This window comes from Pseudomonas sp. PDM04 (genome assembly GCF_014851765.1).
Lineage (GTDB): Bacteria > Pseudomonadota > Gammaproteobacteria > Pseudomonadales > Pseudomonadaceae > Aquipseudomonas.
Window position 1 is genome coordinate 690582 of record NZ_JACVAI010000001.1, and the last position, 115343, is coordinate 805924.

The 115343-nt window shown below is 60.8% G+C and carries 115 protein-coding genes (2 of these 115 cut by a window edge); 22 read left to right on the forward strand and 93 right to left on the reverse strand.

The window, feature by feature from the left end; all coding sequences use genetic code 11:
* The 4 genes from IB249_RS03165 to IB249_RS03180 all read right to left on the reverse strand — a co-directional run.
* Positions 1-73, reverse strand: the 5' portion of a protein-coding gene (locus tag IB249_RS03165; RefSeq protein WP_192302052.1) for a C40 family peptidase. Its footprint begins 557 nt before the window's first position; the window shows 73 of its 630 coding nt (coding positions 1-73); it begins with the start codon at positions 71-73; the stop codon falls past the left edge of the window.
* Positions 74-286: 213 nt separating this feature from the next.
* Positions 287-991, reverse strand: a complete 705-nt coding sequence (gene hda / locus IB249_RS03170) for a DnaA regulatory inactivator Hda (protein WP_192302053.1) — start codon at positions 989-991, stop codon at positions 287-289.
* Positions 992-1222: 231 nt separating this feature from the next.
* A complete protein-coding gene (locus tag IB249_RS03175; protein WP_192302054.1) occupies positions 1223-2296 on the reverse strand; it encodes an AI-2E family transporter in 1074 nt (357 codons plus the stop codon).
* 38 nt (positions 2297-2334) lie between these two features.
* Positions 2335-3399 (reverse strand): DUF2066 domain-containing protein, encoded by a 1065-nt coding sequence (locus tag IB249_RS03180; protein WP_192302055.1) that lies wholly within the window; start codon positions 3397-3399, stop codon positions 2335-2337.
* A 370-nt stretch (positions 3400-3769) separates the two neighbouring features.
* On the opposite strand from IB249_RS03180, the gene purM reads away from it, so the two are divergent.
* The 3 genes from purM to IB249_RS03195 are packed head-to-tail and all read left to right on the forward strand — an operon-like array spanning position 3770 to position 6200.
* Entirely contained in the window at positions 3770-4828 is a 1059-nt protein-coding gene (gene purM / locus IB249_RS03185; RefSeq protein ID WP_192302056.1) for a phosphoribosylformylglycinamidine cyclo-ligase, read from the forward strand.
* Complete coding sequence (gene purN / locus IB249_RS03190; RefSeq protein WP_192302057.1) at positions 4828-5478, forward strand: phosphoribosylglycinamide formyltransferase; 651 nt, start codon at positions 4828-4830, stop codon at positions 5476-5478. The genes purM and purN overlap by 1 nt, the downstream gene beginning before the upstream one ends.
* A gap of 8 nt (positions 5479-5486) precedes the next feature.
* Positions 5487-6200 (forward strand): DUF3108 domain-containing protein, encoded by a 714-nt coding sequence (locus tag IB249_RS03195; RefSeq protein WP_192302058.1) that lies wholly within the window; start codon positions 5487-5489, stop codon positions 6198-6200.
* Positions 6201-6294: 94 nt separating this feature from the next.
* Here IB249_RS03195 and IB249_RS03200 read toward each other — a convergent pair whose 3' ends face one another.
* Positions 6295-7464 carry a hypothetical protein gene (locus tag IB249_RS03200; protein WP_192302059.1) on the reverse strand — a complete coding sequence of 390 codons (1170 nt, stop codon included), beginning with the start codon at positions 7462-7464 and terminating at the stop codon, positions 6295-6297.
* Between the two features lie 218 nt (positions 7465-7682).
* Complete coding sequence (locus IB249_RS03205) at positions 7683-8663, reverse strand: amidohydrolase family protein (RefSeq protein ID WP_192302830.1); 981 nt, start codon at positions 8661-8663, stop codon at positions 7683-7685.
* Positions 8664-8841: 178 nt separating this feature from the next.
* Between IB249_RS03205 and IB249_RS03210 the strand changes: the two genes are divergently transcribed.
* Both IB249_RS03210 and IB249_RS03215 read left to right on the forward strand, forming a co-directional pair.
* Positions 8842-9258, forward strand: coding sequence for an OsmC family protein (locus IB249_RS03210; RefSeq protein ID WP_192302060.1), 417 nt, complete (start codon positions 8842-8844; stop codon positions 9256-9258).
* 61 nt (positions 9259-9319) lie between these two features.
* A complete protein-coding gene (locus tag IB249_RS03215; protein WP_192302061.1) occupies positions 9320-10180 on the forward strand; it encodes a pirin family protein in 861 nt (286 codons plus the stop codon).
* Positions 10181-10293: 113 nt separating this feature from the next.
* Here IB249_RS03215 and htpG read toward each other — a convergent pair whose 3' ends face one another.
* The 3 genes from htpG to IB249_RS03230 all read right to left on the reverse strand — a co-directional run bounded on the left by htpG (position 10294) and on the right by IB249_RS03230 (position 13204).
* Positions 10294-12198 carry a molecular chaperone HtpG gene (gene htpG / locus IB249_RS03220; protein ID WP_192302062.1) on the reverse strand — a complete coding sequence of 635 codons (1905 nt, stop codon included), beginning with the start codon at positions 12196-12198 and terminating at the stop codon, positions 10294-10296.
* Between the two features lie 74 nt (positions 12199-12272).
* Positions 12273-12731, reverse strand: a complete 459-nt coding sequence (locus tag IB249_RS03225) for a PaaI family thioesterase (protein WP_192302063.1) — start codon at positions 12729-12731, stop codon at positions 12273-12275.
* The gene (locus IB249_RS03230) at positions 12728-13204 is read right to left on the reverse strand and encodes a PaaI family thioesterase (protein WP_192302064.1); all 477 of its coding nucleotides are present in this window, start codon (positions 13202-13204) and stop codon (positions 12728-12730) included. The genes IB249_RS03225 and IB249_RS03230 overlap by 4 nt, the downstream gene beginning before the upstream one ends.
* 159 nt (positions 13205-13363) lie before the next feature.
* Between IB249_RS03230 and IB249_RS03235 the strand changes: the two genes are divergently transcribed.
* Positions 13364-13597, forward strand: a complete 234-nt coding sequence (locus IB249_RS03235; protein ID WP_192302065.1) for a hypothetical protein — start codon at positions 13364-13366, stop codon at positions 13595-13597.
* A gap of 66 nt (positions 13598-13663) precedes the next feature.
* Here IB249_RS03235 and IB249_RS03240 read toward each other — a convergent pair whose 3' ends face one another.
* From IB249_RS03240 to sdhC, 12 genes are all read right to left on the reverse strand, one after another.
* Entirely contained in the window at positions 13664-14065 is a 402-nt protein-coding gene (locus tag IB249_RS03240; protein WP_192302066.1) for an MAPEG family protein, read from the reverse strand.
* Positions 14065-14802 (reverse strand): DUF599 domain-containing protein, encoded by a 738-nt coding sequence (locus IB249_RS03245; protein WP_192302067.1) that lies wholly within the window; start codon positions 14800-14802, stop codon positions 14065-14067. The genes IB249_RS03240 and IB249_RS03245 overlap by 1 nt, the downstream gene beginning before the upstream one ends.
* Before the next feature lie 230 nt (positions 14803-15032).
* Entirely contained in the window at positions 15033-16346 is a 1314-nt protein-coding gene (brnQ, locus tag IB249_RS03250; protein ID WP_192302068.1) for a branched-chain amino acid transport system II carrier protein, read from the reverse strand.
* A gap of 371 nt (positions 16347-16717) precedes the next feature.
* A complete protein-coding gene (gene sucD / locus IB249_RS03255; RefSeq protein WP_068587916.1) occupies positions 16718-17599 on the reverse strand; it encodes a succinate--CoA ligase subunit alpha in 882 nt (293 codons plus the stop codon).
* The gene (gene sucC / locus IB249_RS03260; RefSeq protein ID WP_003223015.1) at positions 17599-18765 is read right to left on the reverse strand and encodes an ADP-forming succinate--CoA ligase subunit beta; all 1167 of its coding nucleotides are present in this window, start codon (positions 18763-18765) and stop codon (positions 17599-17601) included. The genes sucD and sucC overlap by 1 nt, the downstream gene beginning before the upstream one ends.
* Before the next feature lie 320 nt (positions 18766-19085).
* Positions 19086-20522 carry a dihydrolipoyl dehydrogenase gene (gene lpdA, locus IB249_RS03265; protein ID WP_192302069.1) on the reverse strand — a complete coding sequence of 479 codons (1437 nt, stop codon included), beginning with the start codon at positions 20520-20522 and terminating at the stop codon, positions 19086-19088.
* A gap of 97 nt (positions 20523-20619) precedes the next feature.
* Positions 20620-21843, reverse strand: coding sequence for a 2-oxoglutarate dehydrogenase complex dihydrolipoyllysine-residue succinyltransferase (odhB, locus tag IB249_RS03270; RefSeq protein WP_192302070.1), 1224 nt, complete (start codon positions 21841-21843; stop codon positions 20620-20622).
* Between the two features lie 42 nt (positions 21844-21885).
* Positions 21886-24717, reverse strand: coding sequence for a 2-oxoglutarate dehydrogenase E1 component (locus IB249_RS03275; protein WP_192302071.1), 2832 nt, complete (start codon positions 24715-24717; stop codon positions 21886-21888).
* A 262-nt stretch (positions 24718-24979) separates the two neighbouring features.
* Positions 24980-25684: a succinate dehydrogenase iron-sulfur subunit gene (locus tag IB249_RS03280; protein WP_192302072.1), complete on the reverse strand. Its 705-nt coding sequence runs from the start codon at positions 25682-25684 to the stop codon at positions 24980-24982.
* Between the two features lie 11 nt (positions 25685-25695).
* Positions 25696-27468, reverse strand: coding sequence for a succinate dehydrogenase flavoprotein subunit (gene sdhA / locus IB249_RS03285; protein WP_192302073.1), 1773 nt, complete (start codon positions 27466-27468; stop codon positions 25696-25698).
* Positions 27469-27471: 3 nt separating this feature from the next.
* Positions 27472-27840, reverse strand: a complete 369-nt coding sequence (gene sdhD, locus IB249_RS03290; RefSeq protein ID WP_027922414.1) for a succinate dehydrogenase, hydrophobic membrane anchor protein — start codon at positions 27838-27840, stop codon at positions 27472-27474.
* On the reverse strand, positions 27834-28208 hold the full coding sequence (gene sdhC, locus IB249_RS03295) for a succinate dehydrogenase, cytochrome b556 subunit (protein ID WP_016773673.1): 375 nt from the start codon (positions 28206-28208) through the stop codon (positions 27834-27836). Before sdhC ends, sdhD begins: the two co-directional genes overlap by 7 nt.
* A gap of 363 nt (positions 28209-28571) precedes the next feature.
* Between sdhC and gltA the strand changes: the two genes are divergently transcribed.
* The gene (gltA, locus tag IB249_RS03300) at positions 28572-29861 is read left to right on the forward strand and encodes a citrate synthase (RefSeq protein ID WP_192302074.1); all 1290 of its coding nucleotides are present in this window, start codon (positions 28572-28574) and stop codon (positions 29859-29861) included.
* Between the two features lie 339 nt (positions 29862-30200).
* Here gltA and IB249_RS03305 read toward each other — a convergent pair whose 3' ends face one another.
* The 3 genes from IB249_RS03305 to IB249_RS03315 form a co-directional block, all read right to left on the reverse strand.
* Positions 30201-31859, reverse strand: a complete 1659-nt coding sequence (locus IB249_RS03305) for a cation acetate symporter (RefSeq protein WP_192302075.1) — start codon at positions 31857-31859, stop codon at positions 30201-30203.
* Positions 31856-32167, reverse strand: a complete 312-nt coding sequence (locus IB249_RS03310) for a DUF485 domain-containing protein (protein ID WP_192302076.1) — start codon at positions 32165-32167, stop codon at positions 31856-31858. The genes IB249_RS03305 and IB249_RS03310 overlap by 4 nt, the downstream gene beginning before the upstream one ends.
* 239 nt (positions 32168-32406) lie before the next feature.
* A complete protein-coding gene (locus tag IB249_RS03315; RefSeq protein WP_192302077.1) occupies positions 32407-33258 on the reverse strand; it encodes a glycine betaine ABC transporter substrate-binding protein in 852 nt (283 codons plus the stop codon).
* Between the two features lie 286 nt (positions 33259-33544).
* On the opposite strand from IB249_RS03315, the gene IB249_RS03320 reads away from it, so the two are divergent.
* On the forward strand, positions 33545-35140 hold the full coding sequence (locus IB249_RS03320; protein WP_192302078.1) for a beta (1-6) glucans synthase: 1596 nt from the start codon (positions 33545-33547) through the stop codon (positions 35138-35140).
* On the opposite strand, the gene IB249_RS03325 is transcribed toward IB249_RS03320, so the two are convergent.
* Positions 35137-35505 (reverse strand): hypothetical protein, encoded by a 369-nt coding sequence (locus tag IB249_RS03325; protein ID WP_192302079.1) that lies wholly within the window; start codon positions 35503-35505, stop codon positions 35137-35139. The two genes, IB249_RS03320 and IB249_RS03325, sit on opposite strands and share 4 nt — an antisense overlap.
* Before the next feature lie 224 nt (positions 35506-35729).
* On the opposite strand from IB249_RS03325, the gene IB249_RS03330 reads away from it, so the two are divergent.
* Positions 35730-37028: a serine/threonine protein kinase gene (locus IB249_RS03330; protein ID WP_192302080.1), complete on the forward strand. Its 1299-nt coding sequence runs from the start codon at positions 35730-35732 to the stop codon at positions 37026-37028.
* Entirely contained in the window at positions 37021-37809 is a 789-nt protein-coding gene (locus tag IB249_RS03335; RefSeq protein WP_192302081.1) for a VacJ family lipoprotein, read from the forward strand. The genes IB249_RS03330 and IB249_RS03335 overlap by 8 nt, the downstream gene beginning before the upstream one ends.
* Positions 37810-37880: 71 nt before the next feature.
* Here the strand turns inward: IB249_RS03335 and IB249_RS03340 are convergent, their stop codons facing one another.
* Positions 37881-38795 carry a DUF808 domain-containing protein gene (locus IB249_RS03340; RefSeq protein WP_192302082.1) on the reverse strand — a complete coding sequence of 305 codons (915 nt, stop codon included), beginning with the start codon at positions 38793-38795 and terminating at the stop codon, positions 37881-37883.
* A 135-nt stretch (positions 38796-38930) separates the two neighbouring features.
* Between IB249_RS03340 and IB249_RS03345 the strand changes: the two genes are divergently transcribed.
* Complete coding sequence (locus IB249_RS03345) at positions 38931-39536, forward strand: TetR/AcrR family transcriptional regulator (protein ID WP_192302083.1); 606 nt, start codon at positions 38931-38933, stop codon at positions 39534-39536.
* A gap of 114 nt (positions 39537-39650) precedes the next feature.
* On the opposite strand, the gene IB249_RS03350 is transcribed toward IB249_RS03345, so the two are convergent.
* Complete coding sequence (locus tag IB249_RS03350; RefSeq protein WP_192302084.1) at positions 39651-40091, reverse strand: GlcG/HbpS family heme-binding protein; 441 nt, start codon at positions 40089-40091, stop codon at positions 39651-39653.
* A 277-nt stretch (positions 40092-40368) separates the two neighbouring features.
* On the opposite strand from IB249_RS03350, the gene gcl reads away from it, so the two are divergent.
* From gcl to IB249_RS03395, 9 genes are all read left to right on the forward strand, one after another.
* Positions 40369-42144: a glyoxylate carboligase gene (gene gcl, locus IB249_RS03355; protein ID WP_192302085.1), complete on the forward strand. Its 1776-nt coding sequence runs from the start codon at positions 40369-40371 to the stop codon at positions 42142-42144.
* A 137-nt stretch (positions 42145-42281) separates the two neighbouring features.
* Positions 42282-43064 (forward strand): hydroxypyruvate isomerase, encoded by a 783-nt coding sequence (hyi, locus tag IB249_RS03360; RefSeq protein WP_192302086.1) that lies wholly within the window; start codon positions 42282-42284, stop codon positions 43062-43064.
* A gap of 154 nt (positions 43065-43218) precedes the next feature.
* A complete protein-coding gene (locus tag IB249_RS03365) occupies positions 43219-44109 on the forward strand; it encodes a 2-hydroxy-3-oxopropionate reductase (RefSeq protein ID WP_192302087.1) in 891 nt (296 codons plus the stop codon).
* A gap of 91 nt (positions 44110-44200) precedes the next feature.
* The gene (locus IB249_RS03370) at positions 44201-45484 is read left to right on the forward strand and encodes a glycerate kinase (RefSeq protein ID WP_192302088.1); all 1284 of its coding nucleotides are present in this window, start codon (positions 44201-44203) and stop codon (positions 45482-45484) included.
* A complete protein-coding gene (gene pyk, locus IB249_RS03375) occupies positions 45471-46886 on the forward strand; it encodes a pyruvate kinase (RefSeq protein WP_192302089.1) in 1416 nt (471 codons plus the stop codon). Before IB249_RS03370 ends, pyk begins: the two co-directional genes overlap by 14 nt.
* A 108-nt stretch (positions 46887-46994) precedes the next feature.
* Positions 46995-47903: an urea transporter gene (locus IB249_RS03380; protein ID WP_192302090.1), complete on the forward strand. Its 909-nt coding sequence runs from the start codon at positions 46995-46997 to the stop codon at positions 47901-47903.
* Positions 47904-47924: 21 nt separating this feature from the next.
* Positions 47925-48749: an ion transporter gene (locus IB249_RS03385; protein WP_192302091.1), complete on the forward strand. Its 825-nt coding sequence runs from the start codon at positions 47925-47927 to the stop codon at positions 48747-48749.
* Between the two features lie 93 nt (positions 48750-48842).
* Complete coding sequence (locus IB249_RS03390) at positions 48843-49838, forward strand: sulfate ABC transporter substrate-binding protein (protein WP_192302092.1); 996 nt, start codon at positions 48843-48845, stop codon at positions 49836-49838.
* A 158-nt stretch (positions 49839-49996) separates the two neighbouring features.
* Complete coding sequence (locus tag IB249_RS03395; RefSeq protein ID WP_192302093.1) at positions 49997-51202, forward strand: MFS transporter; 1206 nt, start codon at positions 49997-49999, stop codon at positions 51200-51202.
* 158 nt (positions 51203-51360) lie between these two features.
* Here the strand turns inward: IB249_RS03395 and IB249_RS03400 are convergent, their stop codons facing one another.
* The 10 genes from IB249_RS03400 to ccmA all read right to left on the reverse strand — a co-directional run bounded on the left by IB249_RS03400 (position 51361) and on the right by ccmA (position 58732).
* The gene (locus IB249_RS03400; RefSeq protein WP_192302094.1) at positions 51361-51765 is read right to left on the reverse strand and encodes a hypothetical protein; all 405 of its coding nucleotides are present in this window, start codon (positions 51763-51765) and stop codon (positions 51361-51363) included.
* 13 nt (positions 51766-51778) lie between these two features.
* Positions 51779-52981, reverse strand: a complete 1203-nt coding sequence (gene ccmI, locus IB249_RS03405; protein ID WP_192302095.1) for a c-type cytochrome biogenesis protein CcmI — start codon at positions 52979-52981, stop codon at positions 51779-51781.
* A complete protein-coding gene (locus tag IB249_RS03410; protein WP_192302096.1) occupies positions 52978-53451 on the reverse strand; it encodes a cytochrome c-type biogenesis protein in 474 nt (157 codons plus the stop codon). The genes ccmI and IB249_RS03410 overlap by 4 nt, the downstream gene beginning before the upstream one ends.
* The gene (locus IB249_RS03415; protein ID WP_192302097.1) at positions 53448-53984 is read right to left on the reverse strand and encodes a DsbE family thiol:disulfide interchange protein; all 537 of its coding nucleotides are present in this window, start codon (positions 53982-53984) and stop codon (positions 53448-53450) included. The genes IB249_RS03410 and IB249_RS03415 overlap by 4 nt, the downstream gene beginning before the upstream one ends.
* The gene (locus tag IB249_RS03420) at positions 53981-55969 is read right to left on the reverse strand and encodes a heme lyase CcmF/NrfE family subunit (protein ID WP_192302098.1); all 1989 of its coding nucleotides are present in this window, start codon (positions 55967-55969) and stop codon (positions 53981-53983) included. Before IB249_RS03420 ends, IB249_RS03415 begins: the two co-directional genes overlap by 4 nt.
* Before the next feature lie 3 nt (positions 55970-55972).
* Positions 55973-56428 carry a cytochrome c maturation protein CcmE gene (gene ccmE / locus IB249_RS03425; RefSeq protein ID WP_192302099.1) on the reverse strand — a complete coding sequence of 152 codons (456 nt, stop codon included), beginning with the start codon at positions 56426-56428 and terminating at the stop codon, positions 55973-55975.
* Positions 56425-56601, reverse strand: coding sequence for a heme exporter protein CcmD (ccmD, locus tag IB249_RS03430; RefSeq protein WP_064679077.1), 177 nt, complete (start codon positions 56599-56601; stop codon positions 56425-56427). Before ccmD ends, ccmE begins: the two co-directional genes overlap by 4 nt.
* A complete protein-coding gene (locus IB249_RS03435) occupies positions 56598-57353 on the reverse strand; it encodes a heme ABC transporter permease (protein WP_192302100.1) in 756 nt (251 codons plus the stop codon). Before IB249_RS03435 ends, ccmD begins: the two co-directional genes overlap by 4 nt.
* A gap of 78 nt (positions 57354-57431) precedes the next feature.
* A complete protein-coding gene (gene ccmB / locus IB249_RS03440; RefSeq protein ID WP_192302101.1) occupies positions 57432-58100 on the reverse strand; it encodes a heme exporter protein CcmB in 669 nt (222 codons plus the stop codon).
* The gene (gene ccmA, locus IB249_RS03445; RefSeq protein WP_192302102.1) at positions 58097-58732 is read right to left on the reverse strand and encodes a cytochrome c biogenesis heme-transporting ATPase CcmA; all 636 of its coding nucleotides are present in this window, start codon (positions 58730-58732) and stop codon (positions 58097-58099) included. Before ccmA ends, ccmB begins: the two co-directional genes overlap by 4 nt.
* A 196-nt stretch (positions 58733-58928) precedes the next feature.
* Between ccmA and IB249_RS03450 the strand changes: the two genes are divergently transcribed.
* Positions 58929-60503 (forward strand): flagellar hook-length control protein FliK, encoded by a 1575-nt coding sequence (locus tag IB249_RS03450; protein ID WP_192302103.1) that lies wholly within the window; start codon positions 58929-58931, stop codon positions 60501-60503.
* Positions 60500-60829: an EscU/YscU/HrcU family type III secretion system export apparatus switch protein gene (locus IB249_RS03455; protein ID WP_192302104.1), complete on the forward strand. Its 330-nt coding sequence runs from the start codon at positions 60500-60502 to the stop codon at positions 60827-60829. The genes IB249_RS03450 and IB249_RS03455 overlap by 4 nt, the downstream gene beginning before the upstream one ends.
* A 48-nt stretch (positions 60830-60877) precedes the next feature.
* Here the strand turns inward: IB249_RS03455 and IB249_RS03460 are convergent, their stop codons facing one another.
* The 56 genes from IB249_RS03460 to IB249_RS03735 form a co-directional block, all read right to left on the reverse strand.
* Positions 60878-61270, reverse strand: a complete 393-nt coding sequence (locus IB249_RS03460) for a DUF2802 domain-containing protein (protein WP_192302105.1) — start codon at positions 61268-61270, stop codon at positions 60878-60880.
* Complete coding sequence (locus IB249_RS03465) at positions 61271-61756, reverse strand: chemotaxis protein CheW (protein ID WP_192302106.1); 486 nt, start codon at positions 61754-61756, stop codon at positions 61271-61273.
* A 74-nt stretch (positions 61757-61830) separates the two neighbouring features.
* A complete protein-coding gene (locus tag IB249_RS03470; protein ID WP_192302107.1) occupies positions 61831-62709 on the reverse strand; it encodes a CheW domain-containing protein in 879 nt (292 codons plus the stop codon).
* A 1-nt stretch (position 62710) separates the two neighbouring features.
* Entirely contained in the window at positions 62711-63499 is a 789-nt protein-coding gene (locus IB249_RS03475) for a ParA family protein (RefSeq protein ID WP_192302108.1), read from the reverse strand.
* Between the two features lie 43 nt (positions 63500-63542).
* Positions 63543-64433, reverse strand: coding sequence for a flagellar motor protein MotD (motD, locus tag IB249_RS03480; protein WP_192302109.1), 891 nt, complete (start codon positions 64431-64433; stop codon positions 63543-63545).
* A gap of 15 nt (positions 64434-64448) precedes the next feature.
* Positions 64449-65189: a flagellar motor protein gene (locus IB249_RS03485; protein WP_192302110.1), complete on the reverse strand. Its 741-nt coding sequence runs from the start codon at positions 65187-65189 to the stop codon at positions 64449-64451.
* Positions 65189-66325, reverse strand: a complete 1137-nt coding sequence (locus IB249_RS03490) for a protein-glutamate methylesterase/protein-glutamine glutaminase (protein WP_192302111.1) — start codon at positions 66323-66325, stop codon at positions 65189-65191. Before IB249_RS03490 ends, IB249_RS03485 begins: the two co-directional genes overlap by 1 nt.
* A 50-nt stretch (positions 66326-66375) precedes the next feature.
* Positions 66376-68631, reverse strand: a complete 2256-nt coding sequence (locus IB249_RS03495) for a chemotaxis protein CheA (protein WP_192302112.1) — start codon at positions 68629-68631, stop codon at positions 66376-66378.
* Between the two features lie 53 nt (positions 68632-68684).
* Positions 68685-69473, reverse strand: a complete 789-nt coding sequence (locus IB249_RS03500) for a protein phosphatase CheZ (protein WP_192302113.1) — start codon at positions 69471-69473, stop codon at positions 68685-68687.
* A 22-nt stretch (positions 69474-69495) separates the two neighbouring features.
* Positions 69496-69867 carry a chemotaxis response regulator CheY gene (locus tag IB249_RS03505; protein WP_003183998.1) on the reverse strand — a complete coding sequence of 124 codons (372 nt, stop codon included), beginning with the start codon at positions 69865-69867 and terminating at the stop codon, positions 69496-69498.
* Between the two features lie 167 nt (positions 69868-70034).
* Positions 70035-70775, reverse strand: a complete 741-nt coding sequence (gene fliA / locus IB249_RS03510) for an RNA polymerase sigma factor FliA (RefSeq protein WP_007894214.1) — start codon at positions 70773-70775, stop codon at positions 70035-70037.
* Positions 70772-71602 (reverse strand): flagellar synthesis regulator FleN, encoded by an 831-nt coding sequence (gene fleN / locus IB249_RS03515; protein WP_008001746.1) that lies wholly within the window; start codon positions 71600-71602, stop codon positions 70772-70774. The genes fliA and fleN overlap by 4 nt, the downstream gene beginning before the upstream one ends.
* Before the next feature lie 113 nt (positions 71603-71715).
* A complete protein-coding gene (gene flhF, locus IB249_RS03520) occupies positions 71716-73044 on the reverse strand; it encodes a flagellar biosynthesis protein FlhF (protein ID WP_192302114.1) in 1329 nt (442 codons plus the stop codon).
* An 11-nt stretch (positions 73045-73055) separates the two neighbouring features.
* On the reverse strand, positions 73056-75185 hold the full coding sequence (flhA, locus tag IB249_RS03525) for a flagellar biosynthesis protein FlhA (protein WP_192302115.1): 2130 nt from the start codon (positions 75183-75185) through the stop codon (positions 73056-73058).
* A gap of 234 nt (positions 75186-75419) precedes the next feature.
* A complete protein-coding gene (gene flhB / locus IB249_RS03530) occupies positions 75420-76559 on the reverse strand; it encodes a flagellar biosynthesis protein FlhB (RefSeq protein ID WP_192302116.1) in 1140 nt (379 codons plus the stop codon).
* 3 nt (positions 76560-76562) lie between these two features.
* Positions 76563-77348, reverse strand: coding sequence for a flagellar biosynthetic protein FliR (gene fliR, locus IB249_RS03535; protein ID WP_192302117.1), 786 nt, complete (start codon positions 77346-77348; stop codon positions 76563-76565).
* Between the two features lie 3 nt (positions 77349-77351).
* The gene (gene fliQ, locus IB249_RS03540) at positions 77352-77621 is read right to left on the reverse strand and encodes a flagellar biosynthesis protein FliQ (RefSeq protein ID WP_192302118.1); all 270 of its coding nucleotides are present in this window, start codon (positions 77619-77621) and stop codon (positions 77352-77354) included.
* Positions 77618-78376 (reverse strand): flagellar type III secretion system pore protein FliP, encoded by a 759-nt coding sequence (gene fliP / locus IB249_RS03545; RefSeq protein WP_053156624.1) that lies wholly within the window; start codon positions 78374-78376, stop codon positions 77618-77620. Before fliP ends, fliQ begins: the two co-directional genes overlap by 4 nt.
* Positions 78376-78819, reverse strand: a complete 444-nt coding sequence (gene fliO / locus IB249_RS03550; RefSeq protein WP_192302119.1) for a flagellar biosynthetic protein FliO — start codon at positions 78817-78819, stop codon at positions 78376-78378. Before fliO ends, fliP begins: the two co-directional genes overlap by 1 nt.
* Entirely contained in the window at positions 78820-79278 is a 459-nt protein-coding gene (gene fliN / locus IB249_RS03555; protein WP_192302120.1) for a flagellar motor switch protein FliN, read from the reverse strand. It lies immediately after the preceding gene.
* Between the two features lie 69 nt (positions 79279-79347).
* The gene (gene fliM / locus IB249_RS03560) at positions 79348-80316 is read right to left on the reverse strand and encodes a flagellar motor switch protein FliM (protein ID WP_192302121.1); all 969 of its coding nucleotides are present in this window, start codon (positions 80314-80316) and stop codon (positions 79348-79350) included.
* Between the two features lie 9 nt (positions 80317-80325).
* Entirely contained in the window at positions 80326-80829 is a 504-nt protein-coding gene (gene fliL / locus IB249_RS03565; protein ID WP_192302122.1) for a flagellar basal body-associated protein FliL, read from the reverse strand.
* Between the two features lie 192 nt (positions 80830-81021).
* Positions 81022-82398 (reverse strand): flagellar hook-length control protein FliK, encoded by a 1377-nt coding sequence (locus tag IB249_RS03570; protein ID WP_192302123.1) that lies wholly within the window; start codon positions 82396-82398, stop codon positions 81022-81024.
* 82 nt (positions 82399-82480) lie between these two features.
* On the reverse strand, positions 82481-82849 hold the full coding sequence (locus IB249_RS03575; RefSeq protein ID WP_192302124.1) for an Hpt domain-containing protein: 369 nt from the start codon (positions 82847-82849) through the stop codon (positions 82481-82483).
* Positions 82850-82879: 30 nt separating this feature from the next.
* Complete coding sequence (locus IB249_RS03580; RefSeq protein WP_318653490.1) at positions 82880-84586, reverse strand: SpoIIE family protein phosphatase; 1707 nt, start codon at positions 84584-84586, stop codon at positions 82880-82882.
* A gap of 5 nt (positions 84587-84591) precedes the next feature.
* Positions 84592-84897 (reverse strand): STAS domain-containing protein, encoded by a 306-nt coding sequence (locus IB249_RS03585; protein ID WP_192302126.1) that lies wholly within the window; start codon positions 84895-84897, stop codon positions 84592-84594.
* Positions 84898-85038: 141 nt separating this feature from the next.
* A complete protein-coding gene (gene fliJ, locus IB249_RS03590) occupies positions 85039-85488 on the reverse strand; it encodes a flagellar export protein FliJ (protein ID WP_192302127.1) in 450 nt (149 codons plus the stop codon).
* A 6-nt stretch (positions 85489-85494) separates the two neighbouring features.
* Positions 85495-86853, reverse strand: a complete 1359-nt coding sequence (gene fliI / locus IB249_RS03595) for a flagellar protein export ATPase FliI (RefSeq protein WP_192302128.1) — start codon at positions 86851-86853, stop codon at positions 85495-85497.
* On the reverse strand, positions 86843-87643 hold the full coding sequence (gene fliH, locus IB249_RS03600; RefSeq protein WP_192302129.1) for a flagellar assembly protein FliH: 801 nt from the start codon (positions 87641-87643) through the stop codon (positions 86843-86845). The genes fliI and fliH overlap by 11 nt, the downstream gene beginning before the upstream one ends.
* 7 nt (positions 87644-87650) lie before the next feature.
* Entirely contained in the window at positions 87651-88670 is a 1020-nt protein-coding gene (fliG, locus tag IB249_RS03605; RefSeq protein ID WP_192302130.1) for a flagellar motor switch protein FliG, read from the reverse strand.
* Positions 88663-90450, reverse strand: coding sequence for a flagellar basal-body MS-ring/collar protein FliF (gene fliF / locus IB249_RS03610; RefSeq protein ID WP_192302131.1), 1788 nt, complete (start codon positions 90448-90450; stop codon positions 88663-88665). Before fliF ends, fliG begins: the two co-directional genes overlap by 8 nt.
* 15 nt (positions 90451-90465) lie before the next feature.
* Entirely contained in the window at positions 90466-90795 is a 330-nt protein-coding gene (gene fliE, locus IB249_RS03615) for a flagellar hook-basal body complex protein FliE (RefSeq protein ID WP_192302132.1), read from the reverse strand.
* 211 nt (positions 90796-91006) lie between these two features.
* Entirely contained in the window at positions 91007-92392 is a 1386-nt protein-coding gene (locus IB249_RS03620; RefSeq protein ID WP_192302133.1) for a sigma-54-dependent transcriptional regulator, read from the reverse strand.
* 5 nt (positions 92393-92397) lie between these two features.
* On the reverse strand, positions 92398-93603 hold the full coding sequence (locus IB249_RS03625) for a sensor histidine kinase (protein WP_192302134.1): 1206 nt from the start codon (positions 93601-93603) through the stop codon (positions 92398-92400).
* A gap of 128 nt (positions 93604-93731) precedes the next feature.
* The gene (locus IB249_RS03630; protein ID WP_192302135.1) at positions 93732-95207 is read right to left on the reverse strand and encodes a sigma-54 dependent transcriptional regulator; all 1476 of its coding nucleotides are present in this window, start codon (positions 95205-95207) and stop codon (positions 93732-93734) included.
* A gap of 171 nt (positions 95208-95378) precedes the next feature.
* Positions 95379-95675, reverse strand: coding sequence for a flagellar protein FliT (locus IB249_RS03635; RefSeq protein ID WP_192302136.1), 297 nt, complete (start codon positions 95673-95675; stop codon positions 95379-95381).
* Between the two features lie 11 nt (positions 95676-95686).
* Positions 95687-96082, reverse strand: coding sequence for a flagellar export chaperone FliS (gene fliS / locus IB249_RS03640; RefSeq protein ID WP_192302137.1), 396 nt, complete (start codon positions 96080-96082; stop codon positions 95687-95689).
* Between the two features lie 131 nt (positions 96083-96213).
* Positions 96214-97641, reverse strand: a complete 1428-nt coding sequence (fliD, locus tag IB249_RS03645) for a flagellar filament capping protein FliD (protein ID WP_192302138.1) — start codon at positions 97639-97641, stop codon at positions 96214-96216.
* An 82-nt stretch (positions 97642-97723) separates the two neighbouring features.
* On the reverse strand, positions 97724-98089 hold the full coding sequence (locus IB249_RS03650; RefSeq protein ID WP_192302139.1) for a flagellar protein FlaG: 366 nt from the start codon (positions 98087-98089) through the stop codon (positions 97724-97726).
* A 73-nt stretch (positions 98090-98162) separates the two neighbouring features.
* Positions 98163-99014 (reverse strand): flagellin domain-containing protein, encoded by an 852-nt coding sequence (locus IB249_RS03655; RefSeq protein WP_192302140.1) that lies wholly within the window; start codon positions 99012-99014, stop codon positions 98163-98165.
* A 242-nt stretch (positions 99015-99256) separates the two neighbouring features.
* The gene (locus IB249_RS03660) at positions 99257-99526 is read right to left on the reverse strand and encodes a hypothetical protein (RefSeq protein WP_192302141.1); all 270 of its coding nucleotides are present in this window, start codon (positions 99524-99526) and stop codon (positions 99257-99259) included.
* The gene (locus IB249_RS03665) at positions 99523-100815 is read right to left on the reverse strand and encodes a motility associated factor glycosyltransferase family protein (protein ID WP_192302142.1); all 1293 of its coding nucleotides are present in this window, start codon (positions 100813-100815) and stop codon (positions 99523-99525) included. The genes IB249_RS03660 and IB249_RS03665 overlap by 4 nt, the downstream gene beginning before the upstream one ends.
* Positions 100816-100897: 82 nt before the next feature.
* Positions 100898-101824, reverse strand: coding sequence for a ketoacyl-ACP synthase III (locus IB249_RS03670; protein ID WP_192302143.1), 927 nt, complete (start codon positions 101822-101824; stop codon positions 100898-100900).
* Positions 101825-102035: 211 nt separating this feature from the next.
* A complete protein-coding gene (locus IB249_RS03675; RefSeq protein WP_192302144.1) occupies positions 102036-102731 on the reverse strand; it encodes an HAD family hydrolase in 696 nt (231 codons plus the stop codon).
* Positions 102715-103701 carry an ATP-grasp domain-containing protein gene (locus tag IB249_RS03680; protein WP_412547984.1) on the reverse strand — a complete coding sequence of 329 codons (987 nt, stop codon included), beginning with the start codon at positions 103699-103701 and terminating at the stop codon, positions 102715-102717. Before IB249_RS03680 ends, IB249_RS03675 begins: the two co-directional genes overlap by 17 nt.
* The gene (locus IB249_RS03685; protein ID WP_192302146.1) at positions 103698-104288 is read right to left on the reverse strand and encodes a GNAT family N-acetyltransferase; all 591 of its coding nucleotides are present in this window, start codon (positions 104286-104288) and stop codon (positions 103698-103700) included. The genes IB249_RS03680 and IB249_RS03685 overlap by 4 nt, the downstream gene beginning before the upstream one ends.
* Positions 104285-105037 (reverse strand): crotonobetainyl-CoA--carnitine CoA-transferase, encoded by a 753-nt coding sequence (locus IB249_RS03690; RefSeq protein WP_192302147.1) that lies wholly within the window; start codon positions 105035-105037, stop codon positions 104285-104287. Before IB249_RS03690 ends, IB249_RS03685 begins: the two co-directional genes overlap by 4 nt.
* 11 nt (positions 105038-105048) lie before the next feature.
* Positions 105049-105936: a class I SAM-dependent methyltransferase gene (locus IB249_RS03695; RefSeq protein ID WP_192302148.1), complete on the reverse strand. Its 888-nt coding sequence runs from the start codon at positions 105934-105936 to the stop codon at positions 105049-105051.
* The gene (pseF, locus tag IB249_RS03700; protein WP_192302149.1) at positions 105933-106634 is read right to left on the reverse strand and encodes a pseudaminic acid cytidylyltransferase; all 702 of its coding nucleotides are present in this window, start codon (positions 106632-106634) and stop codon (positions 105933-105935) included. The genes IB249_RS03695 and pseF overlap by 4 nt, the downstream gene beginning before the upstream one ends.
* Positions 106631-107764, reverse strand: a complete 1134-nt coding sequence (gene pseI / locus IB249_RS03705; RefSeq protein WP_192302150.1) for a pseudaminic acid synthase — start codon at positions 107762-107764, stop codon at positions 106631-106633. Before pseI ends, pseF begins: the two co-directional genes overlap by 4 nt.
* A gap of 68 nt (positions 107765-107832) precedes the next feature.
* Complete coding sequence (pseC, locus tag IB249_RS03710; RefSeq protein ID WP_192302839.1) at positions 107833-109008, reverse strand: UDP-4-amino-4,6-dideoxy-N-acetyl-beta-L-altrosamine transaminase; 1176 nt, start codon at positions 109006-109008, stop codon at positions 107833-107835.
* A gap of 94 nt (positions 109009-109102) precedes the next feature.
* A complete protein-coding gene (locus tag IB249_RS03715) occupies positions 109103-112048 on the reverse strand; it encodes a TIGR00180 family glycosyltransferase (RefSeq protein WP_192302151.1) in 2946 nt (981 codons plus the stop codon).
* Between the two features lie 54 nt (positions 112049-112102).
* A complete protein-coding gene (locus IB249_RS03720; RefSeq protein WP_192302152.1) occupies positions 112103-112831 on the reverse strand; it encodes a cephalosporin hydroxylase family protein in 729 nt (242 codons plus the stop codon).
* Between the two features lie 28 nt (positions 112832-112859).
* Complete coding sequence (locus IB249_RS03725; RefSeq protein ID WP_192302153.1) at positions 112860-113525, reverse strand: acetyltransferase; 666 nt, start codon at positions 113523-113525, stop codon at positions 112860-112862.
* A complete protein-coding gene (locus IB249_RS03730) occupies positions 113522-114643 on the reverse strand; it encodes a DegT/DnrJ/EryC1/StrS family aminotransferase (protein WP_192302154.1) in 1122 nt (373 codons plus the stop codon). Before IB249_RS03730 ends, IB249_RS03725 begins: the two co-directional genes overlap by 4 nt.
* Positions 114640-115343 carry the 3' portion of a class I SAM-dependent methyltransferase gene (locus tag IB249_RS03735; RefSeq protein WP_192302155.1) on the reverse strand. It continues 523 nt past the right edge of the window, so the window shows 704 of its 1227 coding nt (coding positions 524-1227); its start codon lies beyond the right edge, outside the window; its stop codon occupies positions 114640-114642. Before IB249_RS03735 ends, IB249_RS03730 begins: the two co-directional genes overlap by 4 nt.

Below are 115343 nucleotides of genomic sequence, written 5' to 3' on the forward strand. Positions count from 1 at the left end.
GAGAGTGAGCAGCGCAACCGAACAGCAGGGTAACGAGTGCGAGAGGCACGAGGGGTGCGAAGCGCTTTAGCATGGGCACGACCGTGGCTGATAGTTGTAAAGAAGCCGAGACTATGCCCGCTATCAACCTCATTTGCAAATTCAATCGAAACTTTTGTGACTTTTCGTTTTCCCGTTAACATCTAAGCGCTTAAGCCCCATTTAGACGCTTGCGCAGCCTGTACCCCATAGGAATGCGGGTTTACTGGCGCCTGAAATATGCCGAAAGTCGCGGAAAACGGGGGTCTTACCAGCCCAGCGTCTCTTTCAGGAACGGGATGGTCAGCTTGCGCTGGGCTTGAAGGGAGGCTTGATCGAGCTGCTCGAGAAGGTCAAACAACGCACTCATGCTGCGAGTACCGCGGGTCAGGATGAAATGCCCGACTTCGTCGGTCAGGTGCAGGCCGCGGCGGGAAGCGCGCAACTGCAAGGCGCGCAATTTGTCTTCGTCAGACAGGGGGCGCATCTGGAAGATCAGGGCCAGGGTCAGGCGCGACTTGAGGTCGGCCAGCTTCACCGGCAACTCACGTGGAGAGGTCGATGCCGCGATCAGCAGCCGCCGTCCACTGTCACGCAGACGGTTGAACAGATGAAACAGCGCTTCTTCCCAATCCGCACGCCCGGCAACTGCCTGCAGATCGTCCAGACAGACCAGTTCGTATTGTTCGAGGTTGTCGAGGATTTCGACGCCGCGATCCAGCAGCTCGGCCAACGGCAGGTACACCGCCGGCTCCCCCATCTGTTCGAAGCGCAGGCAGGCCGCCTGCAACAGATGCGTGCGCCCTACCCCATGCTTGCCCCAAAGGTAAATCAGGCTTTCGGTCCAGCCGGCGTCGGCTTCGCAAAGTCGCTCGACATAGCCGAGTGCAGCGGCATTAGCGCCTGGGTAGTAGTTGATAAAGGTGGCGTCATCACGCAGACGCACACCTAGGGGCAGCTGAATCGGTTTCATGCTGACTGAACAGTTCCAAATGAACCGTTAGTGGCCTCTGTGTAAAGTTTGCGAAGTTTATACCCGTGACGCTGGCCGCACAATGCGACAGACCATAAGCAAAATCAAAGGTTTGCGTAATTGCGCCGCTTTGATGAACGCGTCGATGGCGGCGCATGTGACCGCAGCGCAGGGGATGGGGCCCCAGCCCGGCTGCGCACCGGGCCACCCCCAACCGATCATTGAAGGACGCTAGAGTTCAGGATCATCGACACCGCTGTACATATCCGAATCCTTGTACAAATCATGCACGTGGCGCACCAGCACCATGATCACGGCGGCCACCGGCAGCGCCAGCAGCACCCCGGTGAACCCGAACAGCTCGCCGCCAGCCAGGATGGCGAAGATCACCGCCACCGGGTGCAGGCCAATGCGATCCCCCACCAGCAACGGCGTGAGCACCATGCCCTCAAGCGCCTGCCCGACCATGAACACCGCGACGATGCCGATCATGGGATACAAATCGCCGCCAAACTGAAACAGGCCGGCAATTAGCGCCGCACCAATCCCGATGACAAACCCCATGTACGGCACAATGGCCGCCAGGCCGGCGATCAGCCCGATCAACAGCCCCAGCTCCAGCCCGACCAGCATCAGGCCGGCGGCATAGATCACCCCCAGCGCCACCATCACCAGCAACTGCCCGCGCACGAACGCACCCAGCACTTCATGGCATTCGCCCGCCAGGCTGACGACGCGCTCTTCGCGATCACGCGGCAACAGGCTGCGGATCTTGGCCATCATCAGGTCCCAGTCACGCAGCAGGTAGAAACTCACCACCGGGATCAGCACCAGGTTGGCCAGCCAACCGATCAACGCCAGGCTGGAAGCGGTCGCCTGGCTCAAGACCACGCCAACGATGTCGGTGGTCTGCCCCATGTGTTCGCTGATGGCGGACTTCACCTTGTCGAATTTCCAGAAGCCGTCCGACAGCCCGAACTTCGATTGCGCCCACGGCAGCGCGGTGTGCTGCAACCAGTCGAGCATCTGCGGTGCCAGCTCGTACAAGCGAAACAACTGCTTGGCGAGCATGGGCACCAGCACCAGCAGCAACGTGGTGAAGATCAGCGTAAACAGCGCAAACACCGCCACCACGCCCCAGGTTCGGGACAACCCGGCCTTTTCCAGCCGATCCACCAGCGGGTCGAACAGGTACGCCAGCAGCAGCGCCACCAGGAATGGCGTCAAAATCGGATGCAACAGCCAGATAAACGCGCAGAGCAGAACCACTCCACCCAACCAGAACCAACGCCGCGTATCGGCCATGTACCACTCCATCTGCATTTATATAAAGAAAGAAAACCTTACCAACGGAAACGCAACTGCGGCACCGGGGCCGGCGCAGGCGCCACGACAGGCGTCGCACCTTCGGCCGCAGGTTGCACAGGCGTCACCGGAGCCGGCGCAGGCGCCTCACCCGCCGCGACCTCCTGCAACTTCGCCAGTGACAACTGCGAGCGCAATTGCTCTGCACTGCCATTGACCCGGTACAGAATCCGGTCAGCATCGACATTCACCAGGCGCGCACCAAAGGGCTCCAGCAAACGCCCCAGCGTCGCGTAACGTTCCAGGCTCATGCCCTGCACTTCCAGCAACTGCTCGCCCGAAGCCCCCGGCTTGACCACAAACCGCGGCGCCAGCCGCTGATTGACCGCCAGCATCACCGCATCCGCCAAGACGGCCTGATCCGCGCCCTGGACACTGCCCGCCTCCTTCTGATCGCCCAGCCACAGGTGCCACTTGGCTTGCCACTGCCCACCCTCTTCACGGGCATGCACTGCCAGCAGGGCATCGGCGTTGTAACGATCCGATGCCTCGCGCAACGGGGCAGCATCCGTTCCTTCGAGATTCGGTGCTGTGGCGACCAGTTGCTCGCTCAGGTCCGCCAGCGGCAGACGCAGCGGCAACCCCCGGTGCTGAGCGGCACGCCGCAGCGGCTCGGCACTGGCCTGGCCATCGCCCACCAGGCTCGAACCTTCGGTTGAGTCATTCAACCACCAGGTCAGGATCGACGGCCGATTCGCCCCCCACAACGACAGCCCGGCGCGGCGCAGTGCCTGCCCGGTGCTGGCCGGGTCGAAATCGACCTTCAAGACTTCCGGTGGGCCGGCTTCGAAACCGTACTGACTGATGATCTGTTGCGGGTCTTTGCGGATGTCGGCCAGACCGGGACTCTGCACGGCCTTTGCATCGCCGGTCAGACGCAACACCAGGGTGTCGAGCGCGCGCTGGGTAGCCTGATCACGCTCATCGGGTGATTGGCTGGTTACGGGCTCGCGCACCTGATAAAGGCTTTTGACCGTTTCGGCATGACTCGCCAGGCTGACCAGGGACAGACAACCCACAAACAATGATCTGAAAAAACGCATGGAGGATTCCTGACGACGAGAGCGGCTGGAACTGGCCGCATGAAGACAATCGAGCAAAGCTGTGACCATCGCCCGACGCAAAACATTCACCCGTTGCGGTGATGTTTTTCGTACACCCAATACGATAGACGGTTAACAGCCCTACCTTATATAGCCAAGGACACGGGTATAGCGGTTTTTTTGTATCGATAGGCCCCTGCTGTCGGCCTGAGGATGGCCGCTGCTGCTCAAGCCTGATAAAATCGCGCGCCTTCGCAGACCGGCAACAGCCGGACCCCTGAAATCCGCGCAGGGCACATGCCCTTCGTTTTTTCGGCGGTCCCGTTGGACTCGGTCGTTACCCCCTGAATCCCCCCTAAAGGCCTGGATCATGAGCAAGCAACCCTCCCTGAGCTACAAGGACGCCGGTGTAGACATCGACGCCGGTGAAGCATTGGTCGAACGCATCAAGAGCGTCGCCAAGCGCACTGCGCGCCCGGAAGTCATGGGCGGCCTGGGCGGTTTTGGCGCCCTCTGCGAAATCCCGGCCGGCTACAGGCAGCCCGTGCTGGTTTCCGGCACCGACGGCGTGGGCACCAAGCTGCGCCTGGCACTGAACCTGAACAAGCACGACAGCATCGGCATCGACCTGGTCGCCATGTGCGTCAATGACCTGGTGGTCTGTGGTGCCGAGCCGCTGTTCTTCCTCGACTACTACGCCACCGGCAAACTGAACGTCGACACCGCCGCTCAGGTCGTGACCGGCATCGGCGCGGGCTGCGAACTGTCCGGCTGCTCCCTGGTCGGCGGCGAAACCGCTGAAATGCCTGGCATGTACGAAGGCGAAGACTACGACCTGGCCGGTTTCTGTGTCGGCGTCGTGGAAAAATCCGAAATCATCGACGGCTCCAAAGTGGCGGCTGGCGACGCCCTGCTCGCTCTGCCATCCTCCGGACCGCACTCCAACGGCTACTCGCTGATCCGCAAGATCATCGAAGTGTCCGGTGCCGAGATCGAAAACATCCAGCTCGACGGCAAACCGCTGACCGACCTGCTGATGGCGCCGACCCGCATCTACGTCAAGCCGCTGTTGAAGCTGATCAAGGAAACCGGCGCGGTCAAGGCCATGGCCCATATCACCGGCGGCGGCCTGCTGGACAACATCCCGCGCGTGCTGCCAAAAGGTGCTCAAGCCGTGGTCGACGTCGCGAGCTGGACCCGCCCAGCCGTCTTCGACTGGCTGCAGGAAAAAGGCAACGTCGACGAAAACGAAATGCACCGCGTGCTCAACTGCGGCGTCGGCATGGTGATCTGCGTTGCGCAGGAGCACGTTGAAAGCGCATTGAACGTACTGCGCGAAGCCGGCGAACAGCCATGGGTCATCGGCCAGATCTCCACCGCTGCCGAAGGCGCGGCTCAGGTTGAACTGAAGAACCTCAAGGCTCACTGATGTCCCAGACCTGTGATGTCGTGGTGCTGTTGTCCGGCACCGGCAGTAACTTGCAGGCCCTGATCGACAGCACGCGGACCGGCGACAGCCCGGTCCGCATCGCTGCGGTGATTTCCAACCGCGCCGACGCCTACGGCCTGCAACGCGCCAGGGACGCGGGTATCGCCACCCGCTCCCTGGATCACAAGGCATTCGACGGCCGCGAGGCCTTCGATGCCGCCCTGATCGAACTGATCGACGCCTTCAACCCCAAACTGGTCGTCCTGGCCGGTTTCATGCGCATCCTCAGTGCCGGTTTTGTCCGCCACTACACGGGCCGCCTGCTCAACATCCATCCCTCGCTGCTGCCCAAATACAAAGGGTTACACACCCATCAGCGCGCGCTGGAGGCCGGCGACACGGTGCACGGCTGTTCCGTGCACTTCGTCACCGAGGAACTCGATGGCGGACCACTGGTCGTACAGGCAGTAATACCGGTAGAGTTGCACGATTCGCCGCACAGTCTGGCGCAGCGAGTTCACACCCAGGAACACCTGGTCTACCCGATGGCCGTACGCTGGTTTGCCGAAGGTCGTTTATCGCTCGGTGAACAAGGTGCTTTACTGGACGGCCAGTTACTCGCGGCCAGCGGCCACTTGATTCAAACCTAGGAGATTTTATGCGTCGTGCCCTGCTGTTCGCCTGCGCCCTGCTCGCCCTGCCTTTCGCACAGGCCGCAGAGCTCCAACCTTTCTCCGCCAGCTACACCGCCGACTGGAAGCAACTGCCCATGAGCGGCACCGCCGAGCGCAGCCTGACCAAGGAAGCCAACGGTGTCTGGAAACTCAGTTTCAAGGCGTCGATGATGATCGCCAGCCTGTCCGAGGAAAGTACCCTGACCCTGGACAAGGACACCCTGCTGCCGCAGTCCTACCACTTTGAACGCGGCGGCCTGGGTAAAGCCAAGAAAGCCGACCTGGACTTCGACTGGACCGCCAAGAAGGTCACCGGCACCGACCGCGGCGATGCGGTCAACATCCCGCTCAACCGCGGCATGGTCGACAAATCCACCTACCAGCTGGCATTGCAGCATGACGTGGCCGCCGGCAAGAAAAGCATGAGTTATCAGGTGGTCGATGATGGCGAAGTCGATACCTATGACTTCCGCGTCCTGGGCTCGGAAAAGGTCGACACCAAGGCCGGCCAGATCGACGCGATCAAGGTCGAGCGCGTGCGCGACCCGACACAAAGCAAGCGCATCACCGTGTTGTGGTTCGCCAAGGATTGGGATTACCTGCTGGTTCGCCTGCAACAGGTCGAGACCGACGGCAAGGAGTACAACATCATGCTCCTCGACGGGAAGGTCAACGGCAAGACCGTCAAAGGCAACTGAGCCGCTCCACATGAAAAGCCCCGCCAATGCGGGGCTTTTTTTCGCCTCCTATCTCGCTCCTTCCCTGGAGAAAGCCTGACCCACAGACGCTGCATCAAGGCTGGGTGGCGATCCCGTATAACCACGCCGAGGGCGCGTCGGCGTGATACGCGGTAGTGATCCAACGTCCTCCTGACTGAAGAACGCTGTCCGCCGGGCCACCTGGGTGATACATGAAACCGGACCAACCGTAGCTGGCGTCTATGGTGCCATCGACAGTGAAACGTGTAGAGACCTGCTCCAGGTCCGGGCGCCCCGAATGGCCAGCAACGAGCAGCTTGCTATCGGCTTGTTCAGAAACGCAAACCCACCTGCCCAACAACTCAGGGGTCTCAACAGGCTGCCCGCCGTTAAATGCCTGATCCGGCTGTCCGTTCTGGTCGAGGCCAACGACCAAGGCACCGGCGTCGCCTGTACCACCAACGCAGCGCACGCTTCCATCCCCGCGCAGCAACATGTCACTGAACGAATAGGTAGCCCCTGGTCGGCCAGAGAAGGAAAAGCCCTGCTCACCATAACTCGTGTCCAGGTCGCCATTCTGGTTGATCCCGGCGACATAACCCTGGTTTGCCACGTCCCCGGCAACGAGTATGCGGCCTTGGCTCTGCACAGCCACTTGTGACACGTACAGCCTGCCGTAGGGATGAAACAACTGTGCGACACCCTCGACCCCGAAGCTTGAATCCAGATTGCCATCGGGCAGTAACCTGATCAGCAGCGTTCCGTTTCCGGTGCGCGAGGAGTACCCGCCGCACAGGAGTATCTTGCCGTCCGCCTGCAAACAACCCCGAATGCGCGTGATGCCGATCTGTGACTCGGGGAACACCTGGAGAACCCTGCGGCCGAATACCAGATCCGGGCTTCCACCCGGATTCAAACGCGTCACGGCAGGCTGGCCGACCTGTGAAGAATAGGAGGCCCCGATGACCACAATCTTCTTGTCAGCCTGAAGCAAGAGGCGCCAGACGCTTGACCCTCCCCCATCGTCGAACGTCCATTTCAGCCAGCCCTGATTGGCGAAGCTGCTGTCCAGGACGCCGTTCGCATCCACCCTGCACAGGCAAAACTCCATGCCCGCGTTCATTGCCACCGTCAACGAGTGGGTATCGGCAATCAGCGCAACGGCCTCGCCGGTAGAAGTGGGTACTTCGAATCGGCCGCCGAGTGCAAAGGAAGGATCCAGCTCACCGGCCACGTTGAGGCCTGCATCATGTTCACTCGCCATCGCTTCTCTCCTGTAAACCGGAAAAAAGAACAACTTCGCGCAGGCAAGTGCAGAGCAATGAAGGGAAAGACGCTTGGCCTGGAAAAGACTGCGTTCATGAGTTGCGATTCAATCACACCTCAAGTCGCATCACTACTGTCACAAATGACAGTCTAACCATGAGCATCGTCTTGCGCGCGTGCACCTGGCGTTACAGCGAGCGTGACGTTGGAGCACGTTCACTTCGCTGCATGGCGCGGCAGGATCGCGAGGAAATTGTCCCTCGCAACCTTTCTGGCCACGTCCTCAGGCAAGGCATCGAGAAACGGATCAAAGCCGTGTATCTCATTGCCGAGCTTGTTGAAGCGCCCGACCACATCCGAACCGATCATGAAACGCTCAGGAAAGCGCTCCACCAGCGCCAGCCACTCGGGCCGGGGCTTGCCCTGTTCATCCAGCAGATAGGGCGTCAGCAGGCTCCAGGACAGGTCGATAAACAGATTGGGATAGGCCTCCAGCATCCGCGTCAGGGTCGGCAGCAGGAAATCCAGCCGGGTCTGGTGCCGATGAATCTCCGCGCTGGTGCCCGCATGCGCCCAGATGAAACGGGTATGCGGATGGTTACGCAGCGGTTCTTCGATTTCCGGCAAGTACAACGGGTTTCGCTCACGCTTGGAGGTGATGTTCGAATGCACCATCACCGGCAGATCGTTTTCGGCGGCGAGGTGATAAATGCGTGTCATCGCCTCGTTGTTGGCCCGCGGTGTATCGCCGGAAGTCAACGCGGTCAGGTCGTCATGGCGGGTGAAGACTTCACCGATGCCCTGCCACAGGCCCGGGTTGAGATCGAGCATGCGCTGGATATGAGCGGCAGAGTTTTTGTCGTTGGGGTTGAAGCCCGAGAGGAACGGGTGGAAATACTGACGCTGCGGCGCGGGCAGTGAATTGACCGCCGCCGCGACAAGGGTGTCGGTCGCGCTGTACCAATAGGCGTCGGCGTCGTCGCCCGCGTAGTACCGAGGGCGCTTCGGCTCGTCCTCATGCCATTTCTTGGCCACCGGAATGCCGGAAATCATCACATGCTCGATGCGATTGTCCGCCATGGCCTTGAGCAATTTCGGCATGCCCGCCGTTTCCTGGAAAAAATCCACGTAATGCAGGTGCGCATCGCTGTAGGTATATTCGCGAGCTTCCGCGCACGCACTGCAAAACACCCACATCCAGGCGAGGCTCAAGCGGTTCAGGGGCACGGGCGATCTCCGAAGTCATGAACAGCGTAGACCCCGGCACGCGGCCCGGGGTTCACCAGCAAGAAAGTGGAACGCGTGACAGTGGGAATGCTCTATAACTGCAAGGTCTTTTTTTATCGAACGACTTTTCCTACCTGCGAGGTATTCCATGACTGTCACCGTCAATACCGTTTCCGCTGAAGGTTTTCGCCATAGCGTAGACATCGATGAGCACGAACTCTTTGCCGATGTACCGACCTCCGCCGGCGGAGAAGGCTCGGCGCCCGAGCCCCATGACTACTTCGACGCCGCGCTGGGCGCCTGCAAGGCCCTGACCCTGAAATTGTACGCAAAGAAAAAGGACATCCCGCTCACGGGGGTCACGGTCGAGGTCAAGCGTGACAACAGCGAGGAACTCAAAGGCCAGTACGCGCTGCACGTCAAACTGACCCTCAAGGGTGTCCTCACCGACGCCCAGCGTGACGAACTGCACCGCGTGGCCGATCGTTGCCCGATCCACAAACTGATGACCACCACCGACGTCAGCATCGAAACCCACCTGTCCGAAGGTGCGTTCAGCCAATAGCGGCAACCGCCGGGCAAGCGGGTTATGCTCCACGCGTCACCCGCTCAGCCTGGAACGCACCATGAACACTCCGCTCGTGATCCGCCCCCGTGCCGAAGATGTCGAAGGGCAACCGATTCTTCGCCCTTTGCCGTCAGCCAAATGCCGCAATGTCGGACCTTTCGTGTTTTTCGACCACATGCTCGAAACCCGCTATCCCGCCGGTAAAGGCATGAACATCCGTCAACATCCGCACATTGGCCTGTCGACCCTCACCTACCTGTTCGAAGGGGAAATCCAGCACAAGGACAGCCTCGGCTCCGACCAGGTGGTGCAAGCCGGTGATGTCAGCTGGATGACGGCCGGTAGCGCCATCGCCCATGTCGAACGTACGCCCGAGACCCTGAAAGCCCGCGGTTTCACCTTGCACGGCCTGCAGATCTGGCTGGCGTCCCCCAGGAATCATGAGCAGGGCCCCGGGCACTACAGCCATCACCCGGCCGCCACCCTGCCGGTCAGCGATAACCTTGGGGTGAAGATCCGCATGATCGCCGGCTCGGGCTTTTGCCTGGAGTCTCCGGTCCCGGTGCTTTCTCCTACGCTGTATGCCGAATTGAACCTGCAAACCTCAACGACTTTGTTGATTCCTACGGAACATGAAGAGCGAGCGCTGTATGTGCTCGATGGCGACGTGCAGCTTGATGACGAACCGGTAGAACCCCACTCGCTGGTGGTGTTGCCGCCGGGCAAGGAAATGACGCTGTTCGCCGAGAGCGACTGCCATGCGGTGCTGTTTGGCGGAGCGCCGCTGGATGGGCCGCGACGGATCAACTGGAATTTCGTGGCCAGCGATCCGGCGGCCATCGACGAAGCACGCCGGCGCTGGGCGGCCGGGGACTGGCCGACGGTGCCGGGGGAAGTCGAGCGGATCGAATTGCCCTGAGCTTTGTGCCGTCAGGCTCGCTCCCACGGTTGAATGCGCTCACCGTGAGAGCCAGCCTGCTCACGAAGGGGCATAAAAAAACCCGCCGAAGCGGGTTTTTTTGTACAACTCGATTAAGCCGTGAGTTCCATCAGCAGCTTGTTCAGACGGCGCACATACGCCGCTGGGTCCTCGAGGCTCTCGCCGCCGGCCAGAGCCGCCTGGTCGAACAGAATGCGCGACAGGTCGCCGAAGCGTTCGTCACTCTGCTCGTTGTCGAGCTTCTCGATCAGCGGGTGAGTCGGGTTGAATTCGAAGATCGGCTTGGAATCCGGAACCTTCTGCCCGCTGGCTTCGAGAATCTGGCGCATTTGCAGACCCAGGTCCTGCTCGCCGATGGCCAGGATCGCCGGGGAGTCGGTCAGGCGATGGGAAACCCGCACTTCGGCGACGGCATCGCCCAATGCAGTTTTCAGGCGCTCGACCAGACCTTCTTTGGACTTGGCGACTTCTTCCGCGGCTTTCTTGTCCTCTTCCGAGTCCAGGTTACCCAGATCAAGGTCACCGCGTGCCACGTCGACGAAGCTCTTGCCGTCGAAATCGCTGAGGTAGCTCATCAGCCACTCGTCGATGCGATCGGTCAGCAGCAGCACTTCGATGCCTTTCTTGGTGAAGACCTCCAGGTGCGAGCTGTCCTTGATGGTGCTGTAGGACTTGCCGGTCAGGTAGTAAATCTTGTCCTGACCTTCCTTGGCGCGGGCCAGGTAGTCGGCCAGGGACACGGTCTGTTCCTCGTTGCCGCTCTCGGTGGAGGCGAAACGCAGCAGGCCGGCGATTTTCTCCTTGTTGGCGAAATCTTCCGCCGGGCCTTCCTTCATGACCTGGCCGAAGTTCTTCCAGAAGCCCTTGTATTGCTCAGGCTCGTTCTTCGCCAGTTTTTCCAGCATGTCCAGTACGCGCTTGGTCAGCGCCGACTTCATCGAGTCGATGATCGGGTCTTTCTGCAGGATTTCTCGCGACACGTTCAGCGACAGGTCGTTGGAGTCGACCACGCCCTTGATGAAGCGCAGGTACAGCGGCAGGAACGACTCGGCCTGATCCATGACGAACACGCGCTGCACGTACAGCTTCAGGCCTTTCGGCGCTTCGCGCTGGTACAGGTCGAACGGCGCACGGGCCGGTACGTAAAGCAGCGAGCTGTACTCGAGCTTGCCTTCGACCTTGTTGTGGCTCCAGCTCAACGGATTTTCGTAATCGTGAGCGATGTGCTTGTAGAACTCCTGGTATTCCTCGTCCTTGATCTCGGTACGAGGACGGGTCCACAGGGCACTGGCGCGGTTGACGGTTTCCCATTCGACGGCCGGTTGCTCCTCGCCTTCGGTGGCGGCCACTTCTTTCGGCAGCTCGATCGGCAAGGCAATGTGGTCGGAGTACTTCTTGATAATGTTGCGCAGGCGCCAGCCGTCGGCGAACTCGTCTTCCCCGGACTTCAGGTGCAACACGATACGGGTGCCGCGCTCGGCCTTCTCGACGGTGGCGACTTCGAACTCGCCTTCGCCTTTCGACGACCAGTGCACGCCTTCACTGGCGGGCGCGCCGGCACGACGGCTGAACACGTCGACCTTATCGGCGACGATGAACGCCGAGTAGAAACCGACACCGAACTGACCGATCAGGTGCGAATCCTTTTTCTGGTCGCCCGACAGGTTTTTCATGAAATCGGCGGTGCCGGATTTGGCGATGGTCCCCAGGTGGGTGATCACATCGTCACGGCTCATGCCGATACCGTTGTCTTCGAGGGTGACGGTTTTCGCGTCCTTGTCGAAGCTCACGCGGATTTTCAGCTCGGCGCCACCTTCCAGCAACTCGGGCTTGGACAGGGCTTCGAAACGTAATTTGTCGACAGCGTCAGAGGCGTTCGAGATCAATTCGCGAAGGAAGATTTCCTTGTTGGAATACAACGAATGGATCATGAGGTGCAGCAGCTGCTTCACCTCGGTCTGGAAGCCCAGGGTTTCCTTTTGAGTTTCCACACTCATGGTCATCAAACTCCAATCAGATGGCAGTGGCCGCGACCCGGAGGGCCGGCGGCGGGTTGTCATCAAGGTGGGGGCTACGATGAGGATTTCAAGGGCTCGTCGACTTTGAAATGGGCGCGGGCCGTGGCGATGGGTTCGGCTTCGGTGCTTTGCCAGGCGGTCACGGCCACGTTGGCCACACGACGCCCCTGCCGGCAGACCTGGCAGCGGGCCCAGGTGTCGCGAAACTGCCCGGCACGCAGGTAATCCAGCGAAAAGTCGATGATTTTCGGGACCTCCGGCGAGCCCGTCAGAATCAGCAAATGCAAGGCCGCCGACAGCTCCATGAACCCGGCAATCACCCCGCCATGGATCGCCGGCAATAAAGGGTTACCAATGTTGTCCTTGTTCGCCGGCAGACGAAACAACAGGTCATCACCGACCCGCGAGCACTCGACACCGATCAATTGGGCGTAGGGAATCAGTTGCAGCAGTGCGGCGTATTCCCCTCTCTCATGGGCCTGTTGCAGGTGTTCCCGGAGATTCTCGATCATTTCCCGGCTCCCGCGATGGTGCCGCCCAGTCCCTTGGCGCCCTTGACGCCCTTGCCCATGCGCATGAACGTACCCACGACGTGGGCGATGGGCTGCTCGGGATCGTCCTGATAGGCAAACCCGCGGGCGAAGATCACATCCGTGGTCACCCGATAGCATTGGGCGAAGCCGTAGACATCTTTATGCGGCTCGGCGGCGTGCATGTAGTCGATGCGCAGGTCCAGGGTCGGGCACACCTCGAATTCAGGCAGCACGCAGAGTGTGGACATGCCGCAGGCAGTGTCCATCAACGACGTCAGTGCCCCGCCGTGGATGACGCCGGTCTGCGGATTTCCGACGATCTGCGGACTGTACGGCAGAATCACGGTGAGTCCTTCATTGCTGGCATTGTGCACACGCAGCCCAAGCACCTGACAGTGTCGCAGCGCCGACAGGAATCGCGTTGCACGCTCAAAAACGGGGCTTTCGGCCATATCGCAAGAACTCTTCTTAATAAGCAGACATTGCACTGGACGTGTACGGTAAAAGTTCCCCGCAACGACAAACTTATATATCTGAACACTTTGAGGAACTTAAGCAGGATGGCCGCGTTCGAAAGGCCAGTAGATGATTTCCATAAGGAGAAACACCCCATGCGTAAGACTTTAGCTATTGCCTTGATGTTGACCGCTTCCCTCGGTCTCGCTGCCTGCGATAAAAAATCCGAGGACAAAGCTCAAGATGCCAACCAACACGCCGAGCAAGCTCAGGAAAAAATGAACGAGGCTCAGGATAAAGTGAACGAAGCAGCGAAAGAAAACGCCGAAGCTGCCAAAGATCAGGCTGAATCGAACGAAGCCGCTGCAAAAGAAGCGCCTAAAAACTAAAATAGTTTTCAGCGTGAAAAGAAAACCCGCCAACTGCGGGTTTTCTTTTATCTGTCATTGGCTCCGTTAGAGCAAAACAGTTCTAAAAGTCGGACTAATCATCAACAGTAACGAACACACTAACCCGATCAGCCACACCAGACTTCGCTGCCAGGCGAGATCACGCCAATAGCACAGCAAGTACAAGACGCGCGCAATCACGAAGATGATCGCCAGTGAATCAATCAGCCATCCCGCCGTCTGCGTGGTATGGGCCATCAATACCCCCACCGCAAACAATATGAATGCCTCGATACTGTTCTGATGCGCCGCCACTGCTCGGGCACCGAATCCGCTGAGTTGTGCCTGTTGCTGGCGTGGCAGGTGATTGTCATAACCCCCCTGCTCTTTCATGGCCTTGGTCACCGGCATACGGGCGACGTAGATCAGCAGGGCACTGATGAACACGCACCAGAATGGAATACTCATCAAGCGGCCTCTTTGTTGGCTTCAGGCAACGGCGCCTCTGTAGGGGTATAGACCATCACGTCGAGCACGTCGGAATGAAATTCCCGGCGATAGAGCACCAGTACCACGCCGGCGCTCATCAGCATGAACAGCCACGGGCTGATGAACCAGGCGAGCATGGTCATGCCGAAGTAGTAGGAACGCAGGCCGAAGTTGAACTGGTTGGCGGCCATCGAGATCACTCGTGCCGCCCGGGCGGCGAAGGCCTTGCGCTCCTGCTCGGAGACGTGACGCTCGCCGACCATCGGGGCCGAGCCCACCAGGATCGCGGCGAAGTTGTACTGGCGCATGCACCAGCTGAAGGTGAAGAACGCATAGACGAATACCAGCGCCAGGCACAGCAACTTGATTTCCGACATGCCCTGGGAGGCCTGCTGCACCATCGGGATATCGGCCAGCAACGACACCGCCCTTTCCGACGCCCCCAGCACTGTCAGGATACCGGCCAGGATAATCAGGGTACTGGAGGCGAAGAACGACGCGTTGCGCTCCAGATTGCCAATCACGCTGGCATCGGCAATGCGGTTGTCGCGCAGGAGCATCCGGCGCATCCAGTCTTCACGGTACAGGTGCAGCACACTGGCCAGGCACGCGGTGTCGCGGCCCTTCCATGTCGCATAACGGGTGTAGCCACCCCAGCAGACGACGAACCAGGCGGCGGCGATAATGTGGATCAGGTTGGCTTGGATGAACGACATGCAGGTCCTTGTGATGTGTAGATGGCGTACATGATCCCTTTGGGAGCGGGCTTGCTCGCGAAGAGGGTCTGCGGGCAACCGGTGTATTGAATGTTATGCCCCCTTCGCGAGCAAGCCCGCTCCCATACTTGACCGGTGCCGGGCATGAAATTCAACCCAAAAAAATGCCCCGCATCGATCGATGCGGGGCATTTGTTTTACGGCGTGCCCGTCATGACGGGAGCTGACGCTTAAGCCATTGCTTCGGCGCGCTTGCCCAGCAGGCGGTCGCAAGCGACGGCGACCACCAGGGTCATGACCGACGGCACCAGCCAGGCCAGCCCCTGCTCGCTCAGCGGCAGGTTCGCCAGCTGCGCCGGCATCCAGTCAGCCAGGCCCGCGCCCTTGAGGGCATCGACCAGGCCGAAGAGGAACGACACCAGCATGACCGGACCGACAATACGCCCCTGCTCATGCCAGAAGTCCTTGCAGAAGCTCAGGGCGACCAGCGCGATGCACGGTGGGTAGATCGCAGTCAGTACCGGGATCGAGAACGCAATCAGCTTGGTGAGGCCCAGGTTGGACACCAGCAGGGAAAATGCGGCCAGGATAACGACCAGTGTCTTGTACGACAGAGGCAGGACGCGACTGAAGTACTCGGCGCAGGCACAGGTCAGGCCAACGGCGGTGACCAGGCACGCCAATGAGATCAGCACCGCGAGGAAACCGCTGCCCAGCGAACCGAAGGTGTGCTGCACATAAGCATGCAGTACGGCTGCGCCATTGGTCGCGCCGGCTGCCACTTCATGGCTGCCCGAACCGAGACGGAACAGGCTGACGTACACCAGTGCCAGGCCGACACCGGCGATCAGGCCGGCAATCACCGCGTAACGGGTGATCAACACAGGGGACTCGACGCCACGGGAGCGGATGGCATTGACGATGACAATGCCGAACACCAGCGCACCCAGTGTATCCATGGTCAGGTAGCCGTTGATGAACCCCTGGGAAAACGGCGCCGCCACATACTCGGGCGTGGCCACGCCGATGTCACCGGCGGGCAACGCAAACGCGGCGATGCCGAGAATGGCCAGGGCAATGATCTTCAGGGGTGCGAGGAAACGCCCGACGGTGTCCAGCAGGCGACCGGGATAGAGCGAGATGAAGAACACCAGCAGGAAGTACACCGCGCTATAGAGGAACAGTGCCAGTGGGCTCTCGCCGGTCAGCGGCGCCAGGCCGACCTCGAAAGACACGGTCGCGGTGCGTGGCGTTGCGAACAACGGGCCGACGGCGAGGTAGCAAGCTGCCGCGAGCAACCCACCGGCTATCTTGCCGATCGGACTGCTCAGGGCATCCATAGCCCCACCGACCTTGGCCAGGGCCACGACGGTGATCACCGGCAGACCGACGGCGGTGATCAGAAAGCCCAGCGCCGCCATCCAGACATGAGGTCCGGACTGCAAACCGACGATGGGCGGGAAGATGATGTTGCCAGCCCCGACAAACAGGGCAAACGTCATGAAACCAAGCGCCAGGATGTCCTGGCCTTTCAACACTTTCATTAAGGAAACCACACTACTGAATCGGAATTTAGAGAGGGATTTCCCTATGGGTGAGGGAAATGCTGTCGGTCCGTATGGGACCGACCCGTTTGGCGTACAGCGGCCTTGTGGGCTGCGGACGCTAAAATGGCGGCTAGCCTAACGAATTTGGGCGAATAACGCACTGTTAGAGGGCGAACATTCCGATCTGCGACATCTTTGTGTCGCGTTTTAGTATGTAAAAAGTCTTTGCTTGACCGTTCGCTATCGCGAGCAGGCGCGCTCCCACCCTGGAACTGCCAGCGAACGCGGGAGCAGGTCTGTAACACAAGAACGACAAAGGCCACCCGAAGGTGGCCTTTGTTGGATGAAGCGTCAGTTAAGCGCGAGGCTTACTTGACAGCCCAACCGGTCAGCTCGGCCAGTGCCTTGCCGATGTCTGCCAGCGAACGCACGGTTTTTACGCCTGCGTCTTGCAGAGCAGCGAATTTCTCGTCTGCAGTGCCTTTGCCGCCAGAGATGATTGCGCCAGCATGGCCCATGCGCTTGCCCGGAGGAGCAGTCACACCTGCGATGTAGGAAACAACCGGCTTGGTCACGTGTGCCTTGATGTAGGCAGCCGCTTCTTCTTCAGCCGAACCGCCGATCTCGCCGATCATGACGATCGCTTCGGTCTTCGGGTCTTCCTGGAACAGCTTCAGGATGTCGATGAAGTTCGAACCCGGGATCGGGTCACCGCCGATGCCGACGCAGGTCGACTGACCGAAACCGGCGTCAGTGGTCTGCTTCACAGCTTCGTAGGTCAGGGTGCCGGAACGGGAAACGATACCGACCTTGCCTGGCAAGTGAATGTGACCTGGCATGATGCCAATCTTGCATTCGCCTGGAGTGATCACGCCTGGGCAGTTAGGGCCGATCAGGGTAACACCCAGCTCGTCGCACTTGACCTTGGCATCCAGCATGTCCAGGGTAGGAATGCCTTCGGTGATGCAGACGATCAGCTTGATGCCGCCGAAAGCAGCTTCCAGGATCGAGTCCTTGCAGAAAGGAGCCGGAACGTAGATCACGCTGGCGGTGGCGCCAGTGGCAGCTACGGCGTCTTTCACGGTGTTGAACACTGGCAGGCCCAGGTGCTCGGTGCCGCCTTTGCCCGGCGTTACACCGCCGACCATCTGGGTGCCGTACTCGATGGCTTGCTGGGTGTGGAAGCTACCTTGCGAACCGGTGATACCCTGGCAGATGACTTTGGTGTCTTTATTGATCAGGACGCTCATTACTTGCCCTCCGCAGCTTTAACGACTTGTTGAGCAGCGTCGGTCAGGCTGGTAGCAGCGATGATGTTCAAACCGCTTTCTGCCAGTACTTTAGCGCCCAGTTCAGCGTTGTTGCCTTCAAGACGAACAACAACCGGGATTTTCACGCCGACTTCTTTCACTGCACCGATGATGCCTTCGGCAATCATGTCGCAACGAACGATGCCGCCGAAGATGTTAACCAGTACTGCAGCGACGTTGGTGTCGGACAGAATGATCTTGAATGCTTCGGTAACGCGTTCTTTGGTAGCACCGCCGCCCACGTCGAGGAAGTTGGCTGGCTTGCCGCCATGCAGGTTGACGATGTCCATGGTACCCATGGCCAGGCCAGCACCGTTGACCATGCAACCGATGTTGCCTTCCAGCGCTACGTAGTTCAGTTCGAACTTGGCAGCGTGCGCTTCGCGCGGATCGTCCTGCGACGGATCGTGGAAAGTCTTCAGCTTAGGCTGACGGTACATGGCGTTGGCGTCGATGTTGATCTTGGCGTCCAGGCAATGCAGATCGCCGTCAGCCTTGATCACCAGCGGGTTCACTTCCAGCAGGGCCAGATCGTGATCCTGGAACAGTTTGGCCAGACCTACGAAGATCTTGGCGAACTGGGCAACTTGCTTGCCTTCCAGGCCCAGTTGGAATGCCAGCTCGCGACCCTGGAATGGCTGAGCGCCAACCAGTGGATCGATAGTGGCCTTGAGAATTTTTTCTGGAGTGTCGTGAGCGATTTTTTCGATGTCCACGCCACCTTCGGTGGAAGCCATGAACACGATGCGACGGCTCGAACGGTCAACGACAGCGCCCAGGTACAGCTCTTTAGCGATATCAGTGCACGATTCAACCAGGATCTTGGTGACAGGCTGACCATTGGCGTCAGTCTGGTAAGTCACCAGACGCTTGCCCAGCCACTGCTGTGCGAAGGCTTTGGCGTCTTCTTTGTTGCGAACCAGCTTGACGCCGCCCGCTTTACCGCGACCACCGGCGTGAACCTGGGCTTTGACAACCCATTCGCTGCCGCCGATTTTGTCGCAAGCTTCTGCTGCTGCTTCCGGGGTGTCTACCGCGTAACCGGTGGATACTGGCAGGCCGTACTCAGCGAACAGCTGCTTACCCTGATACTCGTGAAGATTCATGCTTATTACCGTCTTCGTTAGGTACTGCGCATTCGGTGCTGCACTCGATCGAGTGCCGCACCACCTGTGACTGCTGCTTGCGTAGCCGGGCTACGCAAGACTGCGTCCAGCGGATATTCCGCGGTGAGTCTTGCACGCAAGGCTCACGACGGGCCATACCGCCGTGGTTTCTTATTGTCTCTTCGGACAGGTGAAAACTGCTGCGCTAGGAAATCCTTGGTTAAAAACAGACTCGAAATGATCACTGACTGACGTCAACTCCGCTTCCTCGCCTGTTTTTGCCTTGTCTTTCCGTCGCTCGCTACGTTTTCACAGAGTCCTCAACGCTTCTTGCGGTTGGCGATGTGGATGGCGCCGCCATTCACAGCCAAAGCTGCTTCGTGCAAGGCCTCGGACAGGGTCGGATGGGAGAAAACCATCATGCCCAGGTCTTCAGCGCTGGTGCCGAATTCCATCGCGATCGCGCCTTGCTGAACCAGTTCTGCAGCGCTTGGGCCAATCACGTGGACGCCCAATACACGGTCAGTCTTGGCATCGGCGATGACCTTGACGAAACCACCGGTATCGTTGGCGGCCATGGCGCGGCCGGAGGCTGCGAACGGGAAGCTGCCGACGTTAACTTCTACGCCTTCAGCTTTCAAGGCCTGTTCGGTTTTACCGACCCATGCGATTTCCGGGTGAGTATAAATAACCGAAGGGATCAGGTCATAGTTCATCTGGGCTTTGTGGCCCTTGATGCGCTCGACGACCATGATGCCCTCTTCCGAGGCCTTGTGCGCCAGCATCATGCCGCGAACCACGTCACCGATGGCGAAAACGCCCGGTACGCTGGTCGCGCAGTGGTCGTCGACGAACACGAAACCACGCTCGTCGATGTTCACGCCACTGTCGGCAGCCAACAGATCAGTGGTCACTGGACGGCGACCAACGGCTACGATCAGCTTGTCAAAAGTAATGGTCTGTTCGCCATTGGCGTCGGTGTAATTCACCACGACTTCTTCGCCGTTCACTTTCGAACCGGTCACGCGAGCGCCCAGCTTGATGTCCAGGCCCTGTTTGGTCAGGGTTTTCAGCGCTTCCTTGGAAACGGCGGTGTCCGCCGCCATCAGGAAGGTGTCCAGGGCTTCCAGGACAGTCACTTCTGCACCCAGACGCGACCATACCGAACCCAGTTCCAGGCCGATGACGCCGGCGCCGATCACACCCAGGCGCTTAGGCACGGTCTGGAATTCCAGGGCACCGGTGGAATCAACGATGACTTTTTGGTCAACAGGCGCCGGCGGAATGTCGATCGGACGGGAACCGGAGGCCAGGATCACGTTCTCGGCTTCGATGACTTCAACAGAACCGTCAGGCTTGGTGACTTCGACTTTCTTGCCGGCCAGCAGCTTGCCGTGGCCCTGGATCGAAGTGACGCCATTGGCCTTGAACAGGGTGGCAACACCGCCGGTCAGGTTCTTGACGATACCGGCCTTGCGGCCAACCATCGCAGCGACGTCCATTTTGACTTCGCCCGTGGAGATACCGTGGACATTGAAGCTTTCTTTCGCTTCCTTGTATTTCCACGAGCTGTCCAGCAGCGCCTTGGATGGAATGCAGCCGACGTTCAGGCAGGTGCCGCCCAGGGCCAGTTTGCCCTCGCCATCGGTGTATTTCTCGATGCAGGCAGTGGAGAGACCCAACTGCGCGGCCTTGATGGCGGCCACGTAGCCGCCAGGGCCCGCACCAATCACTACTACGTCAAATTTCTGCGACATTCAAAAAATCCTCTTTAGCGAAAAGCTTCAAGCCACAGGCTGCAAGCCAGGCTGCCGTTTCAGGCAGCTCGACGCTTGCAGCCCGTGGCTGCTTCTATCAGATATCCAGCAACAGACGAGCCGGATCTTCCAGCAGGTTCTTGATGGTCACCAGGAAGGTTACAGCTTCTTTGCCATCGATCAGACGGTGATCGTAGGACAGCGCCAGGTACATCATCGGACGGATAACGACCTGGCCGTTGATTGCCATAGGACGCTGGATGATGTTGTGCATGCCCAGAATCGCAGCCTGCGGCGGGTTGACGATCGGAGTCGACATCATCGAACCGAAGGTACCACCGTTGGTGATGGTGAACGTACCACCGGTCATCTCTTCCATCGACAGTTTGCCGTCACGGGCTTTCTTGCCGAAAGTCGCGATGCCGCCTTCGATTTCAGCCAGGCTCATCAGTTCGGCGTTACGCAGAACCGGTACCACCAGGCCACGATCGCTGGACACGGCAACACCGATGTCGGCGTAGCCGTGGTAAACGATGTCGGCACCGTCGATCGAGGCGTTCACGGCCGGGAAGCGTTTCAGCGCTTCGGTGGCGGCTTTCACGAAGAACGACATGAAGCCCAGGCGCACGCCATTGTGGGACTTCTCGAACAGGTCCTTGTACTTCGAACGCAGGGCCATGACTTCGGTCATGTCGACTTCGTTGAAAGTGGTCAGCATCGCCATGTTCGATTGAGCTTCAACCAGACGCTCGGCAACCTTGGCACGCAGGCGGGTCATTGGAACGCGTTTTTCAACGCGATCACCGGCAGCGAAGACCGGAGCAGCAGCGGCAGGTGCGGCAGCCTTGGCAGGCGCGGCGGCTGGAGCGGCCTTCTTGGCGGCAACGGCTGCAACCACGTCTTCCTTGGTCACGCGACCGCCTTTGCCGGTGCCGGCAACGGAAGCGATGTTGATGCCGTTTTCTTCAGCCAACTTGCGAGCAGCCGGTGCAGCGACAGGATCGTCTTCGCCTTCGGCAGCAGGAGCGGCTGCCTGGGCAGCGGCCGGTGCGGCAGCGGCGGCAGGAGCAGCGGCAGCCGCGCCACCTTCAACGATCGAGCCCAGCACTTCGTCGGACAGAACGGTGTCGCCTTCGTTCTTGACGATTGCGCCCAGCACGCCGTCAGCAGTCGCCAACACTTCCAGTACGACCTTGTCGGTTTCGATGTCGACGATCAGTTCGTCGCGCTTGACGGCGTCGCCCGGTTGCTTGTGCCAGGTGGCAACGGTGCCATCGGCAACCGATTCCGGGAAAGTGGGGGCTTTGATCTCGATAGCCATTATCTGTGGTTCCTTAAATTCGGTTTCAGGTGCGCGAAGGCGTTAAACAGTAAAGGCAGCTTGCAGCAATTGTTCCTGCTGCTCGGCGTGCATCGATGCGTAACCGCATGCCGGTGCAGCAGAAGCCTCGCGGCCCGCGTACTCGAGTACGAGAGACTTGTTGAGGTTGCTGATGCTGCGACGCATGTGGTGTTGGCTGCAGTACCAGGCACCCTGGTTCATCGGCTCTTCCTGGCACCAAACGGCATTCTTGACGTTGGTGTAAGGAGCCAGGACTTCTTTCAAGTCGTCCTCAGGGAATGGGTACAGCTGCTCGATACGCACGATGGCGATATCGTCACGGCCTTCGGCACGGCGTTTTTCCAGCAGGTCGTAGTAGACCTTGCCGCTACACAGAACAACGCGCTCGACCTTTTTCGGGTCCAGGGCATCGATTTCCGGGATAACGGTCTGGAACGAACCTTCGGCCAGATCTTCCAGGGTCGAGATGGCCAGCTTGTGACGCAGCAGCGACTTCGGAGTCAGGACGACCAGTGGCTTGCGCAGCGGGCGAATCACCTGACGGCGCAGCAAGTGGTAGATCTGAGCCGGGGTCGTCGGCATGCACACCTGAATGTTGTGCTCGGCGCACAGCTGCAGGTAACGCTCCAGACGAGCCGAGGAGTGCTCCGGCCCCTGACCTTCATAACCGTGCGGCAGCAGCATGGTCAGACCGCACAGACGGCCCCACTTGTGCTCGCCACTGGTGATGAACTGGTCGATGACCACCTGGGCACCGTTGGCGAAGTCGCCGAACTGGGCTTCCCAGATAACCAGGGCGTTCGGCGTGGTAGTCGAGTAACCGTACTCGAATGCCAGTACCGCTTCTTCGGACAGGAACGAGTCGTACAGGTCGAAACGTGGCTGGCCGTTGTACAGGTTTTGCAGCGGGATGTAGGTGCCCGCGTCTTTCTGGTTGTGCAAGACAGCGTGACGGTGCGAGAACGTACCGCGACCGATGTCCTGACCCGTCATGCGGATCGGGTGCCCTTCGAATGCCAGGGTCGCGTACGCCATGGTTTCGGCATAACCCCAGTTGATCGGCAGGCCGCCGGCTTGCATCTTCTGACGGTCTTCGTAGATCTTGGCAACCTGGCGCTGGACGACGAAGCCTTCTGGAATTTCCAGCAGCTTGGCGGACAGTTCCTGCAAGGTCTTGAGGTCGAAGCGAGTGTCGTGACGCGCAGTCCAGGCGTGGCCCAGATACGGACGCCAGTCCACGAACAGCTCTTTGTTCGGCTCCTTGACCAGGCTTTTCACCACGTGCAGACCGTTGTCCAGCGCGTTGCGGTATTCGTCTACCTTCGCCTGTACACGTTCTGCGTCCAGCACACCGGCCTGGGTCAGACGATCGGCATACAGCTCACGGGTAGTGCGCTGTTTGGTGATCTGCTGATACATCAGAGGCTGGGTACCGCTTGGCTCGTCGGCCTCGTTGTGGCCGCGACGACGGTAGCAGACCAGGTCGATCACGACGTCACGCTTGAACTGCATGCGGTAATCGATGGCCAGCTGGGTCACGAACAATACCGCTTCCGGATCATCGCCATTCACATGGAGGATCGGGGCCTGGATCATTTTCGCAACGTCGGTCGCGTACTCGGTGGAACGCGAGTCCAGCGGGTTGCTGATGGTGAAACCGACCTGGTTGTTGATCACGATGTGCACAGTGCCGCCGGTCTTGAAACCACGGGTCTGGGACATCTGGAAGGTTTCCATGACCACGCCCTGACCTGCGAAGGCAGCGTCACCGTGGATGGAAATCGGCAGAACCTTCTCACCGGTCGGGTCGTTACGACGATCCTGACGGGCGCGAACCGAACCTTCGACCACTGGAGAAACGATTTCCAGGTGGGACGGGTTGAATGCCATCGCCAGGTGGACTTCACCACCGGTGGTCATGACGTTGGACGAGAAGCCCTGGTGATATTTAACGTCACCGGAACCCAGCTCGACCTTCTTCTTGCCTTCGAACTCGTCGAACAGCTCGCGCGGGTTCTTGCCGAAGGTGTTGACCAGCACGTTCAGACGACCACGGTGGGCCATGCCGATGACGATTTCCTTGGTGCCGTAGGAACCGGAACGCTGGATCAGTTCGTCGAGCATCGGAATCAGGCTTTCGCCGCCTTCCAGACCGAAACGCTTGGTGCCCGGGTATTTGGTGCCCAGGTATTTCTCAAGGCCTTCACCGGCGGTGACGCGCTCAAGCAGGTGGCTCTTGATGTCCGCGGAGTACGTTGGACGGCCACGTACGCTTTCCAGACGCTGCTGGAACCACTGGCGCTGCTCGGAATCGGTGATGTGCGTAAATTCAGCGCCGATGGTGCGGCAATATGTCTGCTGCAACGCTTCGTGAATTTCGCGTAGGCTCGCCTCCTCTTTGCCGATGAACAGGTCGCCGGCACGGAAGGTCGTATCAAGATCGGCATTGGTCAAGCCGTAGTGATTGATCGACAGGTCTGCTGGTGCAGGACGCTGCCACAGCCCCAGCGGGTCAAGCTGGGCTGCCTGGTGGCCACGCATACGGTAGGCCTGGATCAATCGCAGCACTTCAACTTGCTTCTTCTCGTGCTCACTGCTCACGCTCCCGGCGGAAACCGGTTGGGCGCGGCGCTGGTTCTTTGCCAGCAAGACGAAATGATCGCGAATTGTCGAGTGCGAAACATCGGTGGCAGAGTTGCCTTCGGTCGGCAACTTCTGAAAGTAGGTGCGCCACTCTTCTGGCACAGCGTTAGGGTCGTGCAGGTAGAGCTCATAAAGCTCTTCCACATAGGCAGCGTTACCTCCGGAAAGGTAGGCGCTGTTCCACATGCGCTGCATCACGCTTTCTTGCATGCTTGGTCACCCTCGGTTAGGGGAACACCACCGGCGTCGACACCGAGCAAACTTGCAGAAGTCCGAATGCAGCGACCAAAACAAGCCACCTAGGATCACGCTGATAGTCCGGGTACCAGCCCGGATGCCCCTGCTTGTCTCATTTCTTCAAAATAAGAGCCGCAGCTTTGCAAGCTGCTGCTCAGGTTAAAACTACGGCGCCGGTTGAAGCCTGCGCCGTAGCATCCACGGGTACAGCGGTCCTACGGGTACAGCAGCTGAATCACACGCCGCTTTGCAGCAACATGTTACGTACGTGACCGATGGCCTTAGTCGGGTTCAGGCCTTTCGGACAGACGTTGACGCAGTTCATGATCCCGCGGCAGCGGAATACGCTGAACGGGTCATCCAGCGAAGCCAGACGCTCGGCAGTCTTGGTGTCACGGCTGTCTGCCAGGAAGCGATACGCTTGCAGCAGAGCAGCTGGACCCAGGAACTTGTCGGGGTTCCACCAGAAGGACGGGCAAGAGGTCGAGCAGCAGGCGCACAGGATGCACTCGTACAGACCGTCGAGCTTTTCACGCTCTTCAGGGGACTGCAGACGCTCGATGGCCGGAGCCGGCGTGTCGTTCTGCAGGTATGGCTTAACCTTCTCGTATTGCTTGTAGAAGATGCTCATATCGACGACCAGGTCACGGATAACCGGCAAACCTGGCAGAGGACGAACGATCAACTTGTTACCTTTTACAACGGCAGACAGCGGCGTGATGCAGGCCAGGCCGTTCTTGCCGTTGATGTTCATGCCGTCGGAGCCGCAGACGCCTTCACGGCAGGAACGACGGTAGGAAAACCCTTCGTCCTGCTCTTTGATCAGCGCGAGCACGTCCAGCACCATCAGGTCCTTACCACCGGTATCGACCTGGAATTCCTGCATGAACGGCGCAGCGTCCTGATCAGGGTTGTAGCGATAAACACTGACTTGCAACATGGCGGTCACCCTTAATAAGTCCGGACTTTAGGTTCGAAAGTCGGAACAGTCTTCGGCGAGAAGTTCACGGCACGCTTGGCAACGCGTTTCTCACCCGGGAAGTACAAGGTGTGGCACAGCCAGTTTTCGTCGTCACGGTCTTCGAAGTCTTCACGGGCGTGAGCACCGCGGGACTCTTTACGTACTTCGGCAGCGATGGCGGTAGCTTCAGCCACTTCCAGCAGGTTTTGCAGTTCCAGCGCTTCGATACGAGCCGTGTTGAACGCTTGCGACTTGTCGTTGATCTTGACGTTGGCAATGCGTTGACGCAGTTCGGCCAGCTGGGCGATACCCTTCTGCATGTATTCGCCGGTACGGAATACACCGAAGTAGTTCTGCATGCAGCTTTGCAGCTCGCGGCGCAGGGTCGCGACGTCTTCGCCATCGGTGCGCTCGTTCAGGGCGGACAGACGGGCCAGAGCGGTCTTGATGTTTTCCTCGGTGGCGTCGTCGTACTCGATACCGTCGGTCAGCGCCTTTTCCAGGTGCAGGCCGGCAGCACGGCCGAAGACCACCAGGTCGAGCAGCGAGTTGCCGCCCAGGCGGTTGGCACCGTGAACCGATACGCAAGCCACTTCGCCTACAGCGAACAGGCCCGGGATAATGGTGTCGACGCCTTCGCCGTTCTGGGTGATCGCCTGGCCGTGAATGTTGGTGGCAACGCCGCCCATCATGTAGTGGCAGGTTGGAACGACCGGAACCGGGGCAACCACCGGGTCAACGTGAGCAAACGTTTTCGACAGTTCGCAAATGCCTGGCAGACGGCTGTGCAACACTTCCTCGCCCAGGTGGTCGAGTTTGAGCATTACGTGGTCGCCATTCGGACCGCAACCGTTACCGGCGATGATTTCCTTGACCATCGAGCGGGCAACCACGTCACGACCAGCCAGGTCTTTCGCGTTCGGCGCATAACGCTCCATGAAACGCTCGCCGTGCTTGTTGATCAGGTAACCACCTTCACCACGGCAACCTTCGGTCACCAGTACACCGGCGCCGGCGATACCGGTCGGGTGGAACTGCCACATTTCGATGTCTTGTACCGGTACGCCTGCACGCAGAGCCATGCCGACGCCGTCACCGGTGTTGATCAGAGCGTTGGTGGTCGACGCGTAGATACGGCCGGCACCGCCGGTCGCCAGCACGGTGGCTTTCGAACGGATGTAGGTGGTTTCGCCGGTTTCGATGCAGATGGCGATAACGCCGACGAACGCGCCGTCGTCATTCTTCACCAGATCGACAGCATAGTACTCGTTCAGGAACGTGGTACCGGCTTTCAGGTTGCCCTGATAAAGGGTGTGCAGCAGCGCGTGACCGGTACGGTCGGATGCTGCGCAGGTACGGGCCGCCTGGCCGCCTTTACCGTAGTCCTTGGACTGGCCACCGAACGGACGCTGATAGATGCGGCCGGTTTCGGTACGGGAGAATGGCAGACCCATGTGGTCCAGCTCGAATACGGCAGCCGGGCCTTCCTGACACATGTATTCGATAGCGTCCTGGTCACCGATGTAGTCGGAGCCCTTGACGGTATCGTACATGTGCCAGCGCCAGTCATCGTTCGGATCCGCCGACGCGATGGCGCAGGTGATGCCGCCCTGTGCCGAAACGGTGTGCGAACGGGTCGGGAACACCTTGGTGATCACGGCAGTCTTGTGACCGCCCTGTGCCAGTTGCAGCGCTGCGCGCATGCCGGCGCCGCCGCCACCAATGATGATGGCGTCGAAAGAAATCGTTGGAATGTTAGCCATGACTCAGATACCCCAGAGAATCTGCACACCCCAGACGAAGTAAGCGAACATCGCAACGCCGCATACTGCCTGGAAAAGGAAACGTATTGCAGTCGCGGACTTGCCGAACGCCATTGGCGTCAGGTAGTCGGTCGCGATGGTCCACATGCCGACCCAGGCGTGAGCGCCGAGGGCAACGAGGGCCAGGAGACTGAAGATACGCATCCAGTTGCTGGCGAACAGTTCATGCCATTGGGCGTAGCCGATGCCAGGGTGGGCAACGACGTATCCGATCAGGAAAATGAAGTAAGCCGCGAGAACGACCGCAGACACACGTTGCGCCATCCAGTCATAGAGGCCCGAACGCGACAGGTTCGTGACGTTAGTTACCATATCCAAACTCCTGCCAGAACGATTACCACCACGGAAACGGCGATAACGATTTTCGAGCCCAGCTTGCCGCCTTCCAGCGTCTCACCGATGCCCATGTCCATGATCAAGTGGCGCACGCCGGCTACCAGGTGATACAGCAGAGCGGACAGGATGCCCCAAATCACTAGCTTGGCTAGCGGACTGGTCAGACACGCTTTCACCTGGCCGAAGCCTTCCTCGGAGCTCAGCGACTTGTCCAATGCGTAAAGCATGATGGCAAGGCACACGAAGAGGATGACACCGGAGATACGGTGAAGAATGGACGTGTAAGCAGTGACTGGGAGTTTGATGGTCCTTAGGTCTAGGTTTACAGGTCGTTGGCTTTTCACGGCTTTTTTTTCACACTGAAGAGCCCCTAACAATCAGGGCAAAGTTGTTGGGGAGTGCACTGGTCAGGTAACCACCACCCAGGGAGGCGACCCCCAATAACGCAAGCCCAAAAGCCCTTGGCGGTCGGTGGCCGAGTATAGACAGTTAGGCTACTAATGACAACGCGTTCACCTTCCCCTAATAGCGGATTGCGCAAGTTGGATAAAAGGCGTAAATGGCAGTCAATTTCGAGGAAAAAGTCCGGTTAAAGCCTTCTGGGGCAAGACTTTAGGCAAATTGACATTCGAATTTATCTCACTATAGTGGTGCGGGCCCTGCGTGGGGGGTCTGTCTGATGATTTCAAGCATAAATAGGAGGCCACATGGCTGACAAAAAAGCGCAGTTGATCATCGAGGGCGCAGCCCCCGTCGAGCTGCCCATTTTAACCGGCACCGTTGGTCCCGATGTTATCGACGTACGGGGCCTGACGGCCACGGGCCGTTTCACCTTTGACCCTGGTTTCATGTCGACCGCCTCCTGCGAGTCGAAGATCACCTATATCGACGGCGACAACGGCATCCTGCTGCACCGCGGCTACCCGATCGAACAACTGGCTGAAAAGTCGGACTACCTGGAAACCTGCTACCTGTTGCTCAACGGCGAATTGCCGACCGCAGAACAGAAGGCCCAGTTCGTCAGCACCGTCAAGAACCACACCATGGTTCACGAGCAGTTGAAGACGTTTTTCAACGGTTTCCGCCGCGACGCCCACCCGATGGCCGTCATGTGCGGTGTAGTCGGCGCCCTCTCCGCCTTCTACCACGACTCCCTGGACATCAATAACCCGCAGCATCGCGAAATCTCCGCGATCCGTCTGGTTGCCAAGATGCCGACCCTGGCAGCGATGGTTTACAAGTACTCCATGGGTCAACCCATGATGTACCCGCGCAACGACCTGTCGTATGCGGAAAACTTCCTGCACATGATGTTCAACACCCCGTGCGAGATCAAACCGATCAGCCCGGTGCTCGCCAAGGCCATGGACCGGATCTTCATCCTCCATGCCGACCACGAGCAGAACGCTTCGACCTCCACCGTGCGCCTGGCAGGCTCTTCGGGTGCCAACCCGTTCGCCTGTATCGCCGCCGGCATCGCTGCACTGTGGGGCCCTGCCCACGGCGGTGCGAACGAAGCCGTGTTGACCATGCTCGATGAAATCGGCAATGTCTCGAACATCGACAAGTTCATCGCCAAGGCCAAGGACAAGAACGATCCGTTCAAGTTGATGGGCTTCGGTCACCGCGTTTACAAGAACCGCGACCCACGCGCCACCGTCATGAAGCAGACCTGCGACGAAGTGTTGAAGGAACTGGGCATCAATAACGATCCGCAACTCGAACTGGCCATGCGCCTGGAAGAGATCGCCCTGACCGACCCGTACTTCATCGAGCGCTCGCTGTACCCGAACGTCGACTTCTACTCGGGGATCATCCTCAAGGCGATCGGCATCCCAACCAGCATGTTCACCGTGATCTTCGCCCTGGCGCGGACCGTCGGCTGGATCTCCCACTGGAAGGAAATGCTCTCCAGCCCGTACAAGATTGGCCGTCCGCGCCAGCTGTACACCGGCTACGAGTCGCGTGACATCACCAAGCTGGAAGACCGCAAGTAAGACCTGTCTTGCTCTAGCGCGTTGAGTTGCACCGGAAACGGCCTCTGCTTTTTATATGAGCAGGAGGCCGTTTTTGTTTGTGGCAGGCTTGCCTGGCCCCTTGGGGGAGCGAGCGCGCCCCTGTGAGCGCCCAGGCAACACCACCCCATCGCTAACCGCCATCGCGAGCAGGCTCGCTCCCATAGGGGGCAGGTCAGGCCAAAGCCAAGCCAAGCCAAGCCAAAGCCAAAGCCAAAGCCAGTCAATCTCGCTGCCACAGGTATCGCGCACAAAAAAAGCCCCGGTCTCTCGACCGGGGCATTTCTTCAAACGTTGCTATCTGAACAACAGCGTCAAGCCTTAGTGGGAAACCGCCCCACTCGCGCCCAGACCGGTCTGCGAGCGAACGAATTGCGGGAAGAACAGCGCCCGCTCGTTGTCGGCTGCAGTCGATTTGTCGGTGATCGAGAAGAACCAGATCCCCACGAAGGCAATGATCATCGAGAACAGCGCCGGGTACTCATACGGGAAGATAGCCTTCTCGTGATGCAGGATCTGCACCCAGATGGTCGGGCCGAGGATCATCAGGCCAACGGCACTGATCAGGCCCAGCCAGCCGCCAATCATCGCACCGCGGGTGGTCAGCTTCTTCCAGTACATGGAAAGCAGCAGAACCGGGAAGTTGCAACTTGCCGCGATGGAGAACGCCAGGCCCACCATGAACGCGATGTTCTGGCTTTCGAACAGGATACCCAGGCCGATCGCCAGCACCGCCAGGGTGATGGTGGTGATTTTCGAGACGCGGATTTCATCCTTCTCGTTGGCCTTGCCTTTCTTGATCACGCTGGCATACAGGTCGTGAGACACCGCCGATGCACCGGCCAGGGTCAGACCGGCAACCACCGCCAGAATGGTCGCGAACGCTACCGCCGAGATGAAGCCCAGGAAGATGCTGCCACCCACGGCGTTAGCCAGGTGCACCGCCGCCATGTTGTTGCCGCCCAACAGCGCGCCCGCTGCATCCTTGAACGCAGGGTTGGTGCTGACCAGCAGAATCGCGCCGAAGCCGATGATGAAGGTCAGGATGTAGAAGTAACCAATGAAGCCGGTTGCGTAGAGCACGCTCTTGCGCGCTTCCTTTGCGTCACTCACGGTGAAGAAGCGCATCAGGATATGCGGCAGGCCAGCAGTACCGAACATCAGGGCCAGGCCCAGGGAGAACGCGGAGATCGGATCCTTCACCAGGCCGCCCGGGCTCATGATCGCCTCACCTTTGGGGTGAACCTTGATCGCCTCGGAGAACAGCGTGCTGAAGTCGAAGTTCACGTGTTTCATCACCATCAGCGCCATGAAGGAAGCGCCGGACAGCAACAGCACAGCCTTGATGATCTGCACCCAGGTGGTTGCCAGCATGCCGCCGAACAGCACGTAGGCACACATCAGGATGCCGACCAGGATCACTGCCACATGGTAATCGAGACCGAACAGAAGCTGGATCAGCTTGCCGGCACCGACCATTTGCGCGATCAGGTAGAAGGCCACCACCACCAGCGAACCGCAGGCGGACAGCGAGCGGATCTGGGTTTGCCCCAGGCGATAGGACGCCACGTCGGCAAAGGTGTATTTGCCCAGGTTACGCAGACGCTCGGCGATCAGGAACAGAATGATCGGCCAGCCCACCAGGAAGCCGATCGAGTAGATCAGGCCGTCGTAGCCGGAGGTGAACACCAGCGCGGAAATACCCAGGAAGGACGCCGCGGACATGTAGTCACCGGCAATCGCCAGACCGTTCTGGAAACCGGTGATCTTGCCACCCGCCGCGTAGTAGTCGGCGGCCGAGTTGTTTTTCTTGGACGCCCAGTAGGTGATGTACAACGTTGCGCCAACGAAGGCCACGAACATCAGGATCGCGGCAACGTTCAGCGGTTGTTTCTGTACGGCGCCGGTCAGGGCGTCAGCCGCCCAGGCCCCCGGTGCGAATGCTGCGACGCTCAATAGAGCCATTAGACGCCGGATCATTGCTGAGCCTCCTTGAGAATCGCATTGTTCAGGTCGTCGAATTCGCCATTGGCGCGTCGAACATAGATGCCGGTCAGGACGAAGGCCGAGAGAATCAGCCCGACACCGATCGGTATACCCCAGGTAATGGATGACTCAGGACTGATCCTGGCCCCCAGCACGTGCGGTCCATAGGCGATCAAAAGGATGAATCCGGAGTAAAGCCCAAGCATGATCGCCGATAGAATCCAGGCGAACCTTTCTCGCTTGCTAACCAGCTCCTTGAAGCGCGGGCTGTTTTGAATCGAGAGGTAAATGCTGTCGTTCATTGTTTTTATCCTCGCAGCACAGATTATTGTTGGAACACTACCCACTCTATTCGGCTGCGAGCCGGGTTCCAGACGACCTTAGTCTTAGAACGCCATGACGTTTTCGCCAATTTCCAGCATGACGAAACAAATGTGGGAGCGAGCCTGCTGGCGAAGGCATCCTGTCAACCAACATCGCTGTCGACTGGCAGGCCGCTATCGCGAGCAGGCTCGCTCCCACAGTGAAACGCTTGTTGTGTTTATTTGATCCAGTCAGCCACGCGATCCGGGTGCTTGGCTACCCAGTCCTTCGCGGCGGCGTCAGGCTTGGCGCCTTCCTGGATGGCCAGCATGACTTCACCGATTTCATCCTTCGAAGCCCACTGGAAGTTCTTCAGGAACTTGGCCACTTCCGGTGCCTTGGCATCCAGTTCCTTGCTGCCGATGCTGTTCACGGTTTCAGCCGCGCCGTACACGCCTTTCGGGTCTTCCAGGAAACGCAGTTTCCACTTGGCGAACATCCAGTGTGGCACCCAACCGGTCACGGCGATGGATTCGTTCTTCTTCTCGGCACGGGTCAGCTCGGCAATCATGCCGGCGCCGGAACTGGCCTTGAGTTGATAACCGGTCAGGTCGTAATCCTTGATCGCCTGCTCGGTCTTGAGCATCACGCCTGAGCCGGCGTCGATGCCGACGATGCGCTTCTTGAAGCTGTCATCGGTCTTCAGGTCTTCAAGCGACTTGGCTTTGACGTACTCCGGCACGATCAGGCCGATTTTGGCGTCCTTGAAGTTCGGGCCGTAGTCAACGACCTGATCCTTGTTCTTCGCCCAGTAATCGCCATGGGTCACTGGCAGCCACGCCGACAACATGGCGTCCAGCTTGCCGGTCGCCACGCCCTGCCACATGATCCCGGTGGCCACGGCCTGGAGCTTCACGTCATAGCCGAGCTTCTGCTTGATCACTTCGGCCGCCACATGAGTGGTCGCGACGCTGTCGGACCAGCCGTCAACGTAACCGATGCTCAGGGTCTTGGTTTCTGCGCTGGCGAATGTCGAGCCCATCGCAAGTACCAGAGCGGCACCTGCGCCTAAAAGTCGTCGCATCTTCATCGTTACTTCCCCGAAATGCTGCGCTCGACGGGTGCCGAGCCGCGTCAACGTATTGTTATGGTGCACAGCGCCCCCATCACGCCTCACCGCAAACTCGCTCGATCATCAGCGGAGTACTGACGCCTCGATAATCAACCTGACGCCGACCTGAACCTGTGCTGCCAACGACCTCAAGGCATCGAGAAACGACATCAGAACGCCATTAACTCAGCGCCATATAAATGAACCGGGCAATCCGCCCGAACTTTGCATGTCAAAATCATGCAGGCCATCAATCCCGGGACAAATGCAGGTAACATGCGCCGCTTTGCTCCCACACGGCCTGACCATGTCCGCGACCTCACGCTTTCCTTTTGCTGCCTATGTATTCGCCTGTCTGCTGGGCCTGTTTGCCCTGGGCGGCTTTTGGTATGGCCTTGGCCAACCGGTGATCCTGCCGGATGTGGCCAGCGCGACGCACAAGTTGCAATGTGCCTCCTACACACCGTTCGACAAGGACCAGTCGCCCTTCGACCAGCCCTTCAAGTTGCGTCCCGAGCGCATGGACGCCGATCTGGCCCTGCTGGCCACCCGCTTCGAATGCATCCGCACCTACTCCATGACCGGCCTCGAGGCCTTGCCGGATCTGGCGCGCAAACATGGGCTCAAGTTGATGATCGGTGCCTGGGTCAACAGCAACCCGGTGGACACCGCCAAGGAAGTCGACCTGCTGATCGCCTCGGCCAATGCCAACCCGGACGTCGTGACCGCCGTGATCGTCGGCAACGAAACCCTGCTGCGCAAGGAAGTCACCGGCGCGCAGCTGGCCAGGCTGATCAACAAGGTCAAAAGCCAGGTCAAGCAGCCGGTCACCTACGCCGACGTCTGGGAGTTCTGGCTCAAACACCCGGAAATCGCCCCTGCGGTGGATTTCCTGACCATCCACCTGCTGCCGTACTGGGAAGACGATCCCTCCAACATCGACGCCGCCTTGCAACATGTTGCCGAAGTGCGTCAGGTGTTCGGCGACAAGTTCGCGCCCAAGGACGTGATGATCGGTGAAACCGGCTGGCCCAGCGAAGGCCGTCAGCGCGAAACGGCGCTGCCGAGTCGAGTCAACGAAGCCAAGTTCATTCGCGGCTTTGTGGCCATGGCCGAACAGCAAGGCTGGCACTACAACCTGATCGAGGCCTTCGACCAGCCGTGGAAACGCGCCAGTGAAGGGGCGGTCGGCGGGTACTGGGGCCTGTTCGATGCCGACCGCCAGGACAAAGGCGTGCTGGCCGGTCCGGTGTCGAACGTGCCGTACTGGTCACAGTGGCTGGGGGTGGGCGGGCTGATCTTCCTCGGGACGCTGATCCTGGGCGGTCGCGTGCGAAATACCCGTGCAGCTCTGGTACTGCCGCTGCTGGGGGCGCTGGCGGCCTGCTCGCTGGGCGCCTGGGGCGACCTGGCCCGGGTGACCACCCGCTTTACCAGTGAGTGGCTGTGGGTGGCCTTGCTGACGGCGCTGAACCTGCTGGTACTGGCGCACGCGGCGTTGACATTGAGTGCACGCACCGGCTGGCGGGAACGGGCGTTCAATGCCTTCGAACGCCGATCAGGCGGATTGTTGGCGCTGATCGGGTTTGCAGCGGCGGTGTCGATGCTGGAACTGGTGTTCGACCCGCGCTATCGCAGCTTTCCCAGCGTGGCGTTCATCGTGCCGGCGCTGGTCTACCTGTGCCGGCCGGTGAGCGTGCCGCGTCGGGAGATTGCGCTGCTGACCTTCATCATCGGTGCCGGCATCGCGCCGCAGCTGTTTCGTGAAGGGCTGGAAAACCAGCAAGCCTGGGGCTGGGCGCTGGTGAGTGGGTTGATGGTGGCGGCGTTGTGGCGCAGCTTGCGGGTGCGCAAGGCTTAAGCGCCGCGAGACGCCCGCACCAGCCGCAACCCGGCGATCACCACCGCAAACACCGCCAGTGTGGTGTTGTACAACGCCAGTGCCGGCAACCCGAGCACCAGCGCCAGCACCGCCAGCCACCACCCTGCCCGCCCTGGCAACACGAAACCGGTCAGGGCGCAGGCCAGGGCGCCCCAGCCCAAGACCTTGAAGTGAATCATCAAGCCCAGGTTCGAACGGACCTGGCATTCCCAGCGACTCGCCTCATCGACGCAGACGCCGACCCACTGCGCATCCTCCATGAAGCCGTAACGCGCGCCATAACTGGCGGCCAGCCACAACGGCAGCAAAACGAGCAGAAGAATCACGGGCAGGCGGCGGGACATGAAGCACTCCAATCATCGAAAACGGCCGTCAGCTTAATCGCCCAACAGCGTTAAGCAAACGCTAACAACAGTTAACTGGTCATCCAATCACTGCAAAGTGTATCGTCCAGCTACTATTACTCCGAAATCAGGCCTGTTTGGTGCCGATGCATGGCACTTTGGCGCATTTGCCGTGGTCATAGCCTGCGAACTTCATTCGGCACCTTTCCTTAAGGGATTCAGTCATGCTCCGTTCCTTGCGCTTCGCCGCCTTGTTTAGCGGCCTTATATTGAGTGCGTCCGCACTGGCGGCTGATATCGACGCCGCCAGTTATGGCTACCCTTTGACCAACCCGTTTGAAGCCACCATCGCCACGACACCGCCCGACCTGCGTCCGGAGCTGCCGCTGGATGACGACATCAATCAATCGGACCACACCCTCGCGCTACGCCCGGAGCGCGAGTTCCAGTTGCCTGACAACTTCTGGCCGGTGAAAAAACTCACCTACCGCATCGCCACCCAGGACAAGCCCGCACCGTTGATCTTCCTGATCGCCGGCACCGGCGCACGCTACGACAGCACTCTGAACGAGTACCTGAAAAAGCTTTACTACAAGGCTGGCTACCACGTGGTGCAACTGTCGTCGCCGACCAGTTTCGACTTCATCAGCGCCGCGTCGCGCTTTGCCACCCCCGGCATCAGCAAGGACGACGCCGAGGACATGTACCGCGTGATGCAGGCGGTGCGGGCGCAAAACCCGAAACTGCCGGTCACCGATTACTACCTGTCGGGCTACAGCCTGGGCGCACTGGATGCCGCGTTCGTCGCCCACCTGGACGAAACCCGCCGCAGCTTCAACTTCAAGAAAGTGCTGCTGCTCAACCCGCCGGTCAATCTCTACACCTCGATCACCAACCTCGACAAGCTGGTCCAGACCGAGGTCAAGGGCATCAACAACACCACCACCTTCTATGAGCTGGTGCTGAACAAACTGACCCGCTACTTCCAGCAGAAAGGCTACATCGACCTCAACGACGCGTTGCTCTACGACTTCCAGCAGTCCAAGCAACACCTGACCAACGAACAGATGGCGATGTTGATCGGCACCTCGTTCCGCTTTTCGGCGGCCGACATTGCCTTCACCTCGGACCTGATCAACCGCCGTGGCCTGATCACGCCGCCCAAGACGCCGATCACCGAAGGCACCAGCCTCACGCCTTACCTCAAGCGCGCGCTGCAATGTGACTTCGACTGCTATATCACCGAACAGGTGATCCCGATGTGGCGCGCCCGCACCGATGGCGGCAGCCTGCTGCAATTGATCGACCAGGTGAGCATGTATGCGCTGGAGGATTACCTGCGCAAGAGCCCGAAAATCGCCGTCATGCACAATGCCGACGACGTGATCCTCGGCCCCGGCGACCTCGGTTTCCTGCGCCGCACCTTTGGCGATCGCCTGACCGTCTACCCACTGGGCGGCCACTGCGGCAACCTTAACTACCGCGTCAACAGCGACGCCATGCTGGAGTTCTTCCGTGGCTAAATACCTCCTGCTTATCGCCGCGCTGCTCTGTGCAACCACCGCCAATGCCGACAACAGCAAGGCCAACGCACCCGTGGTCATCGACAGTGATGGCTTCAAGGAACCGTTGAGCAAGCTCAAGTTCAACCCGGGACTGGATCAACGCGAGTTCGAGCGTTCGACGCTGAGCGCGCTGAACGTCTATGACCCGCTGGAAGAATGGAACCGTCGCGTCTACCACTTCAACTACCGCTTCGACCAATGGATCTTCCTGCCGGTGGTCGACGGCTATCGTTACGTCACCCCGAGTTTCCTGCGCACGGGGGTCAGCAACTTCTTCAACAACCTGGGCGACGTGCCCAACCTGCTCAACAGCCTGTTGCAGTTCAAGGGTCAACGCTCGATGGAAATCACCGGGCGCCTGCTGCTCAACACCACCATTGGCATCGCCGGCCTGTGGGACCCGGCCACCGCCATGGGCCTGCCGCGCCAGAGCGAAGACTTTGGCCAGACCCTGGGCTTCTACGGCGTCCCCGCCGGCGCGTACTTCGTCCTGCCGATTCTCGGACCGTCGAACCTGCGGGATACCGGTGGCCTGGTGGTGGACTTCAGCGCCGAGAATGCGATCAACTTCCTCAATGTGGCCGAAGTCAGCTCCAACCACCCGGAAGTGTGGCTTCTGCGCGCCGTCGACAAGCGCTATCAGACCAGCTTCCGCTACGGTCAGCTGAACTCGCCGTTCGAGTACGAGAAGGTGCGGTACGTGTACACCGAATCGCGCAAGTTGCAGATTGCCGAGTAACGATCACCCCGATGTACGGTGGGAGCGAGCAGGCTCGCTCCCACCTGTCTGCAGGGGTCGGCTTCAGCCTTTCAGCCTTTCAGCGCTTTCCAGGTTTTACTGACCGCCATCACTCCCGCCAGCACCACCGCCCCCGCCACAATCCCCGCCAGCCCATTGAGCAGCATCGACACGACAAACCCGGCTGCACCCGCTCCGGCACTGACACCCTCGATCCAGTGATGCACCAGCGGCACACCGTGAGTCAGAATGCCGCCGCCCACCAGGAACATCGCCGCCGTGCCAATCACCGACAGGCTTTTCATCATGTACGGTGCCGCACGCAGAATGCCTGCACCGATGCGCCTGGCGATCTGCCCCGGCTTTTGCGTCAACCACAAGCCCAGGTCATCGAGTTTGACGATACCGGCGACCAGACCGTAAACACCAATGGTCATGACTATGGCGATGCCGGACAGCACCAGCACCTGCTGGGTCAGCGCGGCGCCGGCCACGGTGCCGAGGGTGATGGCGATGATTTCCGCCGAGAGGATGAAGTCGGTACGGATCGCCCCCTTGATCTTGTCTTTTTCGAAGGCCACCAGGTCCACCGCCGGATCGGCCACGGCCTCGACCCGTTCAGCATGCTCCGCCTGATCTTCGGCCTTGCTGTGGAGGAACTTGTGCGCCAGTTTTTCGAAGCCTTCGAAGCACAGGTAAGCGCCGCCGACCATCAACAGCGGCGTGACCAGCCACGGAATGAACGCGCTGATGGCCAATGCCGATGGCACCAGGATCAGCTTGTTGACGAACGAGCCCTTGGCCACCGCCCACACCACGGGAATTTCCCGCTCGGCACGCACGCCACTGACCTGCTGGGCATTGAGGGCCAGATCATCGCCCAGCACGCCAGCGGTTTTCTTTGCGGCCATCTTGGTCATCAACGCGACGTCGTCCAGTACGGCGGCAATGTCGTCGATCAGCAACAGCAAGCTGCTTCCTGCCATGAATCGCGCTTCCTTCATTCAATGAATGCCTTGCAGCATAGCGCGGCCGCGCGCCGCATGGTGCATTCTTGAGCGCCGCCAAAGGCCGGTGCTACCATGCGCAACCGCCAGAACAGGCAAGGAACCCCCTGGTTTATGAGCACGATCCGCGAGCGCAACAAACAACTGATACTGCGTGCCGCCAGTGAGGAGTTTGCCGACAAGGGCTTCGCTGCGACCAAAACCAGCGACATTGCCGCCAAGGCGGGATTGCCCAAACCCAACGTCTACTACTACTTCAAGACCAAGGAAAACCTTTACCGCGAGGTTCTGGAAAGCATCATCGAGCCGATCCTGCAGGCGTCGACGCCCTTCAATCCGGAAGGCAAACCCAGTGACGTGCTGAGCGGCTACATCCGTTCGAAAATCCGCATCTCCCGCGACCTGCCCTTCGCCTCGAAAGTGTTCGCCAGCGAAATCATGCACGGTGCCCCGCACCTGAGCACCGACCTGGTGGAACAGCTCAACAGCCAGGCCAGGCACAACATCGCCTGCATCCAGACCTGGATCGACCGCGGCCAGATCGCCCCCCTCGACCCGCATCACCTGATGTTCAGCATCTGGGCCGCGACCCAGACCTACGCCGACTTCGACTGGCAGATCACGGCGGTCACCGGCAAGGAAAAGCTCGACGAAGCGGACTATGAAGCTGCGGCACAAACGATTATCCGGCTGGTGCTCAAGGGGTGTGAGCTGGACTGAGGAATCACCACGCGGCGAGCGCCAGCAAGCCCGCCGCCACAGGGTCTCGTGAGCACAGAAGATCCAGCGTGCGAGCGGGCTTGCTCGCGAAAGCGCTCGTTCAAGCAACCAAACTCAAGCCACCACCCCCGCATCCGCCCTCAACCCCAGCGCCTCGATCGCGTTGATCGCGCACTGTTCATCCACATCCGACAGATCTCCGCTGATCCCCACCGCTCCGAGCACATTCCCGTCCTGATCCCGAACAAGCACACCGCCCGGTGCCGGCACCACGCTGCCCTGCCCCAGGCTGTTGAGGGCGGCGATGAAGGCCGGGCGTTGTTGTGCGTCGAGCGCCAGCAGGCGCGAGCCCTTGCCCAGGGCGATGGCGCCCCAGGCCTTGCCGATGGCGACGTGGGGGCGCAGCAGACTCGCACCGTCTTCGCGGTGCAGGGTGATCAGGTGCCCGCCTGTATCCAGGACCGCAATGGTCAGGGGGGCGGCGCCGATAGCCCGCCCCGCGTTGATGGCTTCGTTAGCCAGGTTGACTGCCACTTTCAAGGTTAAAGCGCTCATGGTGCCGTCCTCATTTCGTGATTGGGAAAGCGGGGGCTGCGCATTTCTCTGACACTTTCGCCGCAGCCGAATACAACAAATAGAACACAATGAAGTATGTTTTTGTATACAATAATTTTCTGAATTCGTTATGGGCGACGAAAAACCACAGCAAAACGGCCTTCCGACGAATGAAACAGCTGCTTGAGAAAATGGATTGACCTGCACGGCCTGCCGTGAATAAACTCGGCGCAAAGCCACTTGTATACAATTACAAAACGTAAAGAGGCACAAAACCATGAGCAAAATGAGAGCAATCGAAGCCGCCGTTCTGGTGATGCGCCGTGAAGGGGTTGAAACCGCCTTTGGCATTCCCGGCGCCGCAATCAACCCGCTGTACTCCGCCCTGCAAAAGGTCGGCGGCATCGATCACGTCCTCGCTCGCCACGTCGAAGGCGCCTCGCACATGGCCGAGGGTTACACCCGCACCAAGGCTGGCAACATCGGCGTGTGCATCGGCACCTCTGGCCCTGCCGGCACCGACATGGTCACCGGGCTCTACAGTGCCTCTGCGGACTCCATCCCGATCCTGTGCATCACCGGGCAAGCACCCCGCGCCCGCCTGCACAAGGAAGACTTCCAGGCTGTCGACATCACCAGCATCGTCAAGCCGGTGACCAAGTGGGCAACCACCGTTCTGGAGCCGGGCCAAGTGCCCTACGCGTTCCAGAAGGCGTTCTACGAAATGCGCTCCGGTCGTCCAGGCCCGGTGCTGATCGACCTGCCGTTCGACGTGCAGATGGCGGAAATCGAATTCGACATCGACGCCTATCAGCCGCTGCCATTGGCCAAGCCCAGTGCCACCCGCGTCCAGGTGGAAAAAGCCCTGGCCTTGCTGGATCAGGCCGAACGCCCATTGCTGGTGGCCGGTGGCGGCATCATTAACGCCGATGCCAGCGACCTGCTGGTAGAGTTCGCCGAATTGACCGGTATCCCGGTCATCCCGACGCTGATGGGCTGGGGCAGCATTCCCGACGATCACCCGTTGATGGTCGGCATGGTCGGCCTGCAAACCTCGCACCGTTACGGCAACGCGACGATGCTCAAGTCGGACGTGGTCCTGGGCATCGGCAACCGTTGGGCCAACCGTCACACCGGTTCGGTGGAGGTGTACACCGAAGGCCGCAAATTCATTCACGTGGACATCGAAGGTACGCAGATCGGCCGTGTGTTCACCCCGGACCTGGGCATCGTCTCCGACGCCGCCGCCGCGCTGACCGTGTTCATCGAGGTCGCTCGCGAGTGGCAAGCCGCCGGCAAGTTGAAAAACCGCAGCGCTTGGCTGCAGGACTGCCAGCAGCGCAAGGCCAGCCTGCACCGCAAGACCCACTTCGACAACGTGCCGGTCAAGCCGCAACGCGTCTACGAAGAGATGAACCAGGTGTTCGGCAAGGACACTTGCTACGTCAGCACCATCGGTCTGTCGCAGATAGCCGGCGCGCAGTTTCTGCACGTCTACAAGCCGCGTCACTGGATCAACTGCGGCCAGGCGGGTCCCCTGGGCTGGACCATTCCGGCGGCACTGGGCGTGGTCAAGGCTGATCCGAGCCGCAAGGTCGTGGCGCTGTCCGGCGACTACGACTTCCAGTTCATGATCGAAGAACTGGCCGTGGGCGCACAATTCAAGCTGCCGTACATCCACGTCGTGGTCAACAACTCGTACCTGGGGCTGATCCGTCAGGCCCAGCGCGGTTTCGACATGGACTATTGCGTGCAGCTGTCCTTCGATAACCTGAACGCACCGGAACTCAACGGTTACGGTGTCGACCATATCGCGGTGGCCGAAGGCCTGGGCTGCAAGGCGCTGCGCGTATTCGAACCGGCCGACATCGCCCCTGCCCTGCGCAAGGCCGAAGCGTTGATCGAAGAGTTCAAGGTGCCGGTGATCGTCGAGATTATCCTGGAACGCGTGACCAACATTTCCATGGGCACCGAGATCAACGCGGTCAACGAGTTCGAGGACCTGGCACTGGTCGGCAACGACGCACCGACGGCGATTTCGATGCTTGATTGAAGATTGAACTTTCCCCTGTGGGAGCGAGCAGGCTCGCGATAGCGGTGTGTCAGATTACAGGGAGGCTGAACACACCGGTTTCATCGCGAGCAGGCTCGCTCCCACAGGGGACCTCACAAGATTTACAGGAGACCACCATGCCGCGTTTCGCAGCCAACCTGTCCATGCTGTTCACCGAGCAGGATTTTCTCGCCCGTTTCGAAGCTGCCGCCAAGGCCGGCTTCAGTGGCGTCGAGTACCTGTTCCCCTACGACTTCAGCTCCGCCGAGATCAAGGCCCGGCTCGATGCCAACGGCCTGACCCAGGTGCTGTTCAACCTGCCGGCCGGTGACTGGGCCAAGGGCGAGCGCGGTCTGGCCTGCCTGCCGGATCGCGTTGAAGAATTCCGCGCCGGTGTCGACCTGGCAATTGCCTATGCGCAAGTGCTGGGCAACACCCAGGTCAACTGCCTGGCCGGCATTCGCCCACAGGGCGTCGATGACGCCACCGTGGAAAAGACCTTCGTCGCCAACCTCAAGTATGCGGCCGACAAGCTGCAGGCGGTGGGCATCAAGCTGGTGATGGAGGCGATCAACACCCGCGACATCCCGGGCTTCTACCTGAACAACACGGCCCAGGCCCTGTCGATTCGCGAACAGGTGGGCAGCCCCAACCTGTTCCTGCAATACGACATCTATCACATGCAGATCATGGAGGGCGACCTGGCCCGCACCATGGCCGCGCACCTGGGCGAGATCAACCACATCCAGCTGGCCGACAACCCGGGGCGCAACGAACCGGGCACGGGTGAAATCAACTACCGCTTCCTGTTCGAACACCTGGATCGCATTGGCTACCAGGGTTGGGTGGGTTGCGAATACAAGCCGCTGACCACCACCGAAGCAGGTCTGGGCTGGTTGAAAACCCACAACGCGATCTGACCCGGATCCTATGTGGGAGCGAGCCTGCTCGCGATGAGGGTGGCACTTTCAATGCTTGTATTGCCTGCCAAACCGCTATCGCGAGCAGGGCTCGCCCCCACAAAAAGCAGCACCCCCCTTTGCTTGAGCAAGACAAAAACAAGAGGAATTTCTCATGGCTAAAATCGGATTCATCGGCACCGGCATCATGGGCCACCCAATGGCGGCGAACCTGCAGAAAGCCGGTCACAGCCTGTTCCTGTCGGCGCATCACGATGCGGCGCCGGCCGATCTGGTCGCCGCTGGCGCCATCGCCCTGGCGAACCCGAAAGAAGTCGCCCAGGAAGCCGAGTTCATCATCGTCATGGTGCCGGATACCCCGCAGGTCGACGACGTGCTGTTCCGCGCCGACGGCGTGGCTGCCGGTGTCGGCAAAGGCAAGGTGGTGATCGACATGAGTTCGATCTCGCCGACGGCCACCAAAGCCTTCGCGGCCAGGATCAACGAGAAAGGCGCGCAGTACCTCGACGCCCCGGTGTCCGGCGGTGAAGTCGGCGCCAAGGCCGCGACCCTGAGCATCATGGTCGGCGGCGAGGCAGATGCCTTCGAACGTGCCCTGCCGCTGTTCCAGGCCATGGGCAAGAACATCACCCTGGTCGGTGGCAATGGCGACGGACAAACCGCGAAGGTGGCGAACCAGATCATCGTCGCGCTGAACATCCAGGCGGTGGCCGAAGCCTTGCTGTTCGCGTCGAAAAACGGTGCCGATCCGGCCAAGGTGCGTGAAGCGCTGATGGGTGGCTTCGCTTCGTCGAAGATCCTTGAAGTGCATGGCGAGCGCATGATCAAGGGCACCTTCGATCCAGGTTTCCGCATCAGCCTGCACCAGAAGGACCTCAACCTGGCCCTGCAAGGCGCCAAGGAACTGAACATCAATCTGCCGAACACTGCCAACGCCCAGCAAGTGTTCAGCACCTGCGCAGCCATCGGCGGCAGCAACTGGGACCACTCGGCGCTGATCAAGGGCCTGGAGCACATGGCGAACTTCTCGATTCGCGATCAGTAAGCCCCGCACGCCCCCTTGTGGGAGTGGGCTTGCCCGCTCCCACAAGGTTCCGAGTGACCCCTTCCAATAACAAGAATCCCGGGAGCCCGCCATGTCGGTCGATCCGCAACAACTGCTGCGCGAGCTGTTTGCCACAGCCATCGACGCGGCCCATCCGCAGCACGTCCTCGAAGCGCACTTGCCAGCCGACCGCAGCGGTCGGGTGATTGTCATCGGTGCCGGCAAGGCCGCCGCCGCCATGGCCCAGGTAGTCGAGCGCTGCTGGCAGGGCGAAGTGTCCGGTCTGGTCGTGACGCGTTATGGTCACGGCGCCCCCTGCGAAAAAATCGAAGTGGTCGAGGCCGCGCACCCGGTGCCCGATGCGGCCGGTCAGGCGGTGGCCAGGCGCGTCTTCGAACTGGTCAGCGGCCTGACGGAAGACGACCGCGTGATCTTCCTGCTGTCCGGTGGCGGTTCGGCGTTGCTCGCCCTGCCAGCGGCGGGCATCAGCCTGGCCGACAAGCAATCGATCAACAAGGCCCTGCTCACCTCCGGCGCCTCCATCGGCGAGATGAACTGCGTGCGCAAGCACCTCTCGGCGATCAAGGGCGGGCGCCTGGGCAAGGCCTGCTGGCCAGCCACCGTTTACACCTACGCGATTTCCGATGTGCCGGGGGATCTTGCCACGGTCATCGCTTCCGGACCCACCGTCGCCGACCCCAGCACCTCGGCCGAGGCGCTGGCGATCCTCAAGCGCTACGCCATCGAGGTGCCGGCGTCCGTGCGCAACTGGCTGCAAAACCCGGCATCGGAAACCGTCAAACCTGGCGATCCGAGCCTGGCCCGCAGCCACTTTCAGTTGATCGCCCGCCCGCAACAGTCGCTGGAGGCGGCGGCGGTGAAGTGCCGTCAGGCCGGGTTCAGCCCGCTGATCCTCGGCGACCTGGAGGGCGAATCCCGCGAAGTGGCCAAAGTCCATGCCGGCATCGCCCGCCAGGTGGTGTTGCATGGCCAGCCGCTGGCGGCACCCTGCGTGATTCTGTCGGGCGGCGAAACCACCGTCACCGTGCGCGGCAATGGCCGTGGCGGGCGCAACGCCGAATTCCTGCTGAGCCTGACCGACAGCCTCAAAGGCCTGCCCGGCGTCTACGCGCTGGCCGGTGATACCGATGGCATCGACGGCTCCGAGGACAACGCCGGCGCGATCATGACCCCGGACAGCTACGCCCGCGCCACGGCGCTGGGCCTGAGCGCCAGTGACGAGTTGGACAACAACAATGGCTACGGGTATTTCGCCGCGCTCGACGCCCTGATCGTCACGGAACCGACCCGCACCAACGTCAACGACTTCCGCGCCATTCTGATTCTCGAGAGCCCTCACCATGAAGCCCGATAAAAAGGTCAAGATCCTCGCCACCCTGGGCCCCGCCATCGGCGGGATCGACGACATCCGCGAACTGGTGCAGGCCGGGGTCAACATCTTTCGCCTGAACTTCAGCCATGGCGATCATGCCGACCATGCCCAGCGCTACCGGTGGATTCGTGAAGTCGAGCGCCAGCTCAATTATCCGCTGGGCATCCTGATGGACCTGCAAGGCCCGAAACTGCGGGTTGGCACGTTCGCCGAGGGCAAGGTGCAACTGCATCGCGGCCAGGCCCTGCGCCTGGACCTGGACCCGACCCCGGGCGATGAGCGCCGGGTCAACCTGCCGCATCCGGAAATCATTGCCGCACTGGAGCCGGGCATGGACCTGCTGCTGGACGACGGCAAGCTGCGCCTGCGGGTGGTCAGCAAGGTCGGCGACGCCATCGACACCACCGTGCTCAATGGCGGCGAGCTGTCCGACCGCAAAGGCGTGAATGTGCCACAAGCGGTGCTGGAGCTGAGCCCGTTGACCGCCAAGGATCGCCGCGACTTGAGTTTCGGCCTGGAACTCGGCGTGGACTGGGTCGCGCTGTCGTTCGTGCAACGCCCGGAAGACATGCGCGAGGCACGTGCACTGATCGGTGACAAAGCGTTCCTGATGGCCAAAATCGAGAAACCCTCGGCCGTCACGCAACTGCGGGAAATCGCCGAATTGAGCGACGCGATCATGGTCGCTCGCGGCGATCTGGGCGTGGAAGTCCCGGCCGAAAGCGTGCCGCAGATTCAGAAGACCATCATCGGCATTTGCCGCCAGCTCGGCAAACCGGTGGTGGTGGCGACGCAGATGCTTGAATCGATGCGGTTCTCCCCGGCGCCGACCCGCGCTGAAGTCACCGATGTCGCCAATGCCGTGGCCGAGGGTGCCGATGCGGTCATGCTGTCGGCGGAAACCGCCTCCGGTGAGTACCCGCTGGAAGCCGTGCAGATGATGAGCAAGATCATCCGTCAGGTGGAGAACGGCCCGGACTATCAGACCCAACTGGACGTCAGCCGTCCCAGGGCTGAAGCCACGGTGTCCGATGCAATCAGTTGCGCAATCCGCCGGATCAGCAACGTGCTGCCGGTGGCGGTGCTGGTGAACTACAGCGAGTCGGGGACGTCGAGCCTGCGGGCCGCGAGGGAACGGCCGACGGTGCCGATCCTCAACCTGACGCCGAACCTGCAGGCGGCGCGTCGCCTGACCGTGGCCTGGGGCGTGCACTCAGTGGTCAACGATCGCCTGCGCCAGGTGGATGAGGTGTGTTCCACCGCGCTGGAAATTGCCCAGGCCCAGGGCATGGCCGAGCGTGGCGACACCCTGCTGATCACGGCGGGTGTGCCCTTCGGGCAGCCGGGGTCGACCAACTCGCTGCGTATCGAGACCCTTATCTAGCGGCTGCGTCGCCCCGTTCGCGAGCGAGCCCGCTCCTACAGTGGATGGTGTGGGAGCGAGCCTGCTCGCGATGAGGGCAACTCGATCCCACTGACTTCTTGAACTGCCATGCCTGCCAATCACTTCAACAGCCACTGCCCCGACTGGGCCGAAGCCCTGCTCAACGGTTTCAGTCAGGTCTTCCTCCAGCGCCACCCGCTCTGCGGCCTGCTGTGCCTGTGCGCCATCCTGTTCACCGCACCGGCGCTGCTGGGCGGCGCACTGCTCGGGGGCGTCGCCGGGCTGCTCACCGCTCAACGACGCAACTATGCAAAGGCCGATCGCCAGGCGGGCCTGTTCAGCTACAACGGCGTGTTGCTCGGCCTGTTGCTGAGCCTGTATTTCCCCTGGTCGCCGATGATGCCGCTGCTGATCCTGGCAGCCGGCGGCCTGAGTGCGATGATCACCCAGCAGTGGCTCAAGCGTGCCCGGGTCAATCACTGCGTGCCCGCCTACACCGCACCGTTCGTGGGCCTGAGCTGGCTGCTGCTGTGTTTCGCCACACCGTCGGTCATGCCCCCGCTGATCGACCTGAACACGGCTAACCTGTTGGCCGCAGCGTTCAGGGGAATCGGCCAGGTGATGTTCCTCGAACATCCGCTGGCCGGGGCGATGATTGCCGTCGGTTTGCTGATCGCCGACCGCCGGGTGTTCGGCTGGGCATTGACGGCCTCGATGCTCGGCCTGGGCTCCAGCCTGCTGCACCATGAGACCGCCACCGCGCTGGCGGGTCTGGGCGGTGCCAACGCGGTGTTGGCCGCCCTGGCCTTCAGCACGCAGCGCCAGCCACCCTGGCTGCCACTGGCGGGCATTGTCCTGGCCTTGCTGCTGACGCCGCTGTTCGCCGCTGTCGGCCTGGCGACACTCACCGCGCCATTCATCCTCGCCTGCTGGCTGATCCGCGCCGCCCGCCAAATGTTCGGCAAAACCCCTGTCGATCCTTGCGCTCACGGCGACAATCAACCTAGGCTGCGCTGATCTTCGAGTCAGGCGTTATCCATGGACAGCAACAAAAACTGGCGTGAACAGCTCTACGTCATGATTTTTCAGACCGACACCCGGGCCGGCCGGCGTTTCGACGGCATTTTGCTGCTGATCATCCTCAGCAGCCTGGTGATCGTGATGCTCGACAGCATCGACACCGTCCACAAGAACTACGCCAATGTCCTGGCGTACATCGAGTGGGGCTTTACGGTGATCTTTCTCGGCGAGTACATCCTGCGCCTGTACTGCTCGCCCAAGCCGCTGCGTTATGCGTTCAGCTTCTACGGGCTGGTGGATCTGCTGGCCATCGTGCCCGGTATCCTCGCCCTCTACTATGCCGACGCCCAATACCTGCTGATCATCCGGATCATACGGATGCTGCGGATATTCCGGGTACTCAAGCTCAGCCCGTACCTCAAGCAAGCCAACTACCTGATGTCGGCTTTGCGGGGCAGCAAGCAGAAGATCGTGGTGTTCCTGGTCAGCGTCTGCACGTTGGTCACGGTGTTCGGCACGCTGATGTATGTGATCGAAGGCCCGGAGCATGGCTTTACCAGCATTCCCAAAGGCATCTACTGGGCTATCGTGACCCTGACCACCGTAGGCTTCGGCGATATCGTGCCGAAGACCCCGCTGGGCCAGGTGATATCGTCCCTGGTGATGATCACCGGTTACTCGATCATCGCCGTACCGACCGGGATCTTCACCGCCGAACTGGCCAACGCCATGCGCGGTGAACAACTGCAACACGATTGCCCGGTCTGCAGGAAAAACAGCCATGAGCATGGCGCCGCATTCTGTTCGCGCTGTGGCAATGCGCTGTTTAAGAAACTGGAATAAGCAAAGTGCTTTTTAATCTTTAAAGGCCTATGCAGGCCCGGTTATAGTCGCTGGCAAAATGCCTCACCTTTAATCTCGAACAAGGAATGCGCAGTGAAAAAACTCTTTGGCGCCTCACTTCTGGCCGCAGGCCTGGCCCTGACCAGCGTGGCTCAGGCCGCACCGACCCTTCTCAACGTGTCCTACGACGTGATGCGCGATTTCTACAAGGACTACAACACTGCGTTCCAGAAGCACTGGCAAGCCGAGCACAAGGAAAACATCACCATCCAGATGTCGTTCGGCGGTTCCAGCAAGCAGGCGCGTTCGGTCATCGACGGCCTGCCGGCCGACGTCATCACCATGAACATGGCCACCGACATCAACGCCCTGGCGGACAATGGCAAACTGGTCCCGGACAACTGGGTCACCCGCCTGCCGAACAACAGCGCTCCTTTCACCTCGGCCACGGTGTTCATCGTGCGCAAAGGCAACCCGAAAGCCCTGAAAGACTGGCCTGACCTGCTCAAGGACGGCGTGCAAGTGGTCGTGCCGAACCCGAAAACCTCGGGCAACGGCCGCTACACCTACCTGTCCGCCTGGGGCTATGTACTGAAGAACGGCGGCGACGAGAACAAGGCCAAGGCATTCGTCGGCAAACTGTTCAAACAGGCGCCGGTGCTCGACACCGGTGGCCGCGCCGCCACCACCACGTTCATGACCAACCAGATCGGCGACGTGCTGGTAACCTTCGAAAACGAAGCGGAAATGATTGCCCGCGAGTTCGGTCGCGACCAGTTCGAAGTCATCTACCCGAGCGTGTCCGCCGAAGCCGAGCCACCAGTGTCGGTGGTCGACAAAGTCGTCGAGAAAAAAGGCTCCCGCGCCGCTGCCGAGGAATACTTGAAGTTCCTGTGGTCGCCGGAAGGCCAGGAAATTGCCGCCGCCAACTACCTGCGTCCGCGCGACCCGGCGGTACTGGCCAAGTACACCGATCGTTTCCCGAAAGTGGACTTCCTGTCGGTGGAGAAAACCTTCGGCGACTGGCGCACCGTGCAGAAAACCCACTTCAATGACGGCGGGATTTTCGATCAGATCTACGCCCAGTAAGCATTGATCGACCATGAACAAGGCGGCCTGAAGAGGTCGCCTTTTTTTGTCCTGAAACATCATGCGACCTGATGAGTCCTATCACTGCAAACCCTCTTCCGCCGATGCCCGCAGCCGTTTAGCCTGCGCGCTTTCGAATCTGCTCAATGAGACACGTGATGAACCCAGCCAACCCGTTGCCCCACGGCGCCGCGACAATGACCAGAGGCATGGTGCTGCTGTTTGCCTTCTGCTGCGGCGCCATCGTCGCCAACATCTACTATGCGCAACCGATCATCGACCTGATCGCGCCGGACGTCGGCCTGAGCAGCACCCTGGCCAGCCTGATCGTGTCGTTGACCCAGATCGGCTATGCGCTGGGCCTGTTCTTCCTGGTGCCGCTGGGCGATCTGCTGGAGAACCGTCGGTTGATGATCATCACCACGGTGGTGGCCATCGCCAGCCTGTTGGGCGCTGCGTTCACCGATCAACCCAACGTGTTCCTGTTGATCTCGTTGCTGGTGGGGTTCAGCTCGGTGTCGGTGCAGATCCTGATTCCGCTGGCAGCGCATCTGGCGCCGGAAGAGACACGCGGCCGGGTCGTCGGCGGCATCATGGGCGGTCTGCTGTTGGGGATTCTGCTGGCGCGACCGGTGTCCAGTGTCGTGGCCGACCATTTTGGCTGGCGCGCGATGTTTGTGATCGCGGCGCTGTTGATGGCGGCGATCAGCATCGTGCTCGCCCTGACGATACCCAAGCGCCAGCCCGATCACAGTGCCTCTTATGGCCAGTTGCTGGGTTCGCTGTGGACACTGCTGCGACAACAGCCGGTCCTGCGCCAGCGGGCGTTTTATCAGGGCTGCATGTTCGCGACGTTCAGCCTGTTCTGGACCGCCGTACCGCTGGAACTGGCACGCAGTCATGGTCTGTCGCAAACCCAGATCGCGATCTTCGCCCTGGTGGGCGCCATCGGTGCCATCGCCGCGCCCATTGCCGGTCGTCTGGCCGACGCCGGGCACACCCGCATCGCTTCGTTGCTCGCCTTGCTGTTCGCCAGCCTGAGCTTCCTGCCCGCCTTCATCCATCCGGTCTACAGCGTCATCGGTCTGGCGGTCACCGGTGTGGTTCTGGATTTCTGCGTGCAGATGAACATGGTCTTGGGCCAGCGCGCGGTCTACGCCCTGGACGCCAAAAGCCGCAGTCGCCTGAACGCTTTGTACATGACCAGCATTTTCATCGGTGGCGCGTTCGGCTCCTCGGTGGCCAGTGCGGTGTACGAGCACGGTGGCTGGTTGTGGATCGTGATCGTGGGCAGCACCTTTCCACTGTTGGCATTGTTGCGTTTTTTGAGTGTTTCACGGAAGGCCTCGTTAGCGGCGGCATAGCGCAGCAAAAGCTCACGAGCAGGTCTGCTGATATCTCCGTTGACTCTGTCGGCCTCTTCGCGGGCAAGCCCGCCAGCGCCATCAGCGGCAAACCGGCGTCGCTCCCACCTTCCGGTATTCAACAGGCACAAAAAAGGCGACCCGGAGGTCGCCTTTTCCTATTGCCCGAATTGCCGTCCCAGGCCACCCGGGACGCCGTGGATATCGGTATCTTCCCACGGCCCGTTGGGGCTGATCGAGCGGCTCCAGCCGTTGTTCCAGCGGTAATAGGTGCGCTGGCGATAGAAAGTGTTGGGCTGATCGTCGAGCACATACACGCCCATTTTCTGATCCCAATGACTGTTGCCCCCCGGCGGTGGCGCGAAGCTGGCGGACGTGCGGGGCAGCGGCTTGGCAGGTTTGGCCGGGACACCAGGCTTGCCGGGCGCCGGGCTGGTCGAAGGCGTCGGGCTGGGTTGCGCGGGCGGGATCGGTGGCAGCGGCGTGGGCTCGGGCCGCTGGACCGCACACGCGCTTAACCCCAACACCAGACTGAGGAGGGTGATACGTGCGAGAACGGTCATGGCGGCTTTCCTGTTATTGGTCCGGGCTGTCGATGGTCAGTTTCTGCGCCGCGGTGGTGCTGCTGGCCATAGGCTGGCTGCGACCGACCCACTCACCGGCAGTCGGTTGACCGGCGCGGGAGATGCGTGCAACCAGTTGGACTTCAGGAAAGTTGGACAGTTTCAACTGCGGCATCATCGCATCGGCATCGCCCAGTTCCACGGTCGCCGGCAAGTCGGCCACGGTCAGGCGCTTGGCCGCCAGCGGTGCCGGCGGGCCGGATACGGCGCGGGCGAAAATGAACACACTGTCGCCCGGCTGAACCTTGGCCTTGAGCTCCGGCGCCAGATCGACGCTGACCTTGAGCAGCGCCGTCTTGGCGGCAACCGGCGCCTTGGCCACTTTGCCGCCGCTGGCCTCGAGTTTTTCCGTCGCCCGGTCGATACCACCCTGCAGCGCAGCGCGGGAATTGTCTTCCGGTGGCAGTTGCGTCAACAGGCGCGTCCAGTAGTCGATGGCGTCCTGATAACGCGCACTTTCGAACGCGGCGATGCCCAGCAAGCCGAGGCTGGTGACCTCCTTCGGATCGGCCTTCAACGCTTCATCGGTCAGGGCCTGGACCTTGTCCGACCACTGCTTGCCATCGGCAAAATACTGGGCCTGGGCCCATTGCCCCAACAGCTCGGGCTGACGTCCGGCCAAGTTGACCGTGCGCTCGAAGATCTTCGCCGCGTCGGCGGGACGATCCTGCGCCATGTAGGTCCGGCCGAGGAAGTACAGGCCTTCGGCCGAATCCGGCTGCGCGGCGACGGCGCGTTCCAGGCGCCGGGTCATTTCTTCCATCGACTGCGGCGCCTGGGCGAACTCGCGGGTCAGTTCGACCTTGTCGCTGGCACCGAAATGCAGATACAGCCCCAGGCCCAGCAGCGGGACCAACACAGCGGCCAACAGGGGCAACGTTTTGCCCAGGCGTGACAACGGCGGCGTATCGGCACCTTCGGTGTCGGCCAGCAGTTCACGGGCCGCTTCGGCACGGCCGCTGTCCATTTGCGCGTTGTCGAGAACACCCTCTTGCTGCTGGGTCTGCAACTCGGCCACGCGCTCCTGATACAGCGCGACGTTCAGGGCAGTACGATCCTCTTCAAGCTGGGCCCGACGGCCGCGCAGAACGGGGATCAGCAGAAAACTCAGGGCAACCAGTAGCAGCAGACCTGCAGCGAGCCAGAAATCAATCATTCTTGGTTTTTATCCAACAGTTGGTCGAGGCGCTCACGCTCTTCAGAGGAAAGCTCGGTCCGGTTCTCGGCACGTTGTTGCACGCGCCGGCGGCGGACGATCACGGCGATGACCACCACGCCGCCCAGCAACAGGCCGGCCGGGCCAAACCAGAGCAACGCGGTCTTGGCCGTCAGGGCCGGTTTGTAACGGACGAAATCACCGTAGCGATCGACCATGAAGTCGATGATCTGCTGGTTGTCCTTGCCCTCGCCCAACATGCGGAAAATCTCCTTGCGCAGGTCGGCGGCGATCGGTGCGTTGGAATCGGCGATGTCCTGATTCTGGCACTTGGGGCAACGCAGCTCTTTGGTCAGCTCGCGAAAGCGTTCGCGATCGGCTTCCCTGGCGAACTCGTAGGTATCGATGGCGGCGTGGGCCACCCCCGCGATGCTCAATCCGAGGATGGTCGCGGCAATCCAGCGCTTCATGGCTTGGCCTCGTCCACCAGGGCCTGGTACTTGGCCGCCAGTTTCTCGCGCCAGACCTGCTCGTCGATCACCCCGACGAACTTGTCGCGGATGATGCCCCTGGCGTCGATGAAGAAGGTTTCCGGAGCACCGTACACGCCCAGGTTCAAGCCGAGCGTGCCCTCGTCATCGCGGATGTCCAGTTGATACGGGTTGTGGAACTCCGCCAGCCACTTCAAGGCGTCGGCGTTGACGTCCTTGTAGTTGATGCCGTAGATCACCACCCCCTTCTCGGCCAGTTTGTTCAGCACCGGGTGCTCGACCCGGCAGGAAATGCACCAGGTGCCCCACACGTTGACCAATGCCGGTTTACCGACGATGTCGGCCCGGGTCAGGGTCCTGTCGCCCTGCACCGCTGGCAGGGAAAACTCGGGGAACGGCTTGCCGATCATCGCCGAAGGCAACTCGGCCGGGTCCAGGTACAGCCCGCGATACAGGAAAATAGCAACCACCAGAAAAATCGCCAGTGGCAACAGCATCAACCAACGTTTCATGCAGTGGCTCCACTCATGCCCAGTGCTTCCCGCACGCGGCTTTTTACCTTGACCCTGTAGCGCCGGTCCAACGCGGCCAGCACTCCGCCCAGGCCTGTGAGCAAACCGCCGAACCAGATCCAGCGCACGAACGGCTTGACGTGTACACGCACCGCCCAGGCACCGTCGCCCAGGGGTTCACCGAGGGCAACATACAGGTCACGGGTGAATCCGGCGTCGATCCCGGCTTCGGTCATCACCGAGTTCTGCACGGTATACAGGCGTTTTTCCGGGTGCAGCACGCTGACTTCCTTGCCGTCACGGATCACCCGCACGGTGCCCTTGTCGGAGGTGAAATTCGGGCCCTCGAAGTGCTTGGCACCTTCGAAGAGGAACTGATAACCGCCCAGCTCCATCGATTCGCCCGGTGCCAGGCGCAGGTCGCGCTCGGCACTGTTCTGGCTCGACAGGACGACACCCAGCGCGCACACGGCGATCCCCAGGTGCGCCACCTGCATGCCCCAATAGCTGCGGGTCAGGGTCGGCAAGCCCTTGATCAGGCCCTTGTGGCGAGTCTTGTCGAAGATGTCGCGCACACCGGCCAGCAACACCCACGCGGCGAGCATGAACGTCGCGATCACCGCCCAGTTGAAATCGCCGTAAGCGACGCCCGCCACCACGGCCAGTGCGGCGCTGCCGAGCAACACCGGGGTCAGCATGCCGACCAGCCATTTGACCGGGGTGTCCTTCCAGCGCACCAGCACGCCGACCGCCATCACCACCATCAACACGGCCATCAGCGGAATGAACAGCGCGTTGAAGTAAGGCGGGCCAACGGACAGCTTGGCACCGGTCATCGCATCGAGGATCAACGGGTACAGGGTGCCCAGCAGAATCATCGACGCGGCGACCACCAGCACCAGGTTGTTGCCCAGCAACAGGGTTTCCCGGGACCAGAGGTTGAAGCCGACCTGGCTCTTGACCACCGGCGCGCGCAGGGCGAACAACGTCAGCGAGCCACCGACCACGCACAGCAGGAACATCAGGATAAACACGCCGCGCTCAGGGTCGGAGGCAAATGCATGGACCGAGGTCAGCACGCCGGAGCGCACGAGGAACGTACCCAGCAGGCTCAGCGAAAATGCAGCGATGGCCAGCAACACGGTCCAGCTCTTGAACACGCCGCGCTTTTCGGTGACCGCCAACGAGTGAATCAGCGCGGTGCCCACCAGCCATGGCATGAACGAGGCATTTTCCACCGGGTCCCAGAACCACCAGCCGCCCCAGCCGAGTTCGTAGTAGGCCCACCAGGACCCCAGGGTGATGCCGATACCGAGAAAGGCCCAGGCGACGATGGTCCACGGACGCGACCAGCGCGCCCAGGCGGCATCGAGGCGACCGCCGAGCAAGGCGGCGATGGCAAAGGCGAACGCCACGGAGAATCCGACATAGCCCATGTAGAGCATTGGCGGATGCACGATCAGGCCGATGTCCTGCAGCAACGGATTGAGGTCACGGCCGTCGGCGGGGATCTGCGGCAGGATGCGCGAGAACGGGTTGGAGGTGAGGATCAGGAACAGCAGGAAACCGCTGCTGATCATGCCCATCACCGCCAGCACCCGCGCCAGCATCACCTGCGGCAACTGCCGGGAGAAGACCGAGACCGCAAAGGTCCAGCCGCCCAGGATAAATGCCCAGAGCAACAGCGAACCTTCATGGGCACCCCACACGGCGCTGAACTTGTAGTACCACGGCAACGCACTGTTGGAGTTGCTGGCGACATAGGCGACCGAGAAGTCGTCGGTCATGAAGGCGTAGGTCAGGCAGCCGAAGGCAAACGCCAGAAAGGCGAACTGGCCCCAGGCGGCCGGCTGCGCCAGGCTCATCCACAGGCGGTCACCGCGCCAGGCGCCGAGCAACGGCACCACGGCCTGAAACAAGGCAAAACACAGTGCCAGGATCATCGCCAGATGGCCCAGCTCCGGGATAAAAAGACCGGAAGTCATCGATCAACCCTCCTTCGCGGGCGTTGGAGCAGATTGACCGCTTTCTTTCAAAGCCTTGGTCACTTCGGGCGGCATGTATTTTTCATCGTGCTTGGCCAACACTTCGTCGGCCACCACCACACCCTCGGCGTTGAGCTTGCCCAAGGCAACGATGCCCTGCCCTTCGCGGAACAGGTCCGGCAGGATGCCGCGGTAGCTGACGGTCACGGACTTCTGGAAGTCGGTGACGACGAACTTCACGTCCAGCGAGTCGCCGGAACGTTGCAGCGACCCCTTCTCGACCATGCCGCCGGCACGGATGCGTGTGTCCAGAGGCGCTTCGCCATTGGCGATCTGGGTCGGCGTGTAAAACAGGTTGATGTTCTGTTGCAGGGCGCTCAGGGCCAGGCCGACGGCTGCGCCGACACCGACCAGAATCGCGAGAATGATGATAAGACGCTTTTTACGCAGCGGATTCACTTGCCGTTCTCCCGGCGCAAACGACGCGCCTCTTGTTGCAGATACCGCTTGCGGGCCAGGACTGGCGCCGCCACGTTCAGAACCAGCACCGCCAGGCAGATGCCATAGGCCGACCAGACATACAGGCCATGATGGCCCATGGCGAGAAAATCGCCGAATGAAGCAAAACTCATCGAGCGGCCTCCAGGCTGTTCTGCACTTCTGCCTTGACCCAACTGGCGCGGGCCTCGCGCTTGAGCACTTCAAGGCGCATGCGCAACAACAGCACCGCACCGAAGAAGCAGTAGAAGCCCAGTACCATCAGCAGCAGTGGCAGCCACATTTCCGCCGGCATCGCCGGTTTTTCCGTGAGGGTGAAGGTCGCGCCCTGGTGCAGGGTGTTCCACCACTCCACCGAGTACTTGATGATCGGGATATTGATCACGCCGACAATCGCCAGCACCGCACAGGCCTTGGCCGCACTGTCACGATTACTGATGGCGTTGCCCAGTGCAATGAGACCGAAGTACAGAAACAGCAGGATCAGCATCGACGTCAGTCGTGCATCCCAGACCCACCACGAGCCCCAGGTCGGCTTGCCCCAGATCGCGCCGGTGACCAGCGCCACGGCGGTCATCCAGGCACCGATGGGCGCCGCGCACTGCAGCGCGACATCGGCCAGCTTCATTTTCCACACCAGCCCGACGATGCCGCACACCGCGAGCATCACGTAGCAGGACTGGGCCAGCAACGCGGTGGGCACGTGGATATAGATGATGCGAAAGCTGTTGCCTTGCTGGTAGTCCGGCGGCGCGAAGGCCAGGCCCCAGACGGCGCCGACGCCGATCAGCAACAGTGCGGCGATGCTCAGCCAGGGCAACAGTCTGCCGCTGATGCCATAGAACCACTTGGGTGAGCCGAGCTTATGAAACCAGGTCCAGTTCATTGCTGTTTCCATCACGGTTGCCACTCGTCATCACGAGCAGCGCTGGGTCTTTGCTGATCAATATTTGATCAGACCTCATTATTCGCCGACGCTGATCTTCAGGCCAGCAGCGATTGCAAAAGGTGTCAGGGTTATCGCCAGGGCGGTCAGGCTGCCAAGCCACAGGAGATAACCGGTTGCCGGCATGCCCATCAAGGCGGCCTGCAAGGCGCCGCTGCCGAGAATCAACACCGGGATGTACAGCGGCAGAATCAGCAGCGCCAACAACAGGCCGCCGCGCTTCAACCCCACCGTCAGGGCCGCACCCACGGCACCGAGCAGGCTCAGCACCGGTGTACCCAGCAACAGGGAAAGCAGCAACACCGGTAGACAGGCGGTGGGTAAACCGAGCATCAGTGCCAGCAGTGGAGCGAGTAAAACCAGGGCCAGGCCAGAGAAGGCCCAGTGTGCCAGTACCTTGGCCAAAACCAGAAGAGGCAGGGGGTGCGACGAAAGGACCCACTGTTCGAGGGAACCGTCCTCGAAATCACTGCGGAAAAGCCCGTCCAGCGAGAGCAGGACCGATAAAAGGGCCGCGACCCAGACCAGTCCCGGAGACAAGGTTTGCAACAATTGAGACTCGGGACCGACGGCCAGCGGGAACAGGGACACCACGATCGCAAAGAACACCAGTGGATTGGCCAACTCCGCAGGGCGGCGGAACAACAAACGCGCCTCACGGGCGACCAGCAGACCGAACACACTCATGCGGCCCAATTCCCCAGGTCAATGTCACGATACCCGGCCGGCATGCGGGTCAGCGTGTGGTGAGTGGTCAACACCACCATGCCACCGCGTTCGCAGTGGCCGGCCAGATGAGATTCGAGTTGCGCCACGCCTTGCTTGTCCAGCGCGGTGAACGGCTCGTCGAGGATCCACAACGGCGGACTGTCGAGGTACAACCGCGCCAGCGCCACGCGACGTTGCTGGCCGGCAGACAGGGTGTGACAGGGAACATCCTCGAAGCCGCGCAGTCCGACGGCTGCCAGCGCGCTCCAGATGGCTTCATGGCTGGCCGGATGATGCAGGGCGCAGATCCAGCTGAGGTTTTCCTCCGGCGTCAGCAGGTCCTTGATGCCGGCGGCATGCCCGATCCATAACAGGTTGCGCGCCAGTTCGTTGCGCTGTTCGTTGAGCGGCTGGCCGTTGAGCAGGATTTGCCCGGCCGTCGGCTGCATCAGACCGGACAGTAGGCGCAACAGGCTGGTCTTGCCACTGCCGTTGGGGCCGCTGATTTGCACCATTTCGCCACTGGCCAGTCTCAAATCGAGATTTTCGAACAGCAGTCGAAGGTCTCGCTCACAGGCGAGTGCGACGGTTTGCAGGACTGGACTGGTCAAGAGATCACGGGCCTTTACGGTTCAAGTCGGCAGCGGAGCGGCCGCTAAAGGGGTGCAGCATAGTCGCAATGGCGGCCTGTTCTAGAGAGCTGCGTCAAACAATTGCAATGTTTTTGCCACTCTCCGAAAGACGGGCGGCATTATACATGCCATGCCCTACTCTAATGAGGGCAATTTCTTCAGGTTGTGACCGCGTATGACAGGCGAAATGAACATCCTCCCGCTCCCGCAGCCCACACCCGCGACCTCACGGCCGCTGGTGGTCAGCGGTGACCTGCTCAAGTTGCTGACGCCGATGGAAGGCCTGATCACGCCCGGCCAGTCGGCCAAGGCTGAAGTGCTGTCGCTGAAGCAGGCGGACCAGACCTTTCAACTGCTGCTCAAGGTCACCCTCGAGAACGGCCGGCAGACCACGGTCCAGGCCACCAGCAGCCAGCCGCTGCCCCAGGGTACGAACCTGGCGATCACCCAGCCCTCGGCGAGCAACCTGGCTGTGACGGTGCAACAGGCGATTGCCTCCAGTGTCGCCACCCTCACCCGCATCGACACCGCGCAACTGCCGGTGGGCACACTGTTGCAAGGCAAGGTGCTGACGGCCCAGGTGCTGCCGCAGGTGCCGGGCCAGCCAACGGTATTTCGCTCGCTGGTGAGCCTGCTCAACACCGCATTGAGCGGCAGGACGCTGACCCTCGACAGCCCGACGCCCCTGCGCATCGGCACCTTGCTCAGCGCCCAGGTGCAAGACAGCCAGACCCTGAAATTCGTCCCGCTGAGCAGTCGTCAGGAACAACTGGCGGTTACTCAGCAACTGGCCAGCCAACAGAGTCGCCAGGGCTCGCTGGACGGCCTGCTGAAATTGCTGCAAAACCTGCCGGCCACCGACCAGACGTCCAGCGACCTGAGGGCGGCGGCGAACAGGCTGCTCGCCGGCCTGCCGGACGCTCAGCAACTGAGCACCCCCAAAGGCCTGGCGCTGGCACTGGCCAGTAGCGGCGCCTTCCTCGAATCGAAGCTTCTGGGCGGACAAAACCCGACGCTGGCGCCGGACTTGAAAGGCGACCTGCTCAGGCTGATTGCACAAGTGACCCAGGGACTGCCGACCAACACCAATCTCAATGCGATCATTGCGGCCAACACCCTCGCCCAGGCCATGCCGAGCTTCGTGCGCAATGCCCTGGGCATGCTCGGGCAGGTCAGCGCCAAGCCGTCACCGACCGGATTCCCGCTGCCCGAGCGCCTGTTGCAGAGCGCGGAAGGCGAAGACGATCTCGAACACCTGCTGCGCCTGGCTGCCGCAGCGGTTTCTCGCCTGCAAAGCCACCAGTTGTCGAGCCTGGAGCAGACCGGCGTGACCAGCGACGGTCGCCTGATGAGCACCTGGCAGCTGGAAATCCCGATGCGCAACCTGCAAGACATCGTGCCCCTGCAAGTCAAGTTTCAGCGCGAGGAAGCACCGGAAAAGGAACAGCCCCAGGAGCGCCGCGACGAACGCGAACCCAAACAGCAATTGTGGCGCGTCGATCTGGCGTTCGACATGGAACCGCTGGGCCCGCTGCAGATCCAGGCGCAACTGATTCAGGGCAGCCTGTCGAGCCAGTTGTGGGCCGAACGGCCCTACACGGCGAGCCTGATCGAAAGCAACCTGGCCGCGCTGCGCCAACGCCTGTTGGACTCGGGCCTGAACGTGGGCGACCTCGATTGCCACCAAGGCAAACCGCCCCAAGGTCCACAAACCCGTCTCGAACAACGCTGGGTCGACGAAACCGCATGAACAACACCCACGCCCCACGCCAGGCCATCGCGCTGAAATACGACGGCAGCCACGCACCGACCCTGACCGCCAAGGGCGATGAGGAACTGGCCGAAGAAATCCTGCGGATCGCCCGCGACTATGAAGTGCCGATCTACGAAAACGCCGAGCTGGTGAGACTGCTGGCGCGCATGGAGCTGGGGGACAGTATTCCGGAGGAGCTGTACCGCACGATCGCCGAGATCATTGCGTTTGCGTGGAACCTGAAAGGCAAGTTTCCTGCCGGGCAGGACCCGGATGCGCCGATGGTCGAGAAAGACGTGACCGACCGTGGGGATGATTACTGAGGTGTTGGGGACGCCATCGCCGGCGAGCCGGCGATTGGGTACTGACCATCAACTCTTGTGCAACTTGCTCATCAACTCGGCCTCAGCCTGGGTCAAACCGCAGGACTGGGTCAGTTCATCGACGCTCGCTCCCATCCCGACCAATCGCGCCGCCTGGGCAAACGACAGGCTCGACGGGTCGCGCTGTTCCAGTTGAGCCAGCTTGTCCGGCAACGGAGCAACCACCGCGCGCAGCTCATGCAGGTCTTCCCCCATGCGCACGGTGCCACTCTGGTAGTTCTCAACCAGTCTGGCCAGTTCCTTGATGCGCTGATCGCGCAGCGCATCGCCCTGGGCCTGTTGTGCGGCGATCTGCCGCTGCCCGCGAATGTACGCCAGGAACATTGCCAGCGTGCCTGCCCAGAACAGGAACAGGACAATGACCGCAACCTCGAGAATCAATCAGATATTCTCCAGTTCCGACCATTCCTCTTCGCTCATCATCTTGTCCAGTTCGACCAGGATCAGCAGCTCGTTGTTCTTGTTGCACACGCCCTGGATGAACTTGGCGGACTCTTCATTGCCCACGTTCGGCGCGGTTTCGATTTCCGACTGACGCAGGTAAACCACTTCGGCCACGCTGTCGACCATGATGCCGACCACTTGCTTGTCGGCCTCGATGATGACGATCCGGGTGTTGTCGCTGATCTCGGCATTCATCAGGCCGAAGCGCTGGCGGGTGTCGATCACGGTGACCACGTTGCCGCGCAGGTTGATGATGCCCAGCACGTAGCTTGGGGCACCCGGAACCGGAGCGATCTCGGTGTAACGCAGGACTTCCTGAACGCGCATCACGTTGATGCCGTAGGTTTCATTGTCCAGCTTGAAGGTTACCCATTGCAGGATCGGATCTTCGGAACCCTTTGCAGACGACGCCTTATCATTCATACCCTGACCCCTCGAAAAACCGCCCTGGCGGTGTGTGTTCGGTGCGATGGCAACTCATTTGCCCCGCGTGTTTTTTATGTTGGCTTGTGGATCGGCTTGCTGCCGCCCAGGTGTTTTGCGCCGCCACTGGCAATCAGCTCGGCCAGTGCGGCCACGTCGAGCAACGCACACATGTGTTCAATGACCGTGCCTGCCAGCCACGGCCGTTGGCCACGATGGGTGCGCCATTTGATTTCGTTCGGGTCCAGGCGCAATGAGCGGCTGACCTGATGCACCGCCAGCCCCCACTCGTAGCCCTGGACCGAAATGACGTACTGCAGGCCCTGGCGGAAGTCGTCCCGATATCGGTCGGGCATGACCCAACGCGCGGTGTCGAGCACCTTCAGGTTGCCGGCCTGGCTCGGCAGGATCCCGAGGAACCATTCCGGCTGACCGAACAGCGGCGTCAGCTCCTGGCCGGCCAGTGAATAAATCGAGCCCAGGCACACCAGCGGCACCGCAAGGGTCAGCCCGGCGACATCGAACAACAGGCATTCGAACGCGTCGGCGGCCCAGGCGGGACGACCGTCGGTTTCCACCGGCGGCGGCGTGTTGCTGGGTGGCAAATGGACTTCGACGATCGGCGGCACCAGCGCCTGCAGCAACGGCGCGATGGTCGACACCGGCGCCATGACCGGGGCCGGTGCATCGATCAGCGCCACTGGCGCTTGCACGACAGGCGCGGCAACCGGTGCCGTAACAGGCGCAGGTGTTTGCGGCGACTTCTGCGCGTCGCGGGCCTGCTCTTCAAGCACCGCTGCCTGGAACTCGTCGAGTGCCGCCTCGACCTCGATCACCTCGGCAATCGTCTCGATTTCCGCTGGCGCCTCTTCGGTCGCGTCCATCAGCAAGTTGTCCAGATAGGACTGAAGTGCAAGCTGCGGACGGGACGTGACTTTTACCGGGCGATTCATCTCACGCCACCTGCGCAACGGACTGCTGCGCGAGCAAATGCTTGAGCAGGGCACGATAGGCCAGCACCCCACGGCTCTTGCCGTCGAATTGCGAAGGGGTGACACCGGCACGGCTGGCGTCACGCAAGCGCGTGTCGACCGGGATATAGCCCTGCCAGATTTCGTCGGGGTACTTGTCGCGCAATACCCGCAAGGTCCCGAGGGACGCTTGCGTACGGCGGTCGAACAGCGTCGGCACGATGCTGAATGCCAGCGGCTGCTTGCGCGAGCGGTTGACCATCGCCAGGGTATTGACCATGCGCTCCAGCCCCTTGACCGCCAGGTGCTCGGTCTGCACCGGAATGACCAGTTGCTGACTGGCCGCCAAGGCATTGACCATCAGCACGCCGAGCAACGGCGGACTGTCGATCACGGCGTAATCGAAGTCCTGCCACAGTTGCGCGAGGCTCTTGGCGATCACCAGGCCCAGGCCGCTTTGCCCCGGCGACTGGCGTTCCAGCGTTGCCAGTGCGGTGCTCGACGGCAGCAGGGAAATACTGGCATGGCTGGTGGGCAACAGCAGTTGGCCGGGCAGGCCTTGCGGCACGCTGCCCTTGTGCAGGAACAGGTCGTAGCTGCTGTGCTCCAGGGTGTCTGGATCGTAACCGAAGTAGCTGGTCATCGAGCCGTGAGGGTCGAGATCGACCACGACCACGCGCTTGCCCGCCTCAGCCAGCAACCCGGCTAAAGCGATGGAGGAAGTGGTTTTACCAACACCACCCTTTTGATTGGCAACTGCCCAGACTCTCATTCGGATTGTTCCTCCCGGTCGAACCGGTCGACCGAGAAATAGCTCAACGTGTTAATACGGGTGACGGAGAATTGACGGCGCTCTCGCGTACCGGTGGTTTGACCGGTGCAGGTGCAGTTTGTGTGCCAGCACGCTTCAACGCGGCGTCAGGTTGCGCATTGGCAGTTCCGGTGCCGGTCAGGCTGCGCCGCACATCGAGGTTGCGTGACACCACCAACACCACACGACGGTTGCGCGCCCTGCCCTCTGCCGTGGCGTTGTTGGCCACCGGCTGAAATTCGCCATACCCCACCGAGGCCATCCGACCCGGGTTCACGCCCTGCATCGCCAGCATGCGCACGATGCTCGCCGAACGCGCCGAGGACAGTTCCCAGTTGGTCGGGTACTGCGCCGTGCGGATCGGCTGGTCGTCGGTAAAACCTTCGACGTGAATCGGGTTGTCGAACGGTTTCAGAATCGCTGCCACCTTGTCGATGATGTTGAACGCGACGTCGCTGGGCATGGCATCGCCGCTGCCGAACAACAGACTGGAATTGAGTTCGATCTCGACCCACAGCTCGTTGCCGCGCACGGTCATCTGGTTGGAGCTGATCAAGTCGCCGAACGCCGCGCTGATGTCATCGGCGATGCTTTTCAGCGGATCGCTGGCCCCGGCGATACCGGCGTCGACCTGGTCGCTGTCCTTGACCAGCGGCTTGGCCGGGGTCACGGTCTTCGGCCGCTCATCGCCAATGGGGATCGGCTGCAACGAGCGATCCGCATCGGTGAACACGCCGACGAGCGCCTGGGAAATGATCTTGTACTTGCCTTCGTTGATCGAGGAAATCGAGTACATCACCACGAAAAAGGCGAACAGCAGGGTAATGAAGTCGGCGTAGGAAACCAGCCAGCGTTCATGGTTCACATGCTCTTCATGTTGTCGGCGACGCGCCATGGTCCATTACCCCCATCAATCCATGAAGCCCTGAAGCTTCAGCTCAATAGAGCGAGGGTTTTCGCCTTCGGCAATCGACAGAATGCCTTCCAGCAACATTTCGCGATAACGCGACTGGCGCAATGCAACGGACTTGAGCTTGGCCGCGATCGGCAGCAGCACCAGGTTGGCACTGGCCACGCCGTAGATGGTGGCGACGAACGCCACGGCGATGCCACTGCCCAGGTTCGCCGGGTCGGCCAGGTTGCCCATGACGTGGATCAGGCCCATGACCGCACCGATGATGCCGATGGTCGGCGCGTAGCCACCCATGCTTTCGAAGACTTTGGCCGCTTCGATGTCGCGGCTTTCCTGGGTGTAGAAGTCCACTTCCAGAATGCTGCGGATGGCTTCCGGCTCTGCACCGTCGACCAGCAACTGCAGGCCCTTGCGCGAGTAGCTGTCAGGTTCGGCGTCCGCCACCCCTTCCAGGCCGAGCAGACCTTCCTTGCGGGCGGTCAGACTCCAGTTCACCACGCGGTCGATGCCGCCAGCCAAATCCACGCGGGGCGGGAACAGGATCCAGCCGAGAATTTGCATGGCGCGCTTGAAGGCGCTCATGGGCGACTGCAGCAGCGCCGCACCAATGGTCCCGCCGAGCACGATCAGCGCCGCAGGGCCGTTGGCCAGGGCACCGAGGTGACCGCCCTCGAGGAAGTTGCCGCCGATGATGGCGACGAACGCCATGATGATCCCGATAAGGCTGAGTACGTCCATCAGATGCACGCCTCGACCAGATGCTTGCCTATGTCATCGAGGCCATACACCGCGTCGGCGAGCTCCGCCTTGACGATGGCCATCGGCATGCCATAGATCACGCAGCTGGCTTCATCCTGGGCCCAGATCGAGCTGCCGCCCTGCTTGAGCAGGCGCGCGCCTTCGCGGCCGTCGGCGCCCATGCCGGTCAACACCACCGCCAGAACTTTGTCACCGTAGGATTTGGCCGCGGAACCGAAGGTGATGTCCACGCATGGCTTGTAGTTCAGACGCTCGTCGCCCGGCAGGATTTTCACCGCGCCGCGGCCATCGATCATCATCTGCTTGCCGCCCGGCGCCAGCAGTGCCAGGCCCGGACGCAGGATGTCGCCATCCTCGGCTTCCTTGACGCTGATGCGGCACAGCTTGTCCAGACGCTCGGCGAACGCCTTGGTGAAGGCCGCCGGCATGTGCTGGATCAACACGATCGGTGCCGGGAAATTGGCCGGCAACTGGGTCAACACCCGCTGCAGGGCCACCGGGCCGCCCGTGGACGTACCAATGGCCACCAGTTTGTAGGCTTTGCGTTTGGGCGCCGGCGAAGACACGGCATGTGCCGGTGCGTGGCCAGGCGCAGGGTTCCGGGACGGCGTGATGGCCGCACGGACGGGCGCAGCGCTGCCATAACTGCTGGCGCTGGTGGGCGCGGAAGTCGGCGCAGGCGACGGGGCCGGTGCGCTGTAGGCGCTGACACGACGGTTGCTGCGCGAGATGCTGAGAATCTTCTCGCACAGCAGTTGCTTGACCTTCTCGGGGTTACGCGAGATGTCTTCGAAATTTTTCGGCAGGAAATCCACCGCACCGGCGTCCAGCGCGTCCAGGGTGACCCGGGCGCCTTCGTGCGTCAGCGATGAGAACATCAACACCGGAGTCGGGCAGCGCTGCATGATGTGCCGCACCGCCGTGATGCCATCCATCATCGGCATCTCGTAGTCCATGGTGATCACGTCCGGCTTGAGGGCCAGCGCCTGATCGATCGCCTCTTTGCCGTTGGTCGCCGTACCGACGACCTGGATATTGGAGTCCGCTGAAAGAATTTCCGAGACGCGGCGGCGGAAAAAACCCGAATCGTCCACCACCAGGACCTTGACTACCATAAACACTCCGTTAGGCGGGAGCGAGGCTAGGTCGCCCCGCTCCCCCTGAATCAAATACGCCGTGCGGCGTAACGCTTGAGCATGCTCGGAACATCGAGAATCAGCGCGATGCGGCCATCACCGGTGATGGTGGCGCCCGACATGCCCGGGGTTCCCTGCAGCATTTTGCCCAATGGCTTGATGACCACTTCTTCCTGGCCCACCAGTTGATCGACGACGAAGCCGATCCGCTGGGTGCCCACCGAAAGAATCACCACATGGCCCTCGCGCTGCTCTTCGTGAGCGGCGGAGCTGACCAGCCAGCGCTTGAGGTAGAACAATGGCAGTGCCTTGTCCCGCACGATCACCACTTCCTGGCCATCCACCACGTTGGTGGTCGACAGGTCGAGGTGGAAAATCTCGTTGACGTTCACCAGCGGGAACGCAAACGCCTGGTTGCCCAGCATGACCATCAGCGTCGGCATGATCGCCAGGGTCAACGGCACCTTGATGACGATCTTCGAGCCCTGGCCCTTGGTCGAGTAGATGTTGATCGAACCGTTGAGCTGGGAAATCTTGGTCTTCACCACGTCCATGCCCACGCCACGTCCCGACACGTCGGAGATCTCGGTCTTGGTCGAGAAACCCGGGGCGAAAATCAGGTTGTAGCACTCGGTGTCGCTCAGGCGATCGGCCGCATCCTTGTCCATCACCCCGCGTTTTACCGCGATGGCGCGCAGGACGTTCGGGTCCATGCCCTTGCCGTCATCGGAGATCGACAGCAGGATGTGGTCGCCTTCCTGCTCGGCGGCGAGGATGACCTTGCCACCACGGGACTTGCCCGAGGCTTCGCGTTCTTCCGGCGACTCGATGCCGTGGTCGACCGCGTTGCGCACCAAGTGGACCAGCGGGTCGGCCAGGGCCTCGACGAGGTTCTTGTCGAGGTCGGTTTCTTCGCCGACCAGCTCCAGGTTGATCTCTTTCTTGAGCTGGCGTGCCAGGTCGCGAACCAGACGCGGGAAGCGCCCGAACACCTTCTTGATCGGTTGCATCCGGGTCTTCATGACTGCGGTCTGCAGGTCGGCGGTGACCACGTCGAGGTTGGACACCGCCTTGGACATGGCTTCATCGGCGCTGTTGGCACCCAGGCGCACCAGGCGGTTACGCACCAGCACCAGCTCACCGACCATGTTCATGATTTCGTCGAGACGCGCGGTGTCGACCCGCACGGTGGTCTCGGCCTCGCTGGCCGGTTTCTCCGCAGGTGCTGCGGCGGCCCGGGCAGGCGCCGGTGCAGCGGCAGGCTTCGGCGCGGGGGCAGGCTTCGGCGTTTCGGCCTTGGGCTCGGCAGCCTTGGCAGCCGGTGCCTTGGCAGCGGGGGTGGCGACCGAGGAAGCGGCGGCACCGCTGGCAACATCGGTGAACTTGCCCTTGCCGTGCAAATCGTCGAGCAGCGATTCGAACTCGTGATCGGTGATCAGGTCGCTGCCCGCTGCGGCGGCATTTGGCGCAGCCGAGGCCGGGACCGACGCGATGGCCGACTCCAGTGCGTCGACCGCAAAGTTGCCTTTGCCGTGCAACTGATCGAGCAATGCCTCGAACTCGTCGTCGGTAATGTCGGAGCTGTCGCCCGGCTCTTTCGGCGCGGCGGCGGCCGGAGCGGCTGGCGCTGCGCCCACCGCGTCGGCGGCGAACTGGCCCTTGCCGTGGAGCTGGTCGAGCAGCGACTCGAACTCGGCATCGGTGATTTCATCACTGGCCGCGTCGGACGCTGAGACCGGAGCAGCTGCCGGTGCCTCTGCCTCGGCCTTGACGGCGTTCAGCGAGTCCAGCAGTTGTTCGAATTCGTTATCGGTAATATCGCCCGACTCGGCTTCGGCGGCCGCTGCCTGTGGCGCTTCCACCACGTCGGCCACCGGCGCGGCCTGATCGGCCGATTGCGGCTCGGCCAGACGCGCCAGGGCGGCGAGCAATTCAGGTGTGGCAGCCGTGATCGGGCTGCGATCGCGGACTTCGCCGAACATGCTGTTCACCGAGTCCAGCGCTTCGAGAACCACGTCCATCAATTCCGAGTCGACGCGGCGCTCACCCTTGCGCAGGATGTCGAACACGTTCTCGGCGATGTGACAGCACTCCACCAGCTCATTGAGCTGAAGGAAGCCGGCGCCCCCTTTTACAGTGTGAAAACCGCGAAAAATTGCATTGAGCAAGTCCGCATCATCAGGTCGGCTTTCCAGCTCGACCAGCTGTTCGGACAGTTGCTCTAGAATCTCGCCGGCCTCAACCAGGAAATCCTGAAGGATCTCTTCATCGGCGCCGAAGCTCATTAAGGGTGTGCTCCTACAGGTCTAAAAACCCAAAAACCTAAAATGCCTGAATTTTAAAAGCCCAGGCTGGATAGCAAATCGTCCACATCGTCCTGACCGGACACAACGTCTTCTCTTTTATCGGCATGAATCTGTGGACCTTCACCCTGAGAGAGATGTTTTTGTGGATCTTTTTCTGCAAGCATTGCTTCACGGTCATGTTCGATGCCCGCAAAGCGGTCAACCTGACTGGCCATGAGCACGAGCTTGAGCAGGTTGGCTTCAACTTCAGTGACCAATTGCGTGACACGCTTGATCACCTGGCCGGTGAGGTCCTGGTAATCCTGCGCGAGCAGGATGTCGTTGAGGTTGCTCGACACCGCCCGATTGTCCGTGCTGCTGCGTGCCAGAAAACCGTCGACACGCCGTGCCAGCTCGCGGAACTCCTCGGCCCCGACTTCGCGACGCATGAAGCGCCCCCAGTCGGTGCTCAGCGCCTGGGCTTCATCGCCCAGGCTGTTGACCAGGGGCGTTGAGCTCTCGACCAGGTCCATGGTGCGATTGGCAGCGGCCTCTGTCAGCTTGACAACATACCCTAGGCGTTCGGTGGCATCCGTGATCTGGGACACTTCCTCGGCTTGTGGCATGTGCGGATCGATCTGGAAATTGACGATCGCGCTATGCAGCTCGCGGGTGAGCTTGCCCACTTCCTGATACAGGCCGCGGTCACGGGTCTGATTGAGCTCATGGATCAGTTGCACCGCGTCGCCGAACTTGCCTTTTTCAAGGCTTTCGACCAGTTCGACCGCATGTTTTTTCAGGGTCGACTCAAAGTCGCCCTGTGAAGATTCTTTGTGGTCCATAGCTCCCCCGTGGCGCCGTGACTCAACCGATGCGTTCGAAAATCTTCTCGATTTTTTCTTTCAACGCCTGGGCCGTGAAGGGTTTGACCACATAACCGTTTACACCGGCCTGGGCCGCTTCGATGATCTGCTCGCGCTTGGCTTCAGCCGTCACCATCAGTACCGGCAGGTGCTTGAGCTTTTCGTCGGCGCGCACGTGGCGCAGCAGATCGATACCGGTCATGCCGGGCATGTTCCAGTCGGTGACCAGAAAGTCGATGCTTCCGCTGTTGAGGACCGGAATGGCGGTGGTGCCATCGTCAGCCTCGACCGTGTTGGTGAACCCAAGGTCACGCAACAGGTTCTTGATGATCCGCCGCATCGTTGAGAAGTCATCAACGATGAGGATTTTCATGTTCTTGTCCAATTCGACCTCCAAGCAGTCTTAAACGCGCCCAGCACCTGGACGCGCCATTTCAATCAATTCGGCAGAGCACTCAATGACTGTCTGGAGCACAACAGATCGAGACCGGCGTGGTTCACCACCACACCAGCCACGTTCGCAGTGTCCCCACACTGCCTTCAGCGCGCTCGCCACTCCCCCAAACGCCCCCGCAAACGGGCCGCGCACTGGCTGTGTAACTGGCTGACCCGAGATTCACTGACCCCCAGGACTTCACCGATTTCCTTGAGATTCAACTCTTCGTCGTAGTACAGCGCCAACACCAGTCGCTCGCGCTCCGGCAAATTGGCAATCGCGTCCGCCAACGCCGCCTGGAAGCGTTCATCTTCCAGGTCGCGTGACGGCTCGAGATGAGCACTCGCGCCATCCTCGTGCAGCCCTTCGTGTTCGCCGTCCTGCAACAGATCGTCGAAACTGAATAACCGGCTGCCCAGGGTGTCGTTCAAAATCCCGTAATAATCGTCGAGACTCAATTGGAGTTCGGCCGCAACCTCGTGATCTTTAGCGTCACGGCCGGTTTTAGCTTCAATCGAGCGAATCGCGTCGCTGACCATGCGGGTATTGCGGTGGACCGAACGTGGCGCCCAGTCCCCCTTGCGCACTTCATCAAGCATGGCGCCGCGGATTCGAATGCCCGCGTACGTCTCGAAACTGGCGCCTTTGCTGGCGTCATATTTGGTCGATACTTCCAGCAGGCCGATCATGCCGGCCTGGATCAGGTCTTCGACCTGGACACTGGCCGGCAGACGCGCCAGCAAGTGGTAGGCAATGCGTTTGACCAGTGGCGCGTAACGCTCGATCAGCTCGTACTGCGCGTCACGCGCCGACTTCTTGTAGAGGTTGTAACCGCTGGCTGTCATAGCACGGGTCCTGCCGTTTGTTGCACGAGGCGCTCGACGAAAAACTCCAGGTGCCCACGCGGATTGGCGGGCAGCGGCCAGGTATCGACCTTTTGTGCGATGGCCTTGAAGGCCAGGGAGCACTTGGAACGCGGGAAGGCTTCATAGACGGCGCGCTGCTTCTGGACGGCCTTGCGCACGCTTTCGTCGTAGGGCACCGCGCCGACGTATTGTAAGGCGACGTCCAGGAAGCGATCCGTGACCTTTGTCAACTTGGCGAACAGGTTGCGCCCTTCCTGCGGGCTCTGGGCCATGTTGGCCAGGACGCGGAAGCGGTTCATGCCGTAGTCGCGGTTCAACAGTTTGATCAGTGCGTAGGCATCGGTGATGGAGGTCGGCTCGTCACAGACCACCAGCAGCACTTCCTGCGCGGCGCGAACGAAGCTGACTACCGAGTCACCAATACCCGCAGCGGTGTCGATCACCAGCACGTCGAGGTTGTCGCCGATATCGCTGAACGCCTGGATCAGGCCGGCATGCTGGGCCGGGCTCAGGTGCACCATGCTCTGGGTGCCGGACGCTGCCGGGACGATGCGGATGCCGCCGGGCCCCTGCAACAATACGTCACGCAGCTCACAGCGGCCTTCGATCACGTCGGCCAGCGTGCGTTTGGGTGTCAGGCCCAGCAGAACGTCGACGTTTGCCAGCCCCAGATCGGCGTCCAGCAGCATGACGCGCCGGCCAAGCTCAGCCAGGGCCAGGGACAAGTTCACTGACACGTTAGTCTTCCCGACGCCACCTTTGCCGCCGGTCACCGCGATCACCTGTACGGGATGCATGCTGCCCATGTTATTTCTTTACCTTGTCTTGCATAGACGGAGGCCACATTACTGGCTGCGCGTTCGTAAACGGAACAATGCCTGGCAGACCATCGATGTAGGTACAAAAAATGTTCATTACCTCAGCCGACCTGCTTGGTCGGGCTGTGGTAGATATCAGCGAACATGTCAGCCATGGCTTCTTCGCTGGGTTCTTCCTGCATTTGCACGCTGACGGCGCGACTGACCAGTTGATGACGACGCGGCAGATGCAGGTCATCCGGAATCCGCGGGCCATCGGTCAGGTAAGCCACCGGCAACTCATGACTGATTGCCAGGCTCAACACCTCGCCCAGACTTGCCGTTTCATCCAGTTTAGTCAGTATGCAGCCAGCGAGCCCGCAGCGCTTGTAACTGTGATAAGCAGCCGTTAGAACCTGTTTCTGGCTGGTGGTTGCCAACACCAGGTAATTTTTTGCCCGGATGCCACGACCGGCCAGGCTTTCAAGCTGCATGCGCAGGGCCGGATCGCTGGCCTGCAGGCCTGCGGTATCGATCAGCACCACGCGCTTGCGCAGCAGGGGATCCAGCGCCTGCACCAGGGACTGGCCCGGATCGACATGGGTCACCGACACATTGAGAATCCGCCCAAGGGTCTTGAGTTGTTCCTGAGCGCCGATGCGGTAGCTGTCCATGCTGACCAGCGCAATGCTTTGCGCGCCGTACTTGAGCACGTAGCGGGCAGCCAGCTTGGCCAGCGTGGTGGTCTTGCCCATGCCGGCCGGACCGACCATGGCAATCACACCCCCTTCTTCCAGCGGCTCGACTTCTGGCGTGCTGATCATCCGTGCCAGGTGTGCCAGCAACATGCGCCAGGCCTGGCGAGGCTCGTCGACGTCGGTAATCAACGCCAGCAGGTCGCGGGACAACGGACCGGACAAACCGATGCGCTGCAGGCGACGCCAGAGGTTGGCCTGTGCCGGGGCATTGCCCTGCATCTGGCTCCAGGCCAGCGAGCCGAGCTGGACTTCCATCAGCTCGCGCAGGCTGTTGAGCTCGAAACGCATCGATTCCAATGCCCGCGGATCCACGCCGGCAGGCGCCGGTGCCGGGGCAGGTGCCGCACGGCGCGGCTCGGTGTAGGTCGGCTCGATCAGTGGCTCGGCAGCGGTGAGCGGCAGGCCGGCGAACAGTTGGCGATTGGTCGACTTGTCGCTCTCGCCCTCGTTGCGCAGGCTCAACTCGGCCTGGGCGTTGACGATCCGCGACTGGGTCTTGCGCAGCTCATCTTCGAGTTCCATGTTCGGAACGCGCGGGGCCAGCGCCGACAGCTTGTAATCCAGGGCTGCCGTGAGCTCGACACCACCGGCGATCCGGCGGTTGCCGATGATGGCGGCATCAGCGCCCAGCTCATCACGAACCAGTTTCATGGCCTGGCGCATATCGGCGGCGAAAAAACGCTTAACTTGCATAAACCACTACCTCAGCCATTGGGCCCTACTGTCGCAACGATGGTCACTTGCTTGTTGTCAGGGATTTCCTGGTAAGCCAACACGTGCAAACCGGGAACTGCCAGCCGGCCGAATCGCGACAGCATCGCGCGGACCGGACCCGCCACCAGCAGGATGACCGGTTGACCTTGCATTTCCTGACGCTGCGCCGCTTCGATCAACGACCGCTGCAGCTTCTCAGCCATGCTTGGCTCCAGCAAAACGCCCTCTTCCGAGCCTTGCCCTGCCTTCTGCAGACTATTGAGCAAAATTTGTTCCAACCTGGGCTCCAGAGTGATAACTGGCAGCTCGGACTCAGTCCCTACAATGCTTTGGACGATTGCGCGGGATACACCAACGCGCACGGCGGCCACCAGCGCGGCAGTATCTTGACTCTTGGCGGCATTGTTCGCGATGGCTTCGGCAATGCTGCGGATGTCGCGCACCGGCACCTGCTCGGCCAACAGCGCCTGCAGAACCTTGAGCAACTGCGACAGCGACACCACGCCCGGCACCAGCTCCTCGGCCAGTTTCGGCGAGCTCTTGGCCAGCAATTGCATGAGTTGCTGCACTTCTTCGTGGCCGATCAGCTCACTGGAGTGCTTGTACAGAATCTGGTTCAGGTGGGTCGCCACTACGGTACTGGCATCGACCACGGTGTAGCCGAGCGATTGCGCCTGCGCACGCTGGCTGATTTCGATCCAGACCGCCTCCAGCCCGAAAGCCGGATCCTTGGCGTTGATCCCGTTGAGCGTGCCATAGACCTGCCCCGGATTGATCGCCAGTTCGCGATCCGGGTAAATCTCCGCTTCCGCCAGGATGACCCCCATCAGGGTCAGGCGGTAGGCACTTGGCGCCAGGTCGAGGTTGTCACGGATGTGCACGGTCGGCATCAGGAAACCCAGGTCCTGGGAGAGCTTCTTGCGCACCCCCTTGATCCGCGCAAGCAACTGGCCACCCTGGTTGCGGTCCACCAGCGGAATCAGGCGGTAGCCGACTTCCAGGCCGATCATGTCGATGGGCGTGACGTCGTCCCAGCCAAGCTCCTTGGTTTCCATGGCGCGGGCAGGCGATGGCAGCAGTTCCTGCTGACGCTTGACCTCTTGCAGGGCCTGGACCTTGACGGCGTTCTGCTTTTTCCAGAACAGGTAGGCACCGCCTGCCGCCAGGGCCGCCATGCTCAGGAAGGAGACGTGCGGCATGCCGGGCACCAGGCCCATCACCGCCATCAGGCCGGCTGCCACGGCCAGGGCTTTCGGCGAGGCGAACATCTGGCGATTGATCTGCTTGCCCATGTCTTCCGAACCGGAAGCACGGGTCACCATGATCGCCGCCGCTGTGGATAACAACAGTGATGGCAATTGCGCCACCAAACCGTCACCGATGGTCAGCAGGGCGTAAACCCGGCCGGCGTCGCCGAAGGACATGCCGTGCTGGAAGATACCGACCGCCATGCCGCCGATCAGGTTGATGAACAGAATCAGCAGGCCGGCGATGGCGTCACCGCGCACGAATTTGCTGGCACCGTCCATGGAGCCGTAGAACTCGGCTTCCTGGGCCACTTCCGCGCGACGGGCCTTGGCCTGGGGCTGATCGATCAGGCCGGCGTTCAAGTCGGCGTCGATCGCCATCTGCTTGCCGGGCATCGCATCGAGGGTGAAACGTGCGCTCACTTCGGAAATCCGCCCGGCACCCTTGGTCACCACGACGAAGTTGATGATCATCAAAATCGCGAAGACCACGATACCGACGACGTAGTTGCCGCCAATCACCACTTCGCCGAACGCCTGGATCACCTTGCCCGCCGCGGCATGACCGTCCTGGCCGTGGAGCATGACCACCCGTGTGGACGCCACGTTCAACGCCAGTCGCAACAGGGTCGCCACCAGCAGAATCGTCGGGAACACCGCAAAATCCAGGGGCCGCAAGGCGTAGACGCACACCAGCAGGACCACGATCGACAACGCGATGTTGAACGTGAAGAACACGTCCAGCAGGAACGGCGGCACCGGCAGCATCATCATGGCCAGCATGACCAGCAGCAACAGCGGCACGCCCAGATTGCCTCGACTGAGGTCTGCCATGTTCGTGCGAGCAGTGTTGAGTAACTGAGTGCGATCCACCGGTTTTCCCCGTTCCTTTAAAGCAAACTTTTGACGCCAGCAGCAGGCGCAGAGCGGCTATTGCAAGAAGCCTTCCAACTTCTGCGGGGGATTGAAATGGAGAGGATCAGAGGGGGATTTGTACTGACAGGACAGGCCTGATCGCAAGCAGGCTCGCTCCCACAATGACACACCGCCAAAACTGCGGGAGCGGCCCGCTCGCGACGAGGCCAGACCGTCCGGGAAGGGGCGCTGTTACGAGTCCCGGCGCAGGTCCGGCGGAATAGGCAGGTCATCCTTCAACGGATCCGGCCGCTTGCCCTTGCCCGCCTTGTACTGGCGGATCTGATAGACGTAGGCCAACACCTGGGCGACAGCGAGGTAGAGGCCGCCAGGGATTTCCTGCTCGAGCTCCGTGGAGTAATAGATCGAACGCGCCAGCGCCGGCGACTCCAGCAGGAGTACTTCGTTGGCCACGGCGATTTCACGGATCTTCAGGGCCAGGAAGTCACTGCCCTTGGCCAGCAGCACCGGCGCGCTGCCTTTGTCCGGATCGTATTTGAGCGCCACCGCGTAGTGAGTCGGGTTGGTAATGACCACGTCAGCCTCGGGAATCGCCGCCATCATGCGCCGCTGGGACATTTCGCGCTGCAACTGGCGAATCCGCTGTTTGACCTCCGGCCGACCCTCCTGATCCTTGTGCTCGTCACGCACTTCCTGCTTTGTCATCAGCAGCTTCTTGTGGCCTTCCCAGAGCTGCACCGGCACGTCCACCGCCGCAATGGCGAGCAGCCCGCACGACATCCACAACGTACTCCAGCCCACCACTTGCAAGCAGTGGATGATGGCCATCTCCATAGGTTCATGGGCGATACGCATGAGGTCATCGATGTCTGAAGACAACACCGTCAGGGCGACGATCAGTACGATCAGAAATTTCGCGAACGCTTTGAGCAATTCAACCAGCGCCTTGACCGAGAACATCCGCTTGAGACCCGCCAACGGGTTCATCCGGCTGAATTTCGGCGCCAGAGAACTTGCCGCAAACAACCACCCCCCCAGCGATATCGGCCCGAGAAACGCCGCGAGTACCAGGGTAATCATGATCGGCTGAATGGCCAGCAACGCGCTAAGCCCCGAGCTCATCAGATAAGTGCTCATCGAGCGCTGATCGAGGATGACTTCCCGCGACAGAGAGAAATTCTGCCGCATCAACTCCATCAGGTCTTGCGCCAGCGCCCCGCCAAAAATCAAAAGCGCAGAGGAGCCGGCGAGCATGATGGCCAGTGTGTTCAACTCCTTGGAGCGGACGATTTCACCCTTTTCACGGGCGTCCGTTTTCTTTTTCTCCGTGGGGTCTTCTGTCTTGTCCTGACCGCTTTCGCTCTCAGCCATGACTCAGCGCGCCTGTGCCAGTTCGCGTAAAAACTGCAGGGCCTCGGAGGCCAGCGGTTGATACTGATTGAGGATGTCCGCCAGGCCGACCCAGACGATGAACAGACCGAGCACCAGGGTCAGCGGAAAACCGATGGAGAAGATGTTCAACTGCGGCGCAGCCCGGGTCATGATGCCAAACGCGATGTTGACCACCAGCAACGCAGTGATCGCCGGCAGCACCAGCATCAGCGCCGCACCGAGCACCCAGCCGAGCTTGCCGGCCAGCTCCCAGTAATGATTGACCATCAACCCGCCACCGACCGGCAGCGTGGTGAAGCTTTCGGTGAGGACTTCGAACACCACCAGGTGGCCATTCATGGACAGGAACAACAGCGTCACCAGCATGGTGAAAAACTGTCCGATCACGGCCACTGATACGCCATTGGTCGGGTCGACCATGGAGGCAAACGCCATCCCCATTTGCACGGCGACGATCTGCCCCGCCACAACGAAAGCCTGGAAGAACAGCTGGAGCGAAAACCCCAGCAAGGCACCGATGAGTATCTGCTCGGCGATCAGCAGCAGCGCACTCAAGTCGAGCGCGTTGACGGGAGGCATCGGCGGCAGCCCTGGAACGATCACTACGGTGATGGCCAGCGCAAAATACAGCCGCACGCGCGTGGGCACCATCTTCGTACCGAAAATCGGCATGACGATCAACAGCGTACCGATGCGAAACAAGGGCAGCATGAACGTCGCCACCCAGGTACTGATCTGGGTATCGGTCAGCTGCAGCAGCGATGACATGGCTTAACCGATGACCAGCGGGATGTTGTGGTACAGCTGGATGATGTACTCCATGAAGGTCTGGACCATCCAGGGACCGGCAACGATCAGGGTGACCAGCATCACCAGCAGGCGCGGCAGGAAGCTCAGGGTCTGTTCGTTGATCTGCGTGGCGGCCTGGAACATCGCCACCAGCAGGCCGACCAGCAGGCTGGGAATCACCAACACCGCCACCATCATGGTGGTCAGCCACAGCGCCTCGCGAAAGATGTCTACCGCGACTTCCGGCGTCATGGCGAGACACCGCCGAAGCTGCTCGCCAACGTGCCGATGATCAAGGCCCAGCCATCCACCAGCACGAACAGCATGATCTTGAACGGCAGGGAAATGATCAGCGGCGAGAGCATCATCATACCCATGGCCATCAGTACACTGGCCACCACCAGGTCGATGATCAGGAAGGGAATGAAGATCATGAAGCCGATCTGGAACGCGGTTTTCAGCTCAGACGTGACGAACGCCGGCACCAGGATGGTCAACGGCGCCTGGTCCGGCGTCGCGATATCCGTGCGTTTGGACAGGCGCATGAACAGCTCCAGGTCGCTGCTGCGGGTCTGGGCCAGCATGAAGTCCTTGATCGGCACCTGGGCCTTGGCCACCGCGTCCTGCGCCGTGAGTTTTTCCGCCAGGTACGGCTGCAAGGCATCCTGGTTCACCCGGTCGAACACCGGCGCCATGATGAACAGGGTCAGGAACAGTGCCATGCCGGTGAGGATCTGGTTCGACGGCGTCTGCTGCAGGCCCAGGGCCTGACGCAGGATCGAGAAGACGATGATGATCCGGGTGAAACTGGTCATCAGCATGACGAACGCCGGAATGAAGCTCAGCGCGGTCATGATCAGCAGGATCTGCAGGCTGACCGAATACTCCTGCGCACCCTCGGCATTGGTGCCCAGGGTGATGGCCGGAATCGACAACGGGTCCGCGGCGAAAGCCAGCGGCGCCGCCAGCATCAGGGCCAGGGTCAAGACGATGCGTAGCGCACCCATTACTTCTTATCCTTCTGATCCTTGCCCATCAGCTCCATCAGGCGCTGGGCAAACTCCGGAGTGGCTTTCTCGGTGACCGGCACGTGCACCGGCTCCTTGAGCACATGCAACGCGGTGATGGTTCCCGGGCTCAACCCGAGCAGGATCTGCTCGTTGCCGACCTGTACCAGCATCAGGCGGTCACGCGGACCGAGCGCGCGGGAGCCGATCAGTTCGATCACCTGCCCTTTGCCGGCCGGCCCGGCCTGCTGAACCCGGCGCAGCAACCAGGCGAGGAAGAAGATCAACCCCAGCACCAGCAGCAGACCGAGCACCAGTTGCGTCAGTTGCCCCGCGACGCCGCCGTTGACGGCAGGTGCAGCGACAGCGGTCGCCGCCGGTTCGGCCGCCAGGGCCGCGCCCGACAGCGCCATCGACAGCAGGTAACCCAGAACCTTTTTCACTCAGCGCAGCTTCTTGATGCGTTCGCTTGGGCTGATCACGTCGGTCAGGCGGATGCCGAACTTCTCGTTGACCACCACCACTTCGCCGTGGGCGATCAACGTACCGTTGACCAGTACGTCCAACGGCTCGCCGGCCAGGCGATCAAGCTCGATCACCGAACCCTGGTTGAGTTGCAGCAGGTTGCGAATGTTGATGTCGGTGCTGCCGACTTCCATGGAGATCGACACCGGGATATCGAGGATCACGTCCAGGTTCGGGCCTTCCAGGCTTACCGGTTCGTTGTTCTTCGGCACGCTGCCGAATTCTTCCATCGGCAAACGGTTGGAAGACGAGGTGGCGGCATCGGCAGCCAGCAGCGCATCGATGTCGTCCTGCCCACCTTCACCGGTTTCTTCCAGGGCCGCAGCCCATTCATCGGCCAGCGCCTGATCGTCCTGGGTATTCATCTCGTCAGCCATCATGTGTCCTCGGCAGGCAACCCCCGATCGGGTTGCCGTCAGTTAATCGCGAATGGTTTGGAGCGCCGTTCAACGACGCTCGATCGGCTCGATCACTTGCAAGGCAAGGTTGCCTTTGTGCGAGCCCATCTTGACCTTGAAGGCCGGCACGCCGTTGGCGCGCATGATCATGTCTTCGGGCATTTCCACCGGGATGACATCCCCCGGCTGCATGTGCAGGATGTCGCGCAGCTTCAACTGGCGACGGGCAACCGTGGCGCCGATCGGCACATCGACATCCAGCACGTCCTGGCGCAAGGCGTTGACCCAGCGTTCGTCCTGGTCGTCGAGGTCCGACTGGAAGCCGGCATCGAGCATTTCCCGCACCGGCTCGATCATCGAGTACGGCATGGTCACGTGCAGGTCACCGCCACCGCCATCGAGCTCGATGTGGAAGGTCGACACCACAATGGCCTCGCTCGGGCCGACGATGTTGGCCATGGCCGGGTTCACTTCGGAGTTGATGTACTCGAAGTTCACTTCCATGATCGCCTGCCAGGCTTCCTTCAGATCGACGAAGGCCTGCTCCAGCACCATGCGCACCACACGCAGTTCGGTCGGGGTGAACTCACGCCCTTCGATCTTCGCGTGACGGCCGTCGCCGCCGAAGAAGTTGTCCACCAGCTTGAACACCAGCTTGGCGTCGAGAATGAACAACGCCGTGCCGCGCAAGGGTTTGATCTTGACCAGGTTGAGGCTGGTCGGCACGTACAGCGAGTGCACGTATTCGCCGAACTTCATCACCTGCACGCCACCGACCGCCACGTCCGCCGAGCGACGCAACATGTTGAACATGCTGATGCGCGTGTAGCGGGCAAAACGCTCGTTGATCATTTCCAGGGTCGGCATGCGTCCACGGACGATGCGATCCTGGCTGGTCAGGTCATAGCTTTTTACGCTGCCGGGATCGGCAGCGATATCGGTCTGTACCAGACCATCGTCGACGCCATGCAACAGCGCGTCGATCTCATCCTGGGACAGCAGGTCCTGCACGGCCATGTCGTGTTCCTACTGCAGTACGAAATTAGTGAAAAGCAACTGTTCGATGACCACTTTGCCGAGTTCTTTCTGCGCCACTTCCTGGACGCTGGCCGTGGCTTTCTGGCGCAGCATTTCCTGACCGACCGGCGACGCCAGGGTCGCGAAATCCTGCCCGGAGAACAGCATGACCAGATTGTTGCGGATGACCGGCATGTGCACCTTGAGCGCATCGAGGTCGGCCTGGCTGCGGGCCTGCATGGTGATGCTCACCTGCATGTAGCGTTGACGGCCGTTCTGGTTGTAGTTGGCCACGAAGGCTGGCGCCATGGCCTCGAAAACCGCCGGTTGATGGCCGACCGGTGCGGCTTCGACCGGTGCGGCAGGCTTGCTCTGGGCACTGTGCATGAAGTACCAGGTGGCCCCTACCGACAAGCCGATCGCCAGCAGCAGAGCCACCACGCCCGCGATGATCAGCTTGAGTTTGCCTTTGGTTGCGGGGTCTTTTACTGCTGCAGCTTCGCTCTTCGCCATGCCAATAATCCGTCACTATTCGGGGTTTCACAGTCGCACGGAGAGGAAAGAGCAAGTGTTATGCCAGAACGCTCACCACAAACGACTGTGGGAGCGGGCGGACCCGCGAATGCACCTGCCAGACACCGTTTCGATGCCTGGCAGGCTCATTCGCGAGCCCGCCCGCTCCCACAAGGAGAAGAGTGAATCAGTTCAGGCGTAGTAATCCACCGCGCTGGTGCCGATCACGCTGGTTGCCGTGGCGGCGGCTTCGGCAATGCCGGAGGCGAGGTCGTCATCCGAGGCATCGAGGCGACCGCCGCTGGCATTGGTGCGGCCACCCTGACTCTGTTGAGCCTGTTCCTGGCCTTGCTGCGAACCGCGGGACTGGTCGGAGACGTTGACGTCGACTTGCCCCATGCCCTGCTGTGCAAACATATCGCGCAAGCGATGGATCTGCCCGTCCAGCGCCTCACGAACGCTCGGATGAGCACTCATGAACGTCACCTGGGTCTGCTGGTCCGGAACCATGTTGACGCGGATATCGAGCCGCCCCAGCTCAGCCGGCTGCAACTGGATATCGGCCGCCTTGAGATTGGCGCTGGACAGGTACATGACCCGGTTCACCACTTCCTCGGTCCAGCCGTTCTGATGCATGGCGATCGGCTGGTTGACCGGCAAGGCGTTGGCGGTTTTTGGCGTAGCCGCCTGGGTCAACGCCGCCAGACGGTTGGCGAAGTCGTCGACACGGGTATCGCTGCTGGCGGACTTCAGGTCCTTGAGGCCGTCGCTGATCAGCCCGCTGAATGCCTTCTCTCCACCCTGACTGGTGCTGTCCTTGTCAGCCTGTACATCGAGCATGCTGGCCATGCCGGCGGCGAAGTTCTGCGCGGAAGTCGGCTCACCATCAGCCTGCGCCTGCGCCGACGTCGGCGCCGCCTTGGGCTGTGCCTGACTGGCTGCCGAAATATGCCCCCCCTGCTCCATGGCCATACGCACCGCAGGAAGCGCGTCGAGCGGATCGGCTTCCGGATCGAAATCGCTGTCGGCGGCAACGGCTGGCTGCGTCGTCACCACGGCCGCAGCGACAGGTGCTTCGACCTGTGGTTGCACGGCGGCGACCACCGGTGCCGCCTGCGGTGCGGGCTCCGTGACCACCGGTTGTATCACCGGCAGCAAGGCGGGATCGAGGGCCGGATCGACCGGCGCGGTGTCCGCCACCGGCGCCGCATTCGCATCGCCGTCCGCCGTATCGTCGCTGGCGGTCTTGTCGTCGGCGGGCGCCGGCTTTTCGGCGGGCAAGGATTTGCCGCTATCGGCAACCGTCGGCTCCGAGGCGGCAGATTTGTTGTCGCTCAGGTCTTTTTTGCCGGCGTTCTCCGGGGTCTTTTCCGGCGCCTTGTCCTTCGCCGGCCTAGCCGGTGCATCGGCCAAGGCAAAGGGCTTGGTCTGGGATTGATTGGCGTAGACCTGAGCGAAGCTGGACGCCTTGTCCCCAGGCTCTGCGGTCAGCGCCGATGAATTGGCGGAGGCGGCTTGAGTCTTGGCCTGCGCGGTGGCCTGAAGAAGAATATTGGGGGTAACGGGCATGAAACGGTCTCCGCTGCACTGGAATCGTAGGTACAGTTGCGGAGATTGCTGCAAGGGTTGAGCCAGCTTTTACAAATATGCGTTAAAAGCGCTGGACGGTCGTGCTTTGAGCAAGGGAACGCTGGCGTTCCGCCTCATAGAGCGGACGGACAATCGCGAATTCGCCATCGATTTCACCGACCAGTCGTTCGATGCCCGACAGCGGCTTCTGCTTGCTGCGTTGCTCGAGCTCATGGCACAACTGGGCCAGGCGAGTGGCGCCCATGTTGCTGCAACTGCCCTTGAAACTGTGTGCCGTGGCACCCAGCGTTTCGGCATCGCCCGTCTCGTGCAACTGACTCAGGCGCTCTTCGGAGTCGGCCAGGAAGGTATCCAGCAACATCGAATACTCATCGCCCATGACCTCTTGCAACGCGCTGAGCACGTCGCGGTTCAGGTGTGTGTCAGCCACTTGTTCACTCCTTGATCAAGAATGCGTGGATTATGCCAGAGCCTCCCAGAAAAACTCCACGCAGGCGGTACGACCATCGTCGCACCAGTTGGCATTTCGACCCAACTGACGTATCAGGCTTACGCCGCGACCCGACAAACGGATGCCGTCCAACGGGCGCGCCATCACTCGTTCGACGTCAAAGCCCTTGCCGCTGTCCTCCACCCGAATCGTCAGGCAACCGCCTTCGTCCCTTGGCGTAACCTGCAAATGGACTCGCACGTAACCTTCCTGAAGCTCGTCCAGGCGCGCATTACGTTCTTGATAGTAGCGGGTGAAGCCCGAGACATCGCGCTTGAGGCTTGAGTCCAGCCCCAGTACGCCATGCTCCAGGGCGTTGGAATACAACTCCGCCAGCACGCTGTAGAGCGCTCCGCTCTGCGCGCGCAGACCGTGGACTTCCAGCAGCAGTTGCAGCAGATAGGGCAGCGGATTGAAGCGTTTGAGGGTGGCGGCGCGAAACTCGAAACTCACCGACCAGTCCAGCGGACAGGATTGGCCGCTATCGGAATAAACCAGTGCCGGCGGACTCAACTGCGCCGCTTCCACCAGACTGACCTCGACCATGCTGACATCGTCGCGGGCCTCGCCGCGGAAATCCCGCAGCGCCTGGTCGATCTCCTCGAACAGTCGGTCCGGGTCGCGATTGGCCGCAAACACCTGCTGCAAACGCTCCACGCCAAACAGGCGCTCGTGAGCGTCGCAGGTGTCGATGACCCCGTCGGACAACAGGAACACCCGATCGCCCAAGGCCATCGGATACACCTCGGTGCGGTCATCGAAAGCCTGCGGACTCAGCACCCCGAGCGGCAAATGCCGGGCTTTCAACGGGGTGCGCTCGCCGCTGGCGATGCTGTGCAGGTAGCCATCCGGCATTCCGCCATTCCAGACCTCCACCGAACGCCGCTGGAAACTCAGGTTCAGCAGCGTCGCGCAGCAGAACATGTCGACCGGCAGGATACGCTTGAGTTTGGCGTTCATCTCCCGCAGGGTTTCCGCCAGGCCGTAACCCTTGGCGGTCATGCCGTAGAAAACCTCGGCCAGTGGCATGGCTCCGACGGCGGCGGGCAGGCCGTGACCAGTGAAATCGCCCAGCAGCACATGCATGTCGCCGGCCGGGGTGAAGGCCGCCAACAGCAAATCGCCGTTGAACAACGCGTAGGGTGATTGCAGATATCGGATATTGGGGGCGTTCAGGCAGCCGGAATGGGCGACCTTGTCGAACACGGCCTTGGCGACGCGCTGTTCGTTGAGCAGATAATCGTGGTGCCTGGCGATCTGGTCCCGTTGCTCCAGCACCGTGGCTTGCAACCGGCGCAAGCGGTCCATCGCCTTGATTTTGGCGGCGAGGATCACCTGGTTGTAGGGTTTTGCCAGAAAGTCGTCACCACCCGCCTCCAGGCAACGGGCCAAGGCTTCGCTTTCGCTGAGCGACGTCAGAAAGATAATCGGCACCAGGGTTTCCCCGGCCAGGTCCTTGATCTGCCGCGCCGCCTCGAATCCGTCCATGACCGGCATCATCGCGTCCATCAACACCAATTGCGGTCGTTGCTGGCGAAACGCTTCGACCGCTTCGGCGCCATTGGCCGCAGTGAGCACGTCATGGCCCTGGCGGCGCACGATACTCGACAGCAGCATGCGATCAGCCGCACTGTCCTCGGCGATCAGGATCGTCAGCGCCTCGAGCATCGGTTGCACGATGCTCATACCACGTCAAAGATATGTTCGAAGTTGGAAATGGCGAGGATCTTGCGCACATCCGCATTGGCGTGGGTCAACCTGATATCGGCATTCTCGCCACCGGCATGGTCACGCAACAGCAACAGCATGCCGAGCGCCGAACTGTCGAGGTAGGTGGCGTCTTTCAGGTTCACTTCGAAGTAGTCGGGCTTTGGCTGAAGGAACTCGTAGGACTCGCGGAACGCCTGGTGCTTGGCGAAATCGAAGCGTCCCTTGATCGATATTGTCAGCTTTTGCCCATCGGGAGAGACTTCAGTAACGACTGACATTGCATGGCTTCCTTGTCATTAGTGAACAACGTTGTACAAGGTTTAGCACTTGGCGCAGACAGGGGCAAGGCCGAAGAGCGGCGGTGCATTCAAGGGCACCTGCAACTGGCCCGCGAAGACCGATAACGCAATCCACTTGAGTCAATAAGGATGCTCACGCGGCAACCGCTGGGACAATTCGTCCAGCAATTTCTGTTCGCGCTTGTCTTCCAGTTGCCGGGCTTCATCGGCGTAGCGTTGCACCAGTTTGCGCAACCCCTCGACCCGGGCGTAGGCCTGCTGCCAGGCTTCCCGTCCCTTGTTCAGGTTGTTCTGATGCCAGACCAGGCTTTGGCGCTGTTGATCGATCGCCACGCCCAACTGCGCCAGAAAGCCCTGGTACCCCAGCAACCATTGGCCCGAGACGCCACTGCTGCCGCGAATGATCCACTGCTCCTGATAGTCCAGGCGAAAGGCCTCGAGGTCGGCGAGTTTGCTTTCCGCCAGGCGTACCTGGCCCTGAAAATACCCCAGGCGCTGGACGGCGGTTTTTTCGGCCTTCTCGGCCATTTCCACCACCGGCGCCAGGCGCCCTGCCCGACTCTGCGCCATGACCGGTTAACCGCCAGCTGCCGGCGCAAAGATCGAACCGAGATAGGCTTCGCTCTCGCCCAGGCTGATGCTGTCGTTGAGCCCTTGGCGCAGGTACTTGACCAGTTGCGGCTGCAGGGAAATCGCCAGGTCGGTTTCCCGGTCACCACCGGCGACATAGGCACCGACGCTGATCAGGTCGCGGCTCTGTTGATAACGCGACCACAACTGCTTGAAATACTGCGCCCGCGCCATGTGCTCCGGCGATACCACCGACGGCATGACCCGACTGATGGACGCTTCGATATCGATGGCTGGGTAATGGCCCTCTTCAGCCAGGCGTCGGGACAGGACGATATGCCCGTCGAGCACGCCCCGCGCCGAGTCGGCGATAGGGTCTTGCTGGTCGTCGCCTTCGGACAGCACGGTATAGAACGCGGTGATCGAGCCGCCACCCTTCTCGGCATTACCGGCGCGCTCCACCAGCTTCGGCAGCTTGGCGAACACCGATGGCGGATAACCCTTGGTCGCCGGCGGCTCGCCGATGGCCAGGGCGATTTCCCGCTGGGCCTGGGCGAAACGGGTCAACGAATCCATGAGCAACAGGACGTTCTTGCCCTTGTCGCGAAAATACTCGGCAATCCGCGTGCAGTACATCGCGGCACGCATCCGCATCAGCGGCGCATCGTCCGCCGGGGACGCCACCACCACGGAACGCTTGAGGCCTTCTTCACCGAGAATGTGCTCGATGAACTCCTTGACCTCACGACCCCGCTCGCCGATCAGCCCGACGACGATGATGTCGGCCTCGGTGAAGCGCGTCATCATGCCCAGCAGCACACTCTTGCCCACGCCGGTACCGGCGAACAGCCCGAGTCGCTGGCCACGACCGACCGTCAGCAAGCCGTTGATCGAGCGAATGCCCACGTCCAGCGGCTCGCTGATCGGGTGGCGCTTGAGCGGGTTGATCGTCGGGCCGTCCATCGGCACCCAGTCTTCAGCCTTCATCCCGCCCTTGCCGTCCAGCGCACGACCGGCGCCGTCGAGCACCCGCCCGAGCATGCTCATGCCCATTGGCAGGCGGCCGGTATCCGCCAGTGGCACCACCCGCGCGCCCGGTGCAATGCCGGCCACGCTGCCGACCGGCATCAGGAACACCTTGCTGCCGGAGAAACCCATGACTTCGGCTTCGACCTGTACCGGGTGGTAACTGTCGTCGTTGATGACCATGCACCGGCTGCCCATGGCGGCACGCAAACCTTCGGCCTCGAGGGTCAGGCCGACCATGCGCAGCAAGCGACCTTCGAGGATCGGCGCGCCGGCCAACTCCGTGGCCTCGGCGTAACCGCCCAGGCGCTTGGCAAAGCTGGTGCGTTCAAGGCGCATCGGGTTCTTCCGGCTCAGGCGCGGCAGCAGGCGCCGGAGCGACCGGCAGTTCCAGGCTCAGGTCCGGCGCAGCCGGATGCAAGGCCTGCTCGTGCAACTGATCGAACAGCTTGTCCATGACCCGGGCCACACGCGTTTCGACTGTGGCATCGATCCGGCTGTGCTCGGTTTCGACCCGACAACCGCCGGGCAACAAGGCTTCGTCCTCGACGATGCGCCAGGTTTCTTCATGGCGCTCGCGCAGGGCCTTGACCTGTTCGAAATCCTGCGGGTTGATGTACAGACGAACATTGCCCACGCCCAACGGCAACAACTTGAGAGCGTCGCGCATGACGTGCTCGATTTGCGTCGAGTCAATGGCCAGTTCGCGCTGGATCACCTGGCGGGTGATGTGCTGCACGAGGTCGACCAGGGACTTTTCGATCTGCGTGTCCTGCTCGGCGATGGGTTCGAACAGGTTGACCATCAGCTGTTCGAGCGCCGCGATTTTCGGCGTCAGGGCCGCTTCGGCCTCCTGACGGACCTTGAGTGTGGTGCTGTGGAAACCCTCTTTCTCGCCGGTCGCGAAGCCTTCGTTGTAGGCCTCCTGGCGAATGGCTTCGAGTTCTTCGAGCGTCAGCGGCTGGACTTCCTCCAGCGGCACTTCCTCGATTTCCGGTGGTTCCGGCTCGGGTTCCGGCTCGGGCTCCGGGGCAGGCGGGTCGAAGCTGGGCAACGACCAGACGTCGAACCCACTGACATCCCTGGCACGGATCAGGTCGGTGGGGGACTCATCATGTTTGGACGACATAGTGAAATTAGATCATCTCTTCGCCGCCCTTCCCGCCGAGAACGATTTCTCCGGCTTCGGCCATACGGCGAGCAATGGTGAGGATTTCCTTCTGTGCGGTTTCCACGTCGCTGACGCGCACCGGGCCTTTGGCCTCGAGGTCGTCGCGCAACAGTTCGGCCGCCCGCTTGGACATGTTCTTGAAGATCTTTTCCTTGACGCCTTCGTCCGAGCCCTTGAGGGCCAGGACCAGCACGTCGGAAGACACTTCGCGCAGCAGCGCCTGAATACCGCGGTCGTCGACATCGGCCAGGTTGTTGAACACGAACATGAGGTCTTCGATCTGACCGGACAGGTCTTCGTCGACTTCGCGAATCGAATCCATCAGTTGACCTTCGATCGAGCTGTCGAGGAAGTTCATGATGTCGGCCGCGCGCTTGATGCCACCCAGGGTGGTGCGCGAAGCATTCGAGTTGCCGGAGAACTGCTTCTCGAGAATCTGGTTGAGTTCTTTCAGGGCCGCCGGCTGTACGGTGTTCAGCGAGGATACCCGCAGAATGATGTCCAGACGCACCTTGTGGTCAAAGTTGCCCAGGACCTCACCGGCCTGGTCCGGGTCGAGGTACGCCACCACGATCGCCTGGATCTGCGGGTGCTCGTAACGGATCACGTCGGCGACCGCGCGCGGCTCCATCCACTTCAGGCTGTCCAGGCCGCTGGTGTTGCCACCCAGCAGGATGCGATCGATCAGGCCGTTGGCCTTGTCTTCGCCCAGGGCCTGGGTCAGCATCTTGCGCACGTAGTCGTCGGAACCGACGCCCAGGCTGGTCTGGTCGCCGACGATGTCGACGAACTCGCTCATCACCTGCTCGACCTGTTCGCGATGCACGTTCCCCATCTGCGCCATGGCCACACCCACCCGCTGAACCTCTTTGGGGCCCATGTGGCGCAGCACTTGTGCGGCATCGGTAGACCCCAGGGACAGCAGCAGAATCGCGGCTTTGTCGACCCGGGTCAGTTTGGCGGCAACGGCTCGGTTATCACTCATCTGCGTTAATCCACTCTTTCACGACCTGGGCCACGCGACCCGGATCTTCTGCCACCAGACTCTTGATTGCGTTCAACTGTGCGTCATAGCCTTCGCTCGGGCTCGGCAACAGGATGCTGGTCGGCCCACCAAGGCTGACGCGATCGTTGGCCAGTTCGCCGTCCAGGCCGCCCATGCCGCCGAGTTCCACGTCACTGCCGATGCCGGCCAGTTGTTTGCCCTTGCCACCGCCGGTGATGTTGTTGAGCACCGGACGCAGTACACCGAACACCAGCACCAGGATGAACAGCACGCCCAGTACCTGTTTGACGATGTCCCAGAACCAGGGCTGGGAATAGAACGGAATGTCGGCAATCACTTCGCCGCGGTCGGCGGAGAACGGCATGTTGATCACGCTGACGCTGTCGCCACGGCTGGCGTCGAAGCCGACCGCGTCCTGCACCAGACGGGTGAAGCGTGCCAATTCGTCGGCGCTCCATGGCGCACGGGTGGTTTCGCCGTTGGCCGCGTTGACCTTGACCTGATCGTCCACCACCACCGACACCGACAGGCGATTCAAGCGACCCTGCTGCTGCTTGGTGTGGCTGATGGAACGGTCGAGCTCGAAGTTCTTGGTGGATTGTTGACGCTTGTCCGCCGGGTACGGCGCCAGCATCGGCTGGCCGGTGGCCGGGTCCATGATCTGCTGACCGTTGGCGTCCAGCAGCGGCTGGCCAGGCTGCACCATGCCAGCCTGCGCGGTCGCCCCGCCGGTAGTCTGTGGCGCGGAGGCCGGCGCTGGCGGCTGGTTGCTCAGGGCACCCGGCACGCCTTGCGGGCCATTGCTGGCGGTGCGCTGTTCGTTGACCGACTGCTCGCTGCGCAATGCCGGCTGGTCCGGATTGAACTGCTCGGAGGTCGATTCGACGGCACTGAAATCCACGTCGGCCGACACTTCGGCCTTGTAGCGATCGTTGCCCAATACCGGTTGCAGGATGTTGTGCACACGCTGGGTCAGCATGCTTTCCATGCGACGGCTGTAATCGAACTGCTTGCCAGCCATGGTCAGTTCAGAGTTTTCCGCCTGATCCGAGAGCAGGTTGCCCTTCTGGTCGACGACGGTGATCTGCGACTTGCTGAGTTCGGGAACGCTGGTCGCCACCAGGTTGACGATCGCCATCACCTGGCCCGGCTCCAGCGAGCGACCGGAATACAGTTCGACCAGCACCGAAGCGCTTGGCTTGCGCTCATCGCGCACGAACACCGAGCTTTTCGGGATAGCCAGGTGCACACGGGCACCCTTGACGTTGTTCAGGCTGGAAATGGTCCGCGCCAGCTCACCTTCCAGGCCACGACGATAACGGGTCGCCTCCATGAACTGGCTGGTGCCCAGACCCTGTTCCTTGTCGAGAATCTCGAAGCCGATGTTGCCGTCGCCTGTCGTGACGCCCGCCGCCGCGAGCTTGAGTCGCGCACGGGACAGGTCATCGGCCTTGACCAGCAAGGCACCGGAGTTCGGTTCGACGGTATAAGGGATATCGGCGGAGGCCAGGGTGTCCATGACCTGCTTGGCGTCCATACCGGCAAGACTGCCGTACAGAGGCCGGTAGTCCGGCTGTTGAGACCACAACACTACGGCGAAGCCAATCGCCACGCTCGCGGCCAGGCCGACCAACAGGCCTACCTGACGCAACATGGTCATCTCGGAGAGGTTTTCCAGGAAGGACAAGCCGAACAGCGGCGGTTTGCCGTCTATCGGGGAGGCCTTGGCCGGAACGTTATCGGCGACTGCTTCTGCCATGACTCAATCTCGTCCTTAAACCGGCATCTGCATGATGTCTTGGTAGGCTTGAACCAGCTTGTTGCGCACCTGGGTCAATGCCTGGAAAGACACACTGGCCTTTTGCGAGGCGACCATCACGTCCGTCAGGTCGACGCCACTCTTGCCGATCTCGAAAGCAGTGGCCAACTGGCTCGACGCCTGCTGGGTATCGTTCACTTTATTGACGGCCTGGCCGAGCATGTCGGAAAAACTGCTGCCACTCATTTCAGGCACGGCGGCCGTCGATTTCGGCGCAGACATGGCATCCATTTGCATGGCACGCATATCCAGCATCAATCGATTAAATTCAATACCTTGGCTCATGTTCTACTCTCAATGGCGGCACGCATTTTTTTGACACTCACTCAGCGATACGTAGGTGTTAGCAACAAGGGTGCCAGCTCGGTCGACATCACGCACAAAAGCCCCCCGCTCGCGAAGCTCGCCAACGAAAACGTCGGCCCTCTGAATGCCCGGGGCGTCTTCGCGCTCATCGCGAGCAGGCTCCCCCCTCAGACAGAGAGACACCAGGTCATCAGCTGGCGAACAGATACGCCTCGACATCCATCCCGGCATCACGCATTTGCGCCAGCTTGTAGCGCAAGGTGCGCGGGCTGATCCCCAAACGCTCAGCCGCCTCCTTGCGGCGCCCACGCTCAGCGCGCAGCGTGTCGATGATCATCTGGAATTCACGGCGACGCAGATCGTCCTCCAGCGCCCCGGCCGGCTCGGCCTCGATCTCCACCGCACGTACCGGCGATGGCGTCGCAGTCGGCAAGGGTGCACAGGCAACCGGCCCGGCGAGACAGAAGTCTTGCGGCTGGATCAACCCACCCTGCTGCAGGATCAATGCACGCTGGATTGCGTTATCCAGCTCGCGCACGTTACCTGGCCACGGATAGCCGATCAGGCAGGCCTGCGCCTCAGGCGACAGCCTGGCAGCAGCATGCTTCATTTTATTGACGTGTTTGACCAGCAGGCGCTCGGCCAGCGGCAGGATATCGGCGGTCCGCTCACGCAGCGGACGCCAGGCCAGCGGAAACACCGAAAGGCGATAGTAGAGGTCTTCGCGAAACCGCCCTGCCGCCACTTCACCGGCCAGGTCGCGGTTGGTGGTCGCGACCACGCGAATGTCCAGCGTGATCGGCTTGCGCGCCCCCACCCGCTCGACTTCGCGCTCCTGCAACACACGCAGCAACTTGGCTTGCAGCCCCAGGGGCATCTCGGAAATTTCGTCGAGCAGAATGGTCCCGCCGTCGGCCTGTTCGAACTTGCCGGCCTGGGCGGCGATGGCACCGGTGAACGAGCCTTTTTCATGGCCGAACAGCGTCGCCTCCAGCATGTTGTCGGGAATGGCGGCGCAGTTGATGGCGATGAAAGGTTGGCTGGCGCGATGCGAATGCTGATGAATGTAGCGCGCCAGGACTTCCTTGCCGGTCCCGGACTCGCCGGAAATCAACACCGTGGAGTCACTACGGGCCACTCGCCCGGCCAGCTCGAGCAATTGCGCGCTGGCCGGCTCAACCGCCACAGGCCCTTCGCTGTCGGCCGCGCCAAGACTGCCCAACGCGTGGCGAGCCACCAGGTCCAGCAGCGCCCGGGGCTCGAACGGCTTGACCAGGTAGTCCACCGCGCCCTGGCGCATGGCATCGACGGCACGCTCCACGGCGCCGTGAGCCGTCATCAGCAACACCGGCAACTGCGGCTGACGCGCCCGCAACAAACCGAGCAACTGATGTCCGTCCATGCCCGGCATATTGACGTCGCTGAGCACCAGGCTGAACGCTTCGCACCCCACCGCCTCCAATGCGTCCTCCGCCGAACCGACAGCCTTGTAGTCATGCCCCGCGAGCAGCAGCGTATCCGCCAGTGCCTCGCGCAGCGCGCGGTCATCCTCGACCAGTAATACCTTGATTGCCATGTCCTTCACTCCGCTCCGAGAGCGCTGAGCCTTTCACCGGGAAACAGGGGCAGAATCACCTGCGCACACGTGCCGCGACCGGGTCGCGAGCGCAAACGCAACTCTCCCTGATGAGCCCGTGCCACCGCCTTGACCACGGTCAGGCCGAGGCCGGTTCCGGTGGCCTTGGTGGTAAAAAAAGGTTCGCCAAGACGTGCCAGCACCTGGGTGTCGATACCGCTGCCGCTGTCGCTGACCGACACCCGCAGGTGCTTGTCACGGGTGTAGAGATGGACTTTCAGGCGAACGTCACCCGCACTGGCCTGGATGGCGTTCTCGATCAGGTTCAGGATCGCCCCGACCAGGGTGTCGCGATTGCACAGCAACTCCCCCGCATGGCTGTCGCACTGCCAACGAATCGGCAACCCCTGGACGTGGGTCGAGGCCGCCGACTGCAGGGACTGCATCAGCCCCTTCGGCGTGACACGATCGATCAGCGGCAATTCGCCGCGCGCGAACACGAGCATGTCGCGCACTTGATGTTCGAGCTCATGCAAACGCTCTTTCAGGCGTCCGGCAAAACGCTGTTGCGTGTCGACCGGCAACGCCTGCTCGGTCAAATGACTGGCATAGAGCAACGCAGCGGACAACGGCGTGCGGATCTGGTGGGCGAGCGAGGCAACCATGCGGCCGAGTGACGACAGGCGTTCGTGACGGGCCAGTTGATCTTGCAGATGGCGGGTTTCGGTCAGGTCGTTGAGCAACACCAGTTGACCGGGTTCGGCATCCAGCGAGCGGGTGGCAATCGACAGGCGTCGACCGTCCTTGAGGGACACTTCATGGCCGTCGTCTTCACGCGGCGCGAAGCAGCGGGCAATGACGTGACGCCACAGCTCGCCTTCGAGGGGCAGGCCAAGCAACTCACACGCTGCGGGATTGGCTTCGCGCACGATGCCGTGAGCGTCGATGACGATCACGCCACCAGGCAACAGGTCGAGGAGGTTTTGCAGGCGGTTGGCCAGACGCTCCTTTTCCGCCAGTTCCTGCATGCGCTGGGCACTGACCACCGCCAACTCGCCCTTGAGTTCGGTGACCCGGGCCTCCAGCAGGCTGTAGGAATCCGTCAACTGGCTGGACATCTGGCTGAACAGCGCGAATGCCTGCTCAAGGCCTTGCCGACTGGCCTGCTCTGCGGACGACGGGTGCCCCGAAGCGTCAGGGACAGGAGACATCTGGGCGGCTTGGGGCATCGTGCTCTCTCGCTTGGCTGACCGTCAGTGAAACGGAACGTTGCGAGGGACTTAGCAATACCCGTGCCTAAAAAAAACCGCCTACAAATGAAGGACTTGAAAAACAGGCGTCAATCATCCGCCTGTTCATCACCGTCACGACGGCTCATGCCGTACTTGCGCATCTTCTCCACCAGGGTGGTGCGACGGATCCGCAGACGTTCGGCGGCACGCGCCACGATGCCATTGGCGTCGTCAAGCGCCTGCTGGATCAGCCCTTGTTCGAGACCGCCCAGGTAGTCCTTCAGGTCCAGGCCTTCCGGCGGCAGCATGGCACTGGTGGTGAAATCCGGCGTGTGACCGTTGATGGCCACGCGCTCTTCCAGATCGCTGCGCAGGCTGTCGACCAGTTGCTCGTCTTCATCGTCGACGTAGCGGAATTTCTTCGGCAACTCGACCACACCGATCACCCCGTACGGATGCATGATCGCCATGCGTTCCACCAGGTTGGCGAGCTCGCGGACGTTGCCCGGCCAGCCGTGACGGCACAGCGACATGATCGCCGCCGAGTTGAAACGGATCGAGCCGCGCTTTTCGTGCTCCATGCGCGAGATCAGCTCGTTCATCAGCAACGGGATGTCTTCGACACGCTCACGCAGCGGCGCCATTTCGATCGGGAATACGTTCAGGCGGTAGTACAGGTCTTCGCGGAAGGTGCCGATCTCGATCATGCTTTCGAGATTCTTGTGGGTCGCCGCGATGATGCGCACATCGACGCTCTGGGTCTTGTTGCTGCCCACGCGCTCGAAGGTACGCTCCTGCAACACGCGCAACAACTTGACCTGCATCGGCAGCGGCATGTCGCCGATTTCATCGAGGAACAGCGTGCCGCCATTGGCCAGCTCGAAACGCCCGGCACGGCTGGTGATTGCCCCGGTGAAGGCGCCTTTCTCATGACCGAAAAGCTCGCTTTCCAGCAACTCGGCCGGGATCGCCCCGCAGTTGACCGGAACGAAGGGGGCGTCACGACGCTTGGAATGGTAATGCAGGTTGCGCGCAACCACTTCCTTGCCGGTCCCGGACTCGCCCAGGATCAGCACGCTGGCGTCGGTATCGGCGACTTGCTGCATCATCTGGCGGACGTGTTGAATCGCCCGGCTGGTGCCGACGAGGCTGCGGAAAAGATTGGGTTCACGGTGACGACCGCGCTCGCGCGCCTGGTCATACATCTCGCGATAGACCTGGGCACGGTGCAGGGAATCAAGCAATTTGCTGTAGCTGGGCGGCATTTCGAGGGTCGAAAGCACGCGGCGACGCTGGTCTTCCGGCAGGTCGATGGAAGAATTATCGCCCATCAGCAAAATCGGAAGGAACTCATCCCAGGTCGAGAGTGTCTTTAACAAGCCCGGAAGTGCACCAGGAGCATTGACCGTCCCGATGAGGACACAGATCACTTCACGACTTGATGACAAAGAGCCGACAGCCTGCTGCCAGTCATGGCTACCGCAGGGTAAATTTTCTTCGCCGAGAAAATTCAAAATCACCGCCAGGTCGCGGCGGCGGACGCTATCGTCATCGATCAGCAGAATTTTGGTTTCACGCCACATGCAATAGCAACTTCCCTAGTCAACTCAATGCCCAAGAATTCGGGGCAAGCTAGACGCTTGCAGACATCTTATGCCTGTAGACGCCTGAAATCTGCAACCAGCCACTAGTTAAGTCAAAAAACCGTGCACAGTCAAATTTATGGCGCACTCGCTTGGATTAACTGAGCTCAATTAACCAAACAGATGGTATACCTTTGCCGCGCTCTGCGCTTGGTGGATCTGCGACATCTCTTCGACGATCGCCTGCCTCTCCCCGGTAGCCGCCTCGAGAAGCTGCTTGTAGACCCCCAGCAACTCCTCAAGGTTATCGCGCAACACCGCTTCGTCCACCGAAGCCTCACTCAAGACGTCTTCCATGCAGGAACGGCAAGCCAGGTCCAACTCACCGATGGCTTCCCAGTTTCGCTGGGCCAGTGCATCCACCAGGCCTTCGCGGGTTTGTTCGATTCGCTGCAATACAAGACTCATGGGTGATCTCCTTAAAACTGCGGAGCCGGCGTTCCGATGGCATCCCAACCGTCCTTGACCGTGCGCAGCAGGTCAGCGACTTCGTCGAGAATCTTCGGGTCGGCCTTGGCGTTGGCCTCGGTCAGGCGCTTCATCATGTATTCGTACAGACCGGCCAGCTCGCCAACCGATTCCGATTGATTGTCCAGGTCCAGACCTTCGAGCAAACCACCGATGATGCCGATGGCCTTGCCGATCAGGATACCTCTGGCCGGAATATCCTTGCGCTCCATCGCACCTTTGGCCTGCGCGATACGATCCAGGCCGCCTTCCATCAGCATCTGCACCAGACGATGAGGACTGGCCTCGGAAGTTTGCGCCTGGGCGCCAATCTTCTGGTATTGGCGAAGGGCTAACATTGGATTCATGTTCTACCTCATCAAAAAGCTTTTGGTTCGTATAACCAGTGTATCGACGATGCGTCAAAAAACTTTAGCCGCCAAACACAAAAGCCCGGAGCGCTTGAAAACGCTGCCGGGCTTTTGGCGTTATGGGGCTATCAGCTGCTCTTCTGCTGGGCGGTCAGCGCCTCGAACATCGAAGTGATGTTGCTCGCCGTCGCCTTCAGCTTGCCGACCAGGGTATCCATGTCGTTGTACTTTTTGGTCAGTACAGCGGTCAGGGATTCAATCCGACGATCCAGCGCGAGCTGATCGTTGGCCAGTTTGGTCTTGGTCTTGTTCAGCTCGGTGGTACGCGTCTCGAGAATACCGCCCGTCACCGTGTAGGACGAGATGGCCTTGTCCATGCGGGACAGCAGGCCATTGTCACCGGAGAACAGCGTCTGCACTTCACCGCCAAGTTTTTTGTCATTCATGGCCGTACCGAACTTGACGGAGTCGAAGTTCAGCTCACCGGTTTTCTGATCGGTGGTTATCCCCAACTGCGAAAGCACGGTGAGCTTGTCGCCACTCCCGGTCTCGGTCAGCGGGCCACGCATCGCTGCAAGGATTGCACGCGGCATGGCGTCACCGGTCAGAGCTGCCGGAATGGTCGGCTTGCCGTCGTCATCAAGCGAAGGCTTGGTCAGCGTACCAATCGCCTTGACCACGGCGTTGTAGGAATCGACGAATTTCTGAATCGAAGCCTTCAGGCCATCAGTGTTCGTCGTTACCAGAACTTGCGAGCTGCCGGTGGATTGCAGCGTCATCGACAAACCGGACACCGTACCGTCCAGCTTGTTGGTGGGACTGCTGATCGACAGACCATCCAGCGTGAACTTGGCGTCGACCGCCAGCGCACCCACCGACCCTGCCGAGGCTTTCGTCGAGGTGGCCGGAATCACTTTCGTACCATCAACGTCGAGGCCGACACCGCTCAGGGAGATATCGGTGCCCTCGCCGGTGTTCGACGAACTCACCACCAAACGGGAGCCGAAGTTATCGGTCACCACGTTGGCGCTGAAGCCACTGAACTGATACTTGTCGTTCAGCGCTTTGGCAACGGACTCAAGGGTAGAGCCCGCAGGAACATCGAGGTTGTAGACCTTGGGGGTTCCGCCTTTCACGCCCTGAGAGATGGTCAGCGTGCCGGAAGCACCACCATTGACGACAGCCTTGGAACCGCCATCGAACGCCGCCGTGGCGATCTTCGAACCGGTTGCCAGTTGCGTCACATTGATCTTGTAGATACCCGCGACCGCCGAGTTGTTGGCCGTAGCGGTGAGTACCTTGGTATCGGACGAAGAGGCTGCAAAACCGGTGAATTGAGGTTCGGTGGTGTTACCGAGGGTCTTCATGGACGCCTGGAACGTGGCGAGCAGAGACTTCAAGGTGCCAATACCGGAGATCGACGCGGTGTTGGCGGTAGTGCCACGGTCGATCTGACCCTGTTTGGCCGCTTTGTCAGCGTTGACCAGCGCCTTGACGATGGCGCCGGTGTCGAGGCCAGAGCCTAAGCCCGTGCCTGGTAGAATTGGACTTGCCATGTAGATCTCCCTTCAGTGTCTCGCCGGTCTTTTGACCACTACAACGCCCAAAAGAACATAGCAACAAATTTCATGCCAGCTGTCAGACTTTCGCGCTGAACAGCAGACTGCTTGCGTCATTCAAGCTATTGGCCAGTTTCAGGACTTCTTCGTTGGGGATCTGGCGGATCACCTCACCGGAGTCACTGGCAATGACTTTGACGACCACTTTGCCTGAAGGCTCATCGATAGAGAACTCCAGGTTACGCTTGACCGACTGAACGAACTTTTCAATTTCCTGGACCGCCGTTTTCAGCTTGTCCTGTTCGCTTACAGCATTCTTGGGCTCATCCCTGACCCATGCCACTGGCGCAGCATCGACTTGAGGCTTTTCAGCGGCCGCGTCAGCAATAGGCGTCGCCGGCTTGGCCGCAGGATAAGACAAATTCAGCTTGACGCTCATATCCATGTCCATCACCTCACTTGATCGAAAAAGCGAGAGAGTGCGACAAGCGCACTCCCCCGCCAAAACTCATCAGCTATTACTGAAGCAGTTTCAGTACAGCGGATGGCAGTTGGTTGGCTTGAGCCAGAACTGCGGTGGAAGCCTGTTGCAGAGTTTGTTGCTTGGTCAGCTGTGCAGTTTCAGCAGCGAAGTCGGTATCTTGTACGCGACCCAGTGCAGCACTGGCGTTTTCGTTGATGTTCTGCAGGTTGGAGATGGTGCTGGTCAGACGGTTTTGTGCAGCACCGAGGTCGGCACGGCTGGAGTTGATGGTCTGCAGAGCCTTGTCGATTGCGCCGATGGCCTTGGAGAACGAAGCTTCGGCAGTCGTCGAGTTGTTACCAGTGATCTGCAGGGTAGCCGAGTCAACAGACAGGGTAGCAGCGTCGAAGCCGCTTGGCAGGCTCAGGGTGATCTGGTTGGACGAACCGGTGTTGGAACCGACCTGGAAGGTCATGGTGCCAGCTTTACCGTCCAGCAGGTTTTTGCCGTTCAGGTTGGTGGAGTTGGCGATACGAGTCAGCTCGTCCGACATTGCCGCGAATTCTTTGTTCAGGGCAACACGGTCATCAGTACCGTTCGAGTCGTTTCGAGCTTGAACAGCCAGTTCACGCATACGCTGCAGAATGTTGGTCGATTCCTGCATCGCGCCTTCAGCGGTCTGAGCGATCGAGATACCGTCGTTGGCGTTTTTGATTGCCATGGTCTGACCACGGATCTGCGAAGTCATACGAGTAGCGATTTGCAGGCCGGCGGCGTCGTCTTTGGCGCTGTTGATTTTCAGGCCGGAAGACAGGCGAGTCATCGAAGTCGACAGAGCGTCGGAAGCACGGTTCAGGTTTTTCTGAACGTTCAACGACGTGACGTTGGTGTTTACTGTTAAAGCCATGACGAATTCCTCGTTGGTTGGGTACTGCGGCTTCCGGCCCTGGCAACCGCCGGGTATGGCCTAGAGAACCTTCGTAATAGTTATCGTCGGGATCGCAACTTGCTTTAGGGGATTTTCAAAAATATTTGCCATCAGGGTGCCACCCCCCACAAATCAAAGGCTTGGCGGCATTCAGGCAGCGAAAAAATGGCGCCAGGGAAATGTCCGCGCGGGTTGACGGCACGGACCGACACGAAAATTGCTTAAATGGACAGACCGTCAGTCAGCACCTGAACCAGCTCGTATTCCAGATAGTCGGCCAGGGCCAGCCAGTTCTGTGATTCCTGGCATTCGAGCATCGGTCCCAGCACGACCACCCACTGTTGCTGCACGGCGGGCGCTGCCTGATCGATCACTGACTGCAGCGCACCGAGCAGTTCAGTCATCGCGATCCCGGCCTCAACGTCCCGCCCAAGGCGAAACAGCGCCGCGCATTGCTGCGCATCGACAATGAAGTATTCACCTTTACTCATGACGCCAGCTCCGGATGAAACGTGGTACCTGCAATCATCGCCCCTGCCCGGCTGCTGTTGTAGAAACGCACCTCGGGATGGGCCGAGATGTAGCGTTCCAGCTCACACAGGTAGCTGCGAAAATTGAGCTGGGTCTTGATCCGCTGGCCCTGCCCGTCTAGCACCCAGTGCCTGGCGGCGCCTAACTGCGGCCCCAGATCGCCATCACTCCAACCGGCGTGCGTCTTGTCACCCGGGAACGCGAAGTCGGCACCGAACAGGGTGACCTGCGTCGCCCCCATTTTTACCGCGAGGTCGACCGCCGGATGAATCACGCTCCCCCCCCCATGCAATAGCCCCTTGGGCCATTGCGTGCGCATCTGCTGATAGACGGGACTGCTGGAATAACCCGTAAAGCGTGGCCCCTGCCAGGCGCCGATCACCAATGGATCGCCCATGGGCATGTACACCAGGGCAATCGCGGACGTGCCTTCGGCCGGCAGGTGACGGAACGAAATCCGCTGGTCGATGCTGACCACCACATCCGGGCGAATGCCATGGTTGAGCAACGGCCGATAAGCGGTGTCGACACAGATGAACAGCGGTCGCACCGCCTGTTCGCGTATCGTGCGCAAGCGCTCCAGGTGCGACTCGAGGCTCGGTCCCGTGGCGATGATGAACACCTCCTGGTCGGGACGGGATCCGAACAGCTCGGCCACATCGCCATCGGCCTGGACCAGGGCCGCACTGGCCTGCAAACGCTGGACGACTTCCGCTGACTGGGGGTCGAATTCACGGTTATTGAACGCCAGGTGAGTTTCGCTGATCAGCCGGTCACGAATCTTGGCGTTGAAGTCATCGGCCAGGACCAGCTCGGATGGCAAGGCAAAAAACGGCAGCCGGATTTCCGCCAGGTCGCCGGCATACACCAATTCCACCCGTGGGTCTTCCAGCCACTGCCGCTGATCAAGCAGTTGCAGCACCAACGCAAACACCGCACCGTTGAGGATGTGCACGTACAGGCGCCGAAGCTCGGCCCGCTCCAGCAATTGCACCTGCAAATCGCCCAACCCGGTGCCGTAGACATGCAGCTCGGAGCTATCGGGCGGCAGGCTGTCGGCCTGAAGCCGGGCCTCGCGCAGGCGGTCATGGCGACTGGTCAGCTGGATACCGTTGATGCTTAGCGTCGAGCCGAGGCCCTCCACCAGATCAGCCTGCAGCAGGCTTGAGTCTTCCCCCTGCAAACGGCTGATCAGCGCAGGCCAGCGATACCGTATGACGTCAGCGTTGTGCTCAAACAACTCGCTCATGAAGCCTCGCTTTCATTCGGGCAAAAAAATAGCGTTCAAGGTTACACCTTGAACGCTGCTTTTGTGCCCGGCCTTCAGAGATTCAAGGACGGTAGATGATCGCCGACCCCCAGGACAAGCCCACCCCGAAACCACTCAGGGCCACGCGCTTCCAGCTGGAATCCAAGACATGTTTTTCCAGCAGCAGCGGAATGCTCGACGACACGGTATTGCCGGTTTCGACCATGTCCTTGATGAACTTCTCGGGTTCGCCTTCGAAGCGACGGGCTACGGCATCGACAATCGCCGCACTGCCCTGGTGGATGCAGAACGCATCGACGTCATCCGCCGTCAGTTGCGAGTCGGCCAGCAGTTCATGCAAATGGGCCGGAACCTTGAGCAGAGCGAAGTTGAACACCTGACGACCGTTCATGAAGAACACGCCGTTGGACACCTTCAAATGCGGCGCACCGGAACCGTCGGTGCCGAACTTGGACTTGCCCAGCTGCCAGGGGGCGTTTTCGCCCATCCAGGTCGCGGTGGCCGCGTCGCCGAACAGCATGGTGGTGTTGCGGTCTTCCGGATCGACGATCTTGGAGTAGGGATCCGCGGTGATCAGCAGGCCATTCTTCAGGCCCGCGGCTTCCATGAAGCCCTTGATCGCGTAGATGCCATATACGTAACCGGAGCATCCCAGGGAGATATCGAACGCGGCGACGTTGGTCGACAGTCCCAGCTTGTCCTGGACGATGGCGGCAGTGTGCGGCAAGCCTTCTTCGTCACCGTTCTGGGTGACAACGATCAGTACATCGACGGCTTCACGCTTCAAGTCAGGGTTGTTGGCGAACAGCGCGTTGGCTGCTTCGACGCACAGGTCCGAAGTTTCCTGGCCGGCGTCTTTGCGCGGCAGGAAGGCCGAACCGATCTTGCCCAGGATGAATTCTTCATCCTTCTCGAATTTTGCACCTTGTGCGTAGTTGTCCACGCCGGCTACAGGAACGTAGCTCGCAATGCTTTTTATGCCAATCATTACGGCTTCCCAATAATAAACAGCCCAATACCACCGCTCGTCATGATTCGAGGGGCGCCGACAAACAGAGAAAAACGTCGTCCATGGAGACAACGACGGGAAGAATAAAGGGCTATCACTGGGCCAGAAACCGGCCAGGCGCCATCTTCCCGATCAATACAATACAGTGAAGATGCGCGTTATGACTCGCAGGTCACGCTATTTTGCCGATTCAGACCGACAAGTTGTTGCGTGGCCGCTGAAAATTGGCGGACAACACTTCGGGCAGCGAATCAAGATCAGCAATGGATATCTGCGCGTCGTAGCCGGGCAACGCCACCACGTGGCGATGCCCACCGGTGCGCACCCGGACGGTCAGGACGCCGAGTCCGTTGAGGCTCACGAAGTCCTTGGCGGGGTTGTCACCGACGTAAACCATGTCGGTCCAGCGACAGCGTTCTGCCTGACGAATGCGCTCGAAACAATGGATGGAAGGTTTAGCGTGGCGGACGCCAAAACGATGGGTGATCAGCACCCGCTGGAAGTCAGGAAGCAGGCCCAACGCATCGACTTTGTTTTTCTGCACGATCTTGTGCCCGTCGGTGACGAGATAGAGCGGCGCCTGGCCACGGTAACGGTCGATCACGCCCCGGGCAGCCGGGAACAATTCGAGATTTGGCCGATGATGCCGGTAAACCTTCACACACTGGGCGACCCGTGCGCCCGACAACCGTCCATGTGAATCAAGCCAGCGGTCAAAAACCCGCCCTCGCCCCTCGTTCTCAAGTACGTTCAGCATGAACGCCAGCGATTCCCCGGCGTTCCATCCATGGGCATCTTCGCCGTGACGGGCGACGGCGCCGAGCCCGCTTGTGACAAAGCTGCGCTCGTCATAGAGCGTATCGTCGAGGTCAAAAATCAGAATCATGCAGCACCAGGTCAGCGGGCAGGCGAATCTGTCTGATTTCACCTGAAACCCGCTTGAAAACAGGAGGCTGGCCCTCGCCGAAAGCCTCGATCAGGCTCCAGTGAAGGCTGTCGAGCCCGGCAGCGATGGCGGTCGTGGAAGCCCCACCAAAACGAGGATTGCATTCAATGATGCGCAGCGTGTCGTCAATGACGATGGCCTGCATCACTACCGGCCCGCGCAATTCCAGCTTTTGAAGCGCGCGAATGGCTTCACGCTCAAGCCCTTCGCTGCGCAAGGTGGTTGTGATCTGCGACTCCCCGCCGACAACTCGGTCGCGCCGGCGCAAAACCACACCTGCGACCTTGCCGCTGCGATCAACCCAACCGTCGATACTGATTTCCGGCCCTGGCACAAAAACCTGGTAGATCGGCGCTTCCAGGGTTTTCCCGTGAACAAGCGCTGCATCGGCCGGCAAATCGAGCCCGATGGCCTGGGAGCCGGCTCCGTAGCGCTCTTTCACCACATAAGGCCCGACACCAAGGGCATCAGGTGTCATCGCGACCTCAATGACCGCAAGCCCCGCCTCCTTGCCGAAGCGGGCGAATTCGAGCTTATCAAGGCATCGCTCGACAGCCTTGGGCGTCGAGACAACGACCGAGACCCCCGCCTCCCGCAGTGCTGCCGCATGCCGGGCCCAAAACAATAACTCACCATCACGGGTTGGAAGAACCACGGCTATCTGGCGCTCCTGGAGCCCCTCGATCAGCGCGGGCAGCTCTGCGTCGGTCGTCCGCGGCATATGCCAAAAGCCGTCAGCCACATACTGAGCCGGCGCCTCTGGATCCAGATCACCGGCAATCACGAGGGCATCAGGGTGTATCCGCTTGAGCGCATCTTTCATGGCTCGCACCAGTGGTGCCTTGCGCGAAGCGGACGTGACAAGCACATTGCACGCCGCACGCGCGGGCTGAATCGGAAGTTCGTTCACCGCGTACTTTTCCAGTCGGAGGCCAGCAAACCATGGGCAAAGGAATCTGTGGGCGTGCCGTCAATCAGCACGTGCTCACGCAACCGACCTTCGCACTGAAAACCCGAGGCTTCCAATGCCGCGATATGGCGCAGGCGATGCGCGAACGTTTCGGTGCAGAGGCGTCGCAGCCCGAGATGCTCGAAGGCCAGTTGCTTCATCAGGTTCAGAAACCGTGAGAAAAACTCGATGAGCACATCAGATTGTCTTTCGCGATCCGGTGTGAGCAAGAATGAGACCTCAGCCCTGCGATTGGGCCAGGAAATATGCACCAGCCCTCCATAACCGATCAAAACCCCGGCACTTTCCAGTGCGAGCAGAATCTGCACCGGCTCCTGGCTCGCGACGTGTGGCCAGACATGATCAGCGAAATAGCGCGTCTGCTGTTCAGGCGATATTGGCGCGGTCTGGCGCAGTACATCCATCTGCGCATTGCGCCACTGCCTGATTGCCTCGATATCGGCCGGCTGCACCGCCCGCACATCAAGCATTCCGTCCGACAGGCGCGGATAAGGCATCACCCTGTATCGCACCGCTTGCGCACTCATTCGACCACCAGGTAAGAGGTCAGCGGGTTGGAAGGATCACGGCGTATGGCGTAACGGGAAAGCCCCAGCACCTCGCGTACGGCGATGGTTTCCCCGGGGAATTGCGGGGTATTGAGTTCATCGAATGCCAGGATGCTGCCCTTCGTCAGATACGGCATGATCGCTTCAAGGCAGTCACGGGTCGGCTTGTAGATATCAAAATCGAAATAGGCCAGCGCCACGACGGTTTCGGGATGACACTCCAGATAATCAGGCAGGGTCAAGGTGGCATCGCCCTTTATCAGCTCGTGCTTCTTCTTGTGCGGGATAGGCGCATTTTGTGTATGGAAATCGAGAATACCCTCGAGCTCCTCCTCCCAGTTTTCGACCACCCCGTAGTCACCCGCCTGCACGCCGTCGCCATCCTGGGACGCAACGGAAGGAAAACCGTCAAACGTATCGAAGCCGATTATCTTGCGGTTGTAATTGAAGGGCTCGTGTATTCCCCTCAATGTCGAGAACAACGCCATGTTCTGCCCCCAACGCACGCCAAACTCCATAATGACCCCATGGACCGGCACGATCATCTGGTAGAGCTTCTGCATGAAATTGATTCGGGACAGGGTTTGTCGGGTGAGGTACAGGCCGAGGTTGTCCAGCAGCTCGCGGTCGGGAATTCGTGACGTGCGTAGCCGATCGACCAGCAACTGTTTGCGTTCAGTCTCGGACTGCGTCGAGCCAACGAGTGTTCGAATGGTTTTGTCTGTCATTGGGTGACTTCTCAGGGCTTCGGTCTAAGGAACGCGGTCAGGTTGCGACCGAACCCTACATCAGCGAGTGCTGCATAGAATCGGTTAGAGGCCTCGATGCCGGCCTGACCGATCAACCGCTCGAGGGTAAGACGGGCCCGATGCGCTGCGGGCCCCCGGGAACGGTCGGCGACGTAGTTCGATCCTTCATGGGCAAGAAAAAGGTCGATTGGAAAATCCCCCAGAATCGCCAGGCAATCCCACCGGGTAGCCTCGGCTATCTGGCGCAGGCTATCGGCGTTGAAATACGACAGGTGATCGGGCATCGCGATCCAGAACCGATCGGTTATCACGCCACTGGCGTAAAGCTGCTCATGATAGGCCGTGCCATCATTCGGCACCGTCACCACCAGCAGACCGCCGGGGGCCACCAACTGGCGCAGTGAGTGCAGCAGGCCTACCGGATCCAGGACATGTTCGAGGACGTTGCCCAACCAGACCAGATCGAATTGCTTTTCAGAGGCGATACGGGCTTCAAGCAGTTTGAAGACATCACCTTGCTCGACATGGTCGATGTAATCCGGATTGACCTGTTGCACGCCAGCACGACTGTAGTCGATGCCTTGAACCTGCCACCCGATCCGCTCGAAAAACCTGAGCACGAACCCTTCGCCACACCCCACATCGAGGAGGCTGCCGGGCTGGTCATTGCTCAGGAGCATCCGGGCTTGAGCGGCCTTTTGCGCGATCCGCAGCTCAATGACCTCGAGCTCTTCTGGCGAGTAGGATTTCCGAAAACTGCTGCTGGCTTCGTTCTGATAATAGGCCTGCTCGTAATATTCACTCAGCGCCTGCGGGGTGGGACGATCAACCGCCTCTAGGAAACCGAAGGAATGTCGGCGTAAGCGCGCGTCGTTCATCCCAGCATCCTTTCGTGTTTCAGCTCGGCCAGCGCCCAGTCCTCTTCAGTGTCGATATCCTGCACCCGTATGGAAGACACGACCCTCGAGCCGGTGCGCTCGCCCATCAACACGCGATCGCGCAGAAAAGCGTTCGTGCGGAACCAGTACCACTGGCCAGCATCGTGATAAGCGACCGGAAGGTCCTGGGACCTGGCGTTGAGGTTTTCAGGGAAATTCAGGTCAACGCGACCATCGCTATCACGCTGAAGCGAACGCCAGATCGGATAGGAAAACGCAGCAACGGGCATGATGACGTCAAACCCACTGCCCAGAAGTTGCTCGCATCCCTCGACAAGGTCTTCAGGCAAAACGAAAGGCGCCGTCGGATAGAGGCAGCAGGCGAGATCGAAATGCACACCCGTCTGCGCGTACTGATCCAACACTTCAAGGAGCACCTGCGACGTTGTCGCGTAATCATCGGCGGCAGCGCTCGAGCGAAGAAATGGCACTTCGGCGCCCAGGCCGCGCGCCACTTCAGCAATCTCCGGATCATCGGTGCTGACCATCACGGTGTCGAATTTGCCGCAAGCAAGGGCAGCCTCGATGGACCAGGCCAACATCGGCCGGCCACGGAACAGGCGGATGTTCTTGCGTGGGATTCGCTTGCTGCCACCTCGGGCAGGAATAATCGCGACGGCGGTCGGTGTGCCGGTCATGGATCAATACCTCCTTCGACCATCGAGGCCTCGAGTGGCTCGCCAAAGGCAAGGTCGCGCACCGCCCGACGCCCAAGCACCACGTCAAGAAACTTGGGTTTGAGCCCATTCCCCGGCCGGATCGAACGCACATTCATCTTTGTAAACGCCTCGCCTTTGGCCACGGGTGCCACGACATAAAGCGAACGACGATTTTTCAGGACAATTTCTTCTGATCGCGTGGGCTCGAATGCCGGTGCGCCGATCGCTACATGAGCAATGCGCGCCGTCGTCACCAGCGTCGCCAGTTCGGCAGGCTCCAGCGAGAAAGCGCTATCGACCCCACCCTCTGCACGAGACAGGGTGAAGTGTTTTTCAATGAAGCAGGCCCCCACCCCTACCGCGATGGCAGACACCACGGTACCGAGCGTATGGTCGGAGAGCCCGACCACGACGTCGAAACGCTCGGCGATCTGCGCAATGGTTGCCAGATTCGCCTCCTCTGGCGGCGCAGGGTAAGCGGCCGTGCAGTGAAGCACCACGATGTCTGTCGCCCCGGCGCCACGCGCCGCCTCGACCGCCTCAGCGATTTCCTCGAGTGTCGCCATGCCCGTGGACATCACGATGGGCTTGCCGGTACGAGCCACCTTGCGAATGAGCGGCAGGTCTATCAGTTCAGGCGATGCGATCTTGTAGGCGGGCGCCCCCAGCGACTCGAGAAAATCCACCGCACTCTCGTCAAAGGGTGATGAGAACACCGTGATGCCGATCTTGCGGCCGTGCTCGAAGATCGCTTCGTGCCACTCCCACGGGGTGTGCGCTTCTTCATAGAGTTCGTAGAGGCGACGACCATCCCAAAGGCCTCCACGCACCAGGAACTCTGGGCCCGTGTGATCGATGGTAATGGTGTCGGCACGGTACGTCTGAAGCTTCACCGCATCGGCGCCCGCCATCTTGGCGGCTTCAATGATTCGAAACGTGCGGTTGATGTCACCATTGTGATTGCCGGACATCTCCGCAACGATGTAGGGAGGCTCGGTCGGACCGATGCGACGCCCGGCGATGCTCAGGGTCGGTTGCCGGGCGCTATCCGCCACTGTTCCCCGTGTTCCGTTCTTGCCTTTCACAATGCCCCCATAGCGCTGGCTCATCAAAAAATGGTCAGGACCCACGGCCCTGGACCGCGGTCCGAAATGATTGCAACCGTGCTCAACGGTTTCTACGCGTCGAGTAACAGACGCTGCAGCTGCTCGACCACGAAGTCCTGTTGTTGATCGCTCAGCAGGGGAAACATCGGCAGGCTGATGGCCTCGGTGAAATAACGCTCGGCCTGGGGAAAATCACCCTCGGCAAATCCCAGGTCACGGTAGTACGGCTGCAAATGCACCGGAATATAGTGCAGGTTCACGCCGATTCCGGCCTCCCGCAAACCGTCGAACACCTGACGCTGACTGAGGTGGATCCGCTCGGTCTGTAACCGCACTACATACAGATGCCACGCCGACTCAGCCCCCGGCTGCGCGCCCGGCAACGTCACTGGCAAGTGCGCCAGCAATCGCTCATAGCGGGCCGCCAATTCACGGCGACGGGCGATGAAGTCATCGAGTCTGTTCAGTTGGGACAGACCGAGTGCCGCATGCAAGTCGGTCATGCGGTAATTGAAGCCCAGCTCAAGTTGCTGGTAGTACCACAAACCGCTTGGCGGCACCTTCATCAGCGCCGGATCCCCGGTAATGCCGTGGCTGCGCAACCGACGCAGGCGTTCGGCATACTCGGGATTGTTGGTCAGCACCATGCCGCCTTCGGCGCTGGTGATGATCTTGACCGGATGAAAGCTGAAAATCGTCATGGCTGCATATTGCCCACAGCCGACCGGTCGCCCCAGGTACGAAGCGCCCACTGCATGGGCGGCATCTTCGATCAGGACGAAGCCATAGCGCTCGGACAATTGCGCGAGGGTCCGCATGTCGCAACTCTGACCGGCGAACGCCACCGCGATCACCACCTTGGGCAGTTTTCCGATCGCTTCTGCCACCTTGAGTTTCTCTGCCAGCAGGCGCGCGTCCAGGTTCAGGGTCTGCGGATCGATGTCGACGAAATCGACCTCGGCTCCGCAGTAGCGTCCACAGTTGGCCGAGGCGACGAAGGTGTTCGGGCTGGTCCAGAGATAATCACCCGGGCCCAGCCCGGCCGTCAGACAGGCAATGTGCAGGGCCGCCGTCGCATTGCAAACGGCGACCGCGTGCAGCGCCTGACAGTGATCGGCCAGGGACTTTTCGAAACGTTCAATGGTCGGCCCCTGTGTCAGCCAAGGCGACTGGAGCACGTTCATGACCGCGTCGATATCCGCCTGATCGATATCTTGTCGGCCATAGGGGATCGGGTAAGGCATCATGAGCATGACTCGACACAATGCCCAACGAGCAAGCCGATACGCCTGTCTTTAACCATCCGTTTGCCGTTGAACATGTGACGATTCCTCATCTTGATCAGACCGCCTGCTGCAGCAAATGCGCCCAGTCCACACTGGAGGCTGTGCCAAGCGTGAAGCCTTTGCCGGTCGGGACCAGGTTCTGGTTGTAGGCGCTGTCTTGGGCAAAACGACCCTGCCACTTGTCGTGCAGGGCCGCGCGCGCTTGGGATGCCTCGGGCAACACGCCTGGGTGCAGCAGTTGCGCCTGAGGTGTCCAGACGGTGAGGTAACCTGCGTCGGCGACTTTCAGGCACAGGTCGACATCGGCGAAGGCTTCGGCAAAATGCTCTTCATCCATCCCGCCAACCGCGTCAAACAGATCCTTGCGAACCATCAGGCACACGCCGGACACCGCCGAATAGTTCTGCTCGGCCTGATGGCCATTCATGTAGCCCCGGGCGTCCTTGCCTTCGCCGACAAAGACTGAACCGATATCGCCATTGCCGCTCAAGACCAGGCCGCCCTGGGTGGTGACGCCGCGGATGTCCATCAATTTGGCGCCGACGATGCCGACTTCCGGGCGCTGAGCCTGGTTGAGCATCGCGTCGAGCCAGTTGGCATTGAACACCTGGGATTCGGCGGACATCAGCACCAGGTACTCACCCTTGGCTTCGGCGCTCGCCGCGTTGAACAATGCCGAGTCGCTCAGACGCTGGCCGGTGCGCAGCACACGAATGCGTTCGCCCTTGCCTTCCAGGTCGCTCAGCCATTTGGCGAGTTCTGGTGACGGGCTGTGGTTATCGACGATCAGAACTTCATTGCGCTGGTAACGGGTACGTTGCAGGACGCCGACCAGCGCACGCTGCAAGTGCTCCAGGTTGTCCTTGTTTTGAAGGATGATCGACACCATCGGTCGCTGGGCATGCTGATAGTCAATCTGCCAGGTCTGTGGCAACGCCGATGTGACCTGGCCACGATAACCGCGATTGGCCAGGTGGCGCGTCAGGACCTGACGCTCCTGGGCATTTTCCTCGGCAGCCGGCTCGTTACAGATCAGCAAAGGCTCAGCCAAGTGCGCCAGACCAACCAGGCCACGGTCTTCGACCAGACGCAACAGCAGGTCAAACTCCAGCGCCTGCGGGTAGTTCGCGGAAAGGCCATTGGCCTCGACCCACACTTCGCGCCGGATCAACCAGTGTCGCGCCATCAGCGACGGCACGGTTTGCAGCAGGTCGAGGTTCAACCCGGGGCGGAATACATCCCTCAAGGCACCATTGCCGTGACGATGGATTTCGTCCATCGCCACCGCACGCACACCCTCGGCGCCGATCAGCTCCAGGCTGGCGCGCAGCAACCCGCTTGGGGTCAACTGGTCGCCAGCTTCGCCCATCAGGAGCCAGTCGACTGTCGTCTGGGCAACGGTCTGGTTGATGCGCTCCACGTAGTTGCCGGTGGTGACTTTGACAAAGTGCACGGTGTCGCGCACGGAGGTGGTTGCCGGCAAGTCACCGGTGGTGAACACCATCACTTTGAAGGCTTTGCAGTAACCGTTGACCAGGCTGTCGAAGGTCGCCTGCAACTTGACCATGTCAGCGTCGAGGTCCAGCAGCACGATGCCGAATTGTGGCCCTCCCTCGTGCCTGGCCAGGTGCGCGGCAATCGCCGACAGTTGCGCGGCATCGGGATTGCGTGCTTCGAGCCAAGCCAGCAAACGACCCGACGGCATGTTCTTGAGCAATGCCTGATCATCCTGGCCCGGCACCGATTCCAGGCGCTCGGACCAGGCTTTCAGCCGCAGGTAATCGTCCTTCTCCGCGGTGCCTTCCAGTGATTTGACCAGACGTTTGACCACCGCGCGGTTGAACCGGTTCAAGCTCAACGCCTCCCACAAACGGGCGCGTACTGTGCGATCGTTGTCGTTGGGTTGAATGCGCATCAGCTCTTGCTGCCTGAGCAGGATCCCTTCGAGTTCCTCCAATTGCAGGCGGCCGGCGGGCATGGCATGCATCAGGAATTCGAACTCGCTCAGCAGGTCGAACATCGGCTTGTTGTAGAACGGCATTTCCACGAACTGCTCGGGGCCGAACGAGCGGATCGGATCGCTCTCCAACTCTGTCCAGATCGAACGGAAAATCAATGTGCCTTTTAGCGAGCGGCCCCCGAGCAGGCATTCGGCCATGGCATTGAAACTGTTCAGCGCGATCTGCTTGACCTCGGCCGGATCGCGACCCTCTTCACTGAACTGCGTCGGAACAGAGGCCAGGAACTCGGCGAACCGCTCCCGGTCGGCGACCGTTTTCGCATCCTTGTAGGTCAGCACAGTCAATACGTCGGTGTTATGGGCTGAACCACCATAGTTCGCCTCACGTACCGCGAACGGGATTGGCAGGATCCGAGCCTTGGCACACGCGAGCATAAAGAACGCGTGGCCGATTTCCTGCCACTCGAAACTGGTGTCGGCAGGCATCTGGTTGTAGCACCGTTGCAGCAGGTCGGTGCGGGTTACCGCATAGAACGGCGGCAGGAACTGCCCCATGAAATCCATGACCCGATCTTCAGGTCGCGGCGAGTTGTAATCCTCCTGCACCCGTCGGTCACGGCGGTAGTAATTCGTTTCGGTGGCGCGGGCCAGGTACATCATCCCGTACCCATGGCACATGCCGTAATCGGAATTGGCCTGCAGGAACTCGACCGAGGCGACGAGCGCGTCATGAATCAGGAAGTCGTCGTCGGCGGCCAGCACCATGAACGGTGTGGAAACCTCGTTGACCCCGTAAACCAGCTTGGACTGGATGCCCCAGTAGCCGTACTGCGGCAAATGCCGGTAATCGATGGTGTCCGCGATCGACCCGGCGCCGTCGAGCGCCACCTCGGACGAATCAAGGACCAGAATCTTGCAAGGCAGCGTTTTGTAGTACTGCAATGCCCTGCGCAAAAACGCCGGGCGATTGTGTGAAAGCAACACCAGAGTGAACTGCTCACTCAGGGGCAATGTGTTTTCAGAACCGTGAATGCCTTGCATATCCTTCCCCACCGCAAATCTATTGCTTGATGAACACTTGAATGAAGTTATCGCTTAACGGACGCGACGCAGGTAGCCGTCCGGTGCGACGGTGATCAGCAGCTTGCTGTGAATCGCCTGGTCAATCTCGAAATCGCGGTTTTCTTCCAGGTAGGCCCAGACGGCGGTCTTGGGGTTGTCACCCTTGCCCCATGGACGATCCGGGAAAGCATCCTCGGGCATGTCTTCGACAACGGTGTCCATGACCACGCAGTAACTGCCCACCGAGACCATCGGCGCATACAGGCGCAACTCTTCCAGCACGTGTTCGTGGGTGTGATTGGAGTCCAGTACCACCAGGACTTTCTTGCCCTGAATGCGCTCGCGTATCTGATCGACAATCGCACTGTCGATGCTCGACCCTTGAATCATCTGAATGCGCTTGCTCATCGGATGGGCCTCGATCGCTTCGCGGTTGTGCTGGCGAATGTCGATGTCGACGCCCAGCACCTCACCGTGGCCGATCAGCTCGAGCATCGAGGCGTAGAACACCAGCGACCCGCCATGGGCGATGCCGGTCTCGACGATCACATCCGGGCGCAGGTCCCAGATGATTTCCTGCATAGCCACCATGTCCTGGGGGAACTGAATGATCGGCCGGCCCATCCAGCTGAAGTTGTAGGTGTATTTGTGCCGGGCCGTGGTGCCCACCCAGTCCAGGGATTCGGTCTGCAAGGCTTTGTCCTGCTTTAGACCTTCGATGTTGCCTTTGACTTCTTCGCGAAACTGTTCATGGGGGTTCATTGCAACTCTCCAAAAATAGGGAAACGGCTTACTGGAACACCCTACCGTCCGGATAGGGCACCGCGTTGGTCTTGATGATCCTGGCGGGGTTGCCCACCACGACCGAATAATCCGGAACATCCTTGGTCACTACCGCACCCGCACCGATGGTGACCCAGCGGCCGATACGCAGGCGCGGCAGGATCGTGGCATTGGTACCAATGAACGTGCCGTCGCCGATGTCCACGCAACCGGCGATGCACACACCCGGTGCCATGAAGACCGTGTGACCGATTCGTCCTTCGTGCCCGACAACGCTGCCGGCACTGATGCTGGTGTTGTCGCCGAGTGTCACTTCGGCCTGCATGATCACGCCTTCCTGCAAGTAGCTGCCCTGCCCCATGCGAATCATGGTCAGGTCGATACCCGGATGGACGAACTGGCCCAGGATGGCGCCGGCCTCTACCAATTGACGGGTCGTCTCGTAGCGCAGGCGGGTGCTGCCGGTGATCAGGTTGACGAAGCGCACGTCGGGACCGTTGAGTTCGCTCACCCGGTCCGAACCGCCCACCACCGGCACGCCATGGAACGGTTTGCCCTGTTTGCCCGGGTCGTTGTCCAGGAACGCAAACTCGACATTCGGCGTGCTGCGCTTCACCGCGTGGAGCATGCGCACCGCTTCCGGGTTAGCCGCGCCCAGCAGATAAACCTTCACGACACCGGTCTCTTTGCCAGCAACGCGCGCACGACATCGACCACCCGCTGTTGATCGACATCTGTCATGTCGTGGTAGCTCGGCAGATTGAAAGCGCGTTCCGGCAGGGCGAACGCCACTGGCGTGTCGACCACGTACTGCTCGAACATGGGCAGCGACGACAACGGCCAGAAGAACACCCTGGCGTCGATATCCGCCGCCTGGAAAGCGGCGATCAACTCGTCGCGATGAACCCCGGTCCCGGCGTCGAACACCACCGTCGGCATCCAGTAGCCATTTCGCGAGTGAGCGGGCTCCGGGTTCAGGGCGACCCCCGGCAACCCCGCCAGAGCGCGGGCGTAGTTGGCGAAAATCTCGCGCTTGCGACGGATCAGCTCATCGATGCGTTCGACCTGGGCGCAACCGACGGCTGCCTGCAGGTTACTCATTTTGTACTTGAAGCCGACGAATTCGGGCCAGAACTGTTTGGTGCTGCCCGCGACCCGGCCATGGTTGGACAAGGTCAGAACCCGCTCGTACAAGGTTTTGTCCGAGGTGACGAAAATCCCGCCCTCACCCGTGGTGAGGGTCTTGGTGCCATGGAACGAGAACGCACCGAAGGCCCCCAGGGAACCGGCGGCCTTGCCGCGCCACTGCGAGCCGATAGCCTCGGCGGCGTCTTCGATCACCGGCAGGTTGTGTTCACGACCGATCGCCAACAAGGCGTCCATGTCACACAGGTTGCCGTAGAGATGCACCGCTAGAATGGCTTTGGTCCGCGGGGTGATCGCACGCTTGACCTGCTCCGGGTCCAGGCACCAGCTGTCTGCCAGGACGTCGACGAACACCGGTCTGGCTCCCAGGTAGGTAATGGGCGCGGCCGAGGCGATCCAGTTGGTATTGGCCAGGATCACTTCATCGCCGGGGCCGATGTCCAGCGCAGCCATGCCCATGTGCAGCGCACCGGTGCAGCTGGAGGTCGCGATGGCATACGTAGCGCCGACATGCTCGGCAAAACCGTGTTCGAAACGCGTCAGGTACTCGTAGCAACGTGGGCCCCAGCCGTTCTGCACGGCGTCCAGGGCATAACGGGCTTCCAGTTCACCGACGCTCGGCTTGGTGTAATGAATTCTGCTCATTGAATGCTCAACTCCGGAACAGCGACCACGAACCGTGCTCCCCACGCTTCGACCGAGGCGAATTGCTGGGTGATTTCAGCCAGCAGGTTCCACGGCAGCACCAGGATGAAGTCGGGTTTCTCGATCTCGATACGCTCGGGCGATACCACCGGGATTCGACTGCCCGGCAAGTACTTGCCCTGTTTGTGCGGGTTGGCGTCGGCCACCCAGGCCAGCAGATCCGCCTTGACCCCGGCGTAGTTGAGCAGGGTGTTGCCCTTGGCTGCCGCGCCATAACCCACCACACGCTTGCCATCGGCCTTGGCCTGCAACAGGAAACGCAGCAGTTGGTGCTTGATGCGCTCGGCAGCCGGCGCCAGCGTCGCGTAGTAACCGGTGGTTTTCACCCCGGCGGCGAGTTCGGCCTGCAATTGCTGCTGAACCGCTGGCAATGCCGGTCGGCGCACACCGTCGATCCGCTGGACGAACACCCGCAGCGATCCCCCATGGGTCGGCAGTTGGCTGACGTCGAACACCTCCAGACCATTGCGCTCGCACAAGGCCTGCACGGCCGTCAGGGACAGGTAGGAATAGTGCTCGTGATACAGCGTGTCGAACTGCCGTCCAGCCATCAGCGTCAGCAGTTGCGGAAACTCGAAGGTCGCCACGCCGGTCGGCTTGAGCAAGGTGGCGAACCCGCCGAGGAAATCATTGATGTCTG

Excerpts from the sequence above, each read along its gene's own strand:
- IB249_RS03175 (WP_192302054.1), bottom strand. The coding sequence starts at position 2,296 with ATGGCCGATACGCGGCGTTGGTTCTGGTTGGGTGGAGTGGTTCTGCTC.
- gcl (WP_192302085.1), top strand. The coding sequence starts at position 40,369 with ATGAGCAAAATGAGAGCAATCGAAGCCGCCGTTCTGGTGATGCGCCGT.
- IB249_RS03630 (WP_192302135.1), bottom strand. The coding sequence starts at position 95,207 with ATGTGGCGTGAAACCAAAATTCTGCTGATCGATGACGATAGCGTCCGC.
- IB249_RS03280 (WP_192302072.1), bottom strand. The coding sequence starts at position 25,684 with ATGTTGCAAGTCAGTGTTTATCGCTACAACCCTGATCAGGACGCTGCG.
- IB249_RS03505 (WP_003183998.1), bottom strand. The coding sequence starts at position 69,867 with ATGAAAATCCTCATCGTTGATGACTTCTCAACGATGCGGCGGATCATC.
- htpG (WP_192302062.1), bottom strand. The coding sequence starts at position 12,198 with ATGAGTGTGGAAACTCAAAAGGAAACCCTGGGCTTCCAGACCGAGGTG.
- IB249_RS03330 (WP_192302080.1), top strand. The coding sequence starts at position 35,730 with ATGCTCCGTTCCTTGCGCTTCGCCGCCTTGTTTAGCGGCCTTATATTG.
- pseI (WP_192302150.1), bottom strand. The coding sequence starts at position 107,764 with ATGAGCCAGCGCTATGGGGGCATTGTGAAAGGCAAGAACGGAACACGG.
- IB249_RS03200 (WP_192302059.1), bottom strand. The coding sequence starts at position 7,464 with ATGGCGAGTGAACATGATGCAGGCCTCAACGTGGCCGGTGAGCTGGAT.
- hyi (WP_192302086.1), top strand. The coding sequence starts at position 42,282 with ATGCCGCGTTTCGCAGCCAACCTGTCCATGCTGTTCACCGAGCAGGAT.
- IB249_RS03650 (WP_192302139.1), bottom strand. The coding sequence starts at position 98,089 with ATGGATATGAGCGTCAAGCTGAATTTGTCTTATCCTGCGGCCAAGCCG.
- IB249_RS03455 (WP_192302104.1), top strand. The coding sequence starts at position 60,500 with ATGAACAACACCCACGCCCCACGCCAGGCCATCGCGCTGAAATACGAC.
- ccmD (WP_064679077.1), bottom strand. The coding sequence starts at position 56,601 with ATGAGTTTTGCTTCATTCGGCGATTTTCTCGCCATGGGCCATCATGGC.
- pseC (WP_192302839.1), bottom strand. The coding sequence starts at position 109,008 with ATGATGCCTTACCCGATCCCCTATGGCCGACAAGATATCGATCAGGCG.
- IB249_RS03385 (WP_192302091.1), top strand. The coding sequence starts at position 47,925 with ATGGACAGCAACAAAAACTGGCGTGAACAGCTCTACGTCATGATTTTT.
- IB249_RS03420 (WP_192302098.1), bottom strand. The coding sequence starts at position 55,969 with ATGACTTCCGGTCTTTTTATCCCGGAGCTGGGCCATCTGGCGATGATC.
- IB249_RS03370 (WP_192302088.1), top strand. The coding sequence starts at position 44,201 with ATGTCGGTCGATCCGCAACAACTGCTGCGCGAGCTGTTTGCCACAGCC.
- brnQ (WP_192302068.1), bottom strand. The coding sequence starts at position 16,346 with ATGAAAGTGTTGAAAGGCCAGGACATCCTGGCGCTTGGTTTCATGACG.
- purN (WP_192302057.1), top strand. The coding sequence starts at position 4,828 with ATGTCCCAGACCTGTGATGTCGTGGTGCTGTTGTCCGGCACCGGCAGT.
- IB249_RS03195 (WP_192302058.1), top strand. The coding sequence starts at position 5,487 with ATGCGTCGTGCCCTGCTGTTCGCCTGCGCCCTGCTCGCCCTGCCTTTC.
- fleN (WP_008001746.1), bottom strand. The coding sequence starts at position 71,602 with ATGGGCAGCATGCATCCCGTACAGGTGATCGCGGTGACCGGCGGCAAA.
- IB249_RS03675 (WP_192302144.1), bottom strand. The coding sequence starts at position 102,731 with ATGATTCTGATTTTTGACCTCGACGATACGCTCTATGACGAGCGCAGC.
- fliP (WP_053156624.1), bottom strand. The coding sequence starts at position 78,376 with ATGGGTGCGCTACGCATCGTCTTGACCCTGGCCCTGATGCTGGCGGCG.
- IB249_RS03635 (WP_192302136.1), bottom strand. The coding sequence starts at position 95,675 with ATGAGTCTTGTATTGCAGCGAATCGAACAAACCCGCGAAGGCCTGGTG.
- IB249_RS03690 (WP_192302147.1), bottom strand. The coding sequence starts at position 105,037 with ATGACAGACAAAACCATTCGAACACTCGTTGGCTCGACGCAGTCCGAG.
- IB249_RS03485 (WP_192302110.1), bottom strand. The coding sequence starts at position 65,189 with ATGGACGTACTCAGCCTTATCGGGATCATCATGGCGTTCGTCGCCATC.
- IB249_RS03490 (WP_192302111.1), bottom strand. The coding sequence starts at position 66,325 with ATGGTAGTCAAGGTCCTGGTGGTGGACGATTCGGGTTTTTTCCGCCGC.
- IB249_RS03180 (WP_192302055.1), bottom strand. The coding sequence starts at position 3,399 with ATGCGTTTTTTCAGATCATTGTTTGTGGGTTGTCTGTCCCTGGTCAGC.
- IB249_RS03470 (WP_192302107.1), bottom strand. The coding sequence starts at position 62,709 with ATGAATCGCCCGGTAAAAGTCACGTCCCGTCCGCAGCTTGCACTTCAG.
- fliN (WP_192302120.1), bottom strand. The coding sequence starts at position 79,278 with ATGGCTGACGAGATGAATACCCAGGACGATCAGGCGCTGGCCGATGAA.
- fliL (WP_192302122.1), bottom strand. The coding sequence starts at position 80,829 with ATGGCGAAGAGCGAAGCTGCAGCAGTAAAAGACCCCGCAACCAAAGGC.
- fliS (WP_192302137.1), bottom strand. The coding sequence starts at position 96,082 with ATGAATCCAATGTTAGCCCTTCGCCAATACCAGAAGATTGGCGCCCAG.
- IB249_RS03235 (WP_192302065.1), top strand. The coding sequence starts at position 13,364 with ATGCGTAAGACTTTAGCTATTGCCTTGATGTTGACCGCTTCCCTCGGT.
- sdhA (WP_192302073.1), bottom strand. The coding sequence starts at position 27,468 with ATGGCTAACATTCCAACGATTTCTTTCGACGCCATCATCATTGGTGGC.
- IB249_RS03305 (WP_192302075.1), bottom strand. The coding sequence starts at position 31,859 with ATGATCCGGCGTCTAATGGCTCTATTGAGCGTCGCAGCATTCGCACCG.
- IB249_RS03415 (WP_192302097.1), bottom strand. The coding sequence starts at position 53,984 with ATGAAACGTTGGTTGATGCTGTTGCCACTGGCGATTTTTCTGGTGGTT.
- IB249_RS03205 (WP_192302830.1), bottom strand. The coding sequence starts at position 8,663 with ATGTGGGTGTTTTGCAGTGCGTGCGCGGAAGCTCGCGAATATACCTAC.
- lpdA (WP_192302069.1), bottom strand. The coding sequence starts at position 20,522 with ATGTCGCAGAAATTTGACGTAGTAGTGATTGGTGCGGGCCCTGGCGGC.
- odhB (WP_192302070.1), bottom strand. The coding sequence starts at position 21,843 with ATGGCTATCGAGATCAAAGCCCCCACTTTCCCGGAATCGGTTGCCGAT.
- fliA (WP_007894214.1), bottom strand. The coding sequence starts at position 70,775 with ATGACAGCCAGCGGTTACAACCTCTACAAGAAGTCGGCGCGTGACGCG.
- fliI (WP_192302128.1), bottom strand. The coding sequence starts at position 86,853 with ATGCGCCTTGAACGCACCAGCTTTGCCAAGCGCCTGGGCGGTTACGCC.
- motD (WP_192302109.1), bottom strand. The coding sequence starts at position 64,433 with ATGGCGCGTCGCCGACAACATGAAGAGCATGTGAACCATGAACGCTGG.
- IB249_RS03325 (WP_192302079.1), bottom strand. The coding sequence starts at position 35,505 with ATGTCCCGCCGCCTGCCCGTGATTCTTCTGCTCGTTTTGCTGCCGTTG.
- fliG (WP_192302130.1), bottom strand. The coding sequence starts at position 88,670 with ATGAGTGATAACCGAGCCGTTGCCGCCAAACTGACCCGGGTCGACAAA.
- IB249_RS03400 (WP_192302094.1), bottom strand. The coding sequence starts at position 51,765 with ATGACCGTTCTCGCACGTATCACCCTCCTCAGTCTGGTGTTGGGGTTA.
- pyk (WP_192302089.1), top strand. The coding sequence starts at position 45,471 with ATGAAGCCCGATAAAAAGGTCAAGATCCTCGCCACCCTGGGCCCCGCC.
- IB249_RS03435 (WP_192302100.1), bottom strand. The coding sequence starts at position 57,353 with ATGAACTGGACCTGGTTTCATAAGCTCGGCTCACCCAAGTGGTTCTAT.
- IB249_RS03340 (WP_192302082.1), bottom strand. The coding sequence starts at position 38,795 with ATGGCAGGAAGCAGCTTGCTGTTGCTGATCGACGACATTGCCGCCGTA.
- sdhD (WP_027922414.1), bottom strand. The coding sequence starts at position 27,840 with ATGGTAACTAACGTCACGAACCTGTCGCGTTCGGGCCTCTATGACTGG.
- IB249_RS03570 (WP_192302123.1), bottom strand. The coding sequence starts at position 82,398 with ATGCCCGTTACCCCCAATATTCTTCTTCAGGCCACCGCGCAGGCCAAG.
- IB249_RS03315 (WP_192302077.1), bottom strand. The coding sequence starts at position 33,258 with ATGAAGATGCGACGACTTTTAGGCGCAGGTGCCGCTCTGGTACTTGCG.
- fliM (WP_192302121.1), bottom strand. The coding sequence starts at position 80,316 with ATGGCCGTGCAGGACCTGCTGTCCCAGGATGAGATCGACGCGCTGTTG.
- IB249_RS03475 (WP_192302108.1), bottom strand. The coding sequence starts at position 63,499 with ATGAGAGTCTGGGCAGTTGCCAATCAAAAGGGTGGTGTTGGTAAAACC.
- fliQ (WP_192302118.1), bottom strand. The coding sequence starts at position 77,621 with ATGACGCCGGAAGTCGCGGTAGACATCTTTCGCGAGGCGCTGTGGCTG.
- IB249_RS03620 (WP_192302133.1), bottom strand. The coding sequence starts at position 92,392 with ATGGCAATCAAGGTATTACTGGTCGAGGATGACCGCGCGCTGCGCGAG.
- IB249_RS03210 (WP_192302060.1), top strand. The coding sequence starts at position 8,842 with ATGACTGTCACCGTCAATACCGTTTCCGCTGAAGGTTTTCGCCATAGC.
- IB249_RS03230 (WP_192302064.1), bottom strand. The coding sequence starts at position 13,204 with ATGGCCGAAAGCCCCGTTTTTGAGCGTGCAACGCGATTCCTGTCGGCG.
- fliJ (WP_192302127.1), bottom strand. The coding sequence starts at position 85,488 with ATGGCGCAGAGTCGGGCAGGGCGCCTGGCGCCGGTGGTGGAAATGGCC.
- IB249_RS03670 (WP_192302143.1), bottom strand. The coding sequence starts at position 101,824 with ATGATTGGCATAAAAAGCATTGCGAGCTACGTTCCTGTAGCCGGCGTG.
- IB249_RS03310 (WP_192302076.1), bottom strand. The coding sequence starts at position 32,167 with ATGAACGACAGCATTTACCTCTCGATTCAAAACAGCCCGCGCTTCAAG.
- IB249_RS03365 (WP_192302087.1), top strand. The coding sequence starts at position 43,219 with ATGGCTAAAATCGGATTCATCGGCACCGGCATCATGGGCCACCCAATG.
- IB249_RS03695 (WP_192302148.1), bottom strand. The coding sequence starts at position 105,936 with ATGAACGACGCGCGCTTACGCCGACATTCCTTCGGTTTCCTAGAGGCG.
- fliD (WP_192302138.1), bottom strand. The coding sequence starts at position 97,641 with ATGGCAAGTCCAATTCTACCAGGCACGGGCTTAGGCTCTGGCCTCGAC.
- IB249_RS03585 (WP_192302126.1), bottom strand. The coding sequence starts at position 84,897 with ATGTCAGTCGTTACTGAAGTCTCTCCCGATGGGCAAAAGCTGACAATA.
- IB249_RS03660 (WP_192302141.1), bottom strand. The coding sequence starts at position 99,526 with ATGAGTAAAGGTGAATACTTCATTGTCGATGCGCAGCAATGCGCGGCG.
- flhB (WP_192302116.1), bottom strand. The coding sequence starts at position 76,559 with ATGGCTGAGAGCGAAAGCGGTCAGGACAAGACAGAAGACCCCACGGAG.
- IB249_RS03625 (WP_192302134.1), bottom strand. The coding sequence starts at position 93,603 with ATGTCTCCTGTCCCTGACGCTTCGGGGCACCCGTCGTCCGCAGAGCAG.
- IB249_RS03665 (WP_192302142.1), bottom strand. The coding sequence starts at position 100,815 with ATGAGCGAGTTGTTTGAGCACAACGCTGACGTCATACGGTATCGCTGG.
- fliR (WP_192302117.1), bottom strand. The coding sequence starts at position 77,348 with ATGTCATCGCTGCTGCAGCTGACCGATACCCAGATCAGTACCTGGGTG.
- IB249_RS03495 (WP_192302112.1), bottom strand. The coding sequence starts at position 68,631 with ATGAGCTTCGGCGCCGATGAAGAGATCCTTCAGGATTTCCTGGTTGAG.
- pseF (WP_192302149.1), bottom strand. The coding sequence starts at position 106,634 with ATGACCGGCACACCGACCGCCGTCGCGATTATTCCTGCCCGAGGTGGC.
- IB249_RS03345 (WP_192302083.1), top strand. The coding sequence starts at position 38,931 with ATGAGCACGATCCGCGAGCGCAACAAACAACTGATACTGCGTGCCGCC.
- IB249_RS03395 (WP_192302093.1), top strand. The coding sequence starts at position 49,997 with ATGAACCCAGCCAACCCGTTGCCCCACGGCGCCGCGACAATGACCAGA.
- ccmI (WP_192302095.1), bottom strand. The coding sequence starts at position 52,981 with ATGATTGATTTCTGGCTCGCTGCAGGTCTGCTGCTACTGGTTGCCCTG.
- purM (WP_192302056.1), top strand. The coding sequence starts at position 3,770 with ATGAGCAAGCAACCCTCCCTGAGCTACAAGGACGCCGGTGTAGACATC.
- fliH (WP_192302129.1), bottom strand. The coding sequence starts at position 87,643 with ATGTCGTCCAAACATGATGAGTCCCCCACCGACCTGATCCGTGCCAGG.
- ccmB (WP_192302101.1), bottom strand. The coding sequence starts at position 58,100 with ATGAGTGTGTTCGGTCTGCTGGTCGCCCGTGAGGCGCGTTTGTTGTTC.
- sucD (WP_068587916.1), bottom strand. The coding sequence starts at position 17,599 with ATGAGCGTCCTGATCAATAAAGACACCAAAGTCATCTGCCAGGGTATC.
- sucC (WP_003223015.1), bottom strand. The coding sequence starts at position 18,765 with ATGAATCTTCACGAGTATCAGGGTAAGCAGCTGTTCGCTGAGTACGGC.
- IB249_RS03655 (WP_192302140.1), bottom strand. The coding sequence starts at position 99,014 with ATGGCTTTAACAGTAAACACCAACGTCACGTCGTTGAACGTTCAGAAA.
- IB249_RS03720 (WP_192302152.1), bottom strand. The coding sequence starts at position 112,831 with ATGAACCCCCATGAACAGTTTCGCGAAGAAGTCAAAGGCAACATCGAA.
- IB249_RS03350 (WP_192302084.1), bottom strand. The coding sequence starts at position 40,091 with ATGAGCGCTTTAACCTTGAAAGTGGCAGTCAACCTGGCTAACGAAGCC.
- IB249_RS03225 (WP_192302063.1), bottom strand. The coding sequence starts at position 12,731 with ATGATCGAGAATCTCCGGGAACACCTGCAACAGGCCCATGAGAGAGGG.
- IB249_RS03715 (WP_192302151.1), bottom strand. The coding sequence starts at position 112,048 with ATGCAAGGCATTCACGGTTCTGAAAACACATTGCCCCTGAGTGAGCAG.
- hda (WP_192302053.1), bottom strand. The coding sequence starts at position 991 with ATGAAACCGATTCAGCTGCCCCTAGGTGTGCGTCTGCGTGATGACGCC.
- IB249_RS03320 (WP_192302078.1), top strand. The coding sequence starts at position 33,545 with ATGCAGGTAACATGCGCCGCTTTGCTCCCACACGGCCTGACCATGTCC.
- IB249_RS03450 (WP_192302103.1), top strand. The coding sequence starts at position 58,929 with ATGACAGGCGAAATGAACATCCTCCCGCTCCCGCAGCCCACACCCGCG.
- IB249_RS03410 (WP_192302096.1), bottom strand. The coding sequence starts at position 53,451 with ATGAAGCGCTGGATTGCCGCGACCATCCTCGGATTGAGCATCGCGGGG.
- IB249_RS03215 (WP_192302061.1), top strand. The coding sequence starts at position 9,320 with ATGAACACTCCGCTCGTGATCCGCCCCCGTGCCGAAGATGTCGAAGGG.
- fliE (WP_192302132.1), bottom strand. The coding sequence starts at position 90,795 with ATGAGCCAAGGTATTGAATTTAATCGATTGATGCTGGATATGCGTGCC.
- flhF (WP_192302114.1), bottom strand. The coding sequence starts at position 73,044 with ATGCAAGTTAAGCGTTTTTTCGCCGCCGATATGCGCCAGGCCATGAAA.
- gltA (WP_192302074.1), top strand. The coding sequence starts at position 28,572 with ATGGCTGACAAAAAAGCGCAGTTGATCATCGAGGGCGCAGCCCCCGTC.
- IB249_RS03465 (WP_192302106.1), bottom strand. The coding sequence starts at position 61,756 with ATGAATGATAAGGCGTCGTCTGCAAAGGGTTCCGAAGATCCGATCCTG.
- IB249_RS03685 (WP_192302146.1), bottom strand. The coding sequence starts at position 104,288 with ATGAGTGCGCAAGCGGTGCGATACAGGGTGATGCCTTATCCGCGCCTG.
- fliF (WP_192302131.1), bottom strand. The coding sequence starts at position 90,450 with ATGGCAGAAGCAGTCGCCGATAACGTTCCGGCCAAGGCCTCCCCGATA.
- IB249_RS03240 (WP_192302066.1), bottom strand. The coding sequence starts at position 14,065 with ATGAGTATTCCATTCTGGTGCGTGTTCATCAGTGCCCTGCTGATCTAC.
- IB249_RS03275 (WP_192302071.1), bottom strand. The coding sequence starts at position 24,717 with ATGCAAGAAAGCGTGATGCAGCGCATGTGGAACAGCGCCTACCTTTCC.
- IB249_RS03380 (WP_192302090.1), top strand. The coding sequence starts at position 46,995 with ATGCCTGCCAATCACTTCAACAGCCACTGCCCCGACTGGGCCGAAGCC.
- IB249_RS03245 (WP_192302067.1), bottom strand. The coding sequence starts at position 14,802 with ATGTCGTTCATCCAAGCCAACCTGATCCACATTATCGCCGCCGCCTGG.
- IB249_RS03500 (WP_192302113.1), bottom strand. The coding sequence starts at position 69,473 with ATGGACCACAAAGAATCTTCACAGGGCGACTTTGAGTCGACCCTGAAA.
- IB249_RS03730 (WP_192302154.1), bottom strand. The coding sequence starts at position 114,643 with ATGAGCAGAATTCATTACACCAAGCCGAGCGTCGGTGAACTGGAAGCC.